Source organism: Mesorhizobium sp. B2-3-6 (assembly GCF_006442305.1).
GTDB lineage: Bacteria > Pseudomonadota > Alphaproteobacteria > Rhizobiales > Rhizobiaceae > Mesorhizobium.
In genome coordinates, this window is sequence record NZ_VFVW01000002.1 from 169185 (window position 1) to 284527 (window position 115343).

Here is a 115343-nt window from a genome sequence, read left to right on the forward strand (position 1 = left end):
GCTGCCGACGGAACAACGCGCCGCAGCCGCCTATCGTCGCGCCAGCGAGATCGCCAACGAGGATGTCGGGCTCAATCGCGCCATCGGCGAGAACGGTCTCGCCATCATCAAGGACATCGCGGCGCGCAAAAAGCCGGGCGAAACCGTCAACATCCTGACCCATTGCAACGCCGGCTGGCTGGCTACCGTCGACTACGGCACGGCCACCGCGCCGATCTACCTGGCAAGGGAGGCCGGCATTCCGGTCCATGTCTATGTCGACGAGACGCGGCCGCGCAACCAGGGCGCCCAGTTGACGGCCTGGGAGATGGCCGGCCACGGCGTGCCGCATACGCTGATCGTCGACAATGCCGGCGGCCATCTGATGCAGCGCGGCGCAATCGACATGGTCATCGTCGGCACCGACCGCACGACGGCCGACGGCGACGTCTGCAACAAGATCGGCACCTATTTGAAGGCACTCGCCGCCGCAGACAATGACGTGCCGTTTTACGTTGCGCTGCCTTCGCCGACCATCGACTGGACGGTGGGCGACGGACTTGCCGAAATCCCGATCGAGGAACGCTCCGGCGACGAGGTTTCGCTGGTGTGGGGCAAGACCGCGAGCGGCGAGATCGCCCAGGTGCGCGTCTCGCCGGAAGCGACGCCCGCGGCAAACCCCGCCTTCGACGTGACGCCGGCGCGGCTGGTCACCGGCCTGATCACCGAACGCGGCGTCGCCAAGGCCTCGCGTGAAGGGCTGAAGGCGATGTTCCCGGAGCGTGGATAGCCGGCTCTCGCAAAGGCAAGGAACCACCTTTCGCTGTTCAGAAGGTGCTGCTCTTTGCGATCTCCAGCGAATTGACGAAATCCAGTGAACGCCGCAGCGCGCTCCGGATGGTGGCGATATCCACCGGCGCGCTCCGCCGTTGGGGATCACGGTGCTGCGGGCGCCGCAGCCGCAATGGCAGTTCGATGCTGACCGGCAGCGTCGCGGGAAGCGTTGCCCAGTACGGTTCGTAGCCGATCGAGCCGTCACCGATGGCGCAAAATGTCCATCCCTCCCCGGTGCTGACGACATCCTTCAGATGAGCATGCCCAACGGCATCGATGGCATCAGCGATATCTTGCGCCGGCTGCACCGTCTCGTTGCTGTAGGTAAAGACATTTCCGGCGTCGTGGTTCAGGCGCACGTGCCGCGATCCGATGTCACGGATGAAGCCTGCCCCCAACCGGGCGCTGCCGAGCAGATCGCCTTGGCCATGTCCGGGATTCTCGAGCGCCAGGACGATGCCGACTTCCTCCAGCCTCGGCAGGAGGGCGTCAATCGTTTTGCGGATCGCCGCGCTGTTTCTCGCCGGGCCGGCATTGGTAATCAGGAAGGACGCACCAAGACCGGCGGCAAAGCCGATGCGCCGGGACAAGGCGTCGGGGGCATCGGCCCCCGACAGGTCGAGATGAGCCGACACGGCATTGATCCCGAGCCCGGCATGTTCCGCTGCCTGGCGCAGCTTCGCGGCGTGCGCAGCCGCAAACATGCCTTCATCGAAATCGACATAGCCGCGAATGAAGGCCGGCTCGACATGGAGGGCACCGGCCGCCGCAATCTCCTCGATGGCCAATTCCATGGAATAGCCATCGAAGAGCGCGGTCGATACCGATATGATCCGGGCCGGCGAAGGCAGGGCTCAGGCTCCCTTGCCGTAGACGATCAATTCCGAAGCTTCCTTCACCTTGGCCGGTGTGAGCGCTTCGCGCCAGTCGTCCCGGACCACGACGCCTTTGGCGAATCGCATCAGCCTCAGCGCCGCATCGGACGGCACTTTCGGAGAGAAGCCGAACCACATGGCGATCTCGACGTTCAGATGGCCTATCAGGAAGTCCAGCGCGGCCTGTCTGGGAATGCCATATTTGCGCTCACACTCCTCGACGGCCTCGACCATGGTGTCGACGAAGGGCATGGCCACCATTTCGGACAGGCCCGGCTCCAGGATCGCCAGTTGTTCGACCGTGACGCGATGGCTGTCGATGATCGGCGACCACATGGCCCTGCACACTTCCTCGCCAAGCGCATAGTGCTCTTCCGGACCTTGCATCAGGGCACAGACGATCGATTGCCTGGCGATGCCGCCATGGTAATCGCGACGCGCGGCCCATTCCGTCTCTTCGCCGAACAGCGGCGGATGGCAGGGATGGCCGACGAAATAGGTGAGATCCGGCCGATCCGCGGGCAAGTCGCCGGCATAGGGCGCTGCCGCATCCAGAATGAGGATCATGGTGCCCGCGGCAAGCATCGGCGAGATCTGCCGCGCCACCTGGCCGATGATATTGTCCGGCAGGGCCATTACCACCACCTTGGCGCCGGGAATGCCCTCGTCCATGGCGACGGCGCCGATATCGGCCTCTCCCAGCCGCTTGCGGCCGGCCTCGCCGATCTCCACGGCGCGGACATCGTAGCCCGCTTCGATAAGCTTGCGCGTCACGCGGAAGCCCATCTTCCCTCCGGCTCCAAGCACCGCCACGGATGTCGTCATTTGCTTCTCTCCCATTTGCCTTGATGGCGCGCCGATGGCGCAAATTCAGCCGAACGCTTGCAGCGCGGCTTCGAGCTCCGGATGCGTGGCGGCGTAGTCGCGTGCGGGAACCCCTGCCGCCGCGGCTTCGAAAGCATCATGCAGGCTTCGAACGCCGGCGGCCGGCCCGCCTGGATGCGCCATGATCCCGCCGCCGCAGCAATAGATGAAATCGTCCGAGCCGAGCCTCGTATAGGTCTCGGCCGCCTGCACAGCGGTCTGTCCAGACGAAAACACCGGCATGACCGTATCGGGACGGCCAGCCCGCTCGAACATCGGGGTGAGACAGCCATGGGCCGACGCCATCACCGATTCGTCCGGCTCGCAGAACTTGTTGGACAGCCCGTTGACGTGCATGTGGTCGATGCCCGCCAGACGCCAGAATTTCTGATAGGCGAGATAGCTCATGCCGAGATCGGGAGAGCGGCTGAAGAGGCCCCAGCCGGCCCGATGGCCGTGCAGCGCAACGGCGGAGTGGCGACGCATCTCGATGACGGCGGACAGGCCGACGGAATTCAGGACCAGCATGGCGCAGGTCCCGCCACGGCGCTCGATCAGATCCAGCTGGCGACGCATGGCGTCGATGTCACCGGAAATGTTGGCCGCATACATGACCTTGCGCCCGGTCCTGTCGGCGTGCCCGTCTATCACCGCCATGACCGCTTCGTACCGGTGTTCGAACGGCGAATGCGGAGGGTCTCCCATCAATTCGTCGTCCTTGATGAAATCAAGACCCGCGGCAATCAGCGTGTCGGCCAGGGTCGCGGTCTCCTGCGGGGTAAGACCAACGCTCGGCTTGACGATGGTACCGATCAGCGGGCGTCCTTCGACGCCCGTCAGGCGACGCGTTCCCTCGACGGCGAAGGCCGGCCCTGGATAGGCATCCGCGAAGGCATCGGGAAAGGTAACGTCGAGGAGACGCATGGCCGAGAAATGATGCAGCTCGAACAGATTGCCGAGAACCGTCGACCAGACCGAAGCCAGCACCGTCCCCGTATTCTCGATGTTCCAGGAAAGGCCCACCTTGGCCCGGCGCGGCCTCACGGTCGCATTTTTTGGCGAGCGCGAGAACGGCAACGCCTCGCTGTCGACCTCGGCAACATCGCTGATGAATTCGACGCGGGCTCCGAACTTGCGCAGCAGCTCCGGCGTTTCTCCGGGTATGGCGCGGAAAGTCCCGCTTGATTGTTCGCCCGCCATCGCAGCCGCGGCAACCTCCAGCGGGTAGCGGGTTTCGATCAGATAGGTGGCGCGGAGGCGACCGGACAATGCAGGCTTCCCGACTGGAATGACGTTCACGGAGTGACCGTTAGCACCAAAAAGAAATCATGTCATCATATGAGTTTTCTCGGGCAAAAAAATTTCGGCGGCCGCTCAGCCGGCTCCGCCGCCGGCCAGTTTCGAATAGAGCTCGTTGGCGCGGCCAATGTGGTCGGCCATTGCCGCGCTCGCGCCTTCCGGATCGCCGCCGGCGATTGCCTTGTAGATCCGCTCATGCTCCTCGACCGTCAGCCGCTCGGCGCCTTTCATCGCCACCAGATCCCGCTTGAAACGGGACAGCCATTCGAGCATTCCCTTCGCCACCGCCGCTATCATCGAATTGCCGCTCATCTCCGCAATGACGGCGTGGAACTCCATGTCGGCAGCTACAAACCGGGCTTGGTCGCCCTTTGCCTCGCGCAAATGACGCAAGGTCTCCGCGAGGCGTTCCAAACTCTTGGCCGTAGCGCGCCGCGTGGCTATCCGAACCAGGCCGGTTTCCAGCAAGAGCCTGACTTCCTTGAGTTCTTCAAGCCCGCGAGAGTTCGTCGCCAGCATCATGACCATCGCCGCTGAGACCTGATCGACGATGACATCAGGCGTCGGATTGATGACGCGGGCACGTTCTCCGTGCGAGATCCTGATAAGTCCCATCTGCTGCAGCGACAGCATCGCTTCCCGGATCGAGGGCCGGCCGACGCCGATCATCGTCATCAGTTCCTTTTCCGACGGCAATTGAGAGCCGGGCGGGAATTCGGATGTCGAGATTGCCGCCATCAACCGGTCAAGCACCTCCACATACAGTTTCTTTTTCTGGACCGGCTCCATCCGTCCCTCCCTGGGTGTTCGCGGAACAATCGATCCCGAGTCGCGTCGGCAGACAAGGGTCCCGCCATCGATTGACATTACATATATGATGACCTAACGTCCGTCTACGGCCGGATTTGGACCGGTCGCCAGTTGCCGGGGCAGGCCGGCTCCGTTTGGCCAAGGAAAGAACGAAGCCGACGGCTGAGCTCGTCTCGTCCTTAAATCAAAGGAGGTTTCGGCAATCGAGGTTCCGGTGCCCGCTTGCCTATTTGGTATGCTGGTATAACATGTAGCTGGTATGGCGTCTTTCGGAGGATGTCGTAACGGAATGGCAGAAGGCCGACGTATCGGCCGGTGTTTTTTGGGAGGAAAATATCATGAAGTTTTCAACCGTGGCGGCGCTTGCCGGCGCCGCGCTAGTCAGCGTCTCGGCTGTGCCGGCAATGGCGTCACCGGATGCGCCGGTGATCGCGCTCGCCAACGCCTATTACGGCAACACCTGGCGGCACCAGATGGTGGAGGCTTTCGAAGCCTCGGCCAAGGAAGCCAAGGCGGCCGGTCAGATTGCCGACTACATCGTCATGAACGGCGACGGCTCGGTGGCGCAGCAGAACAGCCAGATCGCCGAGCTGATCCTCAAGAAGGTCGACGTGCTCGCCGTCGATGCCGCGTCGGAAACCGCGGTCAACGGGATCATCGAAAAAGCCTGCAAGGCCGGCATCATCGTCGTTTCGTTCGATTCGGTCGCCTCGGCGCCCTGCAACTACCAGCTCAACTTCGACTTCAAGGGCTACAAGGCAGCCCAGGCCGAGGCCGTCTTCAAGATGATCGGCGGCAAGGGCAACGTCATCCAGGTGCGCGGCGTCAAGGGTTCGGCGCCCGACAACGACATGTTCAACGCGCAACAGTCGGTGCTGGCCAAATATCCGGATATCAAGGTTGTCGCCACGGTCTATGGCCAGGCGACCGCGTCGGTCGCACAGGCGGCCATCGCCAACGTGCTGCCCTCCCTGCCGCATGTCGACGCCGTGCTCGCACAAGGCGGCAGCGACGATGTCGGCATCGCCCAGGCGTTCGTCCAGTATGGCGGCGACTATGCCGGCAAGATGCCGATCATCGAAGGCGGCGGCGGCACCGACTTCGTCAAATGGTGGGCCGAGGAGAACGCCAAGAACGGCTACCAGACAGTCTCGATGAACACCACGCCCGGTATTGGCGGCGCCGCGTTCTGGCTCGGCCTGTCGCTGCTCAAGGGCGCCAAGGCACCCAAGATGATGATCATGCCGGTGGCCACCGTCGATGCCGGCAACCTCAAGGAATATGCAAAGCTGCCTGGCGGCCAGATCATCAGCCCCAGCTATTCGCTCGACTGGGTCAAGCAGAACCTGCTGAGCAAGTAAGGTTGGCAATGCCAGGGACCGGGCGCCGCGGAACGGCCGCGCCCGGTCCCTGCCCGTGAAGAAACGGAGGACGAATGTCCCATCTCGCCGTAGCCCCGGAAGGCGCAGCCGCCGCGGTGCTCGCCGATCCGACCCGGCAGAGCGTTGTTTCGCTTTCCGGGATCACCAAGAGCTTCGGACCGACGCTGGCGAATGCAGAGATCGACCTCGCCGTCTCCACCGGCGAGATCATCGGGCTGGTCGGCGGCAACGGCGCCGGCAAATCGACGCTGATGCGCATCCTGTGCGGGGCGATGTGGCCGACCCTGGGCTCGATTTCGTTTGCCGGCCAGAATATCGGCTTCGCCGGCTACGACACGGCGGAAGCACAGCGCCGCGGCATCCGCATGGTGCACCAGGAATTGTCGCTGTGCGCCAACCTCTCGGTGGCCGAAAACTTCTTCCTGGAAATTCCGGCGGATGCCGCCAACCGGCCGGGCTGGCGGGCACTCTACAGGGCGCGCGCCCGCTCGGCGCTGGACGCCGTCTTCCCCGCAAACGGCATCGATGTGAATGCCGAAGTCGGCCACCTCTCCATCGCCGAACGGCAAATGGTCGAGATTGCGCGCGCCGCCGCGACCCCCGGTGTCAAGCTGATCGTTCTTGACGAACCGACCTCCTCGCTCGATCTCGATCGCTCGAGACAGTTGCGGGCCTTCATCCGCGAGCGGGCCAAATCCGGCCTCGCCTTCATCTTCATCAGCCACAAGCTTCAGGAAATCATCGACATCGCCACCCAGGTGGTCGTGCTGCGCAATGGACGCACCGCCTGGCGCGGCGATGTGGCCGAGACGTCGATCGGCAGGCTGGTGCAACTCATGGGGGGCGACGCCAACTCGATCCACCAGCATGGTACCGCCACCACCGGCAGCCGCGAAGCGCTGGTGCGATTGTCCGGGTTCCTGACGGCCGAACTCGGCCGCGACATCGAGATCGGCCGCGGTGAAATCATCGGATTGGCAGGCCTCGAAGGCAGCGGCCAGAAGGAGTTGCTGCACGCAATCTTCAAGCCCGATTCCGGAACGGATGCGGCCGTCGCCAGGAACGGTGAAGCCGGTTTCATCGCGGGCGACCGCCAGAAGGAAGGCGTGTTCCCCTTGTGGAGCGTGCTTGGGAACATCAGCATCGGCGCCCTGGCACGCCGCCCGGCGCTGGGCCTGGTCTCGGACCGCGCCAACCGCGCGGCAGCGGCGGATGCCGCCGGCCGGCTGCGGCTCGACGAAACCCGCTTCGGATCCAACATATTGGAGCTCAGCGGCGGCAACCAGCAGAAGGCGCTCGTCGCCCGGGCGCTCGTCGCCGACACGCCGATCGTCCTGCTCGACGACCCGACACGCGGCGTCGACATCGCCACCAAGCAGGACTTCTACCGCCTCTGCAACGACATTGCGCGAGGCGGGCGCACGCTCATCTGGCACACGACCGAAGATGCCGAACTCCTGGCCTGCGACCGCGTGCTGGTGTTTTCAGGCGGCTGCATCGTCAAGGAACTGGCCGGCGAGGCGATCACGGAATCAGCCGTCGTTGGAGCGTCCTTTGCCCAGCAGACGGACAAAGCCGCCAGTGCGGGACGCAGCGGCGCTGCCGGCGCCGGGCTTGCCCGCAGGCTGGTGAATGCTGCCCCCTTCATCGGCCTCGCCGCCGTGCTGGCGGTGATGATTTCGGCCAATCCGGCGGTCGCCTCCATTTTCGGGCTCGACCTCTTGCTGATGCCGGCGCTGTCGCTGGTACTGGTGACCGCGGCGCAGATGTTCATCGTCGGCGGCAGCGAGATCGACCTCGGCGTCGGCGCGTTCGCGGGGCTCGTCAGCGTGCTCAGCGCCACGCTGCTCTACGACCAGCCGTGGCTCGGCGCGCTGGCGCTGGCTGCGGCGATCGCCGCCTATGCCGGCCTCGGCGGCCTGATCCAGGCGCGCAAGATCCCGGCCATCGTCGTCACGCTGGGCGCGTCCTTCATCTGGGTCGGGATAGGCTATGCGCTGCAGCCGACGCCGGGCGGCGCCAGCCCCGAATGGCTGTCGGCAATGTTCAACTGGTCGCTCGGCTTCGTGCCAACCTCGATCATCCTCATCGCCGCGGTGGCAATCGTGGTGTTCGTGATCGACCGGCTGCCGCTCGGCGTGGTGCTGCGCGGTTTCGGCAACAATCCGACCGCGATGATCCGTTCCGGCTGGTCGCCGACGCGCTACGCGCTGGTGCGCTACCTCGTCGCCGGGCTGTTCGCCGCCGCCGCCGGCCTGTCGCTGACGGCGATCAATACGGCGAGCGACATCAATTCCGGCAATTCATTCACCCTGCTCAGCGTCGCCGCCGTGGTGATGGGCGGCTGTTCGCTGTTGGGCGGCGTCATCTCGCCGGTCGGCGCCGTCGCCGGCGCGGTCACGCTGGCGTTGATCGGCGCCCTGCTCGGCACGCTGAGCGTGAGCAGCGACTTCAATGCGGCGACGCAGGGATTGATCCTCATCGCGCTGCTGACCTTGCGCAGCCTGACCGCGGACCGCAGGAGCGAACAATGAACGCGTTTGCCGCCTTCAGCCCTTGGGCGCAGAAAAACCGCTGGATCTGGTCGGCGATCGGGGTGCTGCTGCTCTGGCTGGTGCTGTCCATCGTCACCAACCGCTTCAGCCTCTCCAGCCTGTCGGGCATCGTTCTGTCGGCCTCGTTCCTAACGGTCGTCGGCATCGGCCAGATGTTCGTCGTCACCACCGGGCGCGGCAATATCGACCTTTCCGTGGCCTCGGTGATCACGCTCAGCGCCTTCGTGGCGCTGCTGACCATCAAGGGCCAGGACGCCAACCTCGCCGTCGGCGTCGGCGCCGCGATCCTGCTCGGCCTTGCGGTCGGCGCTCTCAACGCGCTGCTCGTCGTCGGGCTGAACATACCGGCCATCATCGCCACGCTGGCGACGGGCTATGTGCTGGCAACCGCAACGCTGCTGTCGAACCGCGCGATATCGGGCTTCGCCGTCAGTCCGCTGTTGAAGACGCTGGCCACGGGCCGCGTCGCGGGCGTGCCGATCATGGCAGTCATCGCCATCCTGGGCGTCGCCGCAACGTCGTTCGTGCTACGCTATACCGTTTACGGGCAACTGCTCTCGGCAGTCGGCCAGAACCGCGCGGCGGCGCGGCTGGCAGCGATCCGCAACAACCGGGTCATCGCCTCGGCCTTCATCATCTCCTCGGTGCTGGCCTCGCTCAACGGGCTGCTGCTGGGCGCCTATATCGGCGGCGCCTTTCTTGAAATGGGCCAGCCCTATCTCCTGCAATCCATCGCCGCGGTGGTGCTGGGCGGGACGCTGATCTTCGGCGGCTCCGCGACGGCGCTCGGCACATTGTTCGCCAGCATCCTTTTGATCCTCATCGTCACGACCATGCAGATCATCGGCCTGCCGCCCGGCGCGCAGGACATCGTCCAGGGCATCGTCGTCATTTTCGTGCTGGCGCTGGCCGGCCGGCAGGTGCTGTCGCGGCGCGCCGACGTCGACCCCGCCGCCCTCGAAAGCGCTGCCGGCGACGGCACGGCGAAACCCGAGGCGGGCGCTGCGGCAATCAGGCCGCAGTGACAAAGCAGAGAATGATTTCTCTTGCCAAGATGGTAGAGTGATCATACCAGTATATAAGGTGACGATTGGCGAAACCATCGTTCAATGTTTAGGAGCAAGGCTAGATGACGACGATCGCGCTGTTCGGTGCCGGCGGCAAAATGGGTTACCGCCTATCGACCAATTTCCGCGGCTCGCCCTATACGATCCGCCATGTCGAGGTCAGCGACGCCGGGCGCGAGCGGCTGAAGACCGGGCTGGGCTTCGATACGGTCAGTGCCGACGAGGCGCTGGAAGGCGCCGAGGTGGTGATCCTGGCGGTTCCGGACACCCATATCGGCAAGGTCGCGGCAAGCATCGAAAGCAAGCTTGCGCCGGGCACGATGGTGATCGTTCTCGATGCCGCGGCGCCGTTTGCCGGCCATTTGCCTGATCGTCCCGACCTGACCTACTTCGTCACCCACCCCTGCCATCCGCCGATCTTCAATGACGAAACCGACATGGCGGCCAAGAAGGATTATTTCGGCGGCGTCAAGGCCAAGCAGCACATGGTCAGCGCACTGATGCAGGGACCGGAAGCGGACTACGCCAAGGGCGAGGCCATCGCCAAGATCATCTGGGCGCCGGTGATGCGCTCGCACCGCGTTTCCGTCGAGCAGATGGCGCTGCTCGAGCCCGGCCTTTCTGAGACCGTGTGCGCCTCGCTGCTGGTGGTCATGAAGGAAGCTGTCGACGAGGTCGTGGCGCGCGGCGTCGACCAGCAGGCGGCCCTCGATTTCCTGCTCGGCCACATGAATGTGCTCGGCGCCGTAATCTTCGGCGAAACCAAGGGCGTCTTCTCCGACGCCTGCAACAAGGCCATCGAATTCGGCAAGCCGGTGCTGATGCGCGACGACTGGAAGCGGGTCTTCGAACCGGAAGAGATCGCAGCCAGCATCCAGCGGATTACCTGAGCGGGCCGCCGCTTAGATACAGATCACCTGAATTAGTGGTTGACTCATTATACCAGTTAGCTTTAGCTGTTCCCGGACTCGGATCGGTCATGCTTCGTTGGAAGTTTGAAGTTGATGCGAGTGAGACGGCGGGAGCGGAGCGAGGAGCAGTTCGGATGACAGCCGGCGATCGGCTCTGAAATCCGGGCGGCGCACTGCCGGCCCTGCCTGACGAATTCAATAGTAGATAGAGGCCTCGAAACGATCGAGGCCTGGGTTTCAACGGGAGGACTTCATGAAACTGACACGCAGAATGACGCTTGCCGCCTTCGCAGGCGTGCTGGCACTCGGCACGGCGATGCCCGCCTACGCGGCGGATCTCATCGCCATCATCACCCCATCGCACGACAATCCATTCTTCAAGGCGGAAGCCGTCGGCGCCGAAGCCAAGGCCAAGGAATTGGGCTACGAGGCGCTGGTGCTGGTCCATGACGACGACGCCAACAAGCAGTCCGAGCTGATCGACACCGCGATCGGCCGCGGCGCGAAGGCGATCATCCTCGATAATGCCGGTGCCGACGCCACCGTCGCCGCCGTGCAGAAGGCCAAGGACGCCGGCGTCCCCTCCTTCCTTATCGACCGCGAGATCAACGCCACCGGCGTCGCGGTGGCTCAGATCGTCTCCAACAACTACCAGGGCGCCCAGCTCGGCGCGCAGGAATTCGTCAAGCTGATGGGCGAGAAGGGTAATTTCGTGGAGCTGGTCGGCAAGGAATCCGACACCAATGCCGGCATCCGCTCCAAGGGCTATCACGACGTCATCGACGACTATCCGGACCTGAAGATGGTCGCGCAGCAATCGGCCAATTGGAGCCAGACCGAGGCCTATTCCAAGATGGAATCGATCCTGCAGGCCAATCCTGACATCAAGGGCGTCATCTCCGGCAACGACACGATGGCGATGGGCGCCTATGCGGCGCTTGCCGCGGCCGGCCGCAAGGACGTCATCGTCGTTGGCTTCGACGGATCGAACGACGTGCGCGATTCCATCACCTCGGGCGGCATCAAGGCGACGGTGCTGCAGCCTGCCTACGCACAGGCGCAGATGGCGGTCGAACAGGCCAACGACTTCATCAAGAACAAGAAGTCGCCCGAGAAGGAAAAGCAGCTGATGGACTGCGTGCTCATCAATGGCGACAATGCCGCCAAGCTGGAAACCTTCGCGCTCAAGAACTGAGCCGGCGCAACGCGAACAGCGGGGGGCGAACCGAGGTTCGTCCCTCGCTCCTTTTCACCAGGATGCCTCGACCGCCATGCAGAAAAAGCCGAGTTGGCCGATCCTTGCCCTGACCGCCGGCATCGCGCTCAGCGCCTGCAAGATCCTTCCGACGCCATCGGCGCAAGGCGACGGCAATGCCTCCGCCTTCAACCCTGACGAGATGGTCGAGGACATCTGGGCGGCGAAAGTCATTCCCTATCTGCAGCAGAAGGCTGGACCGTTCGCCGAGGTCCATGCGCTGGCGAAGACCGATCCGGCCGCGGCCGGCGCCAAATACGGCAATCCGAAGAAGCAGGCGAATTCGCCATGGACGTTCGCCGTGCGCGTCGAGGGCAAGATCGTCGCGGCAAACACGCAGTCGCGCGCGGCCACCATCGATGTCGACGCCGACGGTGACGGCAAGGCGGACGCGCGCGTCCAGATTGGGCCGGCGATGCGCGGCACGGCACTGCGCGACAGCCTCGACTTCGTCCAGTTCAACGACTTCACCAACCAGATCGACTTCGCCCAGTTCGGCAAGGCTTTCAATGCCCATGCCGCCAAGACAGTGCTCTCCAAGCTGCCGCGCGAGGCGCTGGAAGGCCGCACCGCCAAGGTGCTCGGCGCCTATACGATCGAAGGCGGCCAGGACCTGCCGCTGGTGACGCCGGCGGCGGCCGAGATCGGGGCGAAGCCATGAGCCAGGCGAATGGCCATGACGTCATCCTCAAGCTGGAGGATGTCTCGAAAGTCTATGCCGGCACGGTCGCGGTCAAGCAGGCGAATTTCGAAGTGCGCAAGGGCGCGGTCAACGTGCTGGTCGGGGAAAACGGCGCCGGCAAGTCGACGCTGATGAAGATCATCGCCGGCGTCGAGCAGCCGACCTTAGGGCGCATCCTGCTCGAAGGCGAAGAGGTTTCGTTCTCGTCGTCGGGAGACGCGGTCGACCGCGGCATCGGCATGGTGTTCCAGGAGCTGAACCTGTTCGGCAACCTGTCGGTCGCCGAGAACATCTTCGCCACGCGCGAGATCACCAACCGCTTCCGCAAGATCGACCGCAAGGCACAGGAGCAGCGGGCCGGCGAATTCCTGGAGCGGCTGGAAGCCGGCATCCGGCCCGACATGCTGGTCGAGGATCTGCGCATCGGCCAGCAGCAACTGGTCGAGATCGCCAAGGCGGTTTCGCTCGACGCCAAGATCCTCATCATGGACGAACCGACCTCGGCGCTGAGCGCCGCCGAAGTCGACATCCTGTTCAAGGTGATCGCCGACCTCAAGGCGCGCGGCGTCGCCATCGTCTACATCTCGCACCGGCTGGAGGAACTGATCCGCATCGGCGACTACATCACCGTGCTGCGCGACGGCCGCATCACCGGCCAGGAGGAGATGAAAAACGTCGATACGCAGTGGATCGTGCGGCAGATGATCGGCTCGGACGCCAAGGACTTCGCCAAGGCCGACGGCCATGTGCCGGGCGCGGAAATCTTCCGCGCCGAGGAGATCTGCCTGCCACGCGTCACCGGCGGGCTGGCGGTCGACCACGTCTCGCTGTCGCTGCGCGCCGGCGAGATTCTCGGCATATACGGGCTGATGGGTGCGGGGCGCAGCGAGCTGTTCGACTGCATCATGGGCCGTCACGGCCATGCCAGCGGCAGGATCTTCATCGCCGGAAAGCAGGTGAAGGAGCGCGACACGACGCGCCGCATCCAGCGAGGGCTGGCCTTGATCCCAGAGGACCGCCAGCGCGAGGGCCTGGTGTCGATCCTGTCGGTCGCCAGCAACCTGACGATGGCGAGCCTGTCGCGCTTCGTGCGCCTGTTTCACATCCGCGGCGGTGCCGAGCGGCAGGCCGTGATGCAGATGGTGCGGGAACTCGCAATCAAGGTCGCCGACCCGGCGCAGGAGGTCTCGTCGCTGTCGGGCGGCAACCAGCAGAAGGTGGTGATCGGCAAGGCGCTGCTCACCGGACCGAAAGTGCTTCTGATGGACGAGCCCAGCCGCGGCATCGATGTCGGCGCCAAGGCCGATGTCTTCCGCACCATGCGCAAGCTTTCGCGCGACGGGCTGGGCATCCTGTTCGCCACCTCGGACCTCGACGAGGTGATGGCGCTGTCCGACCGCATCGCGGTGATGAGCAATGGCAGATTGACCGGCATATTCGACCGCGCCGAAGCGACGGAGGCGGCGATCGTCGCCGCGTCGGCGCTGGGCCACGGACCGGCCGCACATGGGGAGCAACGCTGATGACTGACATTCCGGCCAGGGCGGCCGCTTCCTCCGCCTCCAGCGGCTCGGCGCTGCTGACGCTGATGAAGCTCAGAACCTTCATTGCGCTGATCGCCGTGCTGGTGTTCTTCTCGATCGCGGCGCCGAACTTCCTGTCGGCCGCCAATCTGATCCTGATGGCCAAGCACGTGGCGCTCAATGCCTTTCTCGCCATGGGCATGACCTTCGTCATCATCACCGGCGGCATCGACCTTTCGGTTGGCTCGATCGTCGGCCTGTGCGGCATGGTGGCCGGCTACCTCGTGCTCAACGGCATCGACCTGCAGATCGGCTACACCATCTATTTCAATGTCGTCGAGATCGCCTTGATCACGCTCGCGGTCGGCATGCTGATCGGCGCCGTCAACGGGCTGCTGATCACCAGGCTCAACATCGCGCCCTTCATCGCCACGCTCGGCGTGCTCTATGTGGCGCGCGGCTTCGCGCTGCTTTCCTCCGACGGCCGCACTTTCCCCAATCTCGTCGGCAAGCCGGAACTCGGCACCACCGGCTTCGGCTTCCTGGGTGCCGGCCGGCTGCTCGGCCTGCCGGTCTCGATCTGGATCCTGATCGTGGTGGCGCTGGGGGCAGCCTATCTCGCCCGCTACACGCCGCTTGGCCGCCACATCTTCGCCGTCGGCGGCAATGAGCGCGCCGCGCGCATCTCGGGCGTGCGCGTTAATATGGTCAAGATGTTCGTCTACATGTTCTCCGGCTTCTGCGCGGCAATCGTCGGGCTGATCATCTCGTCGGAGCTGATGGCCTCGCATCCGGCGACGGGCGAGAGCTTTGAGCTCAACGCCATCGCCGCGGCGGTGCTTGGCGGCACTTCGATGTCGGGCGGCCGCGGCACGATCGGCGGCACCATCGTCGGCGCCTTCGTCATCGGCATCCTTTCGGACGGGCTGGTGATGATGGGCGTGAGCTCGTTCTGGCAGATGGTGATCAAGGGCCTCGTCATCATCGTCGCCGTCGTCGTCGACCAGGCGCAGCGCCGGCTGCAGCAGCGCGTTACCCTGATGCAGATGGCAAAGGCGGGCTGAGCATGGCGGAGTTGCGTGGAGCGCTGATCGGTTGCGGCTTCTTCGCCGTCAACCAGATGCATGCCTGGCGCGACATAGAGGGCGCCTCGATCGTCGCCATCTGCGACCGCGATCCGGAGCGGTTGCGGATCGTCGGCGACCAGTTCGGCGTGGCGCGGCGCTACAACGATGCGGCGGAACTTTTCACCGCCGAGACGCTCGACTTCGTCGACATCGCCACCACTGTCGGTAGCCATCGACCGCTGGTCGAGATGGCGGCCGCGCATGGTGTTCCCGTCATCTGCCAGAAGCCGTTCGCGCCGACGCTTGGCGATGCCAAGGCGATGGTCGCGGCCTGTGCCAAGGCCGGCGTGCCGCTTATGGTGCATGAGAACTTCCGCTGGCAGTCGCCGATCCAGGCGGTGCGCGCCCTGCTCGACAAGGGCGAGATCGGCACCCCGTTCTTCGGCCGCATCTCCTTCCGCTCCGGCTATGACGTGTTTTCCGGCCAGCCCTATCTGGCGACCGGAAAACGCTTCATCATCGAGGACCTCGGCATCCACATCCTCGACATCGCCCGCTTCCTGCTCGGCGACGTCACGAGCCTGACCGCGCGGACCACACGCATCAACCCCGCCATCGCCGGCGAGGATGTGGCGACGATGCTCATGGATCATGCCGGCGGCGCCACGTCGGTTGTCGATTGCAGCTATGCGACGAAGCTTGCCACCGAGCCGTTCCCGGAAACACTTATCGAACTCGACGGCGTCGACGGCACGATCCGGCTGGCGCAGGGCTACCGGCTGACCGTCACCGGCAAGAGCGGAACCAGAGTGAGCGATGTCTCGCCGCCGCTCCTGCCCTGGGCCTCGCGGCCATGGCACAACATCCAGGAAAGCGTGCTGGCCATCCAGCGGCACTGGGTCGACTGCCTTGTCGGCGGCAAGGAGCCGGCGACCTCGGGCGCCGACAATCTGAAGACATTCGCCCTGGTCGAGGCCGCCTATGCGGGTGCTGCGAGCCGCGAACCGGTGCAGATCGAAGCCTTGCTGCAATGACGGCCGACGTGTTCGATCTTTACGGCACACGGGCGGCCGAAGCGGCACCGATCCTGCTGCAGGCGGGCGCGCTGAGTGCCGAGCTGGTCAATGGCAATCTGCGCACCATCCGGCATGCCGGCACCGAAGTGCTGCGCGCCATCGCCTATATCGTACGCGACCGCGACTGGGGCACTTATGAGCCGGAGCTCACGGACCTGACCATCGACCAGAAGGTCGACCGTTTCTCGGTAACCTATGAGGCGAATTGCACCGGCCCGGGCGGCAGCAGCCTGCGCTTCCACGCGACGATCGAAGGCTCCGCCGACGGCAGGCTGGTCTTCGATGTGGCCGGACTGCCGGAGAGCGATTTCGAGACCAACCGCTGCGGCTTCTGCATCCTGCATCCGATCGCCGGCCTCGCCGGCAGCCCGGTGACGGTGGAGCACACCGATGGCAGTGTGGTGGACACGGAACTGCCTGATCTGATCGACCCATGGCAGCCCTTCAAGGACCTGCGTGCCATCACCCATGCAGCGCGTCCCGGCGTCAGCGCCGAATGCAGGATGGAAGGCGATACTTTCGAAATGGAGGACCAGCGCAACTGGTCGGACGCCTCCTACAAGACCTATGTGCGGCCGCTGGCCTTGCCGTGGCCCTATGTGCTGCCGGCCGGCGAACCGCTGCGCCAGACGGTGAGCCTGCGCCTCACCGGCGGCGCCGGGATGCCCGCCGCGACCGCGAGTGCCGAACCGGTCCGCATCGAACTCGGCGAGACCGGGCCAAGGCTGCCCGATGTCGGCGTGATCGTCTATCCCGAGGACGTAGAGGCAACGCTGGCCGAACTGCCGATGCTCGCAAGGCTCGGTCCGCAGCAACTCCTGTTCCACTTCGATCCGACGCGCGGCCACGGCCTGGACGCCCATGCCCGGCTCGCCGCGGCGCATCCCGCCTCGACCACGCTCGAATGCGTGGTGGCCTGCACGGGCGACCTCGATGCCGAATTCTCCGATGTCGCCGATATGGTGCGCCGGGTCGGCCTGCGGCTCGATGCGGTTGCCGTCTCGCCTTCGGTCGACCGCCAGTCGACGCCGCCGGGCAGCGCCTGGCCGGCATGCCCGCCGCTGGAAGAAATCTATGCCGCGGCGCGGCGCGCCTTTCCCGGGATCCGCCTCGGCGGCGGCATGTTCAGCTATTTCACCGAGCTCAACCGTAAGCGCGTGCCCGCCGACCAACTCGATTTCGTCACGCACTGCACCTGTCCGATCGTTCACGCCGCCGACGATCTCAGCGTCATGCAATCGCTGGAGGCGCTGCCCTTCATCACCCGGTCGACCCGGGCGATCTTCGGCGACAAGCCTTACCGGATCGGCCCGTCGACCATTGCCATGCGACAGAACCCCTATGGCGGCGCGACCAAGGACAATTTTGCCGGCCAACGCATTGCCATGGCGAACCGTGATCCCCGCCATGCCGCGCAGTTTGCCGCCGCCTGGACCATTGGCTATGCCGCGCGCGTCGCGCCGGCCGGGCTGGAGATGCTGACACTGTCCAGCATCACCGGACCATTCGGCGTGCTGGCCGCATCCGGCGAACCTGTCGCCGAGGGATCGCCGCGGCCGATTTTCCGGGCCGTCCAAGGGCTTTGCGAACTGGCTGGGCTCGCGCATGTTGCCGCGAAAACAAGCGACGAGACGCGTGTTGCGGCGCTGGCCGGTCGCGCCGCCTCGGGCGACGTTGTCGTCTGGCTGGCGAACCTGACGGCGAACGACGTCCCGGTTGATGTTTCGGCACTGGGTCAGGGCCATCTTACGATGTCGCCCTACGCCATTGTCCGGGTTGGCTAGAGCTACTTATCGGAATTCATCACATAGAGCGCACGCGAGCGTTCGAGATGCTTGATCATCGCCTTTTCGGCGCCGTCGGCATCACGGTGCTCAATGCGGTCGATGATCTCCTCATGCTCGGTAAGCGTGTATTGTTCCTTGCCGGTCCAGATCAGCATCTCGGTGTGGTATTCCTTCAGCCAGCCGAGCGTGGCTTCGCTGACGGCGACATAGATCGGATTGCCCGATATCGCCGATATCTGGGTGTGGAACTTCATGTCGGCGGAGATGAAGGCTTCGGAATCACCGCGCGCGGCGCGCTGCTCGGCCACCGTTGCCCTGAGCCGCTGCACATCCTCGGCGGTCGCTTTTTCCGCGGCTTCCCTGACCATGCCGCGCTCGAAGAAGATGCGCGCCGTCTTCAGGTGCTCCAGCGTGTCCCTGGATGAAGACAGGATGATCTTGGCCGCGCCGTCGACCTGCTTGATGATCGATTTGGCGGTTAGTTGCAGCACCTTGGCGCGCTCGCCATGCGAGATGGCGACCAGTCCCATATTGCTCAGCGCCTGCATGGCCTCGCGGATCGCCGGCCGGCCGACCTCGAAGCGCTCCATCAACTCGCGTTCGGACGGCATGTCGTCGCCCGGCTGCAGCTCGCCGCTGGTGATCAGCCGCTTCAGCCTTGCAAAGACTTCGTCGGAAAGTTTGCGCCGGACGATCGGCTCCGAACGGTTCATCGTGACGAATCACTCCCTGGCCCGGTTCCTGTTTAGCATTCCAGGCAGGATTACCGGAATGCCTGCGCCTGGAGCGGTCCCGCGATTTCATGCAATCGCCAAGCCGCGCCAGCTGTTTGTTCCAGGCATTCCGAACGAAAAACGCCGCTCATTTCCCGGAATTGCCGAAGCCGGCCCTCTTGCCGAAGTCGGGATATTGCTTGCAATACTTAGGTACTCATTATACCAGATTTCCTGCGCGACAAAACTTTTTTCGAACCCTTTTCGAGCGGCCGACAGACCATGATCACGCTTACCTATCGCATCGAAACCTCTGGCAGCATCGAAGCGCTGGCGGCCAAGATCGCGAGCGACCAGTCGACCGGCACCTTCGTCCCACTGCCCGGCGAGACCGAGGAATTAAAGGCGCGTGTGGCGGCTCGTGTGCTGGCGATCAGGCCCCTGCCCGATGCCGAGCAGCCGTCGCTTCCCGGATCCGGGAACGGCCCCTTCCGGCGCGCCGATGTCGATATCGGCTTCCCGTTCGACGCCATCGGCACCGACCTGTCGGCGCTGATGACGATCGCCATCAGCGGCACCTATTCGATCAGGGGCCTGTCCGGTATCCGGGTCATCGACATGAAGCTGCCGGAACAATATCGGGGCGCCCATCCCGGCCCGCAATTCGGCGTTGCCGGCAGCCGCAGGCTGACCGGGGTCGAGGGCCGTCCCATCATCGGCACCATCGTCAAGCCGGCGCTTGGCCTCAGGCCGCACGAGACAGCCGCGATGGTGGGCGAACTGATCGAAGCCGGCGTCGATTTCATCAAGGACGACGAGAAGCTGATGAGCCCGGCCTATTCGCCGCTCGCTGAGCGGGTGAAGGCGATCATGCCGCTGATCCGCGACCACGAGCAAAAGACCGGCAAGAAAGTGATGTACGCCTTCGGCATCTCGCATGCCGATCCCGACGAGATGATGCGCAACCACGATCTGGTGCTGGAAGCCGGCGGCAATTGCGCGGTCGTCAACATCAACTCCATCGGATTCGGCGGCATGGCTTTCCTCAGGAAGCGCTCCGGGCTGGCGCTGCATGCGCACCGCAATGGCTGGGACATTCTCACCCGCCATCCCGGCCTCGGCATGGATTTCAAGGTATGGCAGCAATTCTGGCGGCTGCTCGGCGTCGACCAGTTCCAGATCAACGGTATCGGCTCGAAATACTGGGAGCCGGACGATTCTTTCATCCGCTCTTTCGAAGCGGTGACCACGCCGCTGTTTTCATCATACGATTGCGCGCTGCCCGTGGCCTGCTCCGGCCAATGGGGCGGCCAGGCGCCCGAGACCTATGAGCGCACCGGCCGCACGGTCGATCTCCTCTATCTCTGCGGCGGCGGCATCGTCAGCCATCCGGACGGGCCCGGCGCCGGGGTGCGCGCGGTGCTGCAAGCGTGGCAGGCCGCGGTCGAGGGCATTGCCCTCGACGAATTCGCGCGCAACCATGCCGAGCTGGCACGCTCGATCGAGAAATTCAGCGACGGCAAGGCGGCCTGAGCGAAGCCATGCAGAACCTGCTCCTGAGCTATTATGGCGACGACCTCACCGGCTCGACGGATGTCATGGAGGCGCTCGAGCTCGGCGGCGTGCCGACGGTGCTGTTCATGCGTCGGCCCGATGAGCGCCTGCTGGCGCGATTTTTCCATTGCCGCGCCGTCGGACTGGCCGGCACCAGCCGAAGCGAAACGCCGCAATGGATGGAGCAGAATCTGGCGCCCGCCTTCGAATGGCTGAAGAGCCTCGAAGCGGCGATCTGCCATTACAAGATCTGTTCGACCTTCGATTCCAGCCCGACGGTCGGCAATATCGGCCGCGCCATCGAGATCGGCCGGCGCATCTTCGGCCAGAGTAGCGTGCCGATGGTCGTCGGCGCGCCGCAGCTCAAGCGCTACACGGCCTTCGGCAATCTTTTCGCGGCGTTCCGCGGCGAGTATTTCCGCATCGACAGGCATCCGGTGATGAGCAGGCATCCGGTGACGCCGATGAACGAAGCAGACCTGCTCGTGCATCTCTCGCGCCAGACCAGTCTCAGCTCCGGCCTTGTCGACCTGGCTGCATTGCAGACCGACGATCTCGCGCAAACGGTCGACCAGGCCGTGCAAAACAGGGCGGTCATCCTGTTTGATGTCGAAAGCCGCCAGACACAGAGACGCGTCGGCGAACAGATCTGGCGCATCCATGACCAAGGCCATGGCTTCGTCGTCGGATCCTCGGGCGTCGAATATGCCTTGCTTGCCGAATGGGCCGGCAAAGGCATTGCCTCCGGGCAGGCGTCGTTCGCGCCGCCGGGACCGGTAGACCGCCTCGCGGTGGTCTCGGGCAGCGTGTCGCCGACCACCGAAAAGCAGATCCGCCACGCCCTTGCCCACGGTTTCGACGGCGTCGAGATGGATGCCATGCAACTGGTCACGGAGGGCGCCAAGGAGGCAATCGAGCGCGCCGTCGCGAGCGGATTGGCAAGCCTGGCTGCGGGGCGCAGCGTCATCCTCTACACCGCGCTTGGCCCACAGGCCGACCGTGGCGCCGAGATCGACCGGATCGAAGGTGCGCGAAACACGCTCGGGCGAGCGCTGGGAACAATCCTGCGCCGGTTAATCGTGGAACAGAAACTCAAGCGCGCGGTGATCGCCGGTGGCGACACCTCCAGTCACGCGCTCGGACAATTGGCCATCGACGCGCTGACCGTGCGCATGCCGTTGCCGCAATCGCCGGGATCACCGCTCTGTGTCGCTCATGGCGGGGGCGCGATCGATGGACTCGAAATCGCGCTCAAGGGCGGCCAGGTCGGCACCGACGCCTATTTCGAGACGATCCGGCTGGGAAGCTAAGCCGTTGCCATGATGACGTGAGCCTGAATTTTGGCGGCCACCGCGCCGCTGCCATGTCTGTCTGCAATCGCGGATGCGGCGTAGTCGGTCGCGGCTTGCAGTTTCCCGGCCTCCCGGGCCTCGATTTCGGTGCGAAGCACAGTTCCCTGGCAATAAGCGACGGCGGGAAGGCGCGGCGAGGATGCACGGCTTTGTTCGGCTCTCGTCTCGATCATTACACCGGAGAACCCAGCATCCTCCAGCTCGTGACGGATCACTGCCTTGTCGTGGTAGCCATGGGGTGTGCGTGCCAGAAAGCGCGGCGGATCGTCGGAGAAGATCCTTGCGAGAGCATTCGTCACATCATCGGCAAAGACGTTCTCCTCGATGCGATCCCATACGCTGAACAGGAAATGTCCGCCCGGCCTCAGGACACGCCTGGCTTCGCGGTAGGCCGATGGCCGGTCGGGAAAGAACATCGCACCGAACTGACAGCAAACGAGGTCGAAGGTCGCATCTTCAAACGGCAGCGCCAAGGCGTCCGCTTGACGCCATGTGATGCGACCGTCGGGAGGTTGTCGCGAAGCGGCATAGTCGAGCATCGGCTGGTTGAGGTCGGTTACCGTATAGCTTGCGCCGGGAGACAGTTTCGGCGCCAATGCACGGGTAACGACCCCGGTGCCGGCGGCCGTCTCCAAAACGGCGGCGGGCGACAGGGACGCTGCTCGTCCTGCAATATCCGCAGCGAAGGGCTCGAAAATCAACGGCACCATATAGCGGTCGTAGTTTTCCGGTATGGAGCCAGCGAATACCTTGTCCGTTTCCAGCATTGCCACCACCCGCCCTCTGCCTAGAGGCTCGGGAGATTAGCATATCATTCCTTGTTTTGCGGCGTTTTCGGCGGAGGCGGCGAGTCCAGCTCCAAATCAAAGAGATAGAGCATGATGTCGTCCGAAAACCGCTTCGCGCTTATGGCATCAGGCCTTAGTACAGAGGCTCGGCCATGTGCTTGGGCGCCGGCCACTGCGTCGTGACGCCGGGCTGCACCGGCCGCTCGAGATAGGTCGACAGCACCACGTAGCTGCGCGTCGAGGTGACGCCGGGTGTCTCGTAGAGGCGCGACAGCAGGCCTTCGAGCGCCCGCGTGTCCTCCGTGCGGACCTTCAGCAGCATGCAGGTGTCGCCGGCAACCGTGTGGATCTCCTCGACCTCCGGATATTGCGAAACCGCCATCAACTCCGGCGTCTTGCCCCAGCCCTTGGTGTCGATATGCACGAATGCCAGCAGCGGCTTCTTGACCGCCTTGGGGTCGATGATGGCAGCCGTGCCGCGAATGGCGCCGCTGCGCCGAAGGCGCTTGACGCGCTCATGCGCGGCGGGCGGCGAGAGGCCGACACGATCGCCAAGCTCAGCATAGCTGACCGTGGCGTCGTCGACGAGAACGCCTAATATCTTTCTGTCGATCGCGTCGAGATCGCGGGGCGCCGGCCTGTTCTGCGGAATGCCATTTGTTTCTTCGTCCATAGTGGAAATTCCCGATTGTAGCCGAATAAAATACGGCCATTATGAATATATGTCGAACAGCGATCAAGCAGTAACCCTGGGTGCGAATGCCCGGCCGCCCATTCCGGCGCTGGCCTATCTCTTGACCGGATGCATCGCCGTCATCGGCTCGAACTCCCTGGTGCTGGGTCCGATTGCTCCCGCCGTGGCCGTGTCGTTCGCGACCAGCGTGCCTGTCGTCATGATGTCGGCCGCCGCGTTCGGCCTCGGCACCTCGGCGAGCGCCCTGTTCCTGGCACGCTACATCGACCGGGTCGGCGCGCGCCGGATGCTTCAGGCGGCCTTGCTGCTGCTGACGTTGGCGCTTGTCGCAAGCGCGGTGGCGCCGACGGTGACGGCGCTGGTCGCTGCGCAGCTTCTCACCGGCATCGCCGCCGGCGTCGCCATGCCGGCAATCTATGCCAGTTCCGCGGCGATTGCCCCACCTGGACGGGAAAGCGGAACGATCGGCGTTGTGCTGACCGGATGGACGCTGAGCATGGTGGCCGGCGTTTCGCTGTCGGCGGTGCTTGCCGATCTCGTGCACTGGCGGGCCGTCTTCGCCGCCGTGGCGCTGCTGGCGGCGCTGGCGCTTGGCAGCCTTACCGCGTCGTCACTCCCGGATGTCAGAAAGGCCGGCCCGGCTCCAGCGCCGCTCGAGGCGCTCGGCATTCCCGGCATCGTGCCGCTTCTGATCGCCTGCGGCGCTTTCATGACCGCCTTCTACGGTGTCTATGGCTATCTTGGCGACCATCTGCACAGCGGGCTGGGCCAGCCGGTCAGCGCCAACGGCCTGGCCGCGCTTGCCTATGGCGCCGGGTTCGGCACGGCGGCGCTCTTCGACGGCATCATCGATCGCCTGGGGGCCCGCCGCGTCATGCCCTTCGCTTACCTGCTCGTCGCCATCGTCTATGTCGCGATCGCCGCAACAAGCAACAGCTATGGCCTGACGCTCGCCATGGTGGCGGCCTGGGGTCTCGCCAATCATTTCGGATTGAACGTGCTGGTGATGCGCCTGTCGGCGCTCGATCCGTCACGGCGCGGCACGATCATGGGCCTGAACAGCGCGGTGACATATCTGGCGGTCTTTGTCGGCACCACCGGTTTCGGGCCGCTATATTCGGATTTCGGTTTTGCCGCATCGGCAATGGTGGCGGCGTTGCTGATGCTGGTCGCGGCTTCGGCAGCGGCATGGCGCACGCGCCAGCCACACAGGACGTGATGGGCCACCAGCCTTCGCCTGGTTGACAGCCGCGCCCCTGCCCTTCCATACAAAGCCGTTAATGTTCTCAGGGCGGGGTGAAAGTCCCCACCGGCGGTAAGGACTCCTGATTGCGCATGGTTTCTTTCCGAAAACCGGTCCGGTTTTCGGGGTCATGCGCGGGACCCAAGCCCGCGAGCGCTTTCCGGCAAAACCGGAAGGGTCAGCAGATCCGGTGTGATTCCGGAGCCGACGGTTACAGTCCGGATGGAAGAGAACGAAACGGAAGACGGACCGCCCCGGCGGCCGGTTTTCGTATCGTGCGTCCTGATTCTGGTTCGAAACGGAAGGATGGACCCATGAATCAGCAATCCCGCAGAGACTATGAAACGACCCGCGTTGCCGTTGTCAGGGCACGCTGGCACGCGGATATCGTCGACCAGTGTGTCGCTGCCTTCGAGGCGGAGCTTGCTGCACTGGGCGACGGCCGCTTTGCCGTCGAAATCTTCGACGTGCCCGGCGCCTACGAGATCCCGCTGCACGCCAAGACATTGGCCGAGACGGGTCGCTACGCCGCGATCCTCGGCACTGCCTTCGTCGTCAATGGCGGCATCTACCGGCATGAGTTCGTCGCCGGCGCCGTCATCGACGGCATGATGAACGTGCAGTTGGCGACCGGCGTGCCGGTGCTTTCGGCGGTACTGACGCCGCACAATTACCACGACAGCGCCGAGCACCACCGCTTCTTCCTCGAGCACTTCCAGGTGAAGGGCAAGGAAGCGGCCGGCGCATGCGTCCAGATCCTGGCGGCGCGAAAGCACATCGCCGCCTGAAACAGCCGAGAGCGGGGTGGAAATCCCGGTTACGGCCTGTAGTATCTCGGGAAAATGCCGAGTTCGGGAGGATGCCGGTGCAGACCAAGAAGATCATCAATGACGGCAACCGTGCCGTCGACGAGATGCTAGAGGGGATTCTGGCCGCGCATCCCAGCCATCTCAGGAGCGCGGACGGCAGCCCGCGCTCGATCATCGCCCGCAACGGACCGCGTCCCGGCAAGGTCGGGCTCGTCGTCGGCGGAGGCTCGGGCCATGAGCCGACCTTTCTCGGTTTTGTCGGCAAGGGCCTGGCGGACGCGGCGGCGATCGGCAATGTCTTTGCCTCGCCGCCACCCGATCCCATCCTTGAATGCGCCAAGGCGGCGAACGGCGGCGCGGGCGTCCTGTTCACGTACGGCAACTATGCCGGAGACGTGATGAATTTCGACATGGCGGCCGAAATGGCCGCCATGGACGATATCGAGGTGCGCACGGTGCTGACCACCGACGATGTCGCCTCGGCACCGCGCGACCAGCGGCAGAAGCGTCGCGGCGTCGCCGGCAATTTCTTCGTCTTCAAGGCGGCCGGCGCGGCCTGTGACCGCATGCTCTCCTTCGACGAATGCGAGCGCATGGCGCGCAAGGCCAACGATCACACCTTCACGATGGGCGTGGCGCTGTCGCCCTGCTCGCTGCCGCAGACCCGGCGGCCGAATTTCGAGATCGGGGCCGACGAGATGGAGATCGGCATGGGCATCCATGGCGAGCCGGGCATCGCGCGCGGCAAGCTCGGGACCGCCGACGAGATCACCGACGAGATGCTGGACAAGATCCTCGCCGAGATGGCGCCTTCGCGTGGCGACAAGGTCGCGGTGCTGGTCAATTCGCTGGGCTCGACACCGTTGATGGAGCTCTACATCATGAACCGTCGCGTCAAGCAGCGTCTCGACGACATCGGCGTTTCCATCCATGCGACCTGGGTCGGCAATTACTGCACGTCGCTCGAAATGGCCGGCGCCTCGGTGACGCTGTTCCATCTCGATGGCGAGTTGCAGACCATGCTCGACCATCCGTGCGACTGCGCCATGTTCCGCGCCGGCTGAGGAGTGACCCGTGAGCATCGATAGCGCTGACCTGAAGAGAATGTTCGATGCGATCGCGGTGGCGATCGAAGCCGACAAGGACCGGCTCTGCCAGCTCGACGGCGTCATCGGCGACGCCGATCACGGCATCGCCATGGCGCTCGGCTTCAACGCGGTGCGCGACGCGCTGGCGCCACTCGACCTGGCGGCGACCGAGCCGACCGCGCTTCTCAACATGGCGGCTAAATCGTTCCTCAACGCGGTCGGTGCGTCGTCTGGCCCGCTCTATGCCACCGCCTTCATGCGCGCCGCCGCTGCCGTCAAGGGCAAGACCACGCTAGCTGATGCGGATGTCGTCGCGCTGTTCCAGGCGATGGCGCAAGGCATCCGCGATCGCGGCAAGGCCGAGATCGGCGAGAAGACGATGATCGACGCCTGGTTGCCGGCGGCGGAAGCGGCCGGCGCCAGCAATGCGGCGGGAAAAGGTCTTGCCGAAAGCCTCGACGCGGCAGTGGACGCGGCGCGCCGGGGGGCGGAGGCGACCAAGGACATGATCGCCGCCAAGGGCCGCTCCTCGCGGCTCGGCGAACGCTCGCTCGGCCATATCGACCCCGGCGCCGCCTCGGCCGTGACCGTCATCGAGGCGTTGCGCGAGAGCCTGGCTTAGGCCTGCTTCGCTTCATCGAGCTTGTTGATCGCCTGGACATTGCCGGCCGACGGTCCCTTCTCGTCGAACTCCGAGGCCAACCAGGTATCGACGATCGCCTTGGCGAGTTCCGGGCCGATGACGCGGGCGCCCATGGTGATGATCTGCGCGTTGTTGGATTTGGCGGCGCGCTCGGCGGAATAGGTGTCGTGGGTGAGTGCCGCGCGGATGCCGGGTACCTTGTTGGCCGAGATCGAGACGCCGATGCCGGTGCCGCAGAACAGGATGCCGCGGTCGTTCTCGCCGTCGACGATCGTCTGCGCGAGCTTTTGCGACAGGTCGGCATAAAAGCCGGCCTGGCTGAGGTCGCTGACGGTGAGACCGGACTTTGTCGCGAGATGCGCGGCGATGACATCGAGCAGCGGCTTGCCGGCGCTGTCGGCTCCAATGGCTATTTTCATGGTCGTGTCCTTTCTTGAATGGGATTTCGTTTGTTCAGATCGCCGCCGAGGCGCGCCTGAGGATGTCGATGTAGCCCTCCGCCTGCCAGGCCGAGCGGCCGATAAAGAGGCCATCGATGCTGGGCTGGCCGATCAGCTCGGCCGCATTGCCGGGATTGACGCTGCCGCCATAGAGCACCAGTGGGATGGACGGCAGCAGGCCGCCGGCCACTTTCTTGATCAGCGCCTGCTGTTTGTCGGCATAGGCGGAGCTGGCCGGAATACCCTTGTCCCCGATCGCCCAGACCGGCTCATAGGCAAACAGGATTTTTGCCGCCTTCGCCTCGCCTTCGAGGAACTGCAATGCACCCTCGACCTGGCTGGTCAACACCGCATCGGCCTTGCCGTTTTCGCGCTCCGCCAGCGTCTCGCCGACGCAGATCAGTGGTATCAGTCCGTGCTTGACGGCGGCCGCCGTCTTCAGGCCGACGGTGCGATCGGTCTCGCCGAAATGCTCGCGCCGTTCGCTGTGGCCGAGTTCGACCATGTCGAGACCGCAGTCGCTCAGCATCAGCGGCGAGATCTCGCCGGTCCAGGCCCCGGCATCGGCCCAGTGCATGTTCTGGGCACCGACCTTGACCCGCGTCGACGACAGCGCCTGCTTGACCTCGCGCACCGCCGTGAACGGCGGGATGACGAAAGGCTGGATGCGCTCGTCGAAGCCTGGCACGAAGCCGGCCAATGCCCCGGCGAAATCCAGCGCCTCGGCGAGCGTCTTGTTCATCTTCCAGCTTGTACCGACCCAATAAACCACGCCTGCGCTCCTTGATCCTCAATCCTTGTTGGCGACCACCGTCAGCGAAACGCCGGCGGCATCCAGTGCGGCGCGCATTCCGGGCTCAGGCGCGCGACCGGTGAAGACGGCATCGAACGCCTCGAGTTCGGTCAGGAAATGCAGCGCCGTGCGGCCGAACTTGCCGTGATCGACCAGAAGGTATTTGCGGGTCGCTGCTTCCATCATCAGCCGCTTGATCTGCACCACCTCCTGGTCCTGGTGGAAAGCGGAGGCGCCGTGGATAGCCGATGACGACAGGAAGGCGACGTCCGCGCGTAACGATCTCAGCGAAGCCTCGGCGAGCAGGCCGAAGAAGCCGTGGAACTTCTTGCTGTACTGGCCTCCGAGCGCAATCAGGTCGATGCCCCCGGCGCCGGCCAGGTCCTGGATGACGGCCAGATTGTTGGAGATCACCGTCAGCGGCCTGAAATCGGCGAGATGCCGTGCGATGCCGCCAGCCGTCGAGCCGTCGTCGATGATGACAGTCTGGCCGGGTTCGATCATCGCCACGGCGGCCGCCGCAAGGCGCTGCTTTTCCCCTGTCGCCTGCTTTTGCCGGTAGCGAAAATCGCTTTCGAAGAGACCGCTCGGCTGGATCGAAGCGCCGCCACGCACCTTGCGCAGGAAACCGCTCTCCTCAAGGTCGTCGAGGTCACGATGCACCGTCATCCTGGAGACGCCAAAGCGTGAGGCAAGATCGTCGACGCTCGCCGCGCCGACGTCCATCAGAAAGTCCATGATGCCTTGACGCCTGTTATCGCTCTTCATTGCTGCCGATGTCCGCCAACCGACGCTGGCTCCTCGATAAGATAACATATTTCTTCCTGAAACTATCATGATTTTTGTGATAATGAGATGTTTTCCTGGGATATTCCCGTGGCTTTCATCACGGCCCTGTAACAAGAATTGCTGCCGGGACGGTGTCTGACGGTTGCGGTTGCGCGGAAATCCGGCCAGAAGCATCGGTGGGCTGGACGATGCGCGGACAGCCAGCAAGCACAGGTTAGAAACCAGATACGGGAGACTATTCGTTGGCTCGCATCACACTGAGACAATTGCTCGATCACGCCGCCGAATACGGCTATGGCGTGCCGGCCTTCAACATGAACAATATGGAACAGGGCCTCGCCATCATGGAGGCTGCGGAGGAGACCAAGTCGCCGGTCATCCTGCAGGCAAGCCGTGGTGCGCGTGCCTATGCCAATGACGTGGTGCTGGCCAAGCTGATCGATGCGCTGGTCGAGATCCATCCCGACATCCCGGTCTGCATGCACCTCGACCACGGCAACAACGAGGCTACCTGCGTCACCGCGATCCAGCATGGTTTCACCTCGGTAATGATGGATGGATCACTCAAGGAGGACGGCAAGTCGCCGGCCGACTACGCCTATAATTCGGGCATCACCAAACGCGTCGTCGACATGGCGCATTGGGGCGGCGTTTCGGTCGAAGGCGAGATCGGCGTGCTGGGCTCGCTGGAGAGCGGCGGCGGCGAGCAGGAGGACGGCCACGGCGTCGAAGGCGCGATCAGCCACGACCAATTGCTCACCGATCCGGTGCAGGCCGAGCAGTTCGTGCGCGACACCCATGTCGACGCGCTGGCGGTTGCCATGGGCACCAGCCACGGCGCCTATAAATTCTCGCGCAAGCCGGACGGCGCGGTGCTGGCGATGAACGTCATCGAGGAAATCCACCGCCGCCTGCCGAACATGCACCTGGTCATGCATGGTTCGTCCTCGGTGCCGGAGGATCTGCAGGAGATCATCAACAAATATGGCGGGCAGATGAAGCCGACCTGGGGCGTGCCGGTGGAAGAGATCCAGCGCGGCATCAAGCATGGCGTGCGCAAGATCAACATCGACACCGACAACCGCATGGCGCTGACCGGCGCGATCCGCAAGGTGCTGACGGAAAACCCCTCCGAATTCGACCCGCGCAAATATCTGACGCCGGCGATGGCGGCGATGAGGAAGCTGTGCAAGGAGCGTTTCGAGCAGTTCGGTACCGCCGGCAACGCGCCGAAAATCAAGCCGCTGCCGGTCTCGGAAATGGCCAAGCGTTACAAAGCGGGCAGCCTCGATCCGAAATTCGGCTAAACGACCAGTTCCCGGAGCGGTTCAGTGTTGGATAGAACCGCCGAACCGCTCCAGCTCTTTACGGGATGAGAACACCGGCCGAGGTCGCGGAACGTCCTGCGCGGCGAAGCCCAACCGTGTCAAACAGGCTCGCGCCAGGGCTGCATTGCTGTCGATGACGACCAATCCGTTCGTAGGCTTGAGGCTGGCGGCCACCACCGATAGTTCGGTGCAGCCGAGAATGGCCGTGTCGGTGCCGGCCGATCGCGCGATTTCAAGCGCGCGCTCGGTTTCGCTCGCCGCCTCCGCGATCGAACCGGCCTTGACGAGGCCGATCGCTCTATCGACGCGACCCTGGAATTCCGTGACAGCGGGAAAGCAGAGCTCAAATCCCGCCGCCGACATCCTGTCCCGATAGAAGCCGGAGACCAGTGTGCCCTGCGTGGCGAGGATCGTAACCTTGCCTCGGCCCAGGCTACGATGGGTTTCAGCTACGACCGCGTCGGCGATATGGATGATCCGCGCCTGCGAGCTCGCCGCCAGCTGCTCATACCAATGATGGGCGGTGTTGCAGGGCATTGCGATACAGGCAACGCCGAGCGCATTGAGCGTCGAGACCGCGGCTTTCAAAGACGCCAGCGGACCGTCATGGCCGGCAAGGATCGCCTCGGTCCTGTCAGGCAGCTGTGGCACGCTGAGGATGACGGCGGGCACATGCTCATTGTCCCGGAACGCCTGGGTCATTCGGGTCAGCTTGAAGTAGAAGTCAGCCGATGCCAACGGCCCGAGGCCGCCAATGACGCCGAGCTGGAGGCTGATGCCATGGTCGATCATCGAGCGGGCTCGGCTTCGAGCTGTTCCGACGCCGCTTCGACAGACTGCGTTGTCTCCCTGTGGCTGGGCGCGATCATTGCGGTGCTCGCCGCAACGGTGCAGACGCTAGACAGCGTCATGAACGTGTCGACGGCCGCGTCGACCGCGACGAACAGGGCGAACGCCGCCTCGAAGGGAATCTTCAGGTAACCACAGACGATCGACATCTGGGACAGGATGAGCAGGCTGCCCATGCCGCCGGTCGTGAGCGCGAGAAGCGCCGAGGTGATGCCGACGAGCAGGAGGTCGGGGATTACCAGCGGACGGCCGTAGAGCTGGGCGATGAAAAGAACACCAGACGTGTAAAGCAGGGCCGGGCCTGTCCGCAGCAATGCCGCCTGCAGCGGCACGAGCAGTTCGACGACCACGAGGCTGAACCGCAGACGCTCGCTCAGCAGGTTTATGACCCACGGAAGCGAGGCGACGGTAGAGCGCGTGGTGATGGCGACCATGAGAAGGGGCTGACAGGTCTTGATCGTGGCCCAGTAGCTTCGCCGAGAGCGGATGGCGATAACGGCAAATGCGCCGGCGATGAATGTGAGGCAGGAAAGACCCATCACCAGCAGATAACCGCCCATCAGCGTGAGCGGCTTGGTTCCGGTCGACGCGGTCTGATCCGCGATCAGGATGAAGGTTGCAAACGGCAATCCCCAGATGAACCAGTTGGTAAGGACCGTGCAGGCCCGGTAAACCGCGTTCAGCGCCTGAGACAGGCTCATGGACGAAGGCTGGGGAATCTTGCCCATCGCGAGCCCGAAAAGCAGGCAGAACAGCAGGACCTGGATGGTTTGACCGGAGGCCAGCGCGCTGAAGACGTTGTTCGGTACAAGATCGAGCAGTATCGAACGCCCGGTGTCGGATCCCTCATTGGGTGGTGGTTGGTAGGGGAATGCGAGATCGGTGGATACACTGCCCTGCGAATTGATGAACTCGCCAAGCTCGATGCGCGATTGAGGATTCTCGATCTGGCCCGGCTGAAGGACAAGCGAGTAGGTGCCACTCACCAATACGCTCAGGAACGACACGACCAGCACCGCCATACCCACGCGGCCCAGGTAACGGACCGAGTTCGGATCCTGAACCATCGACATGATCGAGAAGATGACCGACGAGACCAGGTAGGGCAGGACGACCATCTTGAGGAAATTCAGGTAGAGCTGCGCCACAGGGCTGATCGCATGGGCAAATGCTGGATAATAGAGGCCGCAAAGGATTCCCGCCCCGATCACCGCAATCGTCGTCGCGGGCGAGCGCCATATGCGCCTCGCCGCCAGGCGCCAATCGAAAGCCAAGGGTCCGGCTGCTTCCGTGACGGCCATCGTCAGGCTTTGCTCCCCAACCGGTAGCGCGCGATGATCTCGTCAGTGTTGAGAACCTGCTGACCGCGCGCGAGATCGAGGTAAAGGTCGATAAACGCCGCGAGATGCGGATTGTCCGGTCGCACACCGATTGCGATCGTGTCTACCTTGTCGGTCAGCGTGATCGAGCGCGCGGCGACCGTCATCGACGGATCGTCGACCATCAGCTTCTTGATCTCGAAATCGTCGCGATACGCCATGTCGATCGTCCCATCGCGGATCGCATCGACAACCATGTCCCAGCCTGTAAAACGATGAACTTGTGCATGCGGGAAGGTCGTCGCCGCATAGGTTGCGAATGAAGAGCCCTCGATCACGCCGAGATCGCCCGAGAAATCGCGGATGATCTGCTCGGGTGGTTTGCCTTGCGCGATGCGCGCCAGGTTGAGGCGATTGGCGATGAGGCCTTGGTGCAGCATGGCATAGGGCCGGGAATAGAGGATTGAGCGGCCACGGCGAAGGGTTCGGCTGAGCTTGCCGATGGCTATGTCCGCCTGGCCGGAAGTCAGCTGTTTCACCATGCCGTCGAACGTTGCGGCGGATCGGTCGAACACCGGCTCGACGCCGAGCTCCGCTGCTATGCCGCGGGCCAGTTCCATGTCTATGCCGCTGTTCCCCGATCCGTCGGCCGGGAAGAATGGATCGGAGGCAAAGGCCGGCATTGCAATGCGCAGCGCATTGTCGCCGACGACGGGAGCGATCTCCGCCTGCTGTCCTGGAGTATTGGCCGCCCGAGCTTGCGCGACCAGCAAGCCGACGCTTCCGGCCGTGAGCAGCGTACGACGTGTAACCGACATGCGGATTCTCTAGTTCGCGAGGGAAGCCGGACAAACAAATCGGATCAATTCGCAGTATGCATGGCGAAGTTAAACAAAAGTATCTTTCGCATTGTACTTTTATAGCAATCAGCAGCGCAGGCTGCCGCAATACTCGCATTATCTAATATGTCATCTGGTTGCTTCGCTGGCGGGCCAACTGGTTGGACGTCAACAGCGCGAGTGGCATCGGCTCCCCACTCCGACCTCTACCCGTTTTTCGGCAGCAGGTCAGGCCTGCCCGTGTCGATAAAGGGCGCCCAGTAGTCGACCGATTCGCGGATCATGGCGACCACCTGGTGGTCGACCGGTTCGCGCTCGCGAAACGACAGTTCGAGGCAGATCTCGTTGTCGGTGCCGCCGCCGCGCCGCACCGTCTCCAGCAGCTTTTCAGGCGTGATGCGGCCGTCCCTGTTGTGAGCCGCGGTGAACGGCCAATGGCCACCCTTGTTCATCGACGATTGCTTGATGTGGATGATCGGCGACTTCCTGGGGAAAGTCTCGGCCCAGGCATAGGGATCGATATCGGCCGGGTTGCTGGAGGTGACGTCGCCATGGTCGATGTCGACCATCATCTCCAGCGGAATGGCCATCCCGGCCGCGTCGATCGCACCCTGCAGCAGCCGGCAATTCTCGATCGTGTGGCCGAACTCGCGGCCGACTGACATCGGCTCCCAGAACAGGTAGTTAAGCCCGGCCGCGCGGGCGTGTTCGGCGACCTCGCGCCAGCATTCCAGTGCAATGTCGAACAGGCGCGCGCGGCGCGCGGGATCATCATAATCGCGATGGGTGAAGATCGCGAATTGGGTACCCATGCCGCCGGCGCCAAGCTCCGCCGAGATGTCGGCAAAGGTCTTGAACCAGTCGACATAGTAGCGGCGCACGTCCGCGTCTGGATGGCCGAAATGGTTGAGCCGGCCGTAAGGACCGGTCATGCCCGAGGTCACGCGCACGCCCGTGCGGGAGAGTGCGCCACGAAACAGGCGGACGAATTTCACGATCGTCGCCGCCGGCCAGCCCGGATTGACGAATTCATGCGTGAGCTGAATATCCCTGATGCCGATGTCGTAGGCGATGGTATCGACCAGGTCGTCAGGCTCGGCAAAGCGGTTGACCAGCGGATTGGTGTTGAGGGAGAGCGTGAATGCCACGATCGCGATCCTCTCAGCCCTGTCGCGCTACATTGGCGATGATTGCCATCACCCTGCCCTCGCCAGCCGGCTCGCGCACCAGTGTTCGAAGGCCGATCTCTCCTCGGCGGAAAGATGCAGGCCGTGCTTGGTGCGCCGTTCGAGAATGTCGGCCGGTGTCTCAGCCCATTCCAGCTCGAACAAGTAACTGGCCTCGCGCTCGAAGAAATCCTTGCCGAAACATCGCCCGAGTTCCGCGAGCGAACGGGCCGCGCCGACCAGAAGACGTGTCCTGGTGCCGTAGAGCCGGCCGTAGTGCTTGAGCAGCGATGCAGGCATCCATGGATACTCCCGCCCGAGATCGCCTAGAAACTGTTCGAAATCGGCATTGGCGATGTCGCCGCCAGGCAGATGGGCCTTCGCCGTCCAGGGCTTGCCCATCCGGGGGAAGAACGGAGCGATCCTGTCCAGCGCATGCTCGGCGAGCTTGCGGAAGGTGGTGATCTTGCCGCCGAAGACGGACAGCAGCGGCGCCTCAGCATCCGGCGCGTCGAGTTCGAAAATATAGTCGCGGGTCACGGCGCTCGGGTTGTCGGCATTGTCGTCATAGAGCGGCCTGACGCCGGAGAACGAATAGACGACATCGCCGCGCGCGAGGCCGCGCTTGAAATAGCGGTTGACCACCCTGATCAGGTATTCGATCTCGCTCTCATCCGCCGCCACGTCCTCGGGTCGGCCGTCATAGGGAATGTCGGTGGTGCCGATCAAGGCGAGATCGCCCTGATAAGGATTGATGAAGATCACCCGCTTGTCGCTGTTCTGAATGAGGTAAGCTTGGCGGCCCTCCCAGAATTTGGGCACGACGATATGGCTGCCCTTGACCAGGCGGACATTGCGCGTCGAGTTCTGGCCAGCAACGCGGTTGATGATGTCGTTGACCCAAGGGCCGGCGGCATTGACCAGCGCCCGCGCCCGCACGGTGGTTTTCACGCCGGTCTTGCCGTCGCGCATCTCCACCGACCAGAGGCCGCCTTCCCGGCGTGCGGCGGTGCAGGCGGTTCGGGTGAAGATCTTCGCTCCGCGCTCGCGCGCATCCAGCGCATTGATCAGCACGAGACGGGCGTCGTCGACCCAGCAATCGGAATATTCGAAACCGCGCTTGAACTCGTCCTTGATCGGCGCGCCCTCGGGCGCGGTGCGCAGGTCGAGCGTGCGGGTGGCCGGCAGCCGCTTGCGGCCGCCGAGATGGTCGTAGAGGAACAGGCCGAGCCGCACCAGCCAGGCCGGCCGGTCGTCAGGACTGTGCGGCAGCACGAAGCGCATCGGCCAGATGATGTGCGGCGCCGATTCCAGGAGTACCTCGCGCTCGATCAGCGCCTCGCGCACCAGGCGGAACTCGTAATATTCGAGGTAGCGCAGGCCGCCATGGACGAGCTTGCCCGATCGCGAACTGGTGCCTTCCGCCAGATCGTCCTTTTCGCACAGGATGACGGAGAGGCCGCGGCCTGCCGCATCGCGGGCTATGCCGGCGCCGTTGACGCCGCCGCCGATGACGAAAAGGTCGACGATTTCGGGTCCGCCGCTCATCTCGTCACGATCTCGCTGCCGGATTTACACACCATGGCTGCCGCCTCAGCACGGATTGACCGGAGGCAGCCCGGCGATATAGCGGCGCACTTCCTCGGCGGCCTGCTCGGCCGCATAGGTCACGGTGCGCACCGAGGCGCCGGCGATATGCGGCGTCAGCGTCACGTTGGGGAGCTGCAGCAAGGGCCAGTCCGACGGCACAGGCTCGACCGCGAACGTCTCCAGCATGGCGCTGGCGATCTGGCCTGAAACAAGCGCCTCATAGAGTGCGTCATAGTCGACCAGCGGCCCGCGCGCCGTGTTGACGAAGATCACGCCGGGTTTCATCCGCGCGATGGTGTCCTTGCCGATCAGGCCGCGCGTCTCCGGCGTCACCCGCGAATGCAGCGTGACCACGTCGGAGCGGGATAGGAGATCGTCAAGCGCGACCAGTTCGACGCCGGCGTTGCGGTCCTCGGCGCTCAACTGCACATAGGGGTCGCTGACCAGAACGTGGCAGCCGAAAGCGCGCAGCAGCCTGACTACCTTTGTTCCGATATTGCCGTAACCGACGACGCCGACCGTCATCTCGCTAAGCTCGCGGCCGGTGCGGTCGGCGCGGTAGAGATCGCCGCGCCATTCGCCCCTGCGCAGCGCTTCGTGGCCGACCCGGATCAGCCGCGTTTCGGCCAATATCGCGCCGATGGTGAATTCGGCCACGGCGGTCGCGTTGCGGCCGGGCACGTTGACGACGGTGATGCCATGTGTGCGGGCCGCTTCCATGTCGATGTTGATCGGGCCGCCGCGCGACACCGCGACCAGCTTCAGGGCCGGCAGGCGGCGCATCATGCCCTCCGACAATGGTGCAAGCTGGGTGACGAGGATCTCGGCGTCGCCAATGAACTCGACGACCTCGTCGGGACGGCCGAAATACTCCTTGACCTTGTCGAGGCCGAGCGCCGGATCGCCGAATTCCATCGGCTCGTCGGGCCAGGCGGTCTGCAATGTCCTGACATCGAGGTCACCGCTCGCGACCTTCTCGATTTTGGCGCGAAACACCTCCGGAAGCATGAAGTTGTCACCAATGATCGCTATTTTCCTGGGCATACTCGACTTCTCAATTTGCCTGCACCGAAGCCATCGCGCGCCAGACCGGCCGCAGCGCCTGGTGCGCCAACATGTAGGACGGGGTCATCCTGTCGTAGATCGCGGCGAGGTCCCTATCACTCGGCTCCGCCTCGCCAAGCAGCGGCGTCACCCATTCCGCGACGCATTCGTCCATCGACTTGTACAGGCCGACGCAGACCGCGGCTATCATCGCCGCGCCGGCCGCCCCGGCCTCCTCGCGCTGGCTGGTGCGGATGTCTGCGCCGACGGCGGCTCCGAGGATCTTGCGCAGCGCCGGGCTTCGGGCGGCGCCTCCGGTCAGCCGGATCTCGCGCGGCAATGGCCCCATGGCGGCGTAGCAATCGCGCGCGGCGAAGGCCAATCCCTCGAAGACGGCGCGCACCAGGTCGGCATAGCCGTGGCGCGAGGATATGCCGACGAAGCCGGCCCTGGCATTGGCATCGACGAACGGCCCCCGCTCGCCGGCCTCGGACACATAGGGCTGGTAGAGCAGTGAGGCGGGCTGCGAGGCCGCGATCCAGGCATCGACGAGCGCAATCATCTCGCCATTGCTGCGGGTGATGCCTTGCGAGGCGAGGATGCCGGAGGCAAGCCCAAGCACCCAGTCGATGTTGAGCGTCGCCGCCATGTTGGACTGCATCTGCGCGAACACGCCGGGCGCCGGCATGGCCATGGTATAACCGGTCGCGGCCTCGTTGAGCTGCACGTCGTCCGGCGTCTCGGCCAGCCGCATATGCATGCCGGTGGAGCCGATGATTGTGCAGCCGGGCTTGCGTTCGCGGTCGAGCAGGCCGGCGCCAAGCGCGGTGCAGACGACGTCGACATAGCCGAGCACGACCGGCGTGCCGGCAAGCATGCCGGTGGCGGCGGCCGCCGCCTGCGACAGACCGGCGCTGTGCCTGGTGCCGTCTGTGACCGGCGGTAGCAAATGCCTGAGGTCGGCGACGCCGAGCACGTCGAGCACATCCTCGCTATAGTCGCGGGTGCGGAAATCGCCAAAGGTGAAGGTTCCCTCGGAGGGGTCGGTGGCGCGCTCGCCGGTCAGCTTGAAATAGAGCCAGTCCTTGCAATGAAACGCCGTCGCCGCCTTGTCGAGCATTTCAGGCATGTTGCGCTTCATGAACACGAACTGCGAGCCCTGCTGGCAGGCGGCGAGCCCGCTGCCGGTCTTTTCGAAGCGCAGCCGGTCCTCGGGCCGCGCGCGGATCTCCTCGACGACGCCGGCGGCGCGCGCGTCGAGCCAGAGCCAGCCCTTTGCCACCGGCTCGCCCTTGCCGTCGATCAACCAGGTGCCGTCGCCCTGCCCGGTCACTGCGATGGCGATCGTCCGGCTGGCGAGATCGGGCACCTTGTCGGCAAGCTGGCGCAAGGTCGCCGCCGCATCCGCCCATGTGCAAGCCAGATCCTGTTCGGCGCCGCCGCCCGGCAGCGTCTCGTAATGGTTCGGCGTTGCCGCGGCGGCGATCTGCCGGCCTTTCGTGTCGAAGGCGATGGACTTGATGACGGAAGTACCGGCGTCGATACCGATCAAGAGATCACGCATCAGGCGAGCTCCATGCCGTGCGAAATGGCCTCGCCGCTCGCCTGGTCGAAGACATGCAGGTTCTTCGGGTCGATGCTGACATTGATCGGCGCGCCAAGGTCCAGCCGGGTGCGGTCGTGCTCGACCAGGACCAGCGAGCCGCCGGCGAAATCGGCCGCTATATGGGTCTGGTCGCCAAGCCACTGGTTGGCCGAGACCCTGGCGGGAACACCCTCCTTCGAGCGCCGCACCGCATAAGGCCTGATGCCGATGACCACGCGCTCGCGGCTGAGCAGCTGGTCGCGGACCGGAGCGCTGAAGGCGTCCTTGTCGTAGTCCAGCGACAGCCCGTCGGGAAGCCTGAGATTGATGCGGCCGGCGGCCGTCCCGACATAGGCCTCGAAGACGTTCATCGGCGGCTCGCCAACGAAGGTGCCGGTGAACAGGTTCGCCGGACGCTCCTTGATCCTGTCCGGCGTATCGAACTGCTGCAGCACGCCGCCTTCCATCACCGCGATGCGGTCGGCAAGCGCATTGGCCTCGGTCTGGTCGTGCGTGACCAGGATCGCTGTCAAGCCGCGCTCCTTGATGAAATGCTTGATGCGGCCGCGCAGCACGGCGCGAAGCTGCGGCTCGAGCTGCCCCATCGGCTCGTCCAGCAGATGCAAATCGGCGTCGCGGATCAGCGCCCGGCCGAGGCTGGCGCGCTGCTGCTGGCCGCCGGAGATAGAGCTTGGGTAACGCTCCAATATATCCTCGATCTCGAGCAGCTTGGCGATGCTGGCGACCCTGGCCTCGACCTCGCTTCTGGGCAGCCGGGCCGCCTTGAGCGCGAAGGCCATGTTCTCGCGCACCGTCAGCGGCGGGTAGAGCGAATAGCCCTCGAAGGCCATCGCCACGTTGCGCCTGACCGGCGGCAGCGTGTGCACCTGGCGGCCGGCGACCGAGATCGCGCCGCGCGACACCTCCTCGAAGCCGGCGATCATGCGCAAGGTCGAGGTCTTGCCGCAGCCGGACGAACCGAGCAGCGCCACGATCTCGCCCTTGCCGATCTCCATCGTCAGCTTCTTGACGGCGTGGACGCCCCGGTCGATCGGGCCATAGAATTTGTCGACGCCGGAAATGGTGAGTGCGCTCGCGCTCATGCGGCTTCTCCGTTGCGCAAACTGACGACATTCTTCGAGCCGATGCGCTCGCCGCCGGCGCGATCGAACAACAGGGCGCTCTTGCCGTCGACGGCAATGTGGGCCTTGCCTTCGCTGCGGCCCGGTGTTCCGGCCGGCCGCGAAACCAGGATCTCGCGGCCGCGCAACGTGCGCACCAGCGTGACGATCTTTTCGTTGAGCGGGGTTTCGGCCTCGACCGTCACCGGAATGGCGCCGGGTTCATTTTCGCCGACGAAATGCAGTGCTTCCGGCCTGAGCCCGATGATGCAGTCGCGGCCGACCGCGGTCTCGGGAGCCCCGCCGAGATGGACCTGCACATTCGACAGGGCGACATGGATTCCCTTGGCGCCAAGCGCCGGCTTGACGTCGAGCAGGTTGATGGTCGGGTCGCCGAACAGCCGGGCGATCTCGACATTTGCCGGCTCGCGATAGATCTGTTCGGGCGTACCGAGCTGGCTGATGACGCCTTGCGACATGACCGCGATGCGGTCGCCGAGCGCCATGGCTTCCTTATAGTCCTGGGTGACGTAAACGACGGTGGCGCCGCGGTCGGCAAGCAGTCGCGGCAGTTCGAGCCGCATCTCAAAACGCAGCTTGGCGTCGACATTGCGCAAGGGATCGTCGAGCAGCAGCAGCGGCGGCGAGCCGACCAGCGCACGGGCAAGCGCGGTGCGCTGCTTCTGGCCGTTGGAAAGAGCGCGCGGCTTGTGGGAGAGCACATGGGCGATCTTCAACAGCTTGGCGACGCTCTCGACGCCGGCTTTGATCGCTCCCTGCGACGACCGCTTGGCCTCCAGCGGCGTCGCGATGTTGTCGAATGCGCTCATATGCGGAAACAGCGCGAAATTCTGGAACGCCATGCCGACGCCACGAAATTCGGCGTCGACGTCGGTCATGTCCTCGCCGCCGATGAGGATCTTGCCTTCGTCGGGGTCGATGACGCCGGCGACGAGGCGCAGCAGCACCGTCTTGCCGGCGCCGGAGGGTCCGAACAGGACCAGCGTCTCACCGTCGGCGACGGTCAGCGAAAGATTGTCAAGCACGGTCTGGCTCTTGTAGCGCTTGACGAGGTTTCTGAGTTCGAGGCTGGCCATGGAACTACCCCTTCACCGCGCCGAGCGACAGGCCTTCGACCAGATAGCGCTGTGCATAGAGGGCGAGCGCCAGCGTCGGCGTGATCGACAGGACGATGGCCGCCGAGATCTGGCCGTACTGGATGCCCGAGGAGGTGATGAAGGCGAGCGCGCCGACCGTCACCGGCTGCTTGTCGGCCGACGCCAGCACCAGCGCGAAGACGAAATTGTTCCAGGCGAAGATGAAGGCAAGCAGGCCGGCAGCGGCGATGCCGGGGCCGGCGAGCGGCAGCGCGATCTTGCGGAAGGTGGCAAACCAGGAATGGCCGCCGATGCGATAGGCATATTCGATGTCGGCCGGAATATCCTCGAAATAGCCGCGCACGATCCACAGGATCAGCGGCAGGCAGATCAGCTGGTAGACCCAGATCAGCCCGATATAGGTGTTGGCCAGCCCGAGCTTCTGGAAATAGAGCGTGAGCGGCAACAGCACCAGCAGGGCCGGCGCGAACCTGAACGACAGCAGCGTGAAGGCGATGTCCTCCGAACCGCGGAACTTGTGCCGAGCGAAGGCGTAGGCCGCCGGGACGCCGAGCAGCAGCGAGACCGCCACCGAGGTCACCGACAGGAACACCGAATTCCACAGGTTGCGCATGAAGGCGATGTCGAGCGTGCCGGCGGCGGTCGTCAGCTTGCCGGTGATCAGCGCTGTGTAATTGGCAAGCGTCGGCTCGAAGACCAGCTGCGGCGGAATGCGCAGGATGGTCTCGTTGGTCTGGAACGACATCATCAGGATCCAGATGATCGGGAACATGAAGAAGATCACGACCAGCGTGAGTGCCGCGCCGCGCAGGGTGCGTTCAAGCAAGGAGGTGTGTTCCATGGCTGGCTCCTCCTATGCCTGGCCACGGGCGCGCTCGCGCAGCCTGAGCCAGTTCTTGATGAAGATGTTGGAGAGGAAATAGGTGATCGCCCACAGGATGATCATCAGCGCCGCCGAGCGGCCGACATTGGTCGACTGGAAGAAGTTGAGATAGGCCTCGACCTGGAAGACGGTCAGCGTGTCGCCCGGTCCTCCTTGCGTCATGGCGTAGATGATGTCGAACTGCTGGATGGAATCGAGCAGGCGGAACAAAGTCGCCGTCAGGATATACGGCGTCAGCATCGGCAGCGTGATGCGGAAGAAGACGAAGCTCCTCGGCACGCCATCGAGGGCCGCGGCCTCGAAGGGCTGCGTCGGCAGGCTGCGCAGGCCGGCAAGCAGCAGGATCATGATGAAGGGCGTGTAGACCCAGATATCGACGAGAACGACGGTGAACAAAGCCGTCGACGGCGACGAGGCCCAGCGGAAATCCTGTAAGCCGATGAGGCTGGCAAGATAGCTCAGCACGCCGAAGCCGGGATTGGTCATCAGCTTCCACATCAGCGCGGCCAGTGCCGGCGCCGTCATCAGCGGCATCAGCAGCATGATCGAGATGAAGTTGTTCAGGGTCGATCGCTTCTGCAAAAGCAGCGCGATGGCCAGGCCGAGAAGCAGTTCCAGCACCACCGTGGTGCCGGCATAGAGCAGCGAGATCTTGAGCGTGTTCCAGAACTTCGGATCGGTGAAGAAGGAGATGTAGTTGTCGCCCCAGTTGAACTGCCGCGCCCAGGGCTGGCTCAGCCGATAGCGCTGGAAGGAATAGACGACCGAGGTCAGGAACGGAATCAGGATGCCGATGCAGACCAGCAGAGCCGGCAGGCTGAGCACGTAGGGCAGCACTCTCTTGCTGATCCTGAAGCCCGAGGGCTTGGGCCTTTGCGATACCACCGCAGTCATCGTGCTGCTCCGTTGTCCCTGTCGCTCCGCCTTGCCGGCCGCCCAAGGGAGCAAGGCGGCCGGTCGGGCGAATTGGCGGCCACCTTACGGCCCCGCGTCGCAATCTTGAAAAGGTCAGGTGAGGACCGGCCTGCCAAGGCTGGCCGGTCCTCCATTACATCTAGCCGAGGCCGGCTTCCTTGAGCTGGCCGTTGATGCTTTCGGCCAGCTTGTCGAGACCCTCGTCCACCGGCACTTCCTTGGCCACCATCTTTTGCAGCGTCGCCGCCCATTCGGTGGTGAGATCGAAGAACAGCGGCTGCGCCGTGAACTTGATCGAGGCGCCCGGCGCCGAGGCGTCGAACATTTCGACATAACCGGGATAGCTCTTGTTCAGCTTCTCGCGGAACGTCTCATCCTTCCAGACCGACTGGCGGACCGGATTGACGAAATCCATCTTGGTGGCGCCGAACAGAGCATGCTCGGGTCCGGAGGCCCACTGCATGAAGTACCACGTGGCGTCCTTGTCCTTGGAGAAGTTGGACATCGACAGCGACCAGATCCAGATGTTCGGCGTTGGCGCCTTGGCCTCCGGGTTGGCCTTGAAGGCGGCAAAGGCAAGCTTGCCGGCCATCTTGTTGTCGCCGCCATTCATGAAGTAGCCGAGGATGTCGGCGTCGAAGATCATCGCCGAGGCGCCGGCGCCGAGATCGGCGCCGACCTGGTACCAGGTGTAGGTCGACCAGTCCTTCGGACCGCTTTCCTGGATCATCTGCACCCATTGCTTGTGGAAAGCCTTGGACTGGGCGGTGTTCATGGCGGCCGACAATTTGCCGTCGGCCGACACGTTCAGGTCCTTCTGGTCGAAATTGGCGTAGGCCGAAAGGAAACCCGGATGGATCGTCGCCCAGGAGCGCGACCCGCGCACGCCAATGCCGTAGACGCCGCCGCCGACATCCTTGGTGAGCTTGGCGGCCGCGGCCACCATCTCGTCCATATTGCCGGGAACCTTGACGCCTGCCTTGTCGAACATCCCCTTGTTGTAGGTGATGTTGTTTTGTTCGAAGCCCCACGGAATGCACCATTGCTTGGCGTCTTCGGACCCCAGGGCCCCGCCCGGCTTGCCGTTCCAGGCGCAGGAGTTCTTGACGCCGGGCAGGAAGTCATCCCAGGCATAGTTGGGGTTGGTCTTGGCCGGATCCTTGATCCATTCATTGAGGTCGGTGATCCAGCCGGCTGGGCCGTAGGTCCAGGTCATATAGGCGCCGGTCATGAAGGCATCGTATTCGGGCGAGCTCGCCGACAACGCGGCCGTGACCTTGTCGAAATAGACGTCTTCCGGGAACACGTCGTAGACGACATTCATGCCGGTCAACTGCTTGAAGTTTTCGAGGTTGGCGATCATCGCATCCGCATAGGGATGCTTGTTGAGCAGGAGCTTGATGGTCTTGCCCTGGTGCGCCTTCCAGTCGAAGTCGGCGGCCAGCGCCCGGGTCTGCCCAAAATTGAGCAGCGTACCGGCCGTGCCGGCGGCAAGGCCCATCGCACCCAGGCCCTTGATCAGCCCACGACGGTCGACTTGTCCGCGCAGGAAAGCGTCAATGAGGTCTTTCTCTTTCTCATGCATTTGGTCTTCTCCTCCACAGGGTAGTTTTAACTGAACCGACGCCGGCTACCCGACTGGCGTCTCCTCCACGAGCGATCGCGCTGTCCGCTCATCAGTTATCAGGCCCTTGAGATAGCGGCCCTCCAGCACCGCTTTGACGGCTCGAACCTTGACCTTGCCGCCGGCGACCGCGACGATCCGGCGGCTGGCGATGTCCTCGCGCGCCAGCGCCAGCGCCCGATTGGAAAGGGTTGTCGCCACCGCTTTGCCGGCATCGTCGAAGAAATGGCCGAGCAATTCGCCGACGCCGCCATTGCGGCGGATCTCCTCCATCTCGCCCTTCTCGATCATGCCGGTGGCGACGAGCGAGGCTTCGCGTTCGGCCGTGCCGATGCCGGCAAACAAAAGGTCGGCGGATCTTGCGAGATCGAAAACCTCGCTGATGCCCTTCTGTCCCAGCAACACCGCGCGGTCGTCCACCGTGTTGGCGAACATTGGCACCGGCATCACATAGGCTTCGGCGCCGGTGCGCTCGGCGAGGCGGTGAATGACGTCATGCGGGTTGGCCGAGAACTTCCGCGTCAAGCCGCCGAGCAGCGAAACGAAGCGGATCTTGTCTGTCGAGCTGCGCGGCAGGTATTCCACGCAGGCGGCGAGCGTGCGGCCATGGCCGACGCCGATCAGCGCCTGCTCGCCGCGTTCGATCTCACGCTTGAGGAATTGCGCGCCGGCGATGCCGAGCGCCTTGAGCGGCAACTCCTCGGAATCGAAATCGGGAACCACCTCGCAATAATCGAGGCCGTAGCGGCGCGACAGCTCGTCCTCGAGCTCGACGCATTCCGAGACTTCGCCGTCGATATAGACCTTCACCAGCCCTTCCTGATTGGCCTTGGTGATCAGGCGGTGGGCCTTGAGGCTGGTCAGCCCGAGGCGCTTGGCAACCTCGGATTGGGTCAGGCCGCCGGCGTAATGAAGCCAGGCGGCGCGTGCCGCCATGCCGGTTTCATCATCGCGCAAGAGGCCGTTTCCAAATCCAACCACGTTCCGCCCTCTGATATTTTTTTCAGGTTCTGCAAAATTTTTCACATGGACGCATCGGAGTCAAGCGCCAAGCGCCTGCAAACGCTGATTTTCAATGAGAATGGACGAGCGAACACCGGGCGTGGCACCGGTCAGGGTAACAGCGGCAGCGAAAGCGCAGGAACCCGATCACCATCGCCGCCGTCCAGGTGAAGCGGCGGCGCCCAGCATTCGCCGGTGAGCGGATCGCACTATTCGGCAAGCCGCTTTCGGGTGATCAGCTCCAGGCTGAACTTGGTGGTGCGCCGGCGACGTCGAGGTGCCCGGCAGCGGCCAAGACCGCTGGCGAGCAGCGCCTATTGCAACGTCCGCGCCGCGAATGGCATGGAATGGTCGTGCGCCATGCCGGCATCGGCATCTTCCACGCCGAGCCCGCGGTCGAGGCCGGTGGCCACCACCGAAACCCTGAACCGGCCTTCCATGCTCTTGTCGAAGATGGCGCCGACGATGATGTCGGCGTCTTCATAGACCTCTTCACGGATTCTCGTGGCGGCCTCGTCGACCTCGAACAGGGTCATGTCGCGGCCGCCGGAAATCGAGACCAGCACGCCCTTGGCGCCCTTCATCGACATTTCGTCCAGCAGCGGGTTGGCGATGGCGGCTTCCGCCGCCTTCATCGCCCGGCTATCGCCTGACGCCTCGCCGGTTCCCATCATGGCGCGGCCCATGCCGCGCATCACCGATTTGACGTCGGCGAAGTCGAGGTTGATCAGGCCTTCCTTGACGATGAGATCGGTGATGCAGCTGACGCCGGCATAGAGCACCCGGTCGGCGATGACGAAGGCATCGGCGAATGTGGTCTTGTCGTCAGCGATCCGGAACAGGTTCTGGTTGGGGATGACGATCACGGTGTCGGCGCTTTCGCGCAGCCGCTCGATGCCCTCTTCGGCCATCTGCATGCGGCGCCTGCCCTCGAAAGTGAACGGCTTGGTGACGACGCCGACCGTCAGGATGCCTGCCTTGCGCGCCGCCTGGGCGATGACCGGCGCGGCGCCGGTTCCGGTGCCGCCGCCCATTCCGGCGGTGACGAAGCACATGTGGGTGCCGGCCAGATGGTCCATAATCTCGTCCAGCGATTCCTCGGCCGCGGCGCGGCCGATCTCGGGAAGCGATCCGGCGCCCAGCCCTTCGGTTACATGCGCGCCGAGTTGGATCAGCCGCGTCGCCTTGGACATGGTGAGTGCCTGCGCGTCTGTGTTGGCGGCAATGAATTCGGTGCCCTGAAGCTGCTCGGCGATCATGTTGTTGATGGCGTTGCCGCCGCCGCCGCCGACGCCGACAACGGTGATCTTGGGTCTCATCTCGGAGATCTCGGGCTTCTTGAACTCGGCCATGCCTCTTCTCCTTCGCCAGTCGCTCGCGCTTCACGCCCCGCCAGATCGATCACACCGCAAAACGGCAATCGACGCAGAGCGGCGTGACGAATCAGTCCGCTCGGATGGGTGTCCCAAAAAGCCAGAGAGCGGCCAGAGGTGCAAGTGCGGGGAAGGTCAAGATTTGTGATAGGGACGTTTCATATCCCCACGACGGCCGCGCATGCCCGAGAGTGATGCCGGCATCCCGGCTTCACCCTGCGCGCGCCGAGCCCGATGCCGAGCCTTGGCTTTCCACGCTCTTGCCTCTATGTTTCGGTCGCAGATCGCGCAACTGGTTTTGAAATGCCTCCCGACATCCCAGCTAATGACTTGAATAAATAGGGAAACATCCGGCTGCGGCCAGATATGGATCCCGAAAACTCACAAGCCATTTTTACCAGGGACAGCGCGGCCGATCAGGGCTCGGGCACCTTCGAAACCAGAGGTTGGAAATTGGGCGATGCAATTGCGGACGTTCTGAACTGGCTTGAGAGCCGAAACGACATCCAGAGCCTGAGGGCCGCGGTGTGCGACCTCAACGGCATCATGCGGGGAAAGCGCATCCCCGTCGAGCAGGCGCGCAAGGCACTGGAGGGCAAGCTGCGCATGCCCTATTCGCTGATCGGGCTGGACATCTGGGGCGAGGATATCGAAGGCAACGCGCTGGTGTTCTCGACCGGCGACGCAGACGGATTGTGCCAATGGACAGGCCGCGGCATCCTTCCGGTGAACTGGACGGCGCATCCGACCGCCCTCATCCCGCTCTGGCTCGCCGACGAAGGCGGCGCACCGTATCTCGGTGATCCCCGGCGGGCACTGGCCCGTATCCTCGACCGCTACAAGGCTTTGGGCCTGACGCCTGTGGTCGCGACCGAGCTCGAATTCTATCTTGTAGACCCGCAATCGCAGCGACCGGTCGGGCCTGTCTCGCCGGTCACCGGGCGGCGTCTGGATTCCGACGCGGCACTGTCAATCGACGAGATCGACGACTTCGAGGCCTTCATCCACGACATCTACGAAGCCTGCCGAGCACAAGACATTCCCGTCGATACCGCCATTGCCGAGAACGGCGTCGGCCAGTTCGAGATCAATTTGAACCATGTCGCGGACGCGCTGCGGGCGGCCGACGACGCCGTCCTGTTCAAGCGCACGGTGAAGGGCATTGCCCGCAAGCACGGCTTTGCCGCCTGCTTCATGGCCAAGCCTTATGGCGACCGAGCCGGCAACGGCTTCCACGTCCATTTCAGCCTTGTCGACGCCAACGGGCGCAACGTCTTCGACGACGGCACCGACCAGGGCTCCGGCATTATGCGCCACGCTGTCGGCGGACTGCTGGCGGCGATGGCCGAGAGCACGCTGGTGTTCGCGCCGCATTTCAACTCCTACCGCAGGCTCCGGCCGAGATCCTACGCGCCGACCGCCGTCGCCTGGGGTTACGAGAACCGCATGGTCGCGATCCGCATTCCCGGCGGCCCGACTGGTGCGCGCCGGATCGAGCATCGCGTGTCGGGAGCGGACGCCAATCCCTATCTTGTGCTTGCCGCCATACTGGGCGCGGCACTGGTCGGCATCGAAAGGCAGATGTCACCGGGCGACCCAACCGGGAATGATGGGCAAGGCCTTGCCCCGGCCAAGTTGCCGCCGGACTGGGCATCCGCGATCGCGGCCTTTGAAAGCGGGACGCATGTGGCGGAGATCTTCCCGGCGATCCTGCGCCACTCTTTCATCGCCTGCAAACGCCAGGAACTGAATACATTCGCGCTCAACGTCAGCGACTTCGAGATCGAGACCTATCTCGAAAGCGTCTGAGGCTGCGCTGACCGACAGCAGCGGCGTCGGTTCAGCACGACCTTCGAACGCAAGGGCTTGCGGTGCTGTCGCTGACCGGGCATAAACATGATCTTTTCTATCATGTTTATGCCCGGGATAAGCAGAATTGACCTTCGTCGCGCGCATGGAGAGCCGGATTCAGGGATTTGCCGTGATCGGCGAGCTGAAATGGCACGTCTGGGACGGCGTCGTCGCCGACCTCTGGGATGTCTCATGCGGTGACAATGCCGAGGGTTATTACGTCTCTCCCGACCCCCGGCTGTTCGTCGCTCTCGATATCGACGGCGACGGTGCCTTCGTCGTCGAAGGCGCCCAGGGCGAACCGCGCCGCCACAACCAAGCGTTTTCCATAGCCTATATACCGGCCGGGGTGCCGATCCGCGGCCGCGTCGAAGGACTCAAACGGATCAGGCATCTCGACCTTCATTTCGACGCGGCGACACTGACCCGCCGCTTCGGCCGCAGCCTCGATCGCGATGCCTTGCAGATATCGCGCCTCCAGTTTCGCGATGATCGGATCGCTACGCTTGCCGGGCTTATCGCCGCTGAATGCGGCAGCGAGTGGAACCTGCATGATCTTTATGGCGAAGGTCTGCTCAACGCCTTGTTCGCATGCCTTTTCCAGATAGACCGGCCAAGTGCCGCCAGGCGCCGGTCGCCCCTGCCCCGCCGCAAACTGCGCCTCGTCACGGATTACATCGACGCCCACTGCCTGGACAGGATCCGCCTTGCTGATCTTGCCGCGCTGACCGGCCTGTCCGAAACCGCGATGAGCCATGCCTTCAAGGCAGCAACGGGCGTGCCGCCGCATCGCTGGCAGATGCAGGCGCGGATCGACAGGGCAAAGGCGATGATGGCGCATGAGGCTGCCTCGCTTGGCGACATCGCCCAGGCCACCGGCTTCTTCGACCAGGCGCACCTTACCCGCGTGTTCAAGTCCGTGGTCGGATTGACCCCGGGTGCGTGGATGAAGAGCGCCGGCCGCCGGTGACATTTCCGCAACACGGCACCGCGATATCAGTGGTTTGGACAAGAATGGACAAGCCGCCCAAATCAGTCCAATGATCCGTTGATAAGTTGAGGTAAAACATCAAGTATCTCAACGACGACAGGCGGGGACTTTCCTGATGAGCAGAATTTACCGGATCAAGGCGCTTCTGGCGGCTGGCGTCGCCGCTGCCGCGACGATCCCGCCAATGCCGGCGTTCGCGCAGACGGCGCAATCCAGCACCCAGCTCGAACCGGTCGTGGTCGAGGGCGAGGCCGGAGACAGCGCGACCGGGCCGGTCGACGGCGTCGTCGCCAAGACAACCAGAACCGGCTCCAAGACAGCGACCGACATCAAGGAGGTCCCGCAATCCGTCTCAGTGGTCGGACGGCAGGAGATCGAGGATCAGGGTGCACAGAAAGCTGACGAGGCGCTGCGCTACACCGCCGGCGTCTTTGCCCAACCCTTCGGTCCCGACAGCGACACCAACTGGATGTACATTCGCGGCTTCGATGCAACGGCCACCGGCACCTACATGGATGGCCTCCAGCTGTTCAGTTATGGTTTCGGCGGTTTCTATGTCGACAGCTTCGGCCTTGAGCGCATCGAAGTGCTGAAGGGGCCGGCCTCGGTGCTTTATGGCGGCAGCAATCCGGGCGGCCTGGTCAACTATGTCAGCAAGCGCCCGGATTTCGAACGCACGCGCTATGTCGAAACCGGCATCAACGATGCCGGCAATGTCTATCTCGGCTTCGACATCGGCGATGTCGCCAGCAACGGCACGGTCAGCTACCGGATGACGGGCAAGGTCGCCGGCGGCGATACCTACAGCGACCTGCAGAACGGCTGGCGCGGCTTCATCTCGCCGAGCATTAGCTGGAAGCCAGACGAAGCGACCACGCTAACCATACTGGCCAATTACAGCCACATCGACGAGAACCATAATGGCGGCAGCTTCCTGCCCTACGATGGCACCGTGGTCGATCACATTGTCGGCGGCGTGAACTATGGCCGCATCGATCCCGATGCGAACTTCACGGAGCCGAGCATCGATCTCTACAAGCGCGAACAGGACTCCCTCGGCTACGAGTTCGAGCACACGTTCGACAACGACTGGACCGTTCGCTCCAGCGCCCGTTTCACCGCCGCCGACATCGACGAGGTCAGCGTCTATCCGAACGGCTGGTCAACCATCGGAGGGCCGACCGAGCTGGCGCGCATCAATTTCGATCACGACACCACGGCCAAGACGTTCCTCGCCGACAACCAGATCGAAGGCAAGGTGGCAACCGGTGCGATCGAACATACGATCCTCGCTGGCGTCGATTTCAAATATTACAACATCGACCAGGTACAGTCTTCCGGCCTCTACGATCCCAATTATGACAATCCGATCGACGCTTTCGATCCGGTGTACGGTTCGCCGCTGACGCCTCGCGTCAGCTATCTCAATCAGGACCTGACGCAGAAGCAGCTTGGCTTCTATGCACAGGATCAAATGCGCTTCGGCGATGGTTGGCTGGTGACACTGAACGGCCGCTACGACCGTGGCTGGCTCGAAGCCGACAACCGCCCGACCTATTACTCGGCGGGCTCCAGCACGCAGAGCAGCACGGTTGGCGACTTCTCCGGCCGCGCCGGCCTGGCCTATGAGTTTGCCAACGGCGTAACCCCCTATGCCAGCATCGCCACCTTCTTCAATCCGATCATCGGCACCGATGCGATGGGCAATCTGTTCAAGCCGGAAGAGGGCACGCAATACGAAGTCGGCGTGAAATACGTGCCGACTTTTGTCGATGGCCTGTTCACCCTGTCGCTGTTCGACCTGACCCGCCAGAACGTGCCGTCGAATGTCACTCCCTTCACCCAGATGCAGACCGGCGAGGTGCGTTCACGCGGCGTCGAACTCGAAGGCAAGGTGAACGTGACGGAGGATTTCCGGGTTACCGGTGCATTCACAGCTTACGACATCGACATCACCAAGGACGCCAACCCGGCGCTCATCGGCAAGACGCCTTTCATCGTGCCGGAAGTGATGGCTTCCGCATCGGTCGATTACACCTTCCGTGGCGACTGGTATGACGGCATCTCGATTGGCGGCGGTTTGCGCTATATCGGCTCCTCATGGGCAGACAATGAGAATACAGCGAAGGTTCCGGCGGTAACGCTGGCCGACCTGAAGCTCGGCTACGAGAAAGAGAACTGGGGCGTCGACCTCAACATCACCAACCTTTTCGACAAGAGCTATGTGTCGAGTTGCCAGACAACGCTCACCTGCTCCTACGGCGAAGGCCGCTCCTTCAAGCTGAAGGCGCACACGAGTTGGTAGTCATGGACCGAACCCACCGGCGATGATCCATCCGCCCAACAGACGGCAGGTGCTTGCGCTAACGGCCGCGGCCTTGCTGCCGCCGGTTGCCGGCAGGACTGCGACCCCAAATGTTGCCGCGATCGATTGGGGCATGCTGGAAACGCTTCTGGCGCTCGGCGTCGAGCCGGCGGCGGCGACCGAACTGATCCAGTTCCGCAGGATTGCGGTCGAGCCTGCCGTTCCCCAAACCGTGACCGATCTCGGACTGCGCGGCACGCCCAACTACGAGCTGTTGCGCATCGTCGCGCCGGACCTGATCGTCATCTCCAATTTCTACGAGTACCAACGCCCGATTCTGGAACGCATAGCGCCGGTGTTCGCGCAAACCGTCTACGAGGCCGGAGTACCGCCCTACGCTCTTGCCGAGGCAGCGACGCTGGCGCTGGGCGAGAAGCTCGGACGACCGGCCGAGGCGAAGCGTTACCTCGACGAAACCGCCGACGACATAGCGCGGCGTCGCGCCGCCTTGCCAACAACGTCTGCCCGGCCGGTCTTTGTCATCAGCCTCGGCGATTCCAGGCACTTCCGCGCCTTCGGCCGCGACTCCATGTTCGGTGACGTGCTCACACGGCTCGGCCTGGTCAATGCCTGGTCCGAAGAGACAAGTTACAGCGCGGCAGCACCCGTTGGCCTGGAGGCGCTGGCGCGGGTGCCCGAGGCCTCCATCCTGATCGTCTCGCCCTTGCCGGCGGATGTCGGGCGCTCGCTTCCCACCAATGCGTTGTGGAACGCGCTGCCGGCCGTGAGCAAAGGCCGCGTCGCGGTGCTCGAAGCGATCAACCATTTCGGCTGCCTGCCGTCGGCGCGCCGCTTCGCGCGGCTGGCGACGGCGGCGCTTGCGGGTCATGCTTCGTGACGGAGCGCGCTGTGGCCCGAAGCGAGATACCTCACCGCACCATCGGCGGCGCGCTGTCGCCCATCATCCTGTGGGGCCTGCTCGCGGGGCTGGCCACACTCTTGTTCGCATGGCGCGTCGGCATGCAGCAGCCGGCATCGGTGCCGGGCGATCTCCAGCATGTCATCCTGTTCTACAGCTCGCTGCCGCGCGCCGTCGTAGCGGTGCTGGCGGGCGCCGTGCTCGGCCTGTCCGGCCTGCTGTTGCAGCATGTGCTGCGCAATCCGCTGGCGGAACCATCGACGCTCGGCATTTCGGGCGGCGCGCAACTGGCGATGACGCTCGCCTCGCTTTACGCGCCGTTGCTGATGGAGCGATCGCAAGGGCTGGTGGCCTTTGCCGGCGGCACCGCCGCTGTGCTGCTGGTGCTGGCGTTCACCTGGCGGCGCGGGCTGGAGCCGGTGTCGGTCGTGCTCGCCGGAATGATGGTGGCGCTGACCGCGAGTTCCGTCAGCGCCGCGCTGATCCTCGCCAATGGCGACTACCTGTTCTCGCTGTTCATCTGGGGCGGCGGGTCGCTGGTGCAGCAGGATTGGCAACCGGCTATCGCCCTGACGATCAGGCTGGCGGCCGGCGCCGCCGCGGCGCTGATGCTGCTGCGGCCGCTGACCATCCTTGGCCTCGACGACGCCTCGGCGCGCGGCCTTGGCGTTGCCCGCCACACCAGCCGCTTTCTCATCATCGCGCTTGCGGTGTGGATGGCAACGACTGTCGCGGCGCAGATCGGCGTCATCGGTTTCGTCGGCCTTGCCGCGCCGGCGCTCGCCACGCTTTCGGGCGCGCGCACCCTGCGGCAGAAGCTGGTCGCCGCGCCGCTGATCGGCGCAGTACTGCTGTGGCTGACGGACGGGCTGGTCCAGCTCGCCGCCGGAGCCGGCGGCGAGCGCATTCCGACCGGCGCGGGAACCGCGCTTCTGGGCGGCCCACTGCTGCTGTGGCTGTTGCCGAGGCTGCGCATGTTCGAATGGCCGCATCTCGGTTCCAATGGCGCGGCACCGCGCAAGGCTCGCCGGCCATGGCTCATCATCTTCGTCCTGCTTGCGCTCACATTTGCCGCCGCCGCCTTGGCTCTCGTCGTCGGGCGTGGACCGGCAGGGTGGTCGATCGCCGGCTGCGACCTGCTGGCCGATCTCGTCTCCTGGCGCGCGCCGCGTGTCGGCGTGGCCGCGGCCGCCGGCGCGATGCTCGCGGCGGCGGGCGTGGTCATCCAGCGCGTTACCGGCAACCCTCTGGCGAGCCCCGAAGTGCTTGGCGTCGGCACCGGCGCGGGCGCCGGTCTGACCGCCGTGCTGACGGTCAGCGCAACGACCGGGCTCGGCTGGCAGCTCGCCGGCTCGGCCGCGGGCTCACTGGCGGCACTGGCCGCCATGCTGGCCATCGCCGCCAAGGCAAAGTTCGGCGCCGACCGATTGCTGCTTGCCGGCATTGCCATGAGCGCACTGTGCAGCGCGCTGATCACCGCGACGATCGCGATGGGCAATACACAGTCCTATGTGCTGTTGCGCTGGCTGAGCGGTTCGACCGGCCAGGCGACCGCCCTGGACGCAGCCGTTGCACTGGCCTGCCTGTTGCCACTGACGCTGCCGCTTTTTCTTGCCGCGCGCTGGCTGGACATCCTGCCGCTCGGGGCCGACAGCGCGCGCGGACTTGGCGTGCCCGTAGCCGGCGGGCGGCTGATGCTGGTCGTCGTCAGCGCGCTCCTGACCGCGCTGGCCGCTTTGATCGTCGGCCCGTTGAGCTTCGTCGGCCTGATCGCGCCACACCTTGCCCGGCTCCTCGGCTTTTGGCGCGCACGCATTCATCTTGCCGGGGCGATGCTTCTGGGCGCCTTGCTGATGACCATATCGGACTGGCTGTCGCGCATGGCGGCCTTCCCGTACGAACTGCCTGTCGGCCTGTTCGCCTCACTGCTCGGCGGGCCGTATCTCGTCTACCTGCTTGCCAAGGGCGTGCCTCGTCAGGGCTGACGCGGTCCGGGCATGTCAGGAAGACCATTCGGCCTTCAGCACCGAGACCGCCGCCTCGCTGTTGTGGACGTAGTCATTGGCGTCCGGCTGCTTCTGCACCAGGAGGATGAACAGAAGGTCGGTCAGAGTCAGCTGCGCATCGCGCGCGGTGATGGACGATGAGCGCGCACGCTCCTCGTCGGCGATGGTGTAGAGGCAGATATCGGCAACGCGGCTCAGCGGATTGTCGTGCAGGCCGGTGACCGCGATCACCATGGTGCCGCGCTTGCGGGCAAGCTCGGCGATGCGCAGAGTTTCGATGCTGGCGCCCGAATGGGAGAGCGCGAACAGCACATCGTCAGGCCCGAGCGTCGAGGCATTGGCCATCTGGATATGGCTGTCGCTGTCATGCAGCACATTGCGGCCAAGCTTCATCAGCTTGTAGGAAAAATCACGCGCCACCAGCGAGGAGGCGCCGACGCCGGCCAGATGTATGCGGCGCGCACCATCCAGCAATTCCAGCGCCCTGGAGATGATCCGCTCGCTGTTGGCGGCGACGGTCCGCTCCATCGACAGAAGCTTGCTGCCGATCAGCTTCTTCAAGATGACCTGATAGCCGTCGCCGACTTCGATCGAACCGTGGATCATACCGGCCGGCACCTGCCATTCCCGCGCCTTGGCTTCGCTGACGGCGAGCTTGAGCTCCTGGTAGCTGGCATAGCCGAGCTTCTGGCTGAATTTGACGACGCTCGACTGGCTGCGCCCGATCTCAGCCGCAAGAGCAGCCGTCGACAGCCGCAGCATCTCCTCGGGATTTTCGACGATGTACTGGCCGATCTCACGATCGCCGGGCGCCATGCCGTCGAGCTTGGCATTGATCCTGTTCAGAACGGACATGATCCCCCTTGCGCTTTGGCGTCCAGCCGCACGGCCAAGGAATAATTTATTCCAATTTCGATTGACAGCCAAGAACGCGGAATTAATTCTTAAGCGGGCCGGATTGAGCTCGGGAACAGCTTTCGAGAGCGCCGCGCCCGGACGCGGCCCGGCGCACAAGGTTTCAGCCATGGACAGACTGCGCATCGTCGGCGGGCAAAGACTGCAAGGCGCGGTCACCATATCGGGCGCCAAGAACGCCGCTCTGCCGCAGATCGCGGCGGCGCTGCTAAGCCCCTACCCGCTCGAACTGACCAACCTGCCCGATGTGACCGACGTCGAGAACATGCTCGGCGTGGTGCGGCTGCACGGCGCCGAGGTGACGCGATCGGCCCATGCCGCGACGATCGACACCCGTGCCGCCGTTTCCAGGGAGACGTCCTACGACACCGTCAGAAAGATGCGCGCGACGGTGCTGGTGCTGGCGCCGCTGCTCGCCCGTTTCGGCCATGCGCGGGTTTCGCTGCCTGGCGGCTGCGCTATCGGCGCGCGGCCGGTCGACATGCATGTCGCCGCACTCGCGGCGCTGGGCGCCCGCATCGCCATCGAGAACGGGCTGATCGTCGCCTCGGCGCCGAACGGGCTCACCGGCACGCGCATCGTCCTGAGCTCGCCGTCGGTCGGGGCGACGGAAACCGCCATGATGGCGGCGACCACGGCCAAGGGCGAAACCGAAATCCTCAACGCGGCGCGCGAGCCCGAAGTGGCCGACCTCGCGGCTTGCCTCAACGCGATGGGCGCGCGTGTCGAAGGTGCCGGCACACATCGCATCCTGATCGCCGGCGACACGGACTGGCGCGCGGCCAGGCACGACATCATTCCGGACCGGATAGAGGCCGGCACCTATGCCATCGCCGCGGCGATCACCGGCGGGCAACTGGAACTGACGCATGCCCGGCTCGAGCACATGGCCTCGGTGGTGCAACTGCTGGAGGCGACCGGCGTCGGCGTCTGGCCGGGCGACCGCGGGCTCATCGTGTCGCGCGAGCGGCCGCTCAAGGCCGCCGACGTCACGACGGAACCCTATCCGGGCTTTCCGACCGATCTCCAGGCGCAGTTCATGGCGCTGATGTGCTGCGCGCAGGGCGCGTCGCTGCTGCGCGAAACCATTTTCGAGAACCGCTTCATGCATGTTCCCGAACTGATGCGGCTCGGCGCCAACATCAAGCTGCAAGGCACCACCGCGCTGGTGCGCGGCGGCGAGAAACTGCATGGCGCGCAAGTCATGGCCACCGATTTGCGCGCCTCGGTGTCGCTGGTGCTGGCGGCCTTGGTCGCCGAGGGCGAGACGACCATCAACCGGGTCTATCATCTCGACCGTGGCTATGAGCAACTGGACCGCAAGCTGCGTCTGTGCGGCGCCGACATCGAGCGGCTGAGCGCATGAACAACGGCCGCTCCGATTATTTTCTCGGTGTCGACGGCGGCGGGACCGGCTGCCGCGCCCGTATCGAGGACGCCGAAGGAATCGTGCTGGGACAAGGCCTCTCCGGTCCGGCGTCGACGCGGCTCGGCATCGACGCGGCCTGGGCGTCGGTTGCCAAGGCCTTCGACGTGGCGATCGAGGAGGCAGGATTCGGAGCGGCGGAAAGCGCCCGGATTCACGCCGGCATCGGCCTTGCCGGGATCGGCCGCAAGGGCGCGCTGGAGGCGCTGCGGGCGATCGCGCATCCCTTTGCCAGCATCGATTTCGTCAGCGATGGCGTCGCCGCCTGCCTCGGCGCGCATTCGGGCCAGGACGGCGCCATCGTCATCGCCGGCACCGGTTCGATCGGCCTCGGCTTCGTCGAGGGCCGCGACCTGCGCGCCGGAGGCTATGGCTTTCCGATCTCCGACGAAGGCAGCGGCGCCGATCTCGGGCTGAAGGCCGTGCAGTTGGCGTTGCGCGCCCATGACGGCCGGCATGAGCGCACGGCACTGCTGGCGGAAGTCATGCAGCGTTTCGAGAACGACCCGATGCAAGCCGTGGCCTGGATGGACCGCGCCAGCGCCACCGACTATGCGGCCCTGGCGCCGATGGTGATGCGCCACGCCGACCAGGGCGATCCGGCAGGGCGGCGCATCGTGCAAAAGGCCGCCGAACAGATCGACACGCTGGTGCGGGTTCTGTTCGAAAAAGGCGCGCCGCGCGTGGCCCTGCTGGGCGGGCTCGCCAGTCCGCTCGAACCATGGCTCGCACCCGACGTTCGCCGGCGCCTGAAAGCCGCCGATGGCGACGCGGTTTCCGGGGCGATCATTCTTGCCCGCAGGTCACTCGGCAAGCATTAGCGCGGAAGGAATAATTTATTCCATCTTTCCGTTGACGGACCGAATATTGAATTCTAATACGTTAACGAAACGGGGTAGCATAACGAAATACGCGTGTGCCGGAGCCAAAGAGGAACCACTTCCGAACAGGCTGAGCGGCCTGATTTTTGAAAGCACTGATTTGAAAGCACTGGGATGAGCGAGCAAGGTTTGATGTCCGAGCTGGACCGGCTGGTTTCCGAAGGCCGGAATCCGCGGACCATGGACATCGACCTGCTGCCGACGATCGATGTGCTGCGCAAGATCAACGACGAGGACCGGGTGGTTCCGGCAGCGGTCGAAAAGGTGCTGCCGGACATCGCGGCCGCGGTCGACCGCATCGTCCTCGCCTTCCAGAAAGGCGCTCGGCTTATCTATATGGGCGCCGGCACCAGCGGCCGGCTGGGCGTGCTCGACGCCTCGGAATGTCCGCCCACTTTCGGCGTGCCGGAAGGCATGGTCGTTGGCCTGATCGCCGGCGGGCCCGACGCGCTGGTGCGCTCGACCGAAGGGGCCGAGGATGATCCCAAGATGGGCGCCAGGGCCTTGCAGGACATCAAGCTCACCCCGGACGACGTGGTGGTCGGCATCGCGGTCAGCGGGCGCACGCCCTATGTGATCGGCGGGTTGAATTATGCCAAGCAGGTGGGGGCAACGACGGTCGCCCTGTCCTGCAATCCGGCATCGACCATAGCAGGCATTGCCGACATCGCCATCTCGCCGGTCGTCGGTCCCGAGGTGCTGACCGGCTCGACGCGGCTGAAATCCGGAACGGCGCAGAAGCTGGTGCTCAACATGCTGAGCACGGCCTCGATGATCCGCATCGGCAAGAGCTACCAGAACCTGATGGTGGACCTTAATCCGTCCAACAGGAAACTGGCCGCCAGGGCAACCAGGATCGTGATGCAGACCACAGGCTGCACGGCGGCGCAGGCGCGCCACGCGCTCGGCCGGACCGGCAACGACGTGAAGCTGGCGATCCTGCTGACCATCACCGGGCTTGAGGTCGAGGAGGCGCGCGCAGCCCTCGCCAAGGCAAGGGGTTTCCTGCGAAAGGCAATCAGCGACGAGACGCATGAAGGCGCTTGAGACCAGACGGCGTGAAGCTGCTTTACACAAGACGGCGCGAAGCCGCATAGACTGGGCCGATAGTCCAAAGCGCGTGTGTCTTGGAAGCGGTCCGCAGAAACTGCAAGGGCATCGGGTTCAAGCAAAGATGGGAGACGAGAATGGTTCACCTCACAAGAAAGCTGCTGTCGGGCATCACGCTGGCAGCCATGCTCGGCATCGCCACGGTCTCGACGCAGGCGGCGACGCTGCACATGGCCTGGTCGCAGGACGCAACGGGACTTGATCCGCACAAGCAGACGGCCTTTTCCTCGCTGCGGCTCCTGGAGCTGATCTATGAGCCGCTGGTGCGGGTCGATGCCAGCCTGCAGATCATCCCGGCCATCGCCACGTCCTGGGAATTCTCCAAGGACGGCAAGGAGCTGACCTTCAAGCTCGATCCCAAGGCGAAATTCCAGGACGGCGCTGCCGTGACCTCGGCCGACGTCAAGGCGTCTTTCGAGCGCATCCTGGACGAGAAGACAGGCGCCGCCGCCCGCGCCAACTTCCTGTCGATCGCCAGCATCGACACGCCGGACGTTGGAACCGTCGTGTTCCATTTATCGCAGCCCGACGCGCCGATCCTGACGGCGATGAGCGACATCAACGCGGCCATCGTGCCGGCGGCCGAGATCAAGGCCGGCTCGATCGGCACCAAAACGGTCGGCTCCGGCCCGTTCCAGCTCGATAAATGGGACCCCAACGCCAAGGAAGTCTTGAGCGCCAACAAGGAATGGGCCGGCGGCGCGATCGGCGTCGACGGTATCGAAATCAGCGTGCTGCCCGATGAAGCGGCGATCCTCGCCGCCCTGCGCACCAAGCAGGTCGATTTCGCGCTGCTCAACGATCCGCTCGTCGCCACGCTGGTGCCGAAGGAGGCTAGCCTGCAACTGAACCGCGCGCCGGTGCTGGCCTATAACGTGCTGCAGCTCAATCCGTCACGCAAGCCGATGACCGAGCTCAAGGTGCGCCAGGCGATCTCCTGCGCGATCGACCGGCAGGAGGTTCTAGACACTGCCGCGCTCGGTGAAGGCAAGGTCACCGGACCGCTGACCATCCCAGCACTTGCGACCGATCCCAGCCAGCTCTTCTGCTACAAGCGTGATGTCGAGAAGGCCAAGAAGTTGATGGCGGAGGCAGGCTTTGCCGACGGCTTTTCGGCGACCGTGATCGGCGCCACCGGCGAGCCGCCGACGGCGGCGGCAGAAGCCCAGGTCATCCAATCGCAGCTCGCCGAGATCGGCGTCAAGCTCGACATCAAGATGATGGAGCTCAACGTCTATGTCGACGCCTGGCTGAAGGGCGATTTCGACATGGCGATCGCGCTCAATGGCGGCCGCGCCGACCCCTACACCATGTACAACCGCTACTGGACCAAATCAGGCAATCTGCAGAAGGTGGCCAACTACATCGACGATACGCTGGACAGCCTGATGCAGAAAGGCCGCGCCGAGACCGATCCGGCCAAGCGCAAGGCGATCTTCACCGAGTTCGAGAAGCACCTCGCCGAAGTCTCGCCCTGGATTTGGCTCTACACGTCCTACAGCTATACCGCCCAGCAGAAGAACGTCGCCGGGTTCGTGCCGACGCCGACGGGCACGCTGTTCAGCCTCAGCAAGGTTACCATCCAGCAGTAGCCGTGGGCGGCCCTGGAGACGGATGATTTCAGGTTGAATCGACCTGAAATCTGAATCCGCCTCTAGATCAAAGGGATAGAGCATGATGTCGTCCGAAAACCGCTTCACACTCGGCATCATGCTCTAGACGAGAGGTCTTCTTCGCGTGAACTATCTGATGCGACGACTTGCGGCGTTTCCTCTCGTCCTGCTTGGCGTGTCGATCCTGGTCTTCGTGGCGATCCGGATGGTGCCGGGCGATTCGATCACCGCGATGCTGGGCACCGAAGCCGGCCTGCTGACGCCGGCACAGCGCGATGCGCTCGCCGCCTATTTCGGCATCGACCAGCCCTGGTTCGTCCAGTACTGGCGCTGGATCGGCGGCATCCTGCACGGCAATTTCGGCATCTCCGTCACCTATGGTAGGCCGGTATTGGACGTCATCCTCGAGCGCTTCCCGCTGACGCTGGAACTGGCCGTGCTGTCGATGATCATCGCACTCGCCGCCGGCATGCCGGCGGGCATCTACGCCGCCACGCATAGTGAGAAACTGTCCGACCTCGGTGTGCGCGTCGTCGCTATGATCGGCCAGTCGACGCCGAGCTTCGTGCTCGGCCTTTTGATCATCTACGCGCTGTCGGCCGGCTTCGGCGTGCTGCCGGCCATGGGCGAATTCGCGCCGCTCTGGCAGGATCCCTTGCGCAATCTCAGCCAATTGATCCTGCCTGCCATCACGCTCGGCTTCGCCTTCGCCGCATCGGTCACCCGCATCTCGCGCTCGGCCATGCTCGACGTGTTGAGCGACGACTATGTGCGCACCGCCCGCAGCAAGGGCGCCTCGGCGCGCAGCGTCATCTGGCGGCATGCGCTGCCCAACGCGCTGATCCCCGTGGTGACGCTGAGCGGCATTGAATTCGGCTATCTCCTGGGCGGCGCGGTCATCGTCGAGCAGATCTATGCCCTGCCCGGTCTCGGCCGCATGGTGCTCGACGCCATCCTCCAGCGCGACTACGCGCTGGTGCAGGGCAGCGTGCTGTTCATCGCCTTCAACTTCATGATCGTCAATCTCCTGGTCGACCTCGCCTATGTCGCGCTCGATCCGCGCATCCGGCTGGGCGAGCAGTGATGCGCATGCTGCGCGCCATCCTCGGGCACGGCAGCGGTCGTATCGGCGGCGTGATCGTCGGCGTCTATCTCCTGGTCGCCATCCTCGGTTTGCTTGGACTGACGCCGCACAATCCGATCACGCAATACCGGATCGACCGGCTGCACGCGCCCAGTGCCGCCTACTGGATGGGCACCGACCTGTTCGGCCGCGACGTGGCGAGCCGGCTGATGGCGGGCGTCGGCCAGTCCTTCACCGTTGCCTTTCTTTCGGTCGCCTTCGCCGCGCTTGCCGGCACCGTGCTTGGGCTCGCCGCCGCTTGGCTCGGGCGTCGCTGGGACGGCGTGCTGATGCGGATCATGGATGTGCTGCTGGCTTTTCCTGCCATTCTTCTGGCGCTGCTGATCGTCACCGTTGCCGGACCGGGCACATGGACCAGCGTGGTCGCCATCGGCATCGTCTATACGCCGATCTTCACACGAGTGGTGCGCGGCCCTGCTTTGTCGCTCAAAGCGCGCGAATTCGTCGACGCCGCGCGCACCTTCGGCAGCAGCTCCAGCTACATCGTCACGCGGCACCTGCTGCTCAATCTGGTCGCGCCGCTGACCATCCAGGTGACGCTGGCGCTCGCCTGGGCATTGCTGACCGAGGCCGGCCTGAGCTTCCTCGGTCTCGGCACGCAGCCGCCGGCCGCTTCGCTCGGCCTGATGCTGAGCGACAGCCGCAATCTGATGGAAACCGCCCCATGGCTGATGATCTTCCCCGGCCTGGCGATCATGATCAGCATTCTGGGCTTCAACCTCTTGGGCGACGCCTTGCGCGACATCCTCGATCCGAGGATGCGGAGAGCGCTCGCATGATCCCGCTTCTGTCGGTCCGCGACCTGAACGTCGGCTTCGGCCGCGACCCGAAAGCCAATGAGGTGGTGCGCGGCGTCAGCTTCGACCTCGCCGACGGCGAAACGCTGGCCATCGTCGGCGAAAGCGGCTCGGGCAAGTCGGTCACCGCGCTGTCGATCAACCGTCTCATCGATTTCGGCGGCGGCCGCATCACCGGCGGCGCCATGACGCTGAAACGGGCCGACGGCAGTCTCTTCGACCTGACGACCGCGACCGAGCCGCAACTGGCCGGCATTCGCGGCGCGGAGATCGGCATGATCTTCCAGGAGCCGATGACCTCGCTCAATCCTGTGCTGACGATCGGCACGCAGATCGAGGAATCCTTCCGGCTGCATCGCGGCCTGACCGGCCGGCAGGCCACGGCGGCGGCCAGGGACGCGCTCGACCGAGTGCGCATCCCCGATGCGGCAAGGCGGCTGAAATACACACCCAACCAGCTGTCGGGCGGCATGCTGCAAAGGGTGATGATCGCCATTGCGCTCGCCTGCAATCCGCGTCTGCTGATCGCCGACGAACCGACCACGGCGCTCGATGTGACGGTACAGGCGCAGATCATGGCGCTGCTTGCGGAGCTCAAGCAGGAAAGCGGCATGTCGATGATCTTCATCACCCACGACATCGGCCTTGTCGCCGGGATCGCCGACACGGTGATGGTGATGCAGAACGGGCAGGCCGTAGAACAGGGCGAACTGAACCAGGTCCTCGACAGGCCGCAGCACGCCTACACGCAGCATCTGTTGCAGGATGTGCCGCATTTCGCCCACGGCCGCGCGACACGCATGGACGGGCAGCGCGACAAGAACGCAAGGACGGACCCGGCCCTGAAAGTCAACGGCCTGGTGGTGCGATTTCCGCTCAGGAGCAGTTTCTTCAGCCATGCCAGCGGCGCGGTGCACGCCGTGGATGGCATCGACTTCGACCTGATGCCGGGAGAGACACTGGCCATTGTCGGCGAGAGCGGTTCGGGCAAATCGACCACCGCGAAAGCAGTCCTTGGGCTGGTGCGCTCGACGCGCGGCAGCTTCTCGGTCGGCGCCCCAACGGCCACGGCAAAGCACAGCGCCAAGCCCGTGCAGATGGTTTTCCAGAATCCCTACGCTTCGCTCAACCCGCGGCTGAGCATCGAGAGCATCCTGGCGGAGCCGGTGATCGCCAATGGCGGCCGGGCGGATGCCGAAACGCGAGCCAGGATGGCGAGCCTGCTGGAGCGCGTCGGCCTGCCGCAGAACAGTTTGCAGCGCTATCCGCACGAATTCTCCGGAGGCCAGCGGCAAAGGCTGTGCATTGCCCGCGCGCTGATGCTCAACCCGTCGGTCGTCGTTCTGGATGAAGCGGTTTCCGCCCTCGATGTTTCGGTTCAGGCCAAGGTGCTGGAGCTGCTGGTCGACCTGCAGCGCGAGTTCGGGCTGGCCTATCTGTTCATCTCACACGATATGGCTGTCGTCGAGCGGATCGCTCATCGCATCGCCGTCATCTATGCCGGCCAGATCGTCGAGATCGGAGACGCGGCCTCGGTGCTGTCGGCGCCGAAACATTCCTACACGAAGAAGCTCATATCAGCGGTTCCGGCCATCGACCGGCGGCATGAGCGTTTCGAGGTCGACACACGCCAGGTGCCTTCCCTGGTGCGCCCGCAAGGGTTTGAGCCGGCGCCGGCGAGATGGGAGCGGTTTGGCGGGGATCATGTGGCGAGGGTGGAGGCGTGATGGCCCTCGGATATCTCAGGTTGGCGGGACAGCACCCCCCTCTGCCCTGCCGGGCATCTCCCCCGCAAGGGGGGAGATCGGATGTCGCCTCGGCCTTCGCCAATCTCCAATGGTGGAAGGCTGGCGGGACATCAACTCTGCCAATCTCTCCCCTTGCGGGGGAGATGCCCGGCAGGGCAGAGGGGGGTGTGACGGAACTCGGCCTTTCAGGAGGCCCGCATTGACCAACCTCGCCCAGATCTTCGACCGCGCGTTCCAACCACTCGCAGCGGCAGTTGCCGCCAAGCGCATCCCCGGTGGCGTGCTCGGCATCGTTGACAGGAATGGCGACCGCATCACCAGGGCGATCGGCTCAGCCCAACTCGTGCCTAAGCAGCGACCGATGCGTGAGGAGAGCTGGTTCGACCTGGCATCCCTGACCAAGGTGATCTTCACCACGCCGCGCATTCTGACGCTGGCTCAGGACGGTGCCATCGATCTCGACGCACCACTCGTCTCGGTGCTGCCGGACCTTCGCCAATATGACGCGAGTGCCTGGGAGCGGAAGGTGACGTTTCGCCAGTGCCTCGGGCACCAGACGCCCTTCCCGGCCGTCGAACCGATCTACACCTACGGGCGCGACCCCGACTTGCTGCGCGCCTTCATCCTGCAACGGGAATGGCGGGCCCGCGATCCGGTCTATTCCGACATCAATTTCATCCTGCTCGGCTTTGCGCTCGAACGGCTGTCGGGAAAAAGCATCCGCGACATGGAGCCCGGCCCGGGCTTTGCGTGGTCTGCCGAGCCAGATCTCGCCGCGGCAACAGAAGACTGCACCTGGCGCCATCGCGTTCTGTCCGGCGAGGTTCACGACGACAATTGCGCGGCGTTGCAAGGCGCCGGCCATGCCGGCCTGTTCGGCACGGCCGCCTCGGTGCTCGATTTCGCCCAAGGGCTGCTGACCGGCGCATCCGAACGGTCGATCGCGCCGATGCGCACGCCCTTGTCCGCCACCCGCACCCATGGCTGGGAGCGTCCCTATGACGGCTGGTCCGGCGGCGCTTTGTGCGGCCCCGGAACGATAGGCCATACCGGCTTTACCGGCACGGGGCTGTGGATCGACTTCGACAGAGGCAAGGCCTGGACCTTGCTTACCAACCGGATCCATCCGACACGTCACTTCGACAGCGGAATCGTCGCGCTTCGCCAAGCGGTCGGCGATCTCATCAATGGAGTTCGATAATGGAATCCATCTGGGCCGTCGGCCTGATGACCGGCACCGTGCTGGACGGCAACATCGATGTCGCCCTGATCAAGACAGATGGCGAGCGCATCGACGATTTCGGCACCTACCGGCTGATGCCCTACCCCCCGTCGATCCGCTCGCTGCTGGAAGAGACGCTTAAGCAGGCGCGGGGCTGGAATTTTGCCGGACCGGAGCCGGCGATCTTCCGCGAGGCCGAGGAGGCGCTGACGCGCGCGCAATCGGCGGCGGTCAAGGAGCTCGTAGAAGGTTATGGGATGACGATGGCGGATATCGGCGTCGTCGGCTTCCACGGCCAGACCGTACTGCATCGCGCGCCGCAAATCGGCCGGCTCGGCCAGACCCGGCAGCTCGGTGATGGCGAATTGATGCATGCGATCCTCGGCACCAAAATTGCCTATGATTTCCGCTCTGCCGACATGCGCGCCGGAGGACAGGGCGCACCGTTGGCGGCCGCCTATCACACCGCGCTGATGCGCAGCGCCGGCGCCAGCGGCGAGGTGGCCGTGCTCAACCTCGGCGGCGTCGCCAACATCACCTGGTGGGACGGCGGCGACAATGTCGTTGCCTTCGACACCGGCCCCGCCAACGCGCCGCTCAACGATTTCATCAAGTCGAAGGGGCTCGGCGAAATGGACCGCGACGGCGCGCTTGGCCGGGCGGGAACGGTCGACGAAGCCCGGCTCGCCAAGCTGCTGCAACACCCCTATTTGACCAAACCCTATCCGAAATCGCTGGACCGTTTCGACTTCGGCGCCACCATGGCGGATGGCCTGAGCGCCGAGGACGGCGCCGCGCTTTTGACCGCCTTCACCGCCGCCGCGGTCGGCAAGGCACTCGATCTTCTGCCGAGCCGGCCGAAAAGACTGGTGGTCAGCGGCGGCGGCCGCCACAACCCGACGATGATGGCAATGATCGCCAGCCGCGCCGGTGTCGAGGTGGTGCAGGCCGAAAGCCTCGGCTGGAGCGGCGACGCGGTGGAGGCGGAGTGTTTTGCCTTTTTGGCGGTGCGCGTGCTGCGCGGCCTGCCGATCAGTTTCCCCAGCACGACGGGCGCGCCGCAGCCGATGCGCGGCGGACGGTTGGCCGGTTGATCAGCCCGCCGACAGTTTTTTCTGCAGGAAGACGCGGCTGCGGCCGACGGGGAAATCGGCGAGTGTTCCGAAGGGCTGATAGCCCTGGCGCCGATAGACCCTGGCGGCGTTGGGGTTGAAGGTGTCGATCCAGGCGTTCTGGCAGCCGCGCGCCATCGCCTCCTTCTCAGCCGCGTCCAGCATCGTGCCGGCCATGTGCCGACCGCGCAGCCTTTCGTCGACCCACAGCCATTGCACGTAGAGCCAGCCCCAGGCGGTGTAGCCCGAAGTGCCCGCGACAATCGCGCCGGCTTCATCACGCACGAACACCGCAAGGGCCTTCCTTTCGGAAGCGCCGACATCGCCGTCGTTGAACGCCATCAACCGCTCGCCGAGAAAGGCGAGCTCCTCGGGCAAGGGGGTTGCCGTCGTTTCAAGTGTCGTGATCATGGCTCATCCGAAATGCGCAACGGGAGATGAACAGAGTTACGAAGGCCGGAGCGCCTGCGCAACGCCTATATCCGTCCCCGAACAGGGTGCTGGTCCGGGGCGCCACCATTGCGGAATTCGGAGGCGGAAATGCCGTAGCGCTTGAGCTTGTCATAGAAAGTCTTGCGCGGCACGCCGAGTGCGTCGATGGCCCCGCGCACGTCGCCGGCATGATCGCGCAAAGCCTCGCGGATGAGTTGCGCCTCGTAGCGGCCGACCCGTTCGGGCAGCGCCGCCGAGGGCTCCGGCAAGCGCGCGGACGTTGCCCTGGCCTCCTCGTCGGGCCCGAGGCCAAGCGCGACCCGGTCGGCAAAATGCGCGAGCTCGCGCACATTGCCGGGCCAGTCATGCGACTGGAGATGGTCGCTCACCGCGGCATTCACGGCCGCGACAGGACGGCCGAAACGCTGCGAGGCGTTACCCAGGAAATGCCCGAACAGCAGCGGGATGTCGCCGCGCCGCTCGCGCAGCGGCGGGATGCGTAGCGTCACGACGTTGAGGCGGAAATAGAGATCCTCGCGGAAATCGCCGCGCTGGTCCGGCCGGCCTAGATCGACCTTCGTTGCCGCGACGACCCGCAGATCGAGGCGGCGCGTTTCGTTGGAGCCGAGCGGGGTGAGGCTGCGCGTTTCCAGCACCCGCAGCAGCTTGACCTGTAGCGGCGGCGGCATGGATTCGATTTCGTCGAGGAACAGCGTGCCGCCGCTCGAATGCTCGATGCGACCGATTCGCCGCCGCTGCGCCCCGGTGAACGCGCCCGGCTCGTGGCCGAACAGCTCGCTCTCGATGACGGTCTCCGGCAGAGCGCCGCAATTCAGCGCCACGAAAGGCTTTGCGCGGCGCCGGCCCCATCGGTGCAGGAGATCCGCCACCACCTCCTTGCCGGTGCCGGTCTCGCCTTCCACCAGCACGTCGACATCCATGTCGGCGATCTGACGCAAGGTCTCGCGCAGGCGGCGGATGGCGGGCGCCTCGCCGATCAGCGGCAGGCCGTCGGCGGCCTGCGCGGCGGCCTCGTGCAGCCGCCGGTTCTCCATCACCAGCCGCCGCTTTTCGCCGGCCCGATTCAGCGCCTCGACAAGGCGTTCGCCGGCATAGGGTTTCGGGATGAAATCGTAGACGCCGTCCTTGAGCGCGGCCACCGCGAGATCAATATCGCCATGTCCGGTGACCAGGATCACCGGTATGTCGATGTCGATCGCCCTGATCCGATCGAACAGCTGCAAGCCGTTCATGCCGGGCATGCGGATATCGCTGACAACCACGCCCTGGAAATCCCGGTCGACGGCGGCAAGCGCTGCCTCCGCGGCCTTGAACGCGATCACGCCGAAGCCGGCAAGCTCGAGCAATTGCGTGGTGGCGTGAAGCAGATCCGCGTCGTCTTCGACGAGCGCGACCAGCCCTGATCCCTCAGTCATTCAATTCGCCTCAGATCTATGGTGAAGGATGCGCCTTTCGTGCTGCCCGGATCGAGGCGCAGCGTGCCGCCCAGTTCCTGGGCGATCTCCTGCGAGATCACCAGACCGAGGCCAAGCCCCTTTTCCTTGGTGGTCTGGAACGGCATGAACAAATTGCCGGCCGCTTCCGGCCCGAGGCCAGGTCCATTGTCGCGCACCGAAACCAGCACCCTGTCGTCGCGCTCGGCAAGCTCGATCTCGATGCGCGGATCGGGCCGGTCCTTCAGGGCATCCAGCGCATTCTGCAAGAGATTGACCAGGATCTGCTCCAGCCGGATTCGGCTGGCCATGACCGTCGGCGAGGCGGTGCCGCGCGGCTTGACGACGGTCACGCCGGAATCGCGGATGCGGCCGGACAGGAGCGACAGCGCGCCGTCGATCGCTTCGCGCACGGGCAATGGCGAGGCGGCGACGCCTGGCCGCCGTGCGAAGGTGCGCAGCGTGCTGGTGATGGCGCCGATGCGCTCGGTCATCGACACGATCGATGTCAGGTTGCCCGAGACGGATTCGACTTTGTCGCCATGCAGGAAGCGGCCGGCATTCTCGGCGTAGGTGCGTATCGCCGCCACCGGCTGGTTGATCTCATGCGCGACGCCGGCGGCGATCTGGCCGAGGATGGAAAGCCGGTTGGCCTGGGCGAGGTCGTCGCGCAGTCGGCGGACCTTGGCCTCGGCGTTTTCGCGCTCGGCGATCTCGCCGGCAAGGGCGGTGTTGGAGCGGGTCAGTTCCGCCGTTCGCGTGCTTACCCTGCTCTCCAGTTCAGCATTCATGCGCGCCAGCGCTTCCTGCCTCACGCGGCGCGCACGGCGGCGCCTGAGAAGCACGTAGGCAAGTAAACCCGTGAACAGCAGCGCCAGCAGCGTGGTCAGGCGTGCCGTGTTGGCGGCCGACGTCAAAGCGGCATCGGCAGGCGTGAGCAGCCACAGACGCCAACCGGGAACGGCGCCGGGCAGGTCCTGCGCCACTTCGACGAACTGGCGCGATTTTCCGGCATTGTCGATTGTCGCCAGGCCGTCACCGGCACCGCGTCGTATCGGCAGCGGTTCGAAGCCGGTTTCGGCGAGTTGAAGCTGCTCGTGAGCTGTCGCGGCATCCGCGGCCGAGAGCGGCGCAAGCGCGTGGAACCGCCACTCGGGCCGGCTGGTCGCCAGCACGACACCGCGCTCGTCGGTGACGAAGACGACAAAGCCGCTGGAGCGCCAATTGGCTTCGACGCCGTCGAGTTCGACCTTCAGTACGGCGACGCCGAGCGGCGTCTTGCCGTCGTCGACGCGGCTGGCGAGATAAAGTCCCGGCCTGCCGCTGATCGTGCCGAGGCCATACTGGCTGGCGGCGCCCTTGGTCATGGCGTCGGTGAAATAGTGGCGGAAATTGTAGTCGATGCCGACGAAGCTGCCCGGCTCGCCGGCGTTGCTGGCCGATATCGCGATGCCTGCCGTGTCGATGACATAGATGGCGGATGCCGAGGCGTCGGCGGCAATGGCCCGGAGCTTGTCGCCGAGCGCCGTCTCTTGCGTTTTGCCGGCCCGGCGCAACGCGTCGCGCACGGCATCGTCGCGTGCCAGCACCAAGGGAACGAGACGCTGCTTTTCGATTTCGCCGGTCAAGGTGCCCGCCGCCAGCGGCAAGGCTGCCAGTGCTCCGTCGCGCAGATCGCCGGCAGCCTGGTTGGCGGCAAGGCGCCCGGCAATCGCGACCGCTCCCGCCAGCATTGCCACGGCGACCAGGAGAATGAGCCAGCGGCCGTCACGCAGCCTGGCCATCGCTTCGCGCAGCAGGTCGCGGCCGGCGAACTCCGGGGATGCGCTATCGGTGTCTGCCTGCGGCGTCTGCCCTCTCCACCGTTCGCTGTTCAGCAGCCACTGTAATGCGAAACTCCGCCCAGGCAAACTAGGGTGAGTGCGGAAATCCGCACAGGCCTCCATCGAAACGGGGACAAAACTGCCGGAAATCCAGGGTTCCGGCCTTTTCTCGATCTGGCACGGCGCTTGCAAAACTCTCGGCGGCGGCGAGCGACCGGAGCGCCGCGATGGGAGAAGTCTTGCGGGGCGGCGCGTGCCGTTCCCTCCGGCCAGGGAGATAGCAGATGCACATGGCAGACCAATCACGCGCGCCCGCCGCGCAGCGCAAGCCGCTCTACGCCCAACTCTACGTGCAGGTGCTGGTGGCGATCACCGTCGGTATCCTGCTCGGCCATTTCTATCCGTCGCTCGGTGAGAGCATGAAGCCGCTTGGCGACGCCTTCATCAAGCTGGTCAAGATGATCATCGCCCCGGTTATCTTCCTGACGGTCGCCACCGGCATCGCCGGCATGAGCGACCTGCAGAAGGTAGGCCGCGTCGCCGGCAAGGCGATGCTCTACTTCCTCACCTTCTCGACACTGGCGCTCATCATTGGCCTGATCGTGGCCAATGTCGTGCAGCCCGGCGCCGGCTTCAACATCGACCCGGCGACGCTCGACGCCGCGACCGTCAACAGCTACGCCGCCAAGGCGCACGACCAGTCGGTCACCGGCTTCCTGATGAACATCATCCCGACGACCATCGTCGGCGCCTTCGCCGACGGCGACATATTGCAGGTGCTGTTCTTTTCAGTGCTGTTCGGCATTGCGCTGGCGCTGGTCGGCGACAAGGGCGCGCCGGTGCTCAATTTCCTGCAGGCGCTGATGGCGCCGATGTTCAAGCTGGTCAGCGTGCTGATGAAGGCAGCTCCGATCGGCGCGTTCGGCGCCATGGCCTTCACCATCGGCAAGTACGGCATCGGCTCGGTCATCAACCTCGCCATGCTGGTCGGCACCTTCTACATGACCGCTTTCCTGTTCGTGTTCATCGTGCTGGGTGCCGTCTGCCGCTACAACGGTTTCTCCATCCTGTCGCTTATCCGCTACATCAAGGAGGAGCTGCTTCTGGTGCTGGGCACCTCGTCTTCGGAAGCAGCACTGCCCTCGCTGATGGAGAAGATGGAGAAGGCCGGCGCCAAGCGCTCGGTGGTCGGCCTGGTCATCCCGACCGGCTATTCCTTCAATCTCGACGGCACCAACATCTACATGACGCTGGCCGCGCTGTTCATCGCGCAGGCGACCAACATCCACCTCTCCTTCGGCGACCAGATCCTGCTGCTCCTGGTGGCGATGCTTTCCTCCAAGGGGGCGGCCGGCATCACCGGCGCCGGCTTCATCACCCTTGCCGCCACGCTTTCGGTGGTGCCGGCTGTGCCTGTTGCCGGCATGGCGCTGATCCTCGGCGTCGATCGCTTCATGTCGGAATGCCGGGCGCTGACCAACTTCGTCGGCAATGCGGTGGCGACGCTGGTGGTGGCGCGCTGGGAAGGCGAGCTCGACGAGGCCAAGCTGGCCAGGGCGCTGGCGGGAACGGCCGACGACAGCCTGCCGGCGGACATCGTTCCAGCCGAGTAATCACAACGGCCGCACAGCGATAGTAAATGGCCGGAGGCATCGCCGCCTCCGGCCATTTTTCGTGTGTTCACCGTGTGAGGCGGCAGGACTTGCGCACGCCGCGCAGCTTGAGCTCGACCATCAGTGTCCGCCCTCGTGTCCGGGATATCTGCTTGGCCCTTCGACAGGCAGGCGGGCTGTGCCGTCGTCGAACAGGACAAGGCTCGCCGCGCCGATCAGCCCGGCGTGGCGGCCGAGCTGGGCCAGAACCACCGGCACGTCGCGATACGCGCGCATGGCGCGCTGGCGGATGGTCGCCTCTATTGCCGGAGCCATCAGATCGAGGCCATTGGCGATGCCGCCGCCGACGACCAGCACGTCGGGCGAATAGAGATGCAGGAGGTTGGTGAAGCCGACGCCCAGCCAGCGCGCTTCCTCCTCGAGCAGGGCCAGGGCGAGATCGTCCTGCAGCCGCGCTGCATCGACGACATGGCGGCCCGTCACCTCGGCATTAGCCGAGAGGCGGCGCAGCGTCGAGCCGTCGAAGGCCGACGTCGCGGCATTGGCGCGGCGGCCGAGCGCGGTGCCCGAGGCGATGGCCTCGAAACAGCCGACGACACCGCACATGCAGCGCTCGCCTTCATTGGTGATGGTCATATGGCCGATCTCGGCGGCAAGGCCGCGGCGGCCGTGCAGGATGCGCCCGTCGACGACGACGCCGCCGCCAATGCCGGTCGAGACGGTGACGAAGACAAGCGAACGGGCACCGTGGCCGGCGCCGAAGCGCCACTCGCCAAGTGCCGCGGCATTGGCGTCGTTCTCCAGCCGCACCGGCAAGCCGAGCCGCCGCTCGAGGATGTCGGCGAGCGGCACGTCCAGCCAGCCGGCGAGCGTCGGCGGCCCGACGGCGATGCCGGCCAGCGGATCGAGCGGTCCCGGCGCACCGACGCCGACACCGAGGATGGCGAGGGCCGGCGCCTTGGCATGGATGGTCGCGGCGAGAGCCTCGATCTGGCCGATCACCACTTGGGGACCGGCCTGCGCCTGTGTCGGCACCGCCGCGAATGCCAGTATCTTGCCATCATGGTCGACCAGGGCGGCACGAAGCTCGGTGCCGCCAAGATCGATCGCGAGAGCGGCCTCGTTGCTCATGCCGCGACTTTCAGCCCGTGCAGCCAGCCGATGCGGCCGGCCAGATCCTTGTCACCGAAGGCGAGCGAACCAAGAACCACGGTCTCCGCACCCGCGGCACGCAGCAGCGGCACGGTCTCATGGCGGATGCCGCCGTCGGCGGCAAGAACCACGTCCGCCTCGCGTCCGGTCTTGCGCAGGATGGCGCGGGCCTCAACCAACCTGTCGCAGGCTTTCTCCGAAAGGCCTTGCCCCTTGACGCCGATCGCGGTTCCCAGAAGCGTGACGAACGCGACTTCGGACACGAAGGGCCTCACCGCTTCGACCGGCGTTTCCAGCCGCAGCACGACGCCGGCTTCGGCGCCAAGTTCGCGCGCCAGCCGCACAGCGCGCAATCCTGCTTCGCCATTCTCGGCATGGGCGCTGATCATGTCGGCGCCGGCCTCGATGAATTGGCGCGTCTGTTCCTCGATGATTGTCCCGTCGACCATCAGATGGACATGGATGGGCTTGGCCGTCAGTTTGGCAATACGGGCGACCAGATCGGGGAAGAACAGGAAGGACGGCGCGAAGTGGCCGTCAGCGACATCGATGTGGTGAAGGTCGACATAGGGTTCGATGCGCTTCAAGTCGCTCTCGAAATTGGCGAGATTGGCAGACCAAGACGAGAATTCAGCGATCAGACGATCGCGCGGCAATGCGGCGATAGCGGCCGGGCCTGACAGGGGTTTCGAGATCATGACTGGTCCTGGTTGTTGAAATTTTTATCGAGAAAGCCGCCGATCGCGGCACGGATTTCGGCGAAGTGGCGATCCCTGTCGGTGGCCTTCGGTGTCACCTCGGTGAAGATCGCGTTGAGGATTGTCTTCACCAGTTCGCGGGCAGTCGCCAAGGGATGGACGAGGTCGACGCCGCTTCCGACGACGAGTGTGGGGATTGAGAGCGCAGAGGCTGCGGCCCGCGAAACGCCGGGCCCATCGCCAGCGATTGCCTGCATCATTTCGGCGAAGTCCGCTGCATTGTTGCGCTCGAAGAAACCGAGAAGGGAAGCCAGATTGTCGGGTGCCTCGGCGCGGAACCGGGCGGCCGTGGCCGAAGCGGCAAAGACGGCGCGCGCCTCGTTCGGCGGACGGTTTCGGATGAGCTCGGCCACTTCCGCATAGGGACGCATGTTTTCAGGGGCCGCGTCGAAGGCCCAGGCAGGCCGGACCAGCACCAGGCCGGTGACGCGCTCGGGATGCCGGACGGCCAGGCGCAGCGCGATCGCCGCACCCATCGAGATGCCGCCGGCGACGAAGCGTTCGATGCCGACCGCATCGGCGGCGGCCAGCACGTCGTCGGCGAACATGGCGATCGAAAAGGGGCGCTTATGGCCGGCACCGGAGCCGCCTTGCGCCCGGCATTCGACGGTGAGCCGGCGTCGCGACGGGCCGTCGGGAAAACTCTGCGCCACCTGGGCGGCGTCACCGCCGAGACCGTGCTGGAAGACGACGGGAAGCCTGCCTTGCTCCGTGTCGAAGACACGAAGCGCCGCATCGTCGCGAAGCATGGTCGTCGGTGCGACGCTCATCGGAGCAGGCGGCGCAGAAAGGCGGCAACGGCGGGAGCTTCGTCGGCCGACAGTCCGTGCGTGACAAGCGGGCCATCGAATTTCACGGTGTTCAGCCGCGCGACGAAATCCGGAAAATCGACAATGCCCTCCCCTGTTGTGGCAAAGCGGCCGTCGGCATGCCGGTCCTTGGCATGCGCCATGGCTATATGGGCAGCGGCCTCGTCGATCGCCGCCGCGACGATGGCGCGCGCCTCCTCCGGCGTCGTATGCTCGAACAGGTTCGCCGGATCGAGCACGATCTTCAGATGCTTCGAGCCCATGTCGGCGATCAAGCGGGTGGCATCCTTCGCCGAGGTGACGATGTTGGCCTGTTCGGGCTCGATGCCGAGATCGACGCCTGCGCCTTCGGCCAGCGCCAGCGCCTTTTCCATCTCAGTGGCCATGTCGGACCAGGCGGCCGGTGTGGCGTTGTCGGGATGATAGGCCCATTGGTCGGCTGCATTGCGCGAGCCGGTGCAGAGCGTGACCAGCGGAATGTCGAGGGCGGCGGCTGTATCGATGACGACGGCAAGGCGGCGAAGACCATCATCGCGCACCGCCTTGTCTGGATGCGCCATGTTGTAGGTGCCCGACAGGGCGGCGAGCGATACGCCTGTTGATCGGGCGGCGGCGCGAATGGCCGAAATGGCTGCGTCCGGCACCGCATCGGGCATCGACGGCAGGCCGGCGCAAGCGAGATTGAATTGCGTCGTCTCATAGCCCGCCTGCCGCACTGCTTCCAGCACAACAGCCGGCTCGGTGCCCGCAAAGGTCTTGGCGAAGATGCCGAGACGCATCAGACCGCACCCGAGGCCGAAGCGAGCTCGATCCGCTCGCCGGTCTCGACGGAGCGGGCAATGGCGACCATGGCGCGGATCGAGGCAATGCCGTCCTCGACATTGGCACCGCGCATCGGCGCGCCGTTCAGCACCGTGTCGGCGAGACCTTCCAGCTGGCGGCGGAAGAAATGGCCGTCGGCGCCGAGCGGTTTTCGCGAGGTCGCGTCCTTCTCATGGAAGATATCGACCTCGCTGGCGCGGAAGTACCAGGGATTGAACGTCTTGGCGATGACGGAGCCGTTCTCGCCATAGAGCTGGAAACCCTCGTGCCAGTCCATGCGTACGGCGACGGTGAGATCGAGATGGCCGAGCGCGCCGCTGGCGAACTCGGTCTCGACGAACCAGCAATAGGCGCCGAAGCGTTCGTTGAGACGGGCGCGTACGGCCGTGATCTCGCCGCAGAGGAAGCGGGCCGTATCGGCCAGATGCGAGCCGTGCGCCAGCATGAAATACTGCCGGAGATCCGCCTTCGGATTGCCGGACGGTTTCTTCGCCAGCTTGCTGGTGACAGGCAGCGGCTGCACCGCATCCGTATTGGTGTAGCGGTGGGTGGAATCGCAATACCAGGCCTTCAGCGCCAGCACCTCGCCCATTTCGTCGCGCACGAAGTCGCGCGCCGCCTCCAGCGCCGGATCGAAGCGTTTCATGTGGCCGACCTGCAGGATCCTGCCGGAGCGTTTCACCGCCGCCGCCAGCGCCTCGCCTTCCTCGACCGAAGTTCCGATCGGCTTTTCGCACAGCACATGCTTGCCGGCGTCGAGCGCCTTGATCGACATCGGCACGTGATAGGCGTCCGAGGTGGCGACGATGACCGCTTCCAGCTCCGGATCGGCGAGCATCTCGTCATAGTCGGCATACATCTTCCGCGGCTCGTAGGTGGCGCCCATGCGGGCGAGCAGGTCGGGTGCGGCGTCGCAAATGGCGTAGAGGTCGGCATTGCTGGCCTTTGCACAGGATTCCAGATGCGCGAACTGCGCGATGGGGCCGCAGCCGAGCACGCCGACCCTGAGGCGCCTGTCCTGTTTCCCGATCATCGTCTCAGGCCCCGTAGCCGCGCATCGTCTGGCGGTTGGTCTTGACCGCGCCGGCAGGATCGGCCGCGGCCGTGTCGGATTCTTCTTCAAGCACCAGCCAGCCGTTGAAGCGCGGCGCCGCACCGACGATCTCGATCACTTCAGGCGTGTCGCAGACGCCTTTACCCAGCATCGCCCAATCGCCCTTGGCGTCGACGTCCTTCAGATGGATGTAGCGGATGCGGTCGCGGTAGGTGGTAAGCGTATCGGCCATGTCCTTGTGGCCGCGCAATATGTGGCCGGTATCGGGCACCCAGCCGACCAGGTCGGGTTCGAGCAAGGCAAAGATCGCGTCGTAGTCGGCGCGGTCGAACAGCAGCGTGTTGTGGTGCGAACTCGGATGCACTGCGACCTGGACGCCGGCCTTGCGCCCGAGCTCGCCGGCCCTGTTGTAGACCTCCGCGGCGATAGCGAATTTGTCGTCGCGCGAGCCGTTGGAGACGACGGTCGCCGAGCCCATCGAGACAAGCGCACCTGGGAACGCGGCAGCGAAATCGATCCAGCGCCTCGCGGTTTCGAGATCGGCGCCGATCTCGTCCTTCAGCGTGAAGCCGCTTTTCGAACCGAAGGCGAAGGAGACCAGCGTCAGGCCGGATGCTCCAAGCGCCGCGGCGAACTCCGTCGGCTTGCCTGCATAGCGGCCGATCATGGTGTCGGTGATCTCGATGCCGGCATAGCCGCCATCGGCGATCGCCTTCAGGAGATCGTCGGGGCCGCCGGTCCAGGCCTTGCCGAGCATCTCCCAGGTGAAGGTCTGGCAGCCGATCTTGAGCTTCGTCTTCGTCATGTCGTTCATTCCTTGACGCCGCCCTGGGTTTCCTTGGCGCCCCTGGGTTCCGCATGGTCTATAAAAATTTTACGCGCGTCAATATTCAATATGTTGTATAGCGGCTGCGAGGAATGATCCATTGGCGGGCAACGGATCGGGCAGAGCGTGGCCGCATCGGAGGAACGACAAGAAAATGCACGGACAATCGAAGACGAAGCTTGGGATCGGCGTCGTCGGATGCGGCAACATCTCGATGACCTACCTGCGCAATGCCGCGCTTTTCGGCGGCATCGAGTTGCGCGCCTGCGCCGACATCTCGGCCGAGATGGCTGCCTTGCGCGCCAAGGAATATGGCATTCGTGCGCTCGGCGTCGATGCGATGCTAGGCGATCCCGAGATCGATCTCGTCCTCAACCTGACCATCCCGGCTGCACATTTCGAGGTCTCGCTTTCGGCGCTTTCGGCGGGCAAGCATGTGTTTACCGAAAAGCCGCTGGCGACCTCGACCAGCGACGGGCGCCGCCTGGTGTCGGAGGCGGCCAAGCGGGGGCTGCTGCTCGGCTCGGCCCCCGACACTTTCCTCGGCGCCGCCGGCCGGCGGGCGCGCCGCCTGATGGACGATGGCGCCATCGGCCGCGCCGTGACCGGCACCGCCTTCATGATGGGCCGCGGCATGGAGCACTGGCACCCCAACCCGCAATTCTACTACCAGCCGGGCGGCGGCCCGGTGTTCGACATGGGCCCCTACTATCTGACCATGCTGGTCAATTTGCTCGGCCCCGTCCAACGCGTCATGGCAATGGCGACGCTGGGCCAGCAGGAGCGGCTGATATCAGCCGAGGGACCGTTCAAGAACACGACCTTCAAGGTCGGCACGCCGACCAACGTGCTGTCGCTGCTCGAATTCCGGTCAGGCGCGACAGTCACCTTCGGCGCCTCATGGGACGTCTTCAAGCACTCCAACCATCCGATCGAACTGCACGGCACGGAGGGCTCGCTGCGCCTGCCCGACCCCGACACGTTCGGCGGCACCGTGTCCTTGTCCGAGCGCGGCGCCGAGTGGAAGGATTTCCCCAGCGAGGGCGAACTCTACGGCGCCCGCAACTGGCCCTATGCCGCGCCCGACCGCGCCAACTATCGCATGCTCGGCGTCGCCGACCTCGTGCGTTCGCTCGCGACAGGTGCCACGCCCCGCGCGTCCGGCACTCTGGCGCTGCATGTGCTGGAGATCATGGAGGCGATCCTGCACTCCGGCGAAACGAAAAACCCGGTCGCCATTGCTGGCGATGTCGTCCAGCCGGCCCTACTCTCGGAGGACGAGGCGCGCGACCTGCTCGCCTAGATGCAATCATGACGGAGATTGCGATGACGCTCGATCCTGATGCTCTGCGTGCCCTGGAAATCGGCCGCGCGGCCGGCGGTGCGCCGTTCGAGAACGGCAGCGTGGCGGCGGCGCGGGCCGCCTACAACGCTTCGTTCCCGGCGCAGCAGGGCGAACATGAGCCGGTCGCGGCGACGTCGCAGCGGCAGATCGACGGACCGAACGGCCCGGTTCCGATCCGCATCCATCGCGGCATCGGCGCACCGCGAACCGGCGCGCGCGCCGTGCTCTATCTGCATGGCGGCGGCTGGGTCATCGGCAATCTCGATTCGCATGACGAGATCTGCCGCTGGCTGGCCAATCTGGCCAATGCCGTCGTCGTCTGCCCCGCTTATCGACTGGCACCAGAGCACAAGTTCCCCGCCGGGCTCGAGGACTGCGCGGCAGCGCTCCGCTTCATCGCGCAAGACGCCGGGGAGCTCGGCATCGATCCTGCCCGTATCGCCGTTGCCGGCGACAGCGCCGGCGGCAATCTTGCCGCCGTGCTGGCACTGCTCGCCCGCGATGGGCAAGCACCGCCGCTTGCCGCCCAGATCCTGATCTATCCCAACACCGATGCCCGCCAGACGGCGGACAGCTACCGCCGTTTCGGTAACGGGTTTGGACTGACCGCCGCCACCATGGCCTGGTTCCGCGACCACTATGTGCGCACCCCGGACGACATCAAGGACTGGCGCGTTTCGCCGCTGCTGGCACCGAGCCTTGCAGGCGCGGCGCCGGCGTTTGTCGTGACCGCCGGTCACGATATCCTGGCCGACGAAGGGACCGCCTATGGCGAACGCCTGCTTGCTGAAGGGGTGCCGCTGGTCCTGCGGCACTGGCCGGGCCAGATCCACGGCTTCGTCTCGATGGGCCGCTACATTCTCGCCGCGCGGCAAGCGATGAGCGAGGCCGCGGCCTGGCTCCAATTGCAGACGCGCGCTCAGGCCGACTGACGCATCACCAGGGTCGCGCCGAGCTTGACGTTTCGCACGAGGTCATGCGCGGGCGGGCGGGCCTCGTCGAGCAAGGCCAGCAAGATCTCGACGCTGCGGCCGGCCATTGCGGCGAAGTCCTGCGCCATGGTGGTGAGCGGCGGACAGGTGTAGCGGCTCAACGGGTGGTCGTCATGGGCGGCGACACGGAAGTCGCAATCGGGCTTGCGGCCGATCTTCAGCCCGCGCGTGAAAGCGGCCGACATGATGCCGAAGGCGAGCCGGTCATTGGCGCACAGGATGGTGCCACCAGGCAGGCCTCCCTTGTCGAGCGTCCTTTCCATCCATTCATGGCCGATCCGCTCGAAGTCCCAGGTGTAGTCGCGCGCCGCGTTGATGACGACAGGCTCAAGGCCGGCGGCCCGCATCGTCTCGATATAGCTTTGCAGTCGCTCGCCCGAATTGTGGTTGACGTGCGGGATGTCGACATACACCGGCGGCTCGCCGGACCGGCAGAGATAATCGACCATGATCGACGTGCTCTGGTGGTTGTCGTTGCCGACGAAGGGCGTGTCACCCTCGATATAGGTGTCGAAATAGACGATCGGGATGTCTTTGCCCATCCGTTCGAAGACGCCTGGCTCGGAGACCGATCCCAGCGGGGCCACGATGGCGCCGGCCACCTTCAGCGAGGTGAGCGTCTTGACCGATTCCGACTCAAGCCTGGGCGAACCGTGCGAGGAGATGACGATCGGCCAAAAACCTTCGTCGCGGCAGCGCAGCTCAATGCGGCTGACCATCTCGGCATAGAACGGATCGGTAATCGCCGGCACGACGATGCCGACATTGCGGGTGCGCTTGCGGTTGAGATTACGGGCGAAGAGGTTCGGCTGATAATCCGAGGAGCGAAGCGCGGCCTCGATGCGGGCGCGCGTCGCCGGCTTGACGCTCGCCGGATCATCGAAATATTTCGACAGGGTCGGCCGTGACACGCCGCACGCCCGGGCGAAGTCATCCATCGTGCGGTGCGTCTTTTCCGCCATCGATATTAAGGGTCCCTTGCCCTCGCCCGCCGCCCCGGCCGACACGAGTCACGTGGCCGTTGCCCGGAAGCAGCAATGCTCGACCGAACTTGTCCAGTCAAGTTTTAACGGTTCCCAATAGATCGCAGAGTCATTACGCGCGTCAAATTATTTATTGACGCTTTCAAAGCAACACTGAAGCTTCGGAAGGAAGCCAATGGGATAGGCCCGGTCTTGCATCGACGATGATAAGTTCGCATTGGGCGCATCCATGGGCGGGAGGCGTACGCGACGCCTCCCGCCCCGAACATCATTCGCCCCGCATCGTCGCCTGGAAGGCCGGCAGGTGCTTCTTCTGCGCTTCCAGCATGCGTTCGCGGTAGACGCCGTAGATGACATCGGTGTCGTGCAGGGTCACGCCCGCGATCGTCGGCGAAGCGAAGACCGGCAGTTCGATGCCGCGCTTGGCGAGCTGCTCGGCGGTACGCGCGATCAGCTCATGCGCCAGGATCATGGCGAGTACCGTCGAAGAGCCGGAGACCGGACGGCTCCAGCCCTCGACCGGAACGATCGCATCCTCGATCGGAGAGCAGGTGTCGATGACGAGATCGGCCGCGTCGGCCAGTCGCTTGCCGGAGGAGTGCGTCGCGGGCTTGTCGAGATTGTTCTTGCTGGTGACCGCAACGACGAAGATGCCGCGCTTCCTGGCATAGAGCGCCGTGTCGATGCCGGAAGAGTTGCGGCCGCTGTGGCCGAAGATGATGATGGAGTCGCCCTTGTTGAGCGGCTGATGATCCAGAAATTTTTCGGCGTATTTCTCGGTGCGCTCCAGCCACAGCAGCTCACGCACGCCGCCGGCGCCGAGCACATTGTGCCACATCACGCGCGGGTCCGTCAGCGGGTTGAAACCGACATAGCTGCCGTAACGCGGAAACACTTCTTGCACCGGCAGCACCGAATGGCCTGAACCGTAGAGATGGATCAGACCGCCGCCTTCAAGCGAGTCGGCAAAGCGGCTGGCTGCCTGGCCAAAGGCCGCTTCATTGGTTTTCGCTGCCTGGTCGATGAGGGCGGCGAGACGGTGAATGTAGAGGTCGGACACGTGGGTACTCCTGTTAAGTGTCTGCTTGGGTGATGATGGATCAGCTTCGCGGATTTGACGGGACGCGCCCGGCGCGCAGCGTCGAGCGTATCTCGTAGCGGTCGCCGCGCATGATGGAGACGGTGAACTCGAACGGACCGCGCTCGTCGGTGGCGATACGCTCGACCACGAAAGCCGGACTGCCGACCGGCAGATCGAGCAGCTCGGCGTCCGCCGCGCCAACCGCGCCGACGCGATAATTCTCGCGCGCCGCCACCGGTACGATGCCGTAGTGGCGCTCCAGCGCCTCGTACAGCGATCCCTGCAGCAGGCCGGCGTCGAGGAAGCCCGGCACACGTGCGGCTGAGAGCTGCGCCGTCTGGATGCCGATCGGTTCGTTGTTGCCGAGCCGCAGCCGCCGGATGCGCACCACCGGGTCACCCTCCTCAATCTCCAGCGCGCCGGCCGCCGCCGCATTGGCGATGGTGAGGCTGCAATCGAGCAGGCGCGAGCCGGCAACGACGCCGATGTTGCCCATCTCCTGGGTGAAGCTCGTCAGTTCGCGGGTGCCGGCGACGAGCGTGGTGGAGCGCACGAAGGTGCCGCGTCCGTGTTCGCGGCGCAGCAATCCGCTTTCCTCCAGATTGCGCAAAGCGTGGCGCAGCGTGATGCGGCTGACCCCGAAAAGCGCGCCCAGCCGGTCTTCGGCCGGGATCTGGTCGCCCGTCGCCCATTCGCCGCTCTTGACGATGGCGCGGATGGCCTCCTCGACCTGATACCAGAGCGGCTCGGGCCTTCTGCGATCCGGCTGCTGAAAACTGGCTTCACTCATCGGATCTGTCTCCACCCGCTTCCGGCCTGCCCGGCCACTGCCGCACCGACCAGGCCTGCGCCAGGGCCGAACGCGCCAGCCTTGAGAGAAATGCCGCGCAGATGCGGCGGCAGTTGGCGCCGCAGCGCGGCAAGCAGCGGCGGTCCGATGACGTCAAGCGCATCGGCAAGGCCGCCGGAAACCAGGATCACCTGGGGGTCGAGCAGCGCGACGGCGCCGGCAAGCGCGGTGCCCAGCCGGCGCGCCGGCAGCTCGAGCAAGGTCTGTGCCGCGAGTTCGCCCGCCTGGGCAGCCGCGATCAGCTGGCGGCCGCTGGCAAGGCCGACCTGACCGGCAAGCGCGTCAAGCGCACGGCCCGATGCAACGCGCTCCAGCCAGCCGCTGCGCTCCTCGCCATGGTCCTTGATGTCGGCGCAGGCCCAGCCGAACGAGCAGGCGCCGCCATGCGTGCCGGCGACGATGCGGTGGTTGGCGAGCACCGCCGAGCCTATGCCCGTGCCGATTGCCAGCAGGATCGCATCCGACATGCCCTTCGCGCTGCCTTCAACGGCTTCCGCCAGCAGGGCGATCTGCGCGTCATTGCCAACGGCGACGCGCAACTGCGGGAACAGCGCCGCGATGTCGACACCGTCGAGCCAAGGGAGATTCGGGATCCAGCGGCAGACCGACCCCTCGACGAGACCTGGCACCGCCAGGCCCAACGCCTTGACCGCGCCAGCCTCGGCGCAAAGCGCCGTGATACGGGCGACGAAGGCATCCAAGCTTGCCGGCGCCGGTTCGCGGCTCGGCCTCTCCAGCGCGCTGACATTGCCGGACTGGACGGCGGCGCGCAGATTGGTGCCGCCGAGATCGATGGCCAGAACCCGCGTCATCGGCGCCCTCCGGCAGCCGGTGGCGCGAACAGACCGCTGCCGGCGTTCCAGGAATGCGAGGCCGCCGCGAAGGCCTGCGCATGGCGCGTGCCGCGCAGGCAGCCGCGCAGACGGTAGAGCGCGCTGTAGTAATCGACATAGGGGAAGCTGCTCAGGCCGCGCGCCAGCTCGTATTCATGCACCGCCTCGCTCCACGCCTCGAAGCCGTCGCTGACGTCGACCAAATGCTCGGGGCGGAAACCGTCATCGTCCTCCCAGTTCTCGCCGAACAGCAGCAAGCCCGGCGTAAAGGCGGCATGGTCGCGCGCAACGGTCGGCAAGGCGGCGAAGAAGATGCCGGTCTGCGTCAGCTTGGCTGCGGCGCGATGGTCCTTGTGCCAGCTGCCGTGCCAATGGGTTATGACCACTTCCGGCTTCAGCTCGCGAATGACATCGCACAGTTTCAGCGCCGTCTCGTCATCGGAAGGCAGGAAGGCGTCATGCAGGCCTAGATTGCGCATGGCGACGCCGAGGCGAGCGGCGGCCCTGCCCGCTTCCTCTTCCTTCTGGGCGCAATAATGCTCGGGGATCAGGCACGGATGGCCCTGCTCGCCCATGCTCAGGTGCAGGAACGTCACCGTGGCGCCCCTCATTATGGCGGCCGCCGCCAGCGGTCCGGCGATCACCTCGGCATCGAAGGCATGCGCGCCGACGACCAGGATGGATTTGGCGGCATAGATCCTGTCCTCGATCACTTCATGCCTCCCCCGGCGCCGACGCCCTCGCGAATCTGGCGGGCGAGCAGACAATACATGATCAGGATCGGCGCCATGGAGATCGCCAGCGAGGCGAACACCAGGCCCCAATCGGTGCGGTACTGGCCGACGAAGACGCTGATGGCCAGCGGCACGGTCTTGTAGCGGTCGTCGAAGATGAAGATCAGCGGGAAGAAGAAGTCGTTCCACACGGCGATTGCCGTGAAGATGGCGACGATCGACACCGCCGGCTTCACCATCGGCAGGATGATCTGGAACAGGATGCGGACCTCGCCGGCGCCGTCCATGCGTGCCGCCTCGTCGAGTTCGGAGGGCAGGACGCGCATGAAATTGGCGAAGATGAAGACGGCGAAGGGAATGCGGATCGCCGAATAGACGAGGATCAGTCCGGTCAGGGAATCCAGCAGGCCGAGATTGCGCATCAGCGTGAACAGCTCGACCGAGGCGAGCCTTGTCGGCAGCATGATGCCGGACAGGAACAGGCCGAGCATGATGGCGTTCCAGCCCAGCCGATAGCGGCTGAGCGGATAGGCGGCCATGGCCGAGACGACGATGGTGAGGATGACCGCGCCGGCGGTGACGATCAGGCTGTTGATGAAATTGTGGCCGAGGTCGGCGCGCGTCCAGGCGTTGACGAAATTGTCGAAGGCCCAGCTTGCCGGCAGGCCGAGCCGGTTGTCGTAGATTTCGGCCGTCGACTTGAAGCAGGAGACGACGAGGATGTAGAGCGGCAGCAGCACGGCCGCCGTCCACAGGGCAAGCACCGTCCAGCCGGGCAGCCGCGAAAGCCGGCGCGAGATCACGGGATTGCCTGCCATGGTCAGCGCGCTCATAGCTGCACCGTGCGGCGGTCGAAGAAACGCAGCATCAACAGCGTGCCGACGCTGAGGATGAGGAACAGCATGGTGCCCAACGCCAAAGCAAGCCCGATATCGGTGATGCCGACGGCGCCCTCCGCGCCGAAGGCCAGCCTGTAGAAATAGGTCACCAGCGTGTCGGTCGAATAGCTCGGATTGCCCTGTACGCCTTGCATCACATAGACGATGTCGAACTGGTTGAAGGTGTTGATGAAGGACAAAGTCGTCAGCGTGCCCAGCGCCGGCATCAGCAAGGGCAGCGCGACGGAGAACAGCATGCGCGCATTGCCGGCGCCGTCGAGTTTCGCCGCCTCGAAGATCTGGCCCGAAATCTGCCGCAGGCCCGCCGTGTAGATCAGCACCGGCAGGCCCATCCAGTTCCAGGCGTCGACGGCGACCAGCATGGCCAGCGCGGTGTGGCTGTTGCCAAGCACGGTTAGGCTGCCCTGATGCAGGCCAAGCCCGTTCAGCGCCCATTCGACCACGCCGCCCGGCGCCAACAGCAGGCGCCACAGCGCACCGACGATGACCGGGCTCAGCACCGCGGGGAAGAAAAAAACCGACTGGAAGAAGGCAGCACCCCTGTCGCGCAGGAACAGCAGCCAGGCAAACAGCAGCCCGATGCCGTTCTGGAAGACCATGATGCCGAAGAACCAGGCGGTGTTGTGCCAGAGGGCGCCGTAGAGCCTGGCGCTACTGGGGAAGACGAACAGGCGCGAAAAATTCGACAGGCCGGCGAACTCGGTGATGCGCAGCCCCTTCCAGATGAAGAAGCTGCCCCACAGCGACATCGCCAGGGGATAGAGGACGAACAGGGCGTAGACGGCCAGCGCCGGCAGGATGAAAAGCACGGCCATGCGCTGCTGCGTTCGCTTCAGGCTGCTTTTGCGGCGACGATCGATCATGCGTGGCTTGCCCGGTGGGAGGCCGGCCGCATTGCGGCCGGCCCGGCTCCTTACTGCTTCGGCTTGAACCAGGTGGCGACGGCGGCCTGCATGTCGGCCGCCAGCTTCTCCGGTGCGATGTTGCCTTCGACCATGTCGATGATCTCCGCTTGCAGGACGGAAGAGGCGGTCGGCGACTGCCAGCGGAAGCCGACCAGCGTCAGGTAGGGCGTCGAGTTCTTCGACATCTCCATCATCTCGGCCAATACCGGGTCCTTCACCGTGACATCGGTGCGGGCTGGCGGCCAGCCGAGTTCGTCTGCGAACATCTGCGCGAATTCGGCCGAGGCCATGAAGTCCAGCACCTTGATCGCGGCTTCCTTGTTCGCGCTTTCGGAGACGAGGCCGTAGGAGCCGTCCGAGAAGGCCGAGGTGTAGAGCTTTGCCCCCGCATCGTCGGCGGGGAACGGGAAGATCGAGAATTTCAGCTTCGGGTTCTGCGATTTGAAGCTGCCATTCTCGAACGAACCGCCAAGAAACATCGCGGCCTTGCCACCAATGAACTGCTGGGTGGCGGTGGTGTAGTCGATCCCGGCGAAGCCGTCGGGGAAATAAGGCTTCAGCTCTGCGAAGCGCTTCAGCGCCGCGACATAGCGCGGATCCTCGAAGGTCGCCTTGCCGGTCATCATCTCGTCGTAAAAGCCGGGGCCGTAGACGGTCGGGCCGATGACGCCGACGCCGATCTCCAGCTCCCACGCCGAGCCGTTGGCGCCGCCGGTGGCGATCGGCGTGATGCCGGCCGCCTTCAGCTTGTCGCAGGCGGCGACGAAATCCTTGTAGGTCTTGGGGACCTCGATGCCCTGCGCGGCAAAGATATCCTTGTTGTAGAAGACGCCCATCATCGGCACCGAATAGGGCACGCCGTAGAGCTTGCCGTCGGAGCGCCCACGCGCGCCGCCAAGGGCTGCGTCCGGCATGCTCTTCAGTTCCGGCACGCTCTCGTCGAGCGCGTCGAGATAGCCCGCCTCGACGAAAGGCTGCAATTCGCCATAGGCCTTGAGCTGGGCGATGTCGGGCCCGCGCCCGCCACGCAAACTCGTGCTCAGGCGGTTCTGGTAGTCGGCATCCGGCGTGAACTGGATGTTGACCTTGATGCCTGGGTTCTTGGCCTCGAAGGCAGCGAAGATGCGGCGCATCGCGGCTTCGTCCTCGGTGCGCCAGCTCCACAGCGTCACCGTGCTGTCGGCCCGCGCCGGCAGGCTGGTGAACAGGCCAGCGCAGGCGGCAAGGCCGCCGATCAGGCCAAGGGCTGCGCGTCGGTGAATTGAAAGCATGCTCATTGCCAGTCTCCCATTTTTATCTGTCCTTGGCGTCCCACGGCCCTATCGACGCCGCGGAGAGTCATTCCTCAGGAAAGTCATTATAACGACATAGCAGCCTCCGCAAGAGGTCTGACACTCCCTCCGGGAACGGCTGGGCTAAGCCAATCAACCATGATTCCTTCACAGCTAACTGTATTTCCACCGTAAATTTCGTATGTGAACGGACAGCAGAGAAATCAGGGACAGCGCCATGCGCAGCTTTTTCGCAATCGGGCCCTTGCGCCAATGCTTCATGTTGTCATAACGTCATCGTGATCGCTAGCCTGAGGGAGGATGAGGATGTCTCTTGCCTGGACTTCGAAACTGGCTCTGGCCGCGAGCCTGGCCATCCTGCCCGCCAGCGGCTGGGCGCAGTCGGTCAACATCTCCTATCTCACCCATTGGTCGCCGGAGACGGTCGCATTGCTGGAAGCGGCGGCCAAGGACTATGCGAAGACAAATCCAGATGTCAGCGTCACCGTGCGCGCCGTTCCCTTCGGCGATCTCCTGACCACGCTGCGCTCCCAGGGCGGCGGCGCGGACGGTCCCACGATCGGCGGCATCTACGATCTCTGGTTGCCTGAGCTCGCCCGCGACAAGCTCGTCGCGCCCGCCCCCGACCCCGTCGCCGAAGAGGTCAAGGGAGCATGGCCGGCTGGCGTGGTGAGCGCCGCATCGGTCGGCGGCAAGCTCTACGGCATTCCCAACGAGATCGACGTCTACGCGCTGAACTACAACAAGGCACTGTTCAAGCAGGCCGGCATTGCCGCCGCGCCGAAAACCTGGGACGAGTTCAAGGAGGCGGCGAAGAAGCTGACCAACAAGGATGCCGGCCAGCAGGGTTTCGGCATGATCAATTCCTGGGCGGCGGGCGTCGTCCATCCCTTCGCCTCGCTGCTGGTCTCCAATGGCGGCGACCTGGTCAAGGACGGCAAACCGGCGCTGGACACTCCGCAGGCCGCGCAGACCTTCCAGCTCTATGAGGATCTCATCAAATCGGGCGCCAGCGTGCCGGCCATGGCGACGGCAGACGCCAACACCACCGGCCCCTTCCTCGACAATTTCGTCTCCGGCAAGACCGGCATGATCATCATGGCCAATTGGTGGGAAAGCGCGCTGAAGGCAGGCATGGGCGACAGGTTCGCGGATATCGCCACCGCACCAATCCCCGTCGGCCCGAGCGGCGACAAGCCGCATTCGATCTCCTATTCCTGGATGACCGTGGTCAACGGCAATGCCGGCGAGGCCGAGCAGAAGGCCGCATGGGAATTCCTGGCCTGGCTCAACAATCCGAAATCCGGCAAGAACGGCGCCTCGGCGATGTCCGACATATTGATGTCGATGGGCATCCTGCCCTCGCGCAGCTCCGATATCGAGGCCCACAAGGACAAGCTCGGCTCGGAATTCCTGTCGGGCTATGTCAGCGTGCTGGCCGACGCCAAGCCCTTCCCGGTCGTGCCGGGCGGACAGGAGTTCTCGGAATCCCTGCAGCAGACGCTGGAGGCGTTGCAGTACGGCCAGGTCTCGGCCAAGGATGCGCAGGCGACGGCGCAAGCGGACGCCGCCTTGATCCTGGAGCGCGCCGCCAAGTAGACCGAACCATGATCAACAGGTACCGTGCCTCGGCGGGCATCATGCTGGCGCCCGCCGTGACGCTGATCGGCATCTTCATCCTGTTGCCGATGCTGCTCACCGTCTGGCTATCCTTCCAGGACTGGTCGACGCAGACGCCTTTTTCCAGCGCCAGCTTCATCGGCCTCGACAATTTCCGCGACATTTTCGGCGCCTCATCGGTCGGACGCGACTTCAAGGGCGCGTTGATCAACACCTCCATCTACACCGCGCTTTCCGTCATCCTCATCCTGCCGCTCTCGGTCGCCTTCGGGCTGATGGTCCACCAGCACGATGTTGGCGGCGGCACGGCGCTGCGGACCGTGCTGTTTTCCACCTATATGGTACCGATGATCGCGGTGGCGCTGGTGTGGTCGAAACTCTATTCGCCTGGTGAAGGGCCGCTGAATCAGATGCTCGGCCTGATCGGCGTCGGCCCGCAGCCCTTTCTGTCGTCCCCGCGCTCGGCGCTGATCTCGATCGTCCTGCTCAATGTGTGGCAGCAGGTCGGCTATTTCACGGTGCTGGCGATTGCGGGGCTGACCCAGATTTCCGGCAGCCTCTACGAGGCGGCAAAACTCGACGGCGCCAACCGGTTCGAGCAGTTCCGCTTCATCACCTTGCCGTTGCTGCGGCGCACACTCCTGTTCAGCGCGGTGATCGCCATCATCAACGCCGTGCAGGTGTTCGAGCCGGTGGCGCTGATCACGCAGGGCGGGCCGGTCGGCTCGACCAATGTCTTGACCTATCACATACGCCGCGTCGGCATCGAGCGCGCGCAGGGCGGACTGGGTTCGGCCATGGCCGTCATGCTGATGCTGTCGCTGATCGTCGTGGTCTGCGCTCTGTTCGCCTTTGCCAACCGGAAGGATCAGGAATGAGCGCGGGATCGTCGAGCCGGTTGCCGCGCAGACGCCCCGCCGGCCGCAAGGCGCTGCTGGCCACGCTCATGCTGCTCGTGGCCGTGGCGTCGGCCTTTCCGCTGGTTTGGATGGTTCTGTCCAGTCTCAAGACTCCGGCCGAGAGCATGCAGGTGCCGCCGGTGTGGATCCCGCACACGCCGAGCCTCGACGCCTACGGGAAAGTTTCGGGCGTGGTCAATGTCGGCCGTTCTATGTGGAATTCCCTGGTCATCGCCTCGATCACCACAGCCGGTATCCTCATCACCAGCATGATGGCCGGCTACGCCTTCGCCAAATACCACTTCCCCGGCCGCTCGCTTTTGTTCTCGGTGCTGATCGCGACCATGTTCCTGCCGCCGATCGTGACGCTGATCCCGCTCTATCGCCTCGTCGGCTCGATCGGCCTCAATGCCAGCCTCGCCGGCATCATCGCGCCCAACCTCGCCAATGCCTTCGGTATCTTCCTGATGCGCCAGTTCATTGCAAGCGTGCCTGACGATCTGATCGACGCTGCGCGCATGGACGGCGCCTCCGAACTGCTGATCCTGTTCAAGATCGTGGCGCCCAGCGTGGCGCCGGCGATCGCGGCATTGGCGCTGTTTGCCTTCGTCTATCACTGGAACAGCTATCTGTGGCCGCTGACCGTGCTACAAGGCAACGCCGACGCCTATCCGATCGTCATCAGCCTCAGCCGGCTGTTGAGTTACAACAGAGGCGCCGTCAACACCGGGTTGGTGATGGCCGGCGCGACGCTTGCCGTGCTGCCGCCGCTCATCCTCTTCGTCCTGCTGCAGCGCTTTTTCGTCGATTCCATCGTCGGCTCGGCGATCAAGGGGTAGCCGCGCTCAAAGGTTTCTGCCCCGGAGGAGGCGACGCGACAAAATCGCGGATCAGCGCGACCACCGCCTCCGGCTGTTCGATGCAGGGAATATGGCCGGCATTAGGAATGATTTCGAAGCGGGCGCCGGGGATCAGCGCTGCCAGCGAGCGGACGAGATCGGGCGGTGTCGAGCCGTCCTGGTCGCCGACCATGCAAAGTGTCGGCACCGCGATACGCCGCGCGGCCTCGGTGAGGTCGGCGTCGCGGACCGCCATGCATGTCCCGATGTAACCCGGCAGCGCCTGCCTAGTCAGCATATTGCGGCAACCGGCAAGGTCGGCCGCACGCGCGGCATGGAAGCCGGGCGTGAACCATGCTTCCATCACACCGTCGGCTATCGCCTCGATCCCGTCGCGCTCGACGGTGGCGATACGCTTATTCCAGCTCTCGTCCGTGCCGATCTTGTGCGCCGTGTCGGACAGGATCAGAGCCTCAACGCAGCTGGGATGACGGGTATAGAGCCGCTGCGCGATCAAGCCACCGACCGACAGGCCGAACAGCACGACCCTGCCGAGATCGAAATGATCGATGAGGCCCAGGAGATCGTCGACATGATCATCGATCGACCGGATGCCGCTGCCGATATCGGAAAGTCCGTGGCCGCGCTTGTCGTAGACCAGCAGAGGCATGTCACCGCTTAATTGCGAGATGACATCGTCCCAGATGCGCAAATCGGTACCCAGCGAATTGATGAAGATCACCGGCCGCGCGGTGCCGGTCGCCTCGACATAGCGGTGGTGCAGCGCAAGGCCGCCAATGGTGACGAACGGCACGATTTCGACCCTCCCGGCTCCCACAGTGCATGAGGCATCTGGTTGGGTAAAATGATATTTTGAGGCATCGTTGTAGGACATCGGCCGTTCTGGCACACCGGTCTTGCGCGAACCACAATGACGGACGACCAATGACAGACCGCCGCAACGTCCTTTTCATCATGTGCGACCAGCTGCGCTTCGACTATTTGAGCTGCGCCGGACACCAGACCCTGCACACGCCGAATATCGACCGGCTGGCCAGCCGCGGCGTGCGCTTCACCAACGCCTATGTGCAATCGACCGTGTGCGGGCCCTCGCGCATGAGCGCCTATACAGGCCGCTATGTCCGCTCGCACGGATCGACGCTTAACGGCGTGCCGCTCAGGGTCGGCGAGCCTACGCTCGGCGAGCATCTGCGCGAGATCGGCGTGCGCTGCGCGGTGATCGGCAAGACGCATATGAGGGCCGACGAGGAAGGCATGGAGCGCCTCGGTATCGACAAGACGTCCATCATAGGCGTGCGCGTCGCCGAATGCGGCTTCGAACCGTTCGAGCGCGACGACGGGTTGCATCCGTCGTCCGCCTACGATCCCGACCCGGCCTACGACCAATATCTGCGCGAGCACGGCTTCGACGCCGCCAATCCGTGGGAGCACTGGGCCAATTCCGGTGAAGGCGAGAACGGCGAGAATTTCAACGGCTGGCTGCTCGTCCATGCCGACAAGCCGGCGCGCATTCCCGAGGAGCATTCGGAAACGCCCTACATGACGCGCCGCGCCATGCGCTTCATCGAGGAGGCCGAGGCAAAGGGCGAAGCCTGGTGCGCGCATCTCTCCTACATCAAGCCGCACTGGCCCTACATCGTACCGGCGCCCTATCACGACATGTACGGCAAGGCCGACATAAAGCCGGTCGTGCGCAGCGAAGCAGAACGCGTCTCGCCTCACCCGATCTTCGAAGCCTTCCAGCAGGAGCGCTATTCCAGGAACTTCTCCCGCGACGAGGTCCGCGAAAGGGTCGTTCCCTGCTATATGGGCCTGATCAGGCAGATCGACGATCAGTTGGGCGGATTGTTCGAGTTCATGGAGCAGCGCGCCCTGTTCGACAACACGATGATCGTGTTCACCTCCGACCACGGCGACTATCTCGGCGACCATTGGCTGGGCGAAAAATACCTGTTCCACGACGTCGCGGCCAAGGTGCCGATGATCGTCTGCGATCCGCGCCGGCAGGCCGACGCGACGCGCGGCACGACGTCCGATGCGCTGGTGGAGATGATCGACCTCGCGCCCACCTTCCTCGACTTCTTCGGCGGCAAGGCGAAGCCGCATGTTCTCGAGGGCCGGTCGCTGCTGCCGCTGCTGGCAGGCCAGGACGTGAACTGGCGGCGGCACGCGGTGAGCGAGTACGATTATGGCGGCGATGCCGCGCGGCTGAAGCTCGCTATGCCGGTCGCCGACTGCAAGCTCTACATGATCACCGACGGCCGCTTCAAACTGGTCCATGGCGAGGGCCTGGCGCCGATGTTCTTCGATCTGCACGGTGATCCGGACGAGCTGCGCGACCTCGGCACCGAAGCATCGGCGGCGGCCGACATCGAACGACTGCGGCAGGCGCTGTTCCGCTGGCTGGCGCTGCCCAACAACCGCATCACCGCCGCCGAGGAATGGCTGACGGGAAACGACGACAAGATGCGGCACTTCGATCCGTTGATCGAGCCCGGCGTGCTGATCGGCTACTGGGACGAGGCCGAGCTCGCCGAACAGCGCGAAAGACGCAGGCGCTGGCTGTCACGCAGGTCGGGAGAATGAAACCCGCAGCCCTTGTTGTGGACGGCATGAATTTCAGAGCGCAAGGCCAAGGCAGGTTGCGAGCAGCCCGGCATCGAGAGATCGATGCCGGGCTGCCTGATGTGACGGCCTATTGGAGCTTCGCCTGCAGGGCATTGACGTCGTCGGTGGTCATTTCACCGTCGGTCGTTACCTTGCCGTCGACGATCTTCCACAGGCGGAACGGACCGGTGATGTCGCCATATTTGTCGAAGGCGACCGGGCCGATTACACCTTCGTAGCGGATCGGCTTGCCGTCCTTGATCAATCCGAGCGCCTTGGCGAATTCTTCCTTGCCAGCAAAGATCGGCGCGCCGGCCGGATCGACCGCCTTGTACATGGCGTCCTTGATCTTGGCCGGATCCTCTGAGCCGGCGATGGCGATTGCCAGGCCGACGATGGCGCCGGCATCATAGGAACGGTCGGCCGCGGGATTGGACGGTTCGATGCCCGAAAACGCCTTGTAGTTCTTGGTGAAGTAGTCGGTGGAGGCGGTCGGGCTGGTGCCGGACGAGGTGCCATAGGCCTCCTTGAGATAGTCGGCGCCGACGGACTCGATGAAGTCCGGGCTGTTCATGCCGTCATTGAGCAGGAATTTCTGCACGCCCCCTTGCGAAATCCAGGTGCGGGCGACGGTGGCGCCGTCAACCGGCGTGCTGACGAGATAAAGCCCGTCAGGCTCGCCGGCCATGGCCGCCGTGACTTCCGAGGCATAGCTCGACTGCTTCTCATTGTAGGGCGTGTCGGAGACGACGGTGCCGCCGAGCGCTTTGTAGGCGCGGGAGAATTCGGCCACCATGTTGACCCCGAAATCATTGTTGACATGGATGATCGACAGCTTCTTGAAGCCCTTGTCGATGGCGTATTTCGCGGCGGCCACGCCTTGCAGCGCATCGGAGGTGATGGTGCGGAAGAAGATGCCGTTGGTCTTGCCGTCGCGCCCGAGTGCGGTCAGCGTCGGCGAGGACGAAGCCGGCGAGACCTGCACGATCTTGGCCGGTGCGGTGACCGAGGTCAGGATCGGGATCGACACAGAGGAGATGATGCCGCCGATGATCACCGGCACCTTCTTGACCTGAACCAACTGGGTCGCCGCATCGACGGCGATGTTGCCCTGGCTCTGGCTGTCGCGCGTGTCGGTCACCAGATCGCAGCCGCGAACGCCGCCAGCGTCGTTGATGTCGCGGAAGGCCATCTCGACCGATTTTGCGCCGGCCTGGCCGTATTCACCGGCCGGTCCGGTCAATTCCATGACGAGGCCGACCGTGATCTTGCAGTCGGCGGCATGGGCCGCGCCGGCAATCATCACGAGAGCGAGCGCGGTGGTGAGTTGGAGTATCGTCTTTCTCATTGTTGTTCCCCTTGAGCTACACGAATTGAGTTACACGAACCAAATTTCACGCCTGGAGCCTGTTCAGCTTTCCGGCATCTGCAGCCAGGTTTCATGCAGATGTCGCCATTCGACGCCGTTGGGCGCCGATGGATTGGTGGTGAAGAGCGCACTCGACTGACGGCGGCTATGCTTGCCGCCTCGCAACTGCGCCTCGACATAGAGCACGACGATCGCGTCGCCGGTTTGCCAGCCCGGCCGGATGTCCTCGATCGAGATGGCGAAGGCTTCGTCGCAGGAAGCGCGGCTTGCGCGGACATGGTCGACCACCGCATCGCGATCGAAGACCGTGCCGTCAGGCGTGACCATGGCCAGGCCTTCGCCCATGACGCGTTCGAAGCGGCTGAAATCGGCCTTGCCGGCGCGCGATGCGACGAACCAGTCGACGAAGAAGCGATGCAACTCGACGATTTCGGTGCTGGCCCGCGAAAACAGGCTTTCGGTGGTGGCGCTCATGGCCGGGCCGCGTTGAGATTGTAGTGCATGATCGAGCCGTGGCGGCCGTGACGATCGCGCTCCAGCGTGTAGACGTCGCCGAGGGGACCGCGGCTCTGGGCGATCACGGCGCCGATCTCTGCCCGATCCTCAGTCCCGAGCGCGACATCCATGACCTTCGCATTGGCCAGCGCATGCGCCTGGTTGCGGGCGCCGACGATGACGGCCGCCACTTGCGGCTGCTCGAGCACCCAGGCACTGGCGACAGTGGCGATGTCGACGCCGTGGCGGTCGCCGATCCGCTTCAGCACCCTGAGCAGGGCTTGGAAGAGCTCCCAGCCGCCGAAATCGTCTATGATCAGCTTGTATTTGACCAGCGAGCGGTTTTCGAGCGGCATGTCCGGCTCGGCGACGCCGAGCCATCTGTCGCCGAGAAAGCCGCCGGCCACCGAACCGTAGCAGAGAAAGCTGACGCCATTGCGCGCGGCGAGCGCGGCGAGGCTCGCCGCCGGACGCTGGTCGAGGACGGAGTATTGCAGTTGCTGGCTGACGACTGGCACGCCGGCCGATAGAATTTCGCCCAGGCGCTGCGTATCGAAATTGGTGGTGCCGACATTGCGCACCTTGCCTTCCAGCCGGAGCTCGTCGAGCCAACCCATCGCGTCGACATAGCGAGGCACTGAATAGTCCCACCAGTGGAACTGCACGAGGTCGAGCCGCTCGGTCTTCAGCCGCCGCAGAGACTGGTCGACTATGCCTCTGATGTAATCGCGGCTGATGCCGGCGAGCCGCTCGAGGTCCGGCACCAGCTTGGTGTGCACCCTCATCCTGGCGGCGGCATCGAGACCGCGTTCGTTGGCCAGACGCAGCCGCGCCGCTCCGATCAGCTCCTCGACGCCGGTGTAGATATCGGCGCAGTCATAGGTCCAGATGCCGGCGTCGAACGTGGCGATCAGGTCGGACACCGCCTGCTGACGGTCGACCGCGCCGTGGCCGCCGGCCAACTGCCAGCCACCGCGAATGACGCGCGAGATTGTGTAGCCGGGGCTGAGTTCGAAAGTCTTGGCGGTCATCTCTGCTCACTCTCCTTCGGCAGCGGCACCGCCGTGGTCTCGGCGTGGCTGAACCGCCGTTTGCCGGTCCTGACGATCCTGAGCCTGCTGGCGCAATTGGGATCGGGACAGGCGATCTCGGCATCCGAGGTCATCCAGTCATTGGCATGGGTGGGGCGCTGCTTCGCCGCCAGCAGCGGCAGCACGGCCGCTATGGAATAGATCGAAAATCCCTGGCCCGCCGGCATCGACAGCATCTCGCCCTTCAGCTCGAAATAGTCGCCGGGCTTGGCGCCGCAATACACCGGCTTGCCCTCGGGGACGACAGCCTCGACGCGGAGGTCGAAAAGTTCGAAGCTGTCGTCGCGTTCAGCCATTTCAGCTCTCCAGCCGCGCGAAGGTGACGTCGCAGGCGCCATTGCGGCGAATGATGCCGCAGGCAGATGCGAACTGATCGCGTTGCTCAGGCAGCACCTGCGCAACGACGCTCCCCGCCAGCCAGCCGATCGGAAACAGCAGGCGCGCGCCTTGCCCGTAGAACAGGCCGATGTCGAAGATCGCATGCGGGTTGCCGCCCCACATGCGCGGCGGCACATAGGAAAGCACGATGTCGCCGGGCTGCGGCGTCAGCGTCGCGTTCTCCGCCGGCAAGGCCTGGGCAAAGGCCTCGCCGTCCAGATGCGCCGCGGGGATCGGACAGGAGATTTCCGGGCCGGTCCACATGGCATGAATGCCCGCGACGACGCGCGGCTCGGCCAGGTAAGACCACAGGAACGTTGCGTTCTCTGGCGCTTTTTCCGGCAGCAACTGCGCCGTCACCGACAGCTCGGAATGCGGCTCGGTGATCCTGATGATGCGTCTGGTCATATCAGGCATTCACTCCGCTTTTGCCGTCAACTTCAGCTTGTCGCGCAGGAAAGCGAAAGGGCGGCTGATGTCGGCCACCAGCGCCTCGCGTGCGGCCTGGGCATCCTGCGCCGCAAGCGCGGCGACGATGCTGCGATGATAATGGGCGGTGTCGACCTCGCCGGCCTCGGAAAAGGCATAGATTGCAACGCGGATGCATGGTCCCGACTGCAGCCAGAGGCTCTCGATCATCGGGATGAGCACGGCGGAACCGCAGGCGCGATAGATTTCGAAATGAAAGCTCTGATTGAGCGTCACCTCGCGGTCGACATCCTTCTTGTGCTTCAGCGCCCGCATCTCGTCCCATTCACCGAGAATGGTTTCGATGGTGGCGATCTGACGCGGATCCATGCGCGCGGCGGCAAGCGCGATTGCCTCGCCTTCGATCAGGGCACGGGCGCGCAGGAGGTCGTCGATGCGTTCCAGCGTGATCGGCGGCACCCGCACCGAGCGGTTTGGAAGCGCTTCCAGCGCCTTTTCCGTGATCAGCCGCCCAAGCGCCTCGCGCACCGGCATGGTAGACGTGACCAGCGCATCGGCAAGGCCGCGTATGGTCAGAACCTGGCTCGGCTCGAAGAGACCGCCAATCAGCGCCCGGCGCAATTCGGAATAGACGCGGTCCTGCACCGTCTCGCGGCCGACCGGCGCGAGTTGCGCGGCGATGACCTCGTTGGTGCGCTCGACAGCAGCCCTTTGCATGGCGTTCCCGATCTTGGCCTTTTCGGCGGCCTGGCCTGTTTTCGGCTTGCGGAGAAAATTAAAGCTGATTAGCGTGATCAAAGCAAGTGTGATCACAAATCAAAAAATCAGAAAGCGGCAAAGATCGCTTCGGCCAGAGGGCTTGATGAACGACACGGCGAAACGGCATGGGACGGAGACCCAGGCGCCGGTTCTGGCAGCAAAGAACGTCGTGCGGCGTTTCGGCGGCCTTGTCGCCGTCAACGATGTCTCGTTCGAGGTCCGCCCGGGCGAGATCCTCGGCCTGATCGGCCCCAACGGCGCCGGCAAGACGACGATGTTCGACCTGCTCGCCGGCAGCATCCTGCCTACAAGCGGCGAGATACGTCTCAACGGGGCGCTCGTCTCCGGCGAAGCAGCGCACCTGCGCATTGGCCGCGGTCTTGGGCGCACCTTTCAGATTCCCCGGCCCTTGCCCAATCTCACGCTGATCGAAAACGTCATGCTTGCCGCGCAACGTCAGGCAGGGGAGCGGCTGCTCGCCAATTTCCTGATCCCGTGGCGGGTCGCCGCCGAAGAGAAGGCAGCCGCCGAGAAGGCTGCCGAACTGCTTGAACTCGTCTCGCTCACCCGGCTGGCGCACGAACCGGCGCGGGTGCTTTCCGGCGGCCAGCGCAAACTGCTCGAACTTGCCCGTGTGATGATGGCCGACCCGGCCATCATCCTGCTCGACGAGCCCGCGGCCGGCGTCAACGCCACGCTGCTCGAAGTCATCATCGACCGCATCCGCGACATCAACAAAAGCGGCATCACCTTTCTTCTGATCGAGCACAACATCGACATGGTGACCCGGCTTTGCCATCGCGTTCTGGTGATGGCGGGCGGCGAGCTTCTGTGCGAGGGCACGGCCGACGAGGTGGCGCGCGATCCGCGCGTGATAGAGGCTTATCTCGGGGGCGCGGCGTGACCGGCACCGTGCTTGACGTCCGCAACCTCGAAGCCGGCTACGAACCCGGCGTGCCGATCGTGCGCGGTGCCTCGATCACGGTGAGGAAGGGCGAAATCGTCGTCGTTCTCGGCCCCAACGGCGCCGGCAAGTCGAGCCTGATCAAGGCAATTGCCGGTCTCGTCCCGGTCACCGGCGGCACCGTTCTCCTCGACGGCAAGGATATCACCACCGCACCGGCCCACACCATGGTGCGGCTAGGGCTCGCCTTCGTGCCACAGACGGAGAACGTGTTTCCACTGATGTCGGTCGACGACAATCTCAGGGTTGCCTGCGGCATCATCGAGCGCCGCGGGGTTCCCGCCCGCATCGACGAGATGTACGCGACCTTCCCCGACCTGGCGCGCCAGCGCCGCATCGCCGCCGGCAATCTGTCGGGCGGGCAACGCCAGATGCTGGCCGTGGCGCGGGCGCTGATCGTCCACCCCAAGGTGCTGGTGCTGGACGAGCCGTCGGCCGGCCTGTCGCCGAAATTCGTCTCGATGGTGTTCGAGATGCTGGCCGGCATCCGCAAGTCCGGCGTCACCATCCTTCTCGTCGAACAGAACGCCAAGGCGGCGCTCGCCATCGGCGACCGCGCCTATGTGCTGGTCGAAGGCAAGGACCGGCACGAGGGCATCGCCGCTGAATTGTGGAGCGATCCGGTGGTCGCCGAGCTCTATCTTGGCCAGCGCCCGGACAGTGCCGGCAAGGCCGCGCCTTCAGGCAAGGGAAGTGCGGCATGAACCTGCAATTCATCGTCGACGGATTGCTGACCGGCTCGATGATAGGCCTCGGCGCCATCGGCGTGACGCTGACCTATTCGATCCTGCGCTTCTCGAACTTCGCCCATGGCGACTTCATGGCCTGGGGCACCTATGCGACGCTGGCCGTCGTAGGCGCCATCGGCGCGACGATCGGCAAGGTGGCGCCGATCGCCCCGCTTTCCTTCGGCTGGCCGCTCATCGTCGCGCTGGTCGTCGGCATGGCATTCACCGCCCTGCTGGCGCTGCTGCTCGACAAGGTGCTGTTCGCGCGGCTGCGCTCTCAGGGCCAGGCCATCATCGTGGTGATGGCAAGTTTCGGCGCCTCGATGGCGCTGCGAAGCCTGCTCGAGTTCACCTTCACCTCACGCCCGACCTATTTCAGCCGCGCCATCCAGATCGCCATGCCGGTCGGCTTCGGCATCCGCATCACGCCGGACCAGATCGCGCTGTTGCTGCTGACAGCAATTCTGGTGCTGGGCGTACACCTGTTGATGACGCGCACGCAGACCGGCCGGTCCATGCAGGCCCTGAGCCAGAATGCGGCACTTGCCCGCATCGTCGGCATCGATGTCGCCAAGGTGGTGCGTGTCACCTGGATCCTCGGCGCAGCGCTTGCCTGCGTCGCCGGCGTGATGATCGGCATCCTGGTGCAGATCCGCCCGTTCATGGGTTTCGACATGCTGCTGCCGATGTTCGCCGCCGCCATTCTCGGCGGTATCGGCAGCATCCCGGGCGCCGTGCTCGGCGGGTTGATCATCGGGCTCGCCGAAGCGGGCGCCGTGCAACTGATCGGCGCCGAATGGCGCGCGGCGGTCTCCTTCATCATCTTGATGGCGGTGCTGTTCGTGCGGCCGATCGGCCTTTTTGGTGTGAGGGAACGCTGATGGACCTGCTCGGCTATGGCGCTTTCTTCCTGACCACGGCGCTGATCTTTTCGCTCGTCACGCTGGGGCTCAATCTGCAATGGGGGCTGACCGGGCTCTTCAATGTCGGGCTCGCCGGCTTCGTCGCCATCGGCGCCTATACTTCGGCGCTGCTGACGACGCCGGACGATGCCGCGCGTCTGGGCGGTTTCGGCCTGCCGATCCTGGCCGGCTGGCTCGGCGCCATGGTCGTCGGCGGCATCGCCGCGGCCCTGACGGGCATCGCCACGCTGCGGCTCAGATCCGACTATCTGGCCATCACCACCTTCGGCGTCGCCGTGGTCGTGCAACTGGTCGCGCTCAATGCGCAGAAACTGACCGGCGGTCCGTTCGGCATCGGCTTCATCCCGCGCCCCTTCGGCAGCCTCGCCGAGACGCCGCTGCTGTTCAACCTGTCGAACCTTGCCGTCGTCTCGGCGGTCACGTTGGTTGCCTATCTGGCGCTGGAGCACCTGTCTCGCAGCCCGTGGGGCCGGGTGCTGAAGGCGCTGCGGGAGGACGAGCGGGCGGCGATCTCGCTCGGCAAGAGCGCGCGCTTCTACCGTGTCCAGGCCTTCGCGGTCGGCGGTGCCATCATGGCCCTAGCGGGCGCCTTGCAGGCGCATTTCACCGGCTTCATTGCGCCGGACAATTACCTGCCGATCCTGACCTTCCAGGTCTGGGTGATGCTGATCGTCGGCGGCTCGGGCAGCAATGCCGGTGCCGTCATCGGCAGCATCCTGGTCTGGGGGATATGGGCCGGGTCGGGCACGCTCACCAGCGCGCTGTTCCCGCCGGAGCAACAGGCCCGCGCCGCATCCCTGCAGATCGTGGCAATCGGCGTCATGCTGTGCATCATCCTCCTGGTCCGCCCCAACGGACTGTTCGGGGAACGGCCGCGGCGGGCACGGCTCGGCAAGCGGGCGAAGGTGGCCGCCAGCGAGAGCGGCTCGTGACCGCAATGGCCCGGCAGGAAGCGCTTTCGCTTTGGCACGCGGTCAGCCGTGAGACCCGCCTCCGCCCGGCGCTGGAAGGCGAGCTCGATGTCGACCTTGCCATCGTCGGCGGCGGCTTCACCGGCCTTTCGACGGCCTTGCATGCCGCGGCCAGAGGTCTTTCGGTCGCCGTTCTCGAGGCCGAAACCATCGCCTGGGGCGCTACCGGCAGGAATGCCGGCTTCATCGTACCGAACTTCGCCAAAATGGATCCGGATGCGATAAAGGCCCATCTAGGCCCCGCGCGCGGCGAGAGGCTGATCGACTTCGCCGCTGGCAGCGCCGACCTGGTCTTTGGCCTGATCAGGCGGCACGACATCAAGTGCGACGCGGTGCAGAACGGTTGGATCCAGCCGGCACATTCCCCTGTCGCGCTCGAAAAGGTCAAATCACGCGCGGGGCAATGGGCGGAGCGCGGCCGACCGGCCGTCGTGTTGGACCGGCAAGAAATCGAGGCGCTGACCGGCGCCCGCGGTTATGTCGGCGGTTGGATGGATCGTTCCGGAGGCGTACTCAATCCGGTCGCCTATGCGCGCGGCCTGGCCGACGTGGCGGAAAAAACCGGCGCGCGCCTGTTCGAGCACACGCGCGTCGTCGCGATCGACCCCATCGCGGACGGCTGGTCGCTGAAGACGCAAACGGGTTCGGTGCGCACCGGAAAGGTGCTGATCGCCACCAATGCCTATGGCGGACAGCTCAATCCGGGGCTTCGGAAAAGCTTTTTCCCGCTGAAAATCTTCCAGATCGCGACGGCGCCGCTGCCGCGCAAGGTGCGCAGCCGCCTGTTGCCCGGCGGGCAAGGCGTCGGCGACACGAGACGCAATCTCTTCACCTACCGCTTCGATGCCGAAAACCGGCTGATCAGCGGCGGCATGCATGTCTTCGGCGCGGGTGCGGACCGACGCCTGCCGCAGACGATCCGGCGGCGGCTGGCCCGGCATCTCGAACTCCCGGACCTGCCGCCGCTCGCCTATGGCTGGTCGGGCATGGCTGCGGTCGAACCCGATTTCCTGCCCCACCTCATCGATCTCGGACCGGGGCTGATCGCGGGTCGCGCCTGCAACGGCCGCGGCATCGCCATGACCACGGCCATGGGCAAGGTGCTTGCGGACTGGGCTAGCGGAACCGACGCCCGCGATCTGCCGCTGCCCTTTGCGCCGCCGTCGCGGATGCCGTTCCACAGCCTGCTGCGCTTCGCGCCGAACGCGCTGCTGCCGTGGAGCATGCTTCGCGACCGGCTGGACAAGACCGGATAGGCCGATCGCCAGGGCGCGACGGCATCGGATCGTCATTCGGCCGCGCGAAGGTTCCCCGCCAGCACCGCCGCCGCCATGGCGATGTCCTGTTCTATGAAGGTCCTGACGTCGGCGCCGTTGCGCTGCGCCAATGCCGCGACGATCTTGCGATGCGCCTCGTTCGACTGGGGTTTGTAGCGATCGGCCTGCATCAGGAGCTTGAGATAGGGCCCAACCCGCCCCCAGAGATCACGGATCATGTTGAGGAGGATCGGGGCCCCGGCATGCCGGTAGATGGCGAAGTGGAAGGCCTCGTTGAGCGCGAGATAGGCCCCGGCGTCGCCCGCCTCAATCGCGCGCTGCATGCCCGCCAGCGTGGCCTGTATGTCGACCAGCCCGTCTTCGGTGATGCGCGACGCGGCCATCTCACCCGCCAACCCCTCCACAGCGACGCGGATGCGCGTCAGTTCCTCGAAGGCGGGGGCAGACAACAAGGGCACGATGATCGAGCGGTTGTTCTGCAATTCCAGAAGCCGCTCGGCGACGAGCCGTTGCAGCGCCTCGCGGATCGGCGTCGTCGAAATGCCGAACGTCTCGGCAAGCTTGCGGATGACCAATGTCTGGCCCGGGCTGAAGCCGCCCGAAATCAGCTCCTGCTTGAGCGCGCCATAGGCGCGGTCGTTCAGGGTCTGATGTTCGAGCTTCAGCATGTTGATCGCCGCCCCCTTTCCTATCCCCTCACCAGCGCGACAGGGTGCGATCGAGCGTTTCGGCAAGTTGCTCGGCATTGTCCCTGGCGAACGGCAGCGGCGGCCTGATCTTCAGCACGTTGCCGCGCGGACCGCACGACGAGATCAGCACGCCGTCCTCGCGCATGGCTTCGACGACCGCCGACGTCCTGGTGGAGGCCAGCGCCTCGTCCCCCTCCGCCGTCAACTCGACGCCGAAATAAAGACCGTTATGCCTGACATCGGCGACCATGGCGTGGCGACCCTGCAAGGCGCGCAGCAGCTCGCCCGTATAGGCCCCAACCGTGCGCGCATTCTCGACCAGCCCCTCGCCTTCGATCACGTCGAGCACCGCGATGCCGACGGCGGCGGCGACAGGATTGCCGCCGAATGTGTTGAAGTAGCCGGTGTTGGAACCGAAGGAGGCAACAAGCTGCGGCCGCACGATGACCGCGGCCATCGGATGCCCGTCGCCGATCGGCTTGCCCATGGTGACGATGTCAGGTTCGAGGCCGTAATTGGCGAAACCCCACATGCCCTGGCCGAGCCTGCCGAAGCCGGACTGGACTTCGTCGGCAATGACGATGCCGCCCGCCTTCCTGACGTGATCGGCCGCCTCGCGCATCACCGATGCATCGGGGAAGAAAATTCCGTCGCTGGAAAATGCCGAGTCGAGCAGCAGCGCCGCCGGGCGCACGTTCTGTGCGCGCATGTCCTCGATGGCGGCGGCGACATTCCTGGCGAAATCGCGCGCGGCCCGGCCCTGGTTGCGAAACGTATCCGGCGCTGCCACGGTCCTGTGCTGCGCGGGCATGCCTTTTGCCCCGACCGCTGCCGGCGACAGCTGCGCCGTGGCGATGGTGGCGCCATGATAGGCGAAATCGGTGATGATCACGCCGGTATTGCCGCTGGAATGCTGGGCGATGCGGATGGCGAGATCGTTGGCCTCGCTGCCGGTGCAGGTGAACATGGCATGGCCGAGATGAGGCGGAAGCGTGCCGAGAAGTCTTTCCGCGTAGTCGAGGATGATTTCGCTGAGATAACGCGTGTGGGTGTTGAGCGTGGCCGCCTGCCCCGACAGCGCCTCGACGACACGTGGATGGCAATGCCCGACCGAAGCGACGTTGTTGTAGGCATCGAGATACTTGCGACCCTGGGCATCGTAGAGCCAGACGCCGCTGCCACGCACGAGATGGATCGGGTTGCGGTAGAAGGCGCGATAGGTCGGGCCGAGCAGCGTGGCACGGCGCTCGAGCAGCGCACCCTCGGATGCTGATGCACCGGCATCGGCGGAGGCATTTGCGGGCGAGGATTGGGACACGAACATCTACTCCGGATTGGAATGATCGAGGAAATAGCGGCGGGCATCGCTGTGTGACAGTCCGTCCAGCCGCTCGAGCGAGGCCCAGACCTCGGTGATGAGGCGCAGCACATAGTCGCGCTTGGCCGGAAAGCGCTCCGCCTGCCAGCTGGCAATGTTGGCGATGAGAGCCAAGCGGGCACGGATCAGGTCGAACAGGATGCCGATCTCTTCAGCCTCGAGCGGCTGCACCGACTGGTAGCCAGCAACGAAGCGTGCGGCGGGCGCCAGCGGGTGGCCGTCGGCCGGCCAGCGATAGACGGCGCCGATGGCGAGATCGCAGATCAGCGGCGAGTGGATCATGTCGCCGAAATCGAGGATGCCGCTGACGATCTCCGGCCGCGATGCGTCCATCACCACATTGTAGGAATTCATGTCGTTGTGGACGATCTGGGCGCGCAGGCTGGGGATGATGGGCGCGACGTGCTCCTCGAAGGCATCGATGACGCGCTCGACCATGGCCCGGCGCCCGGCATCGGCGATATGCGCCAGCATGGGCCGCGTCTTGGCGACCTTGCGGATATCCCACAAAAGGTCGCTGCCGGCGGCCGGGTGGAAAAAGCCGCGCAGGGCGCGGCCAAGCCGAGCAAGGAAGATGCCGAGATTGCGATCTTGCGCAGCCGACACCGGCGAGCGCGAAAGCAACTGGCCGGGCAGATAGGTGACCAGCCGAATGATGCGCGGCTGCGAACCGCCGATGCTGACGGTGAACTGCGCATCGCCATCCAGGCTTTTGCGCACCGAAGGAACCGGCAAGGCGGGGTCGACAGCAAGGATGTGGTCCAGCGCCTTGTTCTGGAAATCGGTGAAGCCGGCCTCTTCCGCCGGATGCGAGATTTTCAGGACAAATTCGCCCTCGCCATCGGTGCGGATGTGAAAATTGTGGTCGCGCTCCCCGGGCAAGGGCTGAGCGGTTCCGGCAAGGCCGTAGTGCTGGCGCAGGATGGCAAGCGCATCGGCAATCGGGACATCGGGCGCGTCCTCGGCCAGCGTCTCGCCGAATGCATCGGTCACGGCGCCGGTCATGGCCTTGCCTCGGGGTCAACAGGCTCCAGCCCACACCAGTCGGCGATGAACAGTGCGATCGTCTGGGTGACCTTGCGTACGGAATCAAGGTCCACCGCCTCGTCATAGCCATGCGGCATGCGGCAGATCGGACCGTAGACGATGGCTGGCGTGTCGGCGTAGAGGCCGAAGAAGCGCGCATCCGTGGTGGCAGAGGTGACGTGTTCCTGCAGCGGCTCGCCCCAGACGGCGGCATGGCTACGACGCAGCACGGTTTCCATCTCGTCGGCGCCCTCCAGCACATAGCCCTCGGCCATGAAGCCATTGTAGGTCATCCTGGGCGGGCGGTTGGCCAGGAACGGATCGGCGCGGGCCGCGTCGGCGATGCAGGCCTCGAGCTCGGCCCTGGCATCCTCCAGCTTCTGGCCGGGATAGGTGGCGACACGCATCTCGAACACACAGCGTGCGGGGACGCTCGATGTCCACTCGCCACCTTCGATCTTGCCGAGATTGAAACGGATCGGATGCGGGTGATCGCAGAAATGCCTGTCGTCGACCTTGCGCGCGTTCCAGACGATTTCGAGCTGCTTCAACGCCTGGATGATGAGGAAAGCCTTTTCGATGGCGTTGGCGCCGGCCGAGAAAGCGCCCGACGCATGCTGGGGATCGCCGTCGACCTCGACCCTAAACCAGATCGGGCCGACCTGCGCCCGCATCAGCTTCGGCTCCAGGGGTTCGGGGATGAAGGCGGCGTCGGCGCGGTAGCCGCGCTGCAGGCAAGCGAGCGCGCCGTTGCCGGTGCACTCTTCCTCGACCACCGATTGCAGGAAGACCTTCGCGGCCGGCTGATAGCCGAGGCTGCGCAGTGCGGCCAGCGCGTAGAGGCAGGCCGAGAGCCCAGCCTTCATGTCGCCGGCGCCGCGACCATGCATCCAGCCGTCCTCGATGACCGGATCATAGGGATCGCGCAGCCAGCGATCGAGCGGGCCCGTCGGCACGACGTCGATGTGGCCGTTGAGGATCAGCGAGCGGCCGGTCGCGTTTCGCGGCATGTGGGTGGCGACGACGTTGAAGGCGTCGTCATAAGAGACGGCCACGGGCGAAAAGCCCGGCAGGTCGCGAATCGCATCGACATCGACACGCCACATGTCCACCGTATAGCCATCCGTTTCATACGCGGCTGCCATGAAGGATTGCGCCGCGTGTTCTTCGCCGCGTTGCGAGGGGAAGCGCACGAGGTTCGCGAGGAATTCCACCTGCCGCGCGAAGCCGTCGTCGACCGCGTTCAAAATGGCCTCGTCGGCAATTCGCTCAGGCATGATATTCCGCTTTCCCTTCGATGGTGTATCATATCTCATATGCCATCTCTGTGAAACGCAAGGGACAGGCGGGCCAAAAATCTTGAGCCACCTCGGGAGCCTCTTGGCAGGCGAGCGCAGAGTTGGCATCAGCTTCTTGCGCGCCGGTGGGGAAGGTCGAGGACAGATGTTGGTCACCGAAGGCAGATTGCCTGATGAAATCACCAATCTAACGGTCGGCTATCGGCGGGTGCGGGCCGGCAAGATCGTCAATGCGGTGACATGGATGGAAGCGCGCGCGCCGGTGCCGGGTCTCGCGCGGCCGTTGACCATGACAAGGATCGCGAAACCCGACAGTGCTTCCTACCGTGCAATCTTCCTGGAGATCGGCGCTCCCTGGCTCTGGGATCGCGCCGCCGAAATGTCGGATGCCGAGATCGCCGCGCATTTCGCCGATCCGCGCCAGCATCTCTATTACGGCCATGATGAAAGCGGCGCCCATGTCGGCATGGTCGAGTTCTCGGTGGCCGAGGACAACGAGATCGAGATCACCTATTTCGGCCTGTTCCCCTCCTTGACCGGCCGTGGCTTCGGCAAGCGGCTGATGGCCGGCGCGCTCGACCAGGCATGGCGTCTCCGGCCCAGCCGCATTTGGCTTCATACCAGCAGCTTCGACCATCACAGTGTCATCGGTTTCTACAGGGCCTGCGGATTTGAGCCCTTTGCGACCGGCTTCGAAATCGCCGACGACCCCAGGACCAAGGGAACGTTGCCGCGTGATGCGGCGCCGCAGATTCCCTTGATCGAGACGGACTGGTCCCCCGACGCCAGATGAAAACGCCTTCACAACCAGCCAGGCATCTCGGCATCGACAGCCTTGGCGCCGGCCGCCGTCAGGTCGCCTGCACCGCTGGCAGCCGCTCACGCAATTCGTCGACGAGCACCCTGATGTTTTCGGAATAGTCGATGGGCACGACGACGAGATGCACGCCGCCGCCGGCAAAAGCCTGTTCCAGCGCCGGCCGGAATTCGGCGATCGCGCCGACCCTGGTTCCCTTGGCGCCATAGGCCTCGGCGTATTTGACGAAGTCGGGATTGCCGAAGGTCATGCCGAAATCCGGAAACTCGTCGACCGCCTGCTTCCAGCGGATCATGCCATAGGCGTGGTCCTCGAGCAGCAGGACGACAAGATTGAGCTTGAGCCGGACGGCGGTCTCCAGTTCCTGGCTGTTCATCATGAAGCCGCCATCGCCGCAGATGGCCATGACGCGGCGCTGCGGATAGAGCAGTGCCGCCATCATCGCCGACGGCAGCCCCGCGCCCATGGTGGCCAGCGCATTGTCGAGCAGCAGCGTATTCGCCATGCGCGTGCGGTAGTTGCGCGCGAACCAGATCTTGTACATGCCGTTGTCGAGGGCAAGGATTCCGTCGGCCGGCATCACGGCGCGCACGTCATGCACGATGCGTTGCGGCGTGAAGCGGTCTTCCGTGGCGCGCGCGGCGATGCGGCTCAGAATGCCTTCGCGCAACGGCAACAGAGCCTGCGCGTTGGGGATCTTGCCCTCGATGCGATCCGCCAGCAGCGCCAGCGAAGGGCCGAGGTCGCCGACGATCTCGGTCTGCGGGAAATAGACCTGCTCGACATCGGCGGTTTGATAGCCGACATGAATGACCTTCGGCCCGTTGACGCCCATGATGAAGGGCGGCTTCTCGACTGTGTCGTGACCGATGGTGATGATCAGGTCGGCCTGTTCGATGGCCTCGTGCACGTAGTCGCGTTCCGAAAGGGCCGCCGTTCCCATGTAGAGTTCGGTGCCGCCGGGCACGGTGCCCTTGCCCATCTGCGTGGTGAAATAGGGAATTTGGGTGCGCAGCACGAACTGGGCGACATCGGGCGTGACGCGCGGCCGCGACGCCGCGGCGCCGAACATCAGCAGCGGACGTTTGGCCTCGATGATCATGCGGGCGGCGCGGTCGAGCGCGCCCGCACCGGCCAGCGGCAGTTCGACCGGATGCGTCGGCACCAGCGGGACATCCTCACACTCAGCCGCCGCAATGTCTTCTGGCAGTTCCAGATGCACGGGACCCGGCCGCTCTTCCTGCGCGACGCGGAAGGCTTCGCGCACCAGCGAGGGGATCATTTTGGGCGAGACGATCTGGCGCGACAGCTTGGTCAGCGGTTTCATCGCCGCGACGATGTCGACGATCTGGAACCGCGCCTGCCTGGACGACAGGATTCCCTTCTGGCCGGTGATCATGATCATCGGCATGGCGCCGAGCAGCGCATAGGCCGAGCCGGTCGTCAGATTGAGCGCGCCGGGGCCGAGCGTGGTGATGCACACACCTGGCTTGCCGGTGAGCCGGCCATAGGTCGCGGCCATGAAGGCGGCCGCCTGCTCGTGACGGGTCAGGATGAGCTGGATCGAGGAGCGGCGGATGGATTCGACGATGTCGAGATTCTCCTCGCCCGGAATGCCGAATATCCGGTCGACCCCTTCGTTCTCGAGGGCCGCCACGAACAGATCCGAACCTTTGGTCATCAACCGTCTCTCCCGCAATGCGCGTGCATGCCGCCAGCTTTGCCCCATATCGCATTGGAAAGCGATGCCTCAAAGAGCCGAGGCGCCTCTCTACGGAATGTCCGCGCGATCCAAAACGAGAGTGGCCGCGAGCGCTGGCGATCACGCCATCCGTTTCGGCAAGGCGGCCGCCAGCGCATCGACGGCCAGCCGAACTTTCAGCGGCAAGTGAGGCGTCTGCAGCCAAAGGGCGTGGCAGTCATAAAGATATCGCGGCTGGTCCGGCAAGAGCTCGACCAGCGCGCCTGCCCGGATGCGCTCGCGAACCAGCCACCATGGCAACCAGGCGAGCCCCATGCCCTCGGCCGAAGCATCGGCGATGGCATCGAGATCGTCGAGCCGCAGCCGGCTGCCGGGCATGATCTCCTGTGCTGGTTGTCCTTCGCGCGGGAACAGCCAAGGCTGAACGGCTTGGCCGAGCCGGCGATATACGATGGCATGATGATTGGCGAGATCTTCGATCCGCCGTGGCTCGCCCTGAATTTTCAGATAGGACGGCGCCGCACAGACAATCATGTCCTGGCTCGCGACGCGGCGCGCGATCACGCCTGCCCTGTCCTCCAGATCACCGGTTCGGATGGCAAGATCGTAGCCGTCCTCGGCAAGATCGGCGAAGCGGTCGCTGAGCGACAGATCGAGTTCCAGCATCGGATATTGCCGCACCAGTTTCAGCAGCACGGGTGTTACGCAGTGGCGGCCGAAATGCGCCGGCATGGTGACGCGCAGCTTGCCGCGCGGCTCCGAGATTTGGCCGGCGGCAAGTTGATCGGCAGCTTCGGCCTCGGCCAGCACCAGCCGACAGCGGTCGTAGTAGGCGCGTCCGAACTCGGTGAGGTTCTGCCGGCGCGTGGTGCGGTTGAGCAGGCGCATGCCGAGACGCTCCTCCAGAAAACGGACGTGCTTGCCGACCATCGGTCCGGACAGATCGAGTGCGGCCGCGGCCGCCGCGAACGAGCCGAGGTCGACTGCCCTGACGAACACGGCCATGCTCTCAAGCCGATCCATATTCGAAACTCCTGGTTTCTACTGTCCTGCTCCCAATGCCATTTATCCGACTTCGTCTTACCGGCATAGCTCCTTTCGGTTCAAACAATTTGGAGTAGACCGAATGACGCGCGTCGTTCGCTTTCATCGGCATGGTGGCCCCGAGGTCCTGCGGATCGAAAATGTGGATCTTCCCCTACCCGGCCCGGGCGAGGTTCAGATCCGCGTCAAGGCGCTCGGCCTCAATCGCGCCGAGGCGCTGCTGCGCGCGGGCACCTATATCGAGACGCCCACCCTGCCCTCCGGGCTTGGCCTGGAGGCCGCAGGCATCATCGAAGCGGTCGGCGAAGCCGTGACGGGTCTGGCGCCGGGTGATGCCGTCAGCGTCATCCCGCCGCAATCGATGATCCGCTGGCCGGCTTATGGAGAGCTTGTTACCTATCCCGCCGGGCTCGTCGTCAAAAACCCGATATCACTCGACTGGCGGACCGCGGCCGCGATGTGGATGCCGTACCTCACCGCCTATGGCGCGCTGATCGACATCGCCAGGCTGCGCAACGAGGACTTCGTCGTCATCACGGCAGCCTCGAGCAGCGTCGGGCTTGCCGCGATCCAGATCGCCAACAGCGTCGGCGCGACGGCGATCGCGGTGACACGGACCTCGACGAAGAAGCAGGCCCTGCTCGACGCCGGCGCGGCTGAAGTCGTGGTCCTGGCCGAGGAGGATCTGGAGGCGCGGCTACGCCGGATCGCCGGGCCGCGAGGCGTGCGCATCGTGTTGGAGGCGATCGGCGGCCCGATTTTCGAGCCGCTCGCGGCGGCGATGTCCCGGGGCGGCATTCTCATTGAATATGGCGGGTTGAGCCCCGAGCCGACGCCGTTTCCCTTGCCCGCCGTGCTTGGCAAGACATTGACGCTGCGCGGCTACCTCGTCCACGAGATCACCGGCGACCCAGCAAAGCTGGAAGCCGCCAAGGCGTTCATCCTCAAAGGGCTGGAGGCCGGCGCGCTGAAGCCGATGATCGACAGGACCTTCCCGTTCGAGCAGATCGTCGAGGCGCATCGCTATCTCGAATCGAACGAGCAGTTCGGCAAGATCGTGGTGACGGTCTGAGCAGGGACGCCGGGGTCGTTGGCGCAGGCGCGGTACCCAGCGCTCGAAGCGCAATGACGAACAAATTCGATCCTCGCGGACAATGTTGCTCTTGAAGGCGCCGCTCTGCGTTCCTAATTCTCGCATGCGGGCCGGGCCCCTCTGACTGTCGCATCTCGCGACCGTGATGTCGGACCGCTTTAACGGGCCCGTTTCCATCCTTTCGGTCAAGCGGGCTCATCTCTTTTGGTTTGGAGCCCCATATGACATCGTCTTCCCTTCTTGGTTTGGTTTGCCCCTCCTGCCGCGTCGCGCTCGTGATGAGCGAACGCCAGGGTATCGAGATCGATTATTGCCCGCAGTGCCGTGGCGTGTGGCTTGACCGAGGCGAACTCGACAAGATCATCGAGCGATCGGCCAAGGAGGCCTCGCCCGCGCCACAGCCGGCAGCGTTCTCCCAGCCCCAGCATGGCCGGGACCGCGATGACGACTATGCGCGCTCGCAGGGCCACCGCTATCCGAAACGGAAGAAATCGTTCTTCGAAGAGCTGTTCGATTGACCGCACGCCGGTAGCCGGCCCGACGTCTGTCGAGAATTTCCGAAACCACATCGATAAAAGGTCCGTCCAGATGATTTCCCGCACAAGCCGATTTGCCGCCCTGTTTGCCGGACTGTTCCTGGCATTCTCCATGGTCGCGGTAGACCATGCCGAGGCCCGTCGCGGCGGCAGTTTCGGCAGCCGCGGCATGCGCACGTTCCAATCAGCGCCGCCGACCAGGACCGCTCCGGCGCCGACCGCTCCGGTCGAGCGTTCGATGACGCCCAATACCGGCGTGAACACCGCGGCCCGGCAGCCGCAGGCCGGCCCGCAGAGGCCCGGCTTCATGAGCGGCTTCGGTGGAACGATGATGCGCGGCCTGCTGATCGGCGGCCTGATCGGGCTGCTCCTGGGCCAGGGCTTCGGTGGGCTGGCGGGCATGTTCGGTTTCCTGCTGCAGGCCGTGCTGATCGGTGGCGCCATCATGCTGGCAATCAGGTTCTTCCGGTCGCAATCCGCGCGTGGCCCCGCCCCTGCGCTCGCCGGCGCCGGCAATGCCTCGCGATTTGAAAACCGCGCAGGCGGACAGAGCGATGCCAACAATGCGCATTCTTTCGCCATTCCCGGCTTTGGCGGCGGTTCAGGCGGAGGCTCCGCCGCGGCCACCGGTTCCGATGAAATCCGGCTCGCCCAGACCGACCTCGACGCATTCCAGCAGCTGTTGAGCGATGTCCAGGAAGCGTTCGGGCGTGAGGATCATGCCGCGTTGCGCAAGACGACGACTCCCGAAATGGTGTCCTATCTCTCTGAAGAGCTGGCCGACAATGCGAAGAAGGGCCTCAGGAACGAGGTATCCGACGTCACCCTCCTGCAGGCCGACATCGCGGAAAGCTGGCGCGAGGATGACCGCGACTATGCCACGGCGGCCCTGCGTTATGAATCGCGCGACGTGATGCGCGAACGGGCCAGCGGCAAGGTCGTCGAGGGCGACGAGGATCATCCCACGGAGACGACGGAGCTGTGGACCTTCACGCGTCAGAATGGCTCGAGTTGGAAGCTCTCGGCAATCCAACAGGCCTGAGCTCCAGCGTGCGAACTCGCGTTGACAAAGGCGACCTGACGACGGCCGGTCCGGCTGTGTCAGCAGCCTTCCATGGCCGGCAGCTCTCAAGATAGGAATTTTTTCTTGACTGGGTGAAGGCAACTATGGTAGATATTTATCTATGGTGCTGAGTTGCGCCAGGAACCCGCCGCGCAGGCGGGTTTTTTTCGTTCAATGCTCCGTCAACAGCTCCGGCGAAGGCACCCGTCAACCCGGATCGCCCGGCCTGAGCTCCGGCCCGTTTCCGTCCGAAGCTCGATGCCGATGTCGCGCACGGTTCACCGCACGATCTTGACGCACATCGGCGTGCCGATCTCGATGGCACGGCCGGTGTCGGTCAGCCCGCCGCTCTCGGCGTCGCGCGCGAAGATCGAGATGCGGTCGGCATTCTGGTTGGCCGAGAACAGGTGGCCGCCGGACGGCGTCAGCGCCAGGTTGCGCGGCGTGGCGCCCCCGCAAGGGACATGGCCGACGAGGCTCAGCGCGCCACTTTGCTGGTCGACGGCCATGATGACCACGCTGTCATGGCCTCGGTTGGAGCCGTAGAGGAAGCGGCCGTCGGGCGAGATCTGGATATCGGCGCAGTGATTGGCCTGGCGCGCCTCGGCCGGCACGGCCGGCCTGGCGTCGATGATCGAGAGCTTGCCGCTCGCCTCGTCCAGCGCCATCGACACGATGGTCGAATCCAGCTCGTTCATGACGAAGACAAAACGGCCGTTCGGATGCAAGGCGAGATGGCGCGGACCGGCGCCCGGCGGCAAAGCGGATTCGGCCAGTTTGGTCAGATTGCCATCGTGCTCGATCCGGTAGGACACCAGCCGGTCGATGCCGAGATCGGCGACGATGGCCGTTCCGCCGGCGATGGTTTCGGTGACGCTATGGGCATGCGAGCGCTCTTGCCGGGCTGCGTTCGGGCCAGTGCCCTTGTGCGAAACGCTGGCCAGAGGAGCCGACAAGGCGCCATCGCTGTCGAAGCCATAGACCGCGACTGCGCGATCCGGACCGCCCTCGCCCATGCCGTAATTGGCGACCAGCAGCTTCGTGCCATCGCGGGTGATGGTGTTATGCGCGGTGATGCTGCCGAGTGACGGCTGCTTGTTCAGGTAAGTGAGCGTGCCCGAGGCGCGGTCGAAGCCGTAGGCCGAAACCGTTCCTTCGCGCCAGGGGAAGACTTCCGAATTGGCGTAGAGGCGCGAACCGTCCGGCGTCACCGAAAGGAAGGTCGGATTGTCGATGTCACTGGTCTCGGCCAGCTTTCGTGTTTCCAGCGTCTCCTCGTCGAAGCTGTAGACGCCGAGGCCGACGCCGCGTGCGCCCTGAAAATAGGGCGCCTCCCGGTTCAGGCTGCCGACAAAGACCAGACAGGCATCGCGCATGTTTTCCTCCCTGTTCCGCCGGGCTCGAGCGCAGCGGAAACAGCCAAAATTTCGCCCGTCCTCGCTTGCAACGCAACCCCATATGTGAAAATAGTATTTACAAAAGAAGATTGACGGGAGGAGACGTCGTGCAATCTGGCGCCTTGACGCGTGTTCCGAAACTTGTGCCGTGCCTTGCGCAGTGCCAGCGGAGCCAGCGATGAACGACTTCGCACCGACCGTCGGCGTCGCCTCGACGCATCCGGCCAACATGCCCGCGGAACATGCCGCCTTGCCGGTTTGGAACGCCGAGAACTGGTTCTACGAGGACTGGCCGGTCGGCCAGAAGATCCGCTCGTTGCGCCGCACCATGGCCGAAGGGGACAGCCACCTGTTCAACACGCTGGTGCTCGACATCCATCCTTACGTGCAGGACCAGATGTTTGCCGAGACAGAGGGCATTTTCGGCAAGCGGCTGGTGGCGGGCGCCTTCGTCTTCTCGGCTGGCCTGGGGCTCGTCGCAACCAACTGCGTCAACGCGTTTTCCTATGGCTACGACAAGCTCCGCTTCATAAAGCCCGTCTTCATCGGCGAGACGATCTATTCGATCCGGTCCAACCTCGACAAGACGCCGCGCTACAAGGACA

Annotated in this window: 105 protein-coding genes and 1 riboswitch (2 of these 106 cut by a window edge); of the genes, 49 read left to right on the forward strand and 56 right to left on the reverse strand. The window is 64.7% G+C overall.

Going from position 1 to position 115343, the window contains the following annotated elements:
* Positions 1-769, forward strand: partial view of an S-methyl-5-thioribose-1-phosphate isomerase gene (mtnA, locus tag FJ953_RS06535; protein WP_140623611.1) — the 3' portion only. The gene continues 326 nt to the left of window position 1, outside the view; only the last 769 of its 1095 coding nucleotides appear in the window; the start codon falls outside the window, past its left edge; the stop codon is at positions 767-769.
* A gap of 37 nt (positions 770-806) precedes the next feature.
* On the opposite strand, the gene FJ953_RS06540 is transcribed toward mtnA, so the two are convergent.
* From FJ953_RS06540 to nanR, 4 genes are all read right to left on the reverse strand, one after another.
* Positions 807-1607, reverse strand: a complete 801-nt coding sequence (locus FJ953_RS06540) for a sugar phosphate isomerase/epimerase (protein WP_181171568.1) — start codon at positions 1605-1607, stop codon at positions 807-809.
* A gap of 60 nt (positions 1608-1667) precedes the next feature.
* Complete coding sequence (locus FJ953_RS06545; RefSeq protein ID WP_140514663.1) at positions 1668-2513, reverse strand: phosphogluconate dehydrogenase C-terminal domain-containing protein; 846 nt, start codon at positions 2511-2513, stop codon at positions 1668-1670.
* Positions 2514-2558: 45 nt separating this feature from the next.
* Positions 2559-3821: a ribulose-bisphosphate carboxylase large subunit family protein gene (locus tag FJ953_RS06550; protein WP_181171567.1), complete on the reverse strand. Its 1263-nt coding sequence runs from the start codon at positions 3819-3821 to the stop codon at positions 2559-2561.
* A gap of 105 nt (positions 3822-3926) precedes the next feature.
* Entirely contained in the window at positions 3927-4640 is a 714-nt protein-coding gene (gene nanR, locus FJ953_RS06555; protein WP_140497819.1) for a transcriptional regulator NanR, read from the reverse strand.
* A 359-nt stretch (positions 4641-4999) separates the two neighbouring features.
* On the opposite strand from nanR, the gene FJ953_RS06560 reads away from it, so the two are divergent.
* The 10 genes from FJ953_RS06560 (at position 5000) to FJ953_RS06605 (ending at position 17963) form a co-directional block, all read left to right on the forward strand.
* Positions 5000-6022 (forward strand): ABC transporter substrate-binding protein, encoded by a 1023-nt coding sequence (locus FJ953_RS06560; protein WP_140520883.1) that lies wholly within the window; start codon positions 5000-5002, stop codon positions 6020-6022.
* A 74-nt stretch (positions 6023-6096) separates the two neighbouring features.
* Positions 6097-8577 carry an ATP-binding cassette domain-containing protein gene (locus FJ953_RS06565; protein WP_140514658.1) on the forward strand — a complete coding sequence of 827 codons (2481 nt, stop codon included), beginning with the start codon at positions 6097-6099 and terminating at the stop codon, positions 8575-8577.
* Positions 8574-9623 (forward strand): ABC transporter permease, encoded by a 1050-nt coding sequence (locus FJ953_RS06570; protein ID WP_140623615.1) that lies wholly within the window; start codon positions 8574-8576, stop codon positions 9621-9623. Before FJ953_RS06565 ends, FJ953_RS06570 begins: the two co-directional genes overlap by 4 nt.
* 104 nt (positions 9624-9727) lie before the next feature.
* Positions 9728-10555, forward strand: coding sequence for a phosphogluconate dehydrogenase C-terminal domain-containing protein (locus FJ953_RS06575; protein ID WP_140497811.1), 828 nt, complete (start codon positions 9728-9730; stop codon positions 10553-10555).
* A gap of 274 nt (positions 10556-10829) precedes the next feature.
* Positions 10830-11771 carry a D-ribose ABC transporter substrate-binding protein gene (locus FJ953_RS06580; RefSeq protein ID WP_140497809.1) on the forward strand — a complete coding sequence of 314 codons (942 nt, stop codon included), beginning with the start codon at positions 10830-10832 and terminating at the stop codon, positions 11769-11771.
* Between the two features lie 76 nt (positions 11772-11847).
* Complete coding sequence (locus tag FJ953_RS06585) at positions 11848-12492, forward strand: DUF2291 family protein (protein WP_140623617.1); 645 nt, start codon at positions 11848-11850, stop codon at positions 12490-12492.
* Positions 12489-14036 (forward strand): sugar ABC transporter ATP-binding protein, encoded by a 1548-nt coding sequence (locus tag FJ953_RS06590; protein WP_140623618.1) that lies wholly within the window; start codon positions 12489-12491, stop codon positions 14034-14036. Before FJ953_RS06585 ends, FJ953_RS06590 begins: the two co-directional genes overlap by 4 nt.
* A complete protein-coding gene (locus tag FJ953_RS06595) occupies positions 14036-15100 on the forward strand; it encodes an ABC transporter permease (RefSeq protein WP_140623620.1) in 1065 nt (354 codons plus the stop codon). Before FJ953_RS06590 ends, FJ953_RS06595 begins: the two co-directional genes overlap by 1 nt.
* 2 nt (positions 15101-15102) lie before the next feature.
* The gene (locus FJ953_RS06600) at positions 15103-16137 is read left to right on the forward strand and encodes a Gfo/Idh/MocA family oxidoreductase (RefSeq protein ID WP_140623622.1); all 1035 of its coding nucleotides are present in this window, start codon (positions 15103-15105) and stop codon (positions 16135-16137) included.
* Entirely contained in the window at positions 16134-17963 is a 1830-nt protein-coding gene (locus FJ953_RS06605; protein WP_140623624.1) for a hypothetical protein, read from the forward strand. The genes FJ953_RS06600 and FJ953_RS06605 overlap by 4 nt, the downstream gene beginning before the upstream one ends.
* Before the next feature lie 2 nt (positions 17964-17965).
* Here the strand turns inward: FJ953_RS06605 and FJ953_RS06610 are convergent, their stop codons facing one another.
* A complete protein-coding gene (locus FJ953_RS06610; RefSeq protein WP_140514647.1) occupies positions 17966-18679 on the reverse strand; it encodes a transcriptional regulator NanR in 714 nt (237 codons plus the stop codon).
* Between the two features lie 282 nt (positions 18680-18961).
* Between FJ953_RS06610 and oiaX the strand changes: the two genes are divergently transcribed.
* Positions 18962-20212, forward strand: coding sequence for a 3-oxo-isoapionate-4-phosphate decarboxylase OiaX (gene oiaX, locus FJ953_RS06615; protein ID WP_140623626.1), 1251 nt, complete (start codon positions 18962-18964; stop codon positions 20210-20212).
* An 8-nt stretch (positions 20213-20220) separates the two neighbouring features.
* Positions 20221-21543, forward strand: coding sequence for a four-carbon acid sugar kinase family protein (locus FJ953_RS06620; protein WP_140555488.1), 1323 nt, complete (start codon positions 20221-20223; stop codon positions 21541-21543).
* Here FJ953_RS06620 and FJ953_RS06625 read toward each other — a convergent pair.
* Positions 21540-22352, reverse strand: a complete 813-nt coding sequence (locus FJ953_RS06625; protein ID WP_140623628.1) for a methyltransferase domain-containing protein — start codon at positions 22350-22352, stop codon at positions 21540-21542. The two genes, FJ953_RS06620 and FJ953_RS06625, sit on opposite strands and share 4 nt — an antisense overlap.
* A gap of 154 nt (positions 22353-22506) precedes the next feature.
* Positions 22507-23046: an Lrp/AsnC family transcriptional regulator gene (locus FJ953_RS06630; protein WP_140514639.1), complete on the reverse strand. Its 540-nt coding sequence runs from the start codon at positions 23044-23046 to the stop codon at positions 22507-22509.
* A 49-nt stretch (positions 23047-23095) separates the two neighbouring features.
* Here FJ953_RS06630 and FJ953_RS06635 point away from each other — a divergent pair, with 49 nt between their 5' ends.
* The 4 genes from FJ953_RS06635 (at position 23096) to dhaL (ending at position 26829) form a co-directional block, all read left to right on the forward strand.
* Positions 23096-24286, forward strand: coding sequence for an MFS transporter (locus FJ953_RS06635; RefSeq protein WP_140623630.1), 1191 nt, complete (start codon positions 23096-23098; stop codon positions 24284-24286).
* 59 nt (positions 24287-24345) lie between these two features.
* Positions 24346-24548, forward strand: a riboswitch (FMN riboswitch).
* 76 nt (positions 24549-24624) lie between these two features.
* Positions 24625-25098 carry a 6,7-dimethyl-8-ribityllumazine synthase gene (locus FJ953_RS06640; RefSeq protein ID WP_140623632.1) on the forward strand — a complete coding sequence of 158 codons (474 nt, stop codon included), beginning with the start codon at positions 24625-24627 and terminating at the stop codon, positions 25096-25098.
* Between the two features lie 77 nt (positions 25099-25175).
* Positions 25176-26183, forward strand: a complete 1008-nt coding sequence (locus FJ953_RS06645) for a dihydroxyacetone kinase subunit DhaK (RefSeq protein ID WP_140623634.1) — start codon at positions 25176-25178, stop codon at positions 26181-26183.
* A 10-nt stretch (positions 26184-26193) separates the two neighbouring features.
* Positions 26194-26829, forward strand: a complete 636-nt coding sequence (dhaL, locus tag FJ953_RS06650; protein ID WP_181171566.1) for a dihydroxyacetone kinase subunit DhaL — start codon at positions 26194-26196, stop codon at positions 26827-26829.
* Here the strand turns inward: dhaL and FJ953_RS06655 are convergent.
* Genes FJ953_RS06655 through FJ953_RS06665 form a run of 3 tightly spaced genes read right to left on the reverse strand, consistent with a single transcriptional unit; the run spans position 26826 to position 28851 of the window.
* Positions 26826-27269 carry an RpiB/LacA/LacB family sugar-phosphate isomerase gene (locus FJ953_RS06655; protein ID WP_140551178.1) on the reverse strand — a complete coding sequence of 148 codons (444 nt, stop codon included), beginning with the start codon at positions 27267-27269 and terminating at the stop codon, positions 26826-26828. The two genes, dhaL and FJ953_RS06655, sit on opposite strands and share 4 nt — an antisense overlap.
* Before the next feature lie 34 nt (positions 27270-27303).
* Positions 27304-28062 carry a triose-phosphate isomerase gene (locus FJ953_RS06660; RefSeq protein ID WP_140623636.1) on the reverse strand — a complete coding sequence of 253 codons (759 nt, stop codon included), beginning with the start codon at positions 28060-28062 and terminating at the stop codon, positions 27304-27306.
* Between the two features lie 18 nt (positions 28063-28080).
* On the reverse strand, positions 28081-28851 hold the full coding sequence (locus tag FJ953_RS06665) for a DeoR/GlpR family DNA-binding transcription regulator (protein WP_140520894.1): 771 nt from the start codon (positions 28849-28851) through the stop codon (positions 28081-28083).
* Between the two features lie 263 nt (positions 28852-29114).
* Here FJ953_RS06665 and fba point away from each other — a divergent pair, with 263 nt between their 5' ends.
* Positions 29115-30179: a class II fructose-bisphosphate aldolase gene (gene fba / locus FJ953_RS06670; RefSeq protein ID WP_140497777.1), complete on the forward strand. Its 1065-nt coding sequence runs from the start codon at positions 29115-29117 to the stop codon at positions 30177-30179.
* Between the two features lie 21 nt (positions 30180-30200).
* Here the strand turns inward: fba and FJ953_RS06675 are convergent, their stop codons facing one another.
* The 14 genes from FJ953_RS06675 to ftsZ form a co-directional block, all read right to left on the reverse strand.
* Positions 30201-30992, reverse strand: a complete 792-nt coding sequence (locus FJ953_RS06675) for an amino acid racemase (protein WP_140580660.1) — start codon at positions 30990-30992, stop codon at positions 30201-30203.
* Positions 30989-32350, reverse strand: a complete 1362-nt coding sequence (locus tag FJ953_RS06680) for a cation:dicarboxylase symporter family transporter (RefSeq protein ID WP_140623638.1) — start codon at positions 32348-32350, stop codon at positions 30989-30991. The genes FJ953_RS06675 and FJ953_RS06680 overlap by 4 nt, the downstream gene beginning before the upstream one ends.
* Before the next feature lie 2 nt (positions 32351-32352).
* Complete coding sequence (locus tag FJ953_RS06685) at positions 32353-33186, reverse strand: transporter substrate-binding domain-containing protein (RefSeq protein WP_181167654.1); 834 nt, start codon at positions 33184-33186, stop codon at positions 32353-32355.
* 227 nt (positions 33187-33413) lie between these two features.
* Positions 33414-34355, reverse strand: coding sequence for a TIM barrel protein (locus tag FJ953_RS06690; RefSeq protein WP_140623640.1), 942 nt, complete (start codon positions 34353-34355; stop codon positions 33414-33416).
* A gap of 48 nt (positions 34356-34403) precedes the next feature.
* Positions 34404-35921 carry a glycerol-3-phosphate dehydrogenase gene (locus FJ953_RS06695; protein ID WP_140623642.1) on the reverse strand — a complete coding sequence of 506 codons (1518 nt, stop codon included), beginning with the start codon at positions 35919-35921 and terminating at the stop codon, positions 34404-34406.
* 45 nt (positions 35922-35966) lie between these two features.
* Complete coding sequence (locus tag FJ953_RS06700; RefSeq protein ID WP_140580656.1) at positions 35967-37007, reverse strand: 2-hydroxyacid dehydrogenase; 1041 nt, start codon at positions 37005-37007, stop codon at positions 35967-35969.
* A gap of 10 nt (positions 37008-37017) precedes the next feature.
* Positions 37018-38571 (reverse strand): FGGY-family carbohydrate kinase, encoded by a 1554-nt coding sequence (locus FJ953_RS06705; RefSeq protein ID WP_140623644.1) that lies wholly within the window; start codon positions 38569-38571, stop codon positions 37018-37020.
* Positions 38571-39695 (reverse strand): ABC transporter ATP-binding protein, encoded by a 1125-nt coding sequence (locus FJ953_RS06710; RefSeq protein WP_140559299.1) that lies wholly within the window; start codon positions 39693-39695, stop codon positions 38571-38573. The genes FJ953_RS06705 and FJ953_RS06710 overlap by 1 nt, the downstream gene beginning before the upstream one ends.
* Complete coding sequence (locus tag FJ953_RS06715) at positions 39692-40810, reverse strand: ABC transporter ATP-binding protein (protein ID WP_140623646.1); 1119 nt, start codon at positions 40808-40810, stop codon at positions 39692-39694. The genes FJ953_RS06710 and FJ953_RS06715 overlap by 4 nt, the downstream gene beginning before the upstream one ends.
* Before the next feature lie 4 nt (positions 40811-40814).
* Positions 40815-41672: a carbohydrate ABC transporter permease gene (locus FJ953_RS06720; RefSeq protein ID WP_140623647.1), complete on the reverse strand. Its 858-nt coding sequence runs from the start codon at positions 41670-41672 to the stop codon at positions 40815-40817.
* A 12-nt stretch (positions 41673-41684) separates the two neighbouring features.
* The gene (locus tag FJ953_RS06725; protein ID WP_013896837.1) at positions 41685-42608 is read right to left on the reverse strand and encodes a sugar ABC transporter permease; all 924 of its coding nucleotides are present in this window, start codon (positions 42606-42608) and stop codon (positions 41685-41687) included.
* A 160-nt stretch (positions 42609-42768) separates the two neighbouring features.
* Positions 42769-44214 (reverse strand): extracellular solute-binding protein, encoded by a 1446-nt coding sequence (locus FJ953_RS06730; protein ID WP_140559298.1) that lies wholly within the window; start codon positions 44212-44214, stop codon positions 42769-42771.
* Between the two features lie 45 nt (positions 44215-44259).
* Positions 44260-45234, reverse strand: coding sequence for a sugar-binding transcriptional regulator (locus FJ953_RS06735; protein ID WP_181165158.1), 975 nt, complete (start codon positions 45232-45234; stop codon positions 44260-44262).
* Positions 45235-45569: 335 nt separating this feature from the next.
* The gene (gene ftsZ, locus FJ953_RS06740) at positions 45570-46607 is read right to left on the reverse strand and encodes a cell division protein FtsZ (protein ID WP_140623648.1); all 1038 of its coding nucleotides are present in this window, start codon (positions 46605-46607) and stop codon (positions 45570-45572) included.
* Positions 46608-47081: 474 nt separating this feature from the next.
* On the opposite strand from ftsZ, the gene FJ953_RS06745 reads away from it, so the two are divergent.
* From FJ953_RS06745 to fhuB, 5 genes are all read left to right on the forward strand, one after another.
* Positions 47082-48437, forward strand: a complete 1356-nt coding sequence (locus FJ953_RS06745) for a glutamine synthetase family protein (protein ID WP_140555515.1) — start codon at positions 47082-47084, stop codon at positions 48435-48437.
* A 127-nt stretch (positions 48438-48564) separates the two neighbouring features.
* Positions 48565-49449 carry an AraC family transcriptional regulator gene (locus FJ953_RS06750; protein WP_181165159.1) on the forward strand — a complete coding sequence of 295 codons (885 nt, stop codon included), beginning with the start codon at positions 48565-48567 and terminating at the stop codon, positions 49447-49449.
* Positions 49450-49585: 136 nt separating this feature from the next.
* Positions 49586-51775, forward strand: a complete 2190-nt coding sequence (locus FJ953_RS06755; RefSeq protein WP_140555517.1) for a TonB-dependent siderophore receptor — start codon at positions 49586-49588, stop codon at positions 51773-51775.
* A gap of 49 nt (positions 51776-51824) precedes the next feature.
* Positions 51825-52673 carry an iron-siderophore ABC transporter substrate-binding protein gene (locus FJ953_RS06760; RefSeq protein ID WP_246674734.1) on the forward strand — a complete coding sequence of 283 codons (849 nt, stop codon included), beginning with the start codon at positions 51825-51827 and terminating at the stop codon, positions 52671-52673.
* Positions 52674-52684: 11 nt separating this feature from the next.
* On the forward strand, positions 52685-54679 hold the full coding sequence (fhuB, locus tag FJ953_RS06765) for a Fe(3+)-hydroxamate ABC transporter permease FhuB (RefSeq protein WP_210240106.1): 1995 nt from the start codon (positions 52685-52687) through the stop codon (positions 54677-54679).
* Between the two features lie 15 nt (positions 54680-54694).
* Here fhuB and FJ953_RS06770 read toward each other — a convergent pair whose 3' ends face one another.
* The gene (locus FJ953_RS06770; RefSeq protein ID WP_140497745.1) at positions 54695-55555 is read right to left on the reverse strand and encodes a MurR/RpiR family transcriptional regulator; all 861 of its coding nucleotides are present in this window, start codon (positions 55553-55555) and stop codon (positions 54695-54697) included.
* 169 nt (positions 55556-55724) lie between these two features.
* Here FJ953_RS06770 and murA point away from each other — a divergent pair, with 169 nt between their 5' ends.
* The 9 genes from murA (at position 55725) to FJ953_RS06820 (ending at position 66650) form a co-directional block, all read left to right on the forward strand.
* Positions 55725-56981, forward strand: coding sequence for a UDP-N-acetylglucosamine 1-carboxyvinyltransferase (gene murA, locus FJ953_RS06775; RefSeq protein ID WP_140497743.1), 1257 nt, complete (start codon positions 55725-55727; stop codon positions 56979-56981).
* Positions 56978-57862: an N-acetylglucosamine kinase gene (locus FJ953_RS06780; protein ID WP_140520903.1), complete on the forward strand. Its 885-nt coding sequence runs from the start codon at positions 56978-56980 to the stop codon at positions 57860-57862. Before murA ends, FJ953_RS06780 begins: the two co-directional genes overlap by 4 nt.
* A gap of 174 nt (positions 57863-58036) precedes the next feature.
* Positions 58037-58969, forward strand: a complete 933-nt coding sequence (murQ, locus tag FJ953_RS06785; protein WP_140623650.1) for an N-acetylmuramic acid 6-phosphate etherase — start codon at positions 58037-58039, stop codon at positions 58967-58969.
* A 140-nt stretch (positions 58970-59109) separates the two neighbouring features.
* Positions 59110-60624, forward strand: a complete 1515-nt coding sequence (locus FJ953_RS06790) for an ABC transporter substrate-binding protein (protein WP_140623652.1) — start codon at positions 59110-59112, stop codon at positions 60622-60624.
* 145 nt (positions 60625-60769) lie between these two features.
* Positions 60770-61729, forward strand: coding sequence for an ABC transporter permease (locus FJ953_RS06795; protein ID WP_140555522.1), 960 nt, complete (start codon positions 60770-60772; stop codon positions 61727-61729).
* Positions 61729-62568, forward strand: a complete 840-nt coding sequence (locus tag FJ953_RS06800) for an ABC transporter permease (protein ID WP_140623654.1) — start codon at positions 61729-61731, stop codon at positions 62566-62568. Before FJ953_RS06795 ends, FJ953_RS06800 begins: the two co-directional genes overlap by 1 nt.
* Positions 62565-64313, forward strand: coding sequence for an ABC transporter ATP-binding protein (locus tag FJ953_RS06805; protein ID WP_140623656.1), 1749 nt, complete (start codon positions 62565-62567; stop codon positions 64311-64313). Before FJ953_RS06800 ends, FJ953_RS06805 begins: the two co-directional genes overlap by 4 nt.
* A gap of 220 nt (positions 64314-64533) precedes the next feature.
* Entirely contained in the window at positions 64534-65535 is a 1002-nt protein-coding gene (locus FJ953_RS06815; RefSeq protein WP_140623658.1) for a serine hydrolase, read from the forward strand.
* A complete protein-coding gene (locus tag FJ953_RS06820) occupies positions 65535-66650 on the forward strand; it encodes an anhydro-N-acetylmuramic acid kinase (RefSeq protein ID WP_140623659.1) in 1116 nt (371 codons plus the stop codon). Before FJ953_RS06815 ends, FJ953_RS06820 begins: the two co-directional genes overlap by 1 nt.
* Here the strand turns inward: FJ953_RS06820 and FJ953_RS06825 are convergent, their stop codons facing one another.
* The 3 genes from FJ953_RS06825 to FJ953_RS06835 form a co-directional block, all read right to left on the reverse strand.
* The gene (locus FJ953_RS06825; RefSeq protein ID WP_140555529.1) at positions 66651-67079 is read right to left on the reverse strand and encodes a GNAT family N-acetyltransferase; all 429 of its coding nucleotides are present in this window, start codon (positions 67077-67079) and stop codon (positions 66651-66653) included. It lies immediately after the preceding gene.
* A 65-nt stretch (positions 67080-67144) separates the two neighbouring features.
* On the reverse strand, positions 67145-68536 hold the full coding sequence (locus tag FJ953_RS06830; RefSeq protein WP_140623661.1) for a sigma-54 dependent transcriptional regulator: 1392 nt from the start codon (positions 68534-68536) through the stop codon (positions 67145-67147).
* Positions 68533-70338, reverse strand: coding sequence for a sensor histidine kinase (locus FJ953_RS06835; RefSeq protein WP_140623663.1), 1806 nt, complete (start codon positions 70336-70338; stop codon positions 68533-68535). Before FJ953_RS06835 ends, FJ953_RS06830 begins: the two co-directional genes overlap by 4 nt.
* Before the next feature lie 323 nt (positions 70339-70661).
* Here FJ953_RS06835 and FJ953_RS06840 point away from each other — a divergent pair, with 323 nt between their 5' ends.
* Positions 70662-71990 (forward strand): dicarboxylate/amino acid:cation symporter, encoded by a 1329-nt coding sequence (locus tag FJ953_RS06840; RefSeq protein WP_140497716.1) that lies wholly within the window; start codon positions 70662-70664, stop codon positions 71988-71990.
* A 120-nt stretch (positions 71991-72110) separates the two neighbouring features.
* Here FJ953_RS06840 and FJ953_RS06845 read toward each other — a convergent pair whose 3' ends face one another.
* From FJ953_RS06845 to FJ953_RS06870, 6 genes are read right to left on the reverse strand one after another with little or no spacing between them, the layout of a single operon-like run.
* On the reverse strand, positions 72111-73121 hold the full coding sequence (locus FJ953_RS06845) for an ROK family protein (protein ID WP_140623665.1): 1011 nt from the start codon (positions 73119-73121) through the stop codon (positions 72111-72113).
* The gene (locus FJ953_RS06850; protein WP_140623667.1) at positions 73118-73840 is read right to left on the reverse strand and encodes a ribulose-phosphate 3-epimerase; all 723 of its coding nucleotides are present in this window, start codon (positions 73838-73840) and stop codon (positions 73118-73120) included. The genes FJ953_RS06845 and FJ953_RS06850 overlap by 4 nt, the downstream gene beginning before the upstream one ends.
* Positions 73837-74670, reverse strand: coding sequence for an alpha/beta hydrolase (locus FJ953_RS06855; protein WP_140623669.1), 834 nt, complete (start codon positions 74668-74670; stop codon positions 73837-73839). Before FJ953_RS06855 ends, FJ953_RS06850 begins: the two co-directional genes overlap by 4 nt.
* Positions 74667-75488, reverse strand: coding sequence for a sugar phosphate isomerase/epimerase (locus FJ953_RS06860; RefSeq protein ID WP_140623671.1), 822 nt, complete (start codon positions 75486-75488; stop codon positions 74667-74669). Before FJ953_RS06860 ends, FJ953_RS06855 begins: the two co-directional genes overlap by 4 nt.
* A complete protein-coding gene (locus FJ953_RS06865; protein WP_140623673.1) occupies positions 75488-76564 on the reverse strand; it encodes a Gfo/Idh/MocA family oxidoreductase in 1077 nt (358 codons plus the stop codon). The genes FJ953_RS06860 and FJ953_RS06865 overlap by 1 nt, the downstream gene beginning before the upstream one ends.
* 4 nt (positions 76565-76568) lie before the next feature.
* Positions 76569-77390: a sugar phosphate isomerase/epimerase gene (locus FJ953_RS06870; protein ID WP_140555540.1), complete on the reverse strand. Its 822-nt coding sequence runs from the start codon at positions 77388-77390 to the stop codon at positions 76569-76571.
* Between the two features lie 175 nt (positions 77391-77565).
* On the opposite strand from FJ953_RS06870, the gene FJ953_RS06875 reads away from it, so the two are divergent.
* Both FJ953_RS06875 and FJ953_RS06880 read left to right on the forward strand, forming a co-directional pair.
* A complete protein-coding gene (locus FJ953_RS06875) occupies positions 77566-78714 on the forward strand; it encodes a Gfo/Idh/MocA family oxidoreductase (protein ID WP_140623675.1) in 1149 nt (382 codons plus the stop codon).
* Positions 78715-78737: 23 nt separating this feature from the next.
* Complete coding sequence (locus FJ953_RS06880; protein ID WP_140624026.1) at positions 78738-79688, forward strand: alpha/beta hydrolase; 951 nt, start codon at positions 78738-78740, stop codon at positions 79686-79688.
* Here the strand turns inward: FJ953_RS06880 and FJ953_RS06885 are convergent.
* The 8 genes from FJ953_RS06885 to FJ953_RS06920 form a co-directional block, all read right to left on the reverse strand.
* Positions 79676-80710, reverse strand: coding sequence for a LacI family DNA-binding transcriptional regulator (locus FJ953_RS06885; protein ID WP_140623677.1), 1035 nt, complete (start codon positions 80708-80710; stop codon positions 79676-79678). The genes FJ953_RS06880 and FJ953_RS06885 overlap by 13 nt on opposite strands.
* A 289-nt stretch (positions 80711-80999) precedes the next feature.
* On the reverse strand, positions 81000-81791 hold the full coding sequence (locus tag FJ953_RS06890) for an SIS domain-containing protein (protein WP_140520921.1): 792 nt from the start codon (positions 81789-81791) through the stop codon (positions 81000-81002).
* Positions 81792-81831: 40 nt separating this feature from the next.
* On the reverse strand, positions 81832-82602 hold the full coding sequence (locus FJ953_RS06895) for a GntR family transcriptional regulator (protein WP_140520922.1): 771 nt from the start codon (positions 82600-82602) through the stop codon (positions 81832-81834).
* Complete coding sequence (locus FJ953_RS06900) at positions 82599-83474, reverse strand: ROK family protein (RefSeq protein ID WP_140623679.1); 876 nt, start codon at positions 83472-83474, stop codon at positions 82599-82601. The genes FJ953_RS06895 and FJ953_RS06900 overlap by 4 nt, the downstream gene beginning before the upstream one ends.
* Positions 83471-84208, reverse strand: coding sequence for a PIG-L family deacetylase (locus tag FJ953_RS06905; protein ID WP_140623681.1), 738 nt, complete (start codon positions 84206-84208; stop codon positions 83471-83473). Before FJ953_RS06905 ends, FJ953_RS06900 begins: the two co-directional genes overlap by 4 nt.
* A complete protein-coding gene (locus FJ953_RS06910) occupies positions 84205-85062 on the reverse strand; it encodes a carbohydrate ABC transporter permease (protein WP_140623683.1) in 858 nt (285 codons plus the stop codon). The genes FJ953_RS06905 and FJ953_RS06910 overlap by 4 nt, the downstream gene beginning before the upstream one ends.
* The gene (locus tag FJ953_RS06915; RefSeq protein ID WP_140514575.1) at positions 85059-85991 is read right to left on the reverse strand and encodes a sugar ABC transporter permease; all 933 of its coding nucleotides are present in this window, start codon (positions 85989-85991) and stop codon (positions 85059-85061) included. The genes FJ953_RS06910 and FJ953_RS06915 overlap by 4 nt, the downstream gene beginning before the upstream one ends.
* 50 nt (positions 85992-86041) lie before the next feature.
* The gene (locus FJ953_RS06920; RefSeq protein WP_140623685.1) at positions 86042-87310 is read right to left on the reverse strand and encodes an extracellular solute-binding protein; all 1269 of its coding nucleotides are present in this window, start codon (positions 87308-87310) and stop codon (positions 86042-86044) included.
* Positions 87311-87631: 321 nt separating this feature from the next.
* Here FJ953_RS06920 and FJ953_RS06925 point away from each other — a divergent pair, with 321 nt between their 5' ends.
* From FJ953_RS06925 to FJ953_RS06935, 3 genes are read left to right on the forward strand one after another with little or no spacing between them, the layout of a single operon-like run.
* Positions 87632-88924 (forward strand): sugar ABC transporter substrate-binding protein, encoded by a 1293-nt coding sequence (locus tag FJ953_RS06925; protein ID WP_140623686.1) that lies wholly within the window; start codon positions 87632-87634, stop codon positions 88922-88924.
* 8 nt (positions 88925-88932) lie between these two features.
* Positions 88933-89823, forward strand: a complete 891-nt coding sequence (locus FJ953_RS06930) for a sugar ABC transporter permease (protein WP_140623688.1) — start codon at positions 88933-88935, stop codon at positions 89821-89823.
* Positions 89820-90683, forward strand: a complete 864-nt coding sequence (locus FJ953_RS06935; protein WP_140623690.1) for a carbohydrate ABC transporter permease — start codon at positions 89820-89822, stop codon at positions 90681-90683. The genes FJ953_RS06930 and FJ953_RS06935 overlap by 4 nt, the downstream gene beginning before the upstream one ends.
* On the opposite strand, the gene pcaD is transcribed toward FJ953_RS06935, so the two are convergent.
* Positions 90673-91497, reverse strand: coding sequence for a 3-oxoadipate enol-lactonase (pcaD, locus tag FJ953_RS06940; RefSeq protein WP_140520927.1), 825 nt, complete (start codon positions 91495-91497; stop codon positions 90673-90675). The two genes, FJ953_RS06935 and pcaD, sit on opposite strands and share 11 nt — an antisense overlap.
* 131 nt (positions 91498-91628) lie before the next feature.
* Between pcaD and FJ953_RS06945 the strand changes: the two genes are divergently transcribed.
* Positions 91629-93290, forward strand: a complete 1662-nt coding sequence (locus FJ953_RS06945; RefSeq protein ID WP_140623692.1) for an alkaline phosphatase family protein — start codon at positions 91629-91631, stop codon at positions 93288-93290.
* A 109-nt stretch (positions 93291-93399) separates the two neighbouring features.
* On the opposite strand, the gene FJ953_RS06950 is transcribed toward FJ953_RS06945, so the two are convergent.
* The 6 genes from FJ953_RS06950 to FJ953_RS06975 form a co-directional block, all read right to left on the reverse strand.
* Positions 93400-94659, reverse strand: coding sequence for an ABC transporter substrate-binding protein (locus FJ953_RS06950; RefSeq protein ID WP_140623694.1), 1260 nt, complete (start codon positions 94657-94659; stop codon positions 93400-93402).
* 63 nt (positions 94660-94722) lie between these two features.
* Positions 94723-95154 carry a DUF4440 domain-containing protein gene (locus tag FJ953_RS06955; RefSeq protein ID WP_140623695.1) on the reverse strand — a complete coding sequence of 144 codons (432 nt, stop codon included), beginning with the start codon at positions 95152-95154 and terminating at the stop codon, positions 94723-94725.
* Positions 95151-96206: an aldo/keto reductase gene (locus FJ953_RS06960; protein WP_140520930.1), complete on the reverse strand. Its 1056-nt coding sequence runs from the start codon at positions 96204-96206 to the stop codon at positions 95151-95153. The genes FJ953_RS06955 and FJ953_RS06960 overlap by 4 nt, the downstream gene beginning before the upstream one ends.
* The gene (locus FJ953_RS06965; protein ID WP_140520931.1) at positions 96203-96562 is read right to left on the reverse strand and encodes a TIGR04076 family protein; all 360 of its coding nucleotides are present in this window, start codon (positions 96560-96562) and stop codon (positions 96203-96205) included. The genes FJ953_RS06960 and FJ953_RS06965 overlap by 4 nt, the downstream gene beginning before the upstream one ends.
* A gap of 1 nt (position 96563) precedes the next feature.
* Positions 96564-97052, reverse strand: coding sequence for a DUF3830 family protein (locus FJ953_RS06970; protein ID WP_140497666.1), 489 nt, complete (start codon positions 97050-97052; stop codon positions 96564-96566).
* 9 nt (positions 97053-97061) lie between these two features.
* A complete protein-coding gene (locus FJ953_RS06975) occupies positions 97062-97790 on the reverse strand; it encodes a GntR family transcriptional regulator (protein WP_140497664.1) in 729 nt (242 codons plus the stop codon).
* A gap of 145 nt (positions 97791-97935) precedes the next feature.
* On the opposite strand from FJ953_RS06975, the gene FJ953_RS06980 reads away from it, so the two are divergent.
* From FJ953_RS06980 to FJ953_RS07000, 5 genes are read left to right on the forward strand one after another with little or no spacing between them, the layout of a single operon-like run.
* Positions 97936-98736: an ABC transporter ATP-binding protein gene (locus tag FJ953_RS06980; RefSeq protein WP_140514551.1), complete on the forward strand. Its 801-nt coding sequence runs from the start codon at positions 97936-97938 to the stop codon at positions 98734-98736.
* Complete coding sequence (locus FJ953_RS06985; RefSeq protein WP_140562033.1) at positions 98733-99500, forward strand: ABC transporter ATP-binding protein; 768 nt, start codon at positions 98733-98735, stop codon at positions 99498-99500. The genes FJ953_RS06980 and FJ953_RS06985 overlap by 4 nt, the downstream gene beginning before the upstream one ends.
* A complete protein-coding gene (locus FJ953_RS06990) occupies positions 99497-100405 on the forward strand; it encodes a branched-chain amino acid ABC transporter permease (RefSeq protein ID WP_140623697.1) in 909 nt (302 codons plus the stop codon). Before FJ953_RS06985 ends, FJ953_RS06990 begins: the two co-directional genes overlap by 4 nt.
* Positions 100402-101379: a branched-chain amino acid ABC transporter permease gene (locus tag FJ953_RS06995; RefSeq protein ID WP_181171581.1), complete on the forward strand. Its 978-nt coding sequence runs from the start codon at positions 100402-100404 to the stop codon at positions 101377-101379. Before FJ953_RS06990 ends, FJ953_RS06995 begins: the two co-directional genes overlap by 4 nt.
* On the forward strand, positions 101376-102674 hold the full coding sequence (locus FJ953_RS07000) for an FAD-dependent oxidoreductase (protein WP_140623701.1): 1299 nt from the start codon (positions 101376-101378) through the stop codon (positions 102672-102674). The genes FJ953_RS06995 and FJ953_RS07000 overlap by 4 nt, the downstream gene beginning before the upstream one ends.
* Before the next feature lie 32 nt (positions 102675-102706).
* Here the strand turns inward: FJ953_RS07000 and FJ953_RS07005 are convergent, their stop codons facing one another.
* Genes FJ953_RS07005 through FJ953_RS07020 form a run of 4 tightly spaced genes read right to left on the reverse strand, consistent with a single transcriptional unit; the run spans position 102707 to position 107065 of the window.
* Positions 102707-103363 (reverse strand): GntR family transcriptional regulator, encoded by a 657-nt coding sequence (locus FJ953_RS07005; protein ID WP_140623703.1) that lies wholly within the window; start codon positions 103361-103363, stop codon positions 102707-102709.
* A gap of 28 nt (positions 103364-103391) precedes the next feature.
* Entirely contained in the window at positions 103392-104708 is a 1317-nt protein-coding gene (locus FJ953_RS07010; protein WP_181175006.1) for an aspartate aminotransferase family protein, read from the reverse strand.
* Complete coding sequence (locus FJ953_RS07015; protein WP_140623707.1) at positions 104709-105767, reverse strand: phosphotransferase; 1059 nt, start codon at positions 105765-105767, stop codon at positions 104709-104711.
* Positions 105764-107065 carry an ArgE/DapE family deacylase gene (locus FJ953_RS07020; protein ID WP_181175007.1) on the reverse strand — a complete coding sequence of 434 codons (1302 nt, stop codon included), beginning with the start codon at positions 107063-107065 and terminating at the stop codon, positions 105764-105766. Before FJ953_RS07020 ends, FJ953_RS07015 begins: the two co-directional genes overlap by 4 nt.
* 166 nt (positions 107066-107231) lie before the next feature.
* Between FJ953_RS07020 and FJ953_RS07025 the strand changes: the two genes are divergently transcribed.
* A complete protein-coding gene (locus tag FJ953_RS07025; protein ID WP_181175008.1) occupies positions 107232-107879 on the forward strand; it encodes a GNAT family N-acetyltransferase in 648 nt (215 codons plus the stop codon).
* A 58-nt stretch (positions 107880-107937) separates the two neighbouring features.
* Here the strand turns inward: FJ953_RS07025 and FJ953_RS07030 are convergent, their stop codons facing one another.
* Together FJ953_RS07030 and FJ953_RS07035 are read right to left on the reverse strand one after the other, a co-directional pair.
* A complete protein-coding gene (locus FJ953_RS07030) occupies positions 107938-109584 on the reverse strand; it encodes an acetolactate synthase large subunit (RefSeq protein WP_140564367.1) in 1647 nt (548 codons plus the stop codon).
* A gap of 141 nt (positions 109585-109725) precedes the next feature.
* The gene (locus FJ953_RS07035; protein ID WP_140623709.1) at positions 109726-110628 is read right to left on the reverse strand and encodes a LysR family transcriptional regulator; all 903 of its coding nucleotides are present in this window, start codon (positions 110626-110628) and stop codon (positions 109726-109728) included.
* Between the two features lie 103 nt (positions 110629-110731).
* Between FJ953_RS07035 and FJ953_RS07040 the strand changes: the two genes are divergently transcribed.
* The 3 genes from FJ953_RS07040 (at position 110732) to FJ953_RS07050 (ending at position 113320) form a co-directional block, all read left to right on the forward strand.
* Positions 110732-111721, forward strand: a complete 990-nt coding sequence (locus tag FJ953_RS07040; protein WP_140623711.1) for a zinc-dependent alcohol dehydrogenase family protein — start codon at positions 110732-110734, stop codon at positions 111719-111721.
* A gap of 242 nt (positions 111722-111963) precedes the next feature.
* On the forward strand, positions 111964-112260 hold the full coding sequence (locus FJ953_RS07045; RefSeq protein ID WP_140497640.1) for a zf-TFIIB domain-containing protein: 297 nt from the start codon (positions 111964-111966) through the stop codon (positions 112258-112260).
* A gap of 70 nt (positions 112261-112330) precedes the next feature.
* Complete coding sequence (locus tag FJ953_RS07050; RefSeq protein WP_140623713.1) at positions 112331-113320, forward strand: Tim44 domain-containing protein; 990 nt, start codon at positions 112331-112333, stop codon at positions 113318-113320.
* A gap of 299 nt (positions 113321-113619) precedes the next feature.
* Here FJ953_RS07050 and FJ953_RS07055 read toward each other — a convergent pair whose 3' ends face one another.
* Positions 113620-114717, reverse strand: coding sequence for a lactonase family protein (locus FJ953_RS07055; RefSeq protein WP_140623714.1), 1098 nt, complete (start codon positions 114715-114717; stop codon positions 113620-113622).
* 199 nt (positions 114718-114916) lie between these two features.
* Between FJ953_RS07055 and FJ953_RS07060 the strand changes: the two genes are divergently transcribed.
* On the forward strand, positions 114917-115343 hold the 5' portion of the coding sequence (locus FJ953_RS07060) for a MaoC family dehydratase (protein WP_140623716.1). It continues 125 nt past the right edge of the window; the window shows 427 of its 552 coding nt (coding positions 1-427); it begins with the start codon at positions 114917-114919; its stop codon lies off the right edge, out of view.

Bases quoted from the DNA above. Each gene is read 5' to 3' on its own strand.
- FJ953_RS06590 (WP_140623618.1), top strand. From the start codon at position 12,489: ATGAGCCAGGCGAATGGCCATGACGTCATCCTCAAGCTGGAGGATGTC.
- FJ953_RS06695 (WP_140623642.1), bottom strand. From the start codon at position 35,921: ATGAGCGGCGGACCCGAAATCGTCGACCTTTTCGTCATCGGCGGCGGC.
- FJ953_RS06880 (WP_140624026.1), top strand. From the start codon at position 78,738: ATGACGCTCGATCCTGATGCTCTGCGTGCCCTGGAAATCGGCCGCGCG.
- FJ953_RS06895 (WP_140520922.1), bottom strand. From the start codon at position 82,602: ATGAGTGAAGCCAGTTTTCAGCAGCCGGATCGCAGAAGGCCCGAGCCG.
- FJ953_RS06950 (WP_140623694.1), bottom strand. From the start codon at position 94,659: ATGAGAAAGACGATACTCCAACTCACCACCGCGCTCGCTCTCGTGATG.
- FJ953_RS06925 (WP_140623686.1), top strand. From the start codon at position 87,632: ATGTCTCTTGCCTGGACTTCGAAACTGGCTCTGGCCGCGAGCCTGGCC.
- FJ953_RS06845 (WP_140623665.1), bottom strand. From the start codon at position 73,121: ATGAGCAACGAGGCCGCTCTCGCGATCGATCTTGGCGGCACCGAGCTT.
- FJ953_RS06755 (WP_140555517.1), top strand. From the start codon at position 49,586: ATGAGCAGAATTTACCGGATCAAGGCGCTTCTGGCGGCTGGCGTCGCC.
- murQ (WP_140623650.1), top strand. From the start codon at position 58,037: ATGAGCGAGCAAGGTTTGATGTCCGAGCTGGACCGGCTGGTTTCCGAA.
- FJ953_RS06790 (WP_140623652.1), top strand. From the start codon at position 59,110: ATGGTTCACCTCACAAGAAAGCTGCTGTCGGGCATCACGCTGGCAGCC.
- FJ953_RS06700 (WP_140580656.1), bottom strand. From the start codon at position 37,007: ATGCCCAGGAAAATAGCGATCATTGGTGACAACTTCATGCTTCCGGAG.
- murA (WP_140497743.1), top strand. From the start codon at position 55,725: ATGGACAGACTGCGCATCGTCGGCGGGCAAAGACTGCAAGGCGCGGTC.
- FJ953_RS06875 (WP_140623675.1), top strand. From the start codon at position 77,566: ATGCACGGACAATCGAAGACGAAGCTTGGGATCGGCGTCGTCGGATGC.
- FJ953_RS06655 (WP_140551178.1), bottom strand. From the start codon at position 27,269: ATGAAAATAGCCATTGGAGCCGACAGCGCCGGCAAGCCGCTGCTCGAT.
- FJ953_RS06855 (WP_140623669.1), bottom strand. From the start codon at position 74,670: ATGAGCGTCGCACCGACGACCATGCTTCGCGACGATGCGGCGCTTCGT.
- FJ953_RS06640 (WP_140623632.1), top strand. From the start codon at position 24,625: ATGAATCAGCAATCCCGCAGAGACTATGAAACGACCCGCGTTGCCGTT.
- FJ953_RS06605 (WP_140623624.1), top strand. From the start codon at position 16,134: ATGACGGCCGACGTGTTCGATCTTTACGGCACACGGGCGGCCGAAGCG.
- FJ953_RS06610 (WP_140514647.1), bottom strand. From the start codon at position 18,679: ATGAACCGTTCGGAGCCGATCGTCCGGCGCAAACTTTCCGACGAAGTC.
- FJ953_RS06920 (WP_140623685.1), bottom strand. From the start codon at position 87,310: ATGAGCATGCTTTCAATTCACCGACGCGCAGCCCTTGGCCTGATCGGC.
- FJ953_RS06885 (WP_140623677.1), bottom strand. From the start codon at position 80,710: ATGGCGGAAAAGACGCACCGCACGATGGATGACTTCGCCCGGGCGTGC.
- FJ953_RS06960 (WP_140520930.1), bottom strand. From the start codon at position 96,206: ATGACCGCCAAGACTTTCGAACTCAGCCCCGGCTACACAATCTCGCGC.
- FJ953_RS06595 (WP_140623620.1), top strand. From the start codon at position 14,036: ATGACTGACATTCCGGCCAGGGCGGCCGCTTCCTCCGCCTCCAGCGGC.
- FJ953_RS06860 (WP_140623671.1), bottom strand. From the start codon at position 75,488: ATGCGTCTCGGCATCTTCGCCAAGACCTTTGCGGGCACCGAGCCGGCT.
- oiaX (WP_140623626.1), top strand. From the start codon at position 18,962: ATGATCACGCTTACCTATCGCATCGAAACCTCTGGCAGCATCGAAGCG.
- FJ953_RS06945 (WP_140623692.1), top strand. From the start codon at position 91,629: ATGACAGACCGCCGCAACGTCCTTTTCATCATGTGCGACCAGCTGCGC.
- FJ953_RS06970 (WP_140497666.1), bottom strand. From the start codon at position 97,052: ATGACCAGACGCATCATCAGGATCACCGAGCCGCATTCCGAGCTGTCG.
- FJ953_RS07050 (WP_140623713.1), top strand. From the start codon at position 112,331: ATGATTTCCCGCACAAGCCGATTTGCCGCCCTGTTTGCCGGACTGTTC.
- FJ953_RS06635 (WP_140623630.1), top strand. From the start codon at position 23,096: ATGTCGAACAGCGATCAAGCAGTAACCCTGGGTGCGAATGCCCGGCCG.
- ftsZ (WP_140623648.1), bottom strand. From the start codon at position 46,607: ATGGCCGAGTTCAAGAAGCCCGAGATCTCCGAGATGAGACCCAAGATC.
- FJ953_RS06580 (WP_140497809.1), top strand. From the start codon at position 10,830: ATGAAACTGACACGCAGAATGACGCTTGCCGCCTTCGCAGGCGTGCTG.
- FJ953_RS06600 (WP_140623622.1), top strand. From the start codon at position 15,103: ATGGCGGAGTTGCGTGGAGCGCTGATCGGTTGCGGCTTCTTCGCCGTC.
- FJ953_RS06975 (WP_140497664.1), bottom strand. From the start codon at position 97,790: ATGCAAAGGGCTGCTGTCGAGCGCACCAACGAGGTCATCGCCGCGCAA.
- FJ953_RS06620 (WP_140555488.1), top strand. From the start codon at position 20,221: ATGCAGAACCTGCTCCTGAGCTATTATGGCGACGACCTCACCGGCTCG.
- FJ953_RS07045 (WP_140497640.1), top strand. From the start codon at position 111,964: ATGACATCGTCTTCCCTTCTTGGTTTGGTTTGCCCCTCCTGCCGCGTC.
- FJ953_RS06685 (WP_181167654.1), bottom strand. From the start codon at position 33,186: ATGTCGGTTACACGTCGTACGCTGCTCACGGCCGGAAGCGTCGGCTTG.
- FJ953_RS07005 (WP_140623703.1), bottom strand. From the start codon at position 103,363: ATGCTGAAGCTCGAACATCAGACCCTGAACGACCGCGCCTATGGCGCG.
- FJ953_RS06850 (WP_140623667.1), bottom strand. From the start codon at position 73,840: ATGATCTCGAAACCCCTGTCAGGCCCGGCCGCTATCGCCGCATTGCCG.
- FJ953_RS07030 (WP_140564367.1), bottom strand. From the start codon at position 109,584: ATGACCAAAGGTTCGGATCTGTTCGTGGCGGCCCTCGAGAACGAAGGG.
- FJ953_RS06990 (WP_140623697.1), top strand. From the start codon at position 99,497: ATGAACCTGCAATTCATCGTCGACGGATTGCTGACCGGCTCGATGATA.
- FJ953_RS06910 (WP_140623683.1), bottom strand. From the start codon at position 85,062: ATGAGCGCGCTGACCATGGCAGGCAATCCCGTGATCTCGCGCCGGCTT.
- FJ953_RS06710 (WP_140559299.1), bottom strand. From the start codon at position 39,695: ATGAGCGCGAGCGCACTCACCATTTCCGGCGTCGACAAATTCTATGGC.
- FJ953_RS06825 (WP_140555529.1), bottom strand. From the start codon at position 67,079: ATGATCACGACACTTGAAACGACGGCAACCCCCTTGCCCGAGGAGCTC.
- FJ953_RS06540 (WP_181171568.1), bottom strand. From the start codon at position 1,607: ATGGAATTGGCCATCGAGGAGATTGCGGCGGCCGGTGCCCTCCATGTC.
- FJ953_RS06680 (WP_140623638.1), bottom strand. From the start codon at position 32,350: ATGGCCGTCACGGAAGCAGCCGGACCCTTGGCTTTCGATTGGCGCCTG.
- FJ953_RS07010 (WP_181175006.1), bottom strand. From the start codon at position 104,708: ATGTTCGTGTCCCAATCCTCGCCCGCAAATGCCTCCGCCGATGCCGGT.
- FJ953_RS06835 (WP_140623663.1), bottom strand. From the start codon at position 70,338: ATGGCCAGGCTGCGTGACGGCCGCTGGCTCATTCTCCTGGTCGCCGTG.
- FJ953_RS06930 (WP_140623688.1), top strand. From the start codon at position 88,933: ATGATCAACAGGTACCGTGCCTCGGCGGGCATCATGCTGGCGCCCGCC.
- FJ953_RS06900 (WP_140623679.1), bottom strand. From the start codon at position 83,474: ATGACGCGGGTTCTGGCCATCGATCTCGGCGGCACCAATCTGCGCGCC.
- FJ953_RS06630 (WP_140514639.1), bottom strand. From the start codon at position 23,046: ATGGACGAAGAAACAAATGGCATTCCGCAGAACAGGCCGGCGCCCCGC.
- FJ953_RS06715 (WP_140623646.1), bottom strand. From the start codon at position 40,810: ATGGCCAGCCTCGAACTCAGAAACCTCGTCAAGCGCTACAAGAGCCAG.
- FJ953_RS07055 (WP_140623714.1), bottom strand. From the start codon at position 114,717: ATGCGCGATGCCTGTCTGGTCTTTGTCGGCAGCCTGAACCGGGAGGCG.
- FJ953_RS06720 (WP_140623647.1), bottom strand. From the start codon at position 41,672: ATGGAACACACCTCCTTGCTTGAACGCACCCTGCGCGGCGCGGCACTC.
- FJ953_RS06870 (WP_140555540.1), bottom strand. From the start codon at position 77,390: ATGACGAAGACGAAGCTCAAGATCGGCTGCCAGACCTTCACCTGGGAG.
- nanR (WP_140497819.1), bottom strand. From the start codon at position 4,640: ATGGAGCCGGTCCAGAAAAAGAAACTGTATGTGGAGGTGCTTGACCGG.
- FJ953_RS06585 (WP_140623617.1), top strand. From the start codon at position 11,848: ATGCAGAAAAAGCCGAGTTGGCCGATCCTTGCCCTGACCGCCGGCATC.
- FJ953_RS06865 (WP_140623673.1), bottom strand. From the start codon at position 76,564: ATGATCGGGAAACAGGACAGGCGCCTCAGGGTCGGCGTGCTCGGCTGC.
- FJ953_RS06965 (WP_140520931.1), bottom strand. From the start codon at position 96,562: ATGGCTGAACGCGACGACAGCTTCGAACTTTTCGACCTCCGCGTCGAG.
- FJ953_RS06955 (WP_140623695.1), bottom strand. From the start codon at position 95,154: ATGAGCGCCACCACCGAAAGCCTGTTTTCGCGGGCCAGCACCGAAATC.
- FJ953_RS07020 (WP_181175007.1), bottom strand. From the start codon at position 107,065: ATGCCTGAGCGAATTGCCGACGAGGCCATTTTGAACGCGGTCGACGAC.
- FJ953_RS06705 (WP_140623644.1), bottom strand. From the start codon at position 38,571: ATGCGTGATCTCTTGATCGGTATCGACGCCGGTACTTCCGTCATCAAG.
- FJ953_RS06560 (WP_140520883.1), top strand. From the start codon at position 5,000: ATGAAGTTTTCAACCGTGGCGGCGCTTGCCGGCGCCGCGCTAGTCAGC.
- FJ953_RS06770 (WP_140497745.1), bottom strand. From the start codon at position 55,555: ATGTCCGTTCTGAACAGGATCAATGCCAAGCTCGACGGCATGGCGCCC.
- FJ953_RS07015 (WP_140623707.1), bottom strand. From the start codon at position 105,767: ATGACCGGCGCCGTGACCGATGCATTCGGCGAGACGCTGGCCGAGGAC.
- FJ953_RS06730 (WP_140559298.1), bottom strand. From the start codon at position 44,214: ATGCATGAGAAAGAGAAAGACCTCATTGACGCTTTCCTGCGCGGACAA.
- FJ953_RS06830 (WP_140623661.1), bottom strand. From the start codon at position 68,536: ATGACTGAGGGATCAGGGCTGGTCGCGCTCGTCGAAGACGACGCGGAT.
- FJ953_RS06570 (WP_140623615.1), top strand. From the start codon at position 8,574: ATGAACGCGTTTGCCGCCTTCAGCCCTTGGGCGCAGAAAAACCGCTGG.
- FJ953_RS06935 (WP_140623690.1), top strand. From the start codon at position 89,820: ATGAGCGCGGGATCGTCGAGCCGGTTGCCGCGCAGACGCCCCGCCGGC.
- FJ953_RS06840 (WP_140497716.1), top strand. From the start codon at position 70,662: ATGCACATGGCAGACCAATCACGCGCGCCCGCCGCGCAGCGCAAGCCG.
- FJ953_RS06675 (WP_140580660.1), bottom strand. From the start codon at position 30,992: ATGATCGACCATGGCATCAGCCTCCAGCTCGGCGTCATTGGCGGCCTC.
- FJ953_RS06980 (WP_140514551.1), top strand. From the start codon at position 97,936: ATGAACGACACGGCGAAACGGCATGGGACGGAGACCCAGGCGCCGGTT.
- FJ953_RS06565 (WP_140514658.1), top strand. From the start codon at position 6,097: ATGTCCCATCTCGCCGTAGCCCCGGAAGGCGCAGCCGCCGCGGTGCTC.
- FJ953_RS07025 (WP_181175008.1), top strand. From the start codon at position 107,232: ATGTTGGTCACCGAAGGCAGATTGCCTGATGAAATCACCAATCTAACG.
- FJ953_RS06625 (WP_140623628.1), bottom strand. From the start codon at position 22,352: ATGCTGGAAACGGACAAGGTATTCGCTGGCTCCATACCGGAAAACTAC.
- FJ953_RS07040 (WP_140623711.1), top strand. From the start codon at position 110,732: ATGACGCGCGTCGTTCGCTTTCATCGGCATGGTGGCCCCGAGGTCCTG.
- FJ953_RS06725 (WP_013896837.1), bottom strand. From the start codon at position 42,608: ATGACTGCGGTGGTATCGCAAAGGCCCAAGCCCTCGGGCTTCAGGATC.
- FJ953_RS06915 (WP_140514575.1), bottom strand. From the start codon at position 85,991: ATGATCGATCGTCGCCGCAAAAGCAGCCTGAAGCGAACGCAGCAGCGC.
- FJ953_RS06665 (WP_140520894.1), bottom strand. From the start codon at position 28,851: ATGAAGAGCGATAACAGGCGTCAAGGCATCATGGACTTTCTGATGGAC.
- FJ953_RS06820 (WP_140623659.1), top strand. From the start codon at position 65,535: ATGGAATCCATCTGGGCCGTCGGCCTGATGACCGGCACCGTGCTGGAC.
- FJ953_RS06545 (WP_140514663.1), bottom strand. From the start codon at position 2,513: ATGACGACATCCGTGGCGGTGCTTGGAGCCGGAGGGAAGATGGGCTTC.
- FJ953_RS07035 (WP_140623709.1), bottom strand. From the start codon at position 110,628: ATGGATCGGCTTGAGAGCATGGCCGTGTTCGTCAGGGCAGTCGACCTC.
- FJ953_RS06575 (WP_140497811.1), top strand. From the start codon at position 9,728: ATGACGACGATCGCGCTGTTCGGTGCCGGCGGCAAAATGGGTTACCGC.
- FJ953_RS06780 (WP_140520903.1), top strand. From the start codon at position 56,978: ATGAACAACGGCCGCTCCGATTATTTTCTCGGTGTCGACGGCGGCGGG.
- FJ953_RS06800 (WP_140623654.1), top strand. From the start codon at position 61,729: ATGCGCATGCTGCGCGCCATCCTCGGGCACGGCAGCGGTCGTATCGGC.
- FJ953_RS06805 (WP_140623656.1), top strand. From the start codon at position 62,565: ATGATCCCGCTTCTGTCGGTCCGCGACCTGAACGTCGGCTTCGGCCGC.